At 67.7% G+C, this 81,917-nt stretch carries 89 protein-coding genes (1 of these 89 cut by a window edge); 58 read left to right on the forward strand and 31 right to left on the reverse strand.

Annotated elements, in window-relative coordinates; all coding sequences use genetic code 11:
- The 7 genes in view from BST42_RS16725 to hisI are tightly spaced (at most 2 nt apart) and all read left to right on the forward strand, a layout consistent with a single transcriptional unit that may run on beyond the window.
- Nucleotides 1–448: the 3' end of a histidinol-phosphate transaminase gene (locus tag BST42_RS16725; RefSeq protein WP_083120526.1), read on the forward strand. The gene continues 680 nt to the left of window position 1, outside the view; 448 of the gene's 1,128 nt are visible here — the last part of the coding sequence; its start codon lies beyond the left edge, outside the window; its stop codon occupies nt 446–448.
- Nucleotides 445–1,053: an imidazoleglycerol-phosphate dehydratase HisB gene (gene hisB, locus BST42_RS16730; protein ID WP_083120434.1), complete on the forward strand. Its 609-nt coding sequence runs from the start codon at nt 445–447 to the stop codon at nt 1,051–1,053. Before BST42_RS16725 ends, hisB begins: the two co-directional genes overlap by 4 nt.
- Nucleotides 1,050–1,670: an imidazole glycerol phosphate synthase subunit HisH gene (hisH, locus tag BST42_RS16735; RefSeq protein ID WP_083120435.1), complete on the forward strand. Its 621-nt coding sequence runs from the start codon at nt 1,050–1,052 to the stop codon at nt 1,668–1,670. The genes hisB and hisH overlap by 4 nt, the downstream gene beginning before the upstream one ends.
- A 2-nt stretch (nt 1,671–1,672) precedes the next feature.
- The gene (gene priA, locus BST42_RS16740) at nt 1,673–2,407 is read left to right on the forward strand and encodes a bifunctional 1-(5-phosphoribosyl)-5-((5-phosphoribosylamino)methylideneamino)imidazole-4-carboxamide isomerase/phosphoribosylanthranilate isomerase PriA (RefSeq protein ID WP_036337683.1); all 735 of its coding nucleotides are present in this window, start codon (nt 1,673–1,675) and stop codon (nt 2,405–2,407) included.
- Complete coding sequence (locus BST42_RS16745) at nt 2,407–3,210, forward strand: inositol monophosphatase family protein (RefSeq protein ID WP_083120436.1); 804 nt, start codon at nt 2,407–2,409, stop codon at nt 3,208–3,210. The genes priA and BST42_RS16745 overlap by 1 nt, the downstream gene beginning before the upstream one ends.
- Nucleotides 3,210–3,983 carry an imidazole glycerol phosphate synthase subunit HisF gene (gene hisF, locus BST42_RS16750; RefSeq protein ID WP_083120437.1) on the forward strand — a complete coding sequence of 258 codons (774 nt, stop codon included), beginning with the start codon at nt 3,210–3,212 and terminating at the stop codon, nt 3,981–3,983. Before BST42_RS16745 ends, hisF begins: the two co-directional genes overlap by 1 nt.
- Nucleotides 3,980–4,327, forward strand: coding sequence for a phosphoribosyl-AMP cyclohydrolase (hisI, locus tag BST42_RS16755; protein WP_083120438.1), 348 nt, complete (start codon nt 3,980–3,982; stop codon nt 4,325–4,327). The genes hisF and hisI overlap by 4 nt, the downstream gene beginning before the upstream one ends.
- Nucleotides 4,328–4,333: 6 nt before the next feature.
- On the opposite strand, the gene BST42_RS16760 is transcribed toward hisI, so the two are convergent.
- The 5 genes from BST42_RS16760 to BST42_RS16780 all read right to left on the reverse strand — a co-directional run bounded on the left by BST42_RS16760 (nt 4,334) and on the right by BST42_RS16780 (nt 8,751).
- The gene (locus BST42_RS16760) at nt 4,334–5,830 is read right to left on the reverse strand and encodes an FAD-binding oxidoreductase (RefSeq protein ID WP_083120439.1); all 1,497 of its coding nucleotides are present in this window, start codon (nt 5,828–5,830) and stop codon (nt 4,334–4,336) included.
- 7 nt (nt 5,831–5,837) lie between these two features.
- Nucleotides 5,838–6,707, reverse strand: coding sequence for a hypothetical protein (locus tag BST42_RS16765; RefSeq protein WP_133057472.1), 870 nt, complete (start codon nt 6,705–6,707; stop codon nt 5,838–5,840).
- A gap of 36 nt (nt 6,708–6,743) precedes the next feature.
- Nucleotides 6,744–7,541 (reverse strand): ABC transporter ATP-binding protein, encoded by a 798-nt coding sequence (locus tag BST42_RS16770; protein WP_083120441.1) that lies wholly within the window; start codon nt 7,539–7,541, stop codon nt 6,744–6,746.
- On the reverse strand, nt 7,538–8,215 hold the full coding sequence (locus BST42_RS16775; protein WP_083120442.1) for a FadR/GntR family transcriptional regulator: 678 nt from the start codon (nt 8,213–8,215) through the stop codon (nt 7,538–7,540). The genes BST42_RS16770 and BST42_RS16775 overlap by 4 nt, the downstream gene beginning before the upstream one ends.
- Before the next feature lie 71 nt (nt 8,216–8,286).
- Complete coding sequence (locus tag BST42_RS16780; RefSeq protein WP_083120443.1) at nt 8,287–8,751, reverse strand: peroxiredoxin; 465 nt, start codon at nt 8,749–8,751, stop codon at nt 8,287–8,289.
- A 53-nt stretch (nt 8,752–8,804) separates the two neighbouring features.
- Between BST42_RS16780 and BST42_RS16785 the strand changes: the two genes are divergently transcribed.
- From BST42_RS16785 to lgt, 6 genes are all read left to right on the forward strand, one after another.
- The gene (locus tag BST42_RS16785) at nt 8,805–10,325 is read left to right on the forward strand and encodes an anthranilate synthase component I (protein WP_083120527.1); all 1,521 of its coding nucleotides are present in this window, start codon (nt 8,805–8,807) and stop codon (nt 10,323–10,325) included.
- The gene (locus tag BST42_RS16790) at nt 10,322–10,921 is read left to right on the forward strand and encodes a TIGR02234 family membrane protein (protein WP_083120444.1); all 600 of its coding nucleotides are present in this window, start codon (nt 10,322–10,324) and stop codon (nt 10,919–10,921) included. The genes BST42_RS16785 and BST42_RS16790 overlap by 4 nt, the downstream gene beginning before the upstream one ends.
- Nucleotides 10,922–11,002: 81 nt before the next feature.
- Nucleotides 11,003–11,821 (forward strand): indole-3-glycerol phosphate synthase TrpC, encoded by an 819-nt coding sequence (gene trpC / locus BST42_RS16795; RefSeq protein ID WP_083120445.1) that lies wholly within the window; start codon nt 11,003–11,005, stop codon nt 11,819–11,821.
- Nucleotides 11,822–11,857: 36 nt separating this feature from the next.
- A complete protein-coding gene (gene trpB, locus BST42_RS16800) occupies nt 11,858–13,096 on the forward strand; it encodes a tryptophan synthase subunit beta (RefSeq protein ID WP_276009335.1) in 1,239 nt (412 codons plus the stop codon).
- A complete protein-coding gene (trpA, locus tag BST42_RS16805) occupies nt 13,093–13,905 on the forward strand; it encodes a tryptophan synthase subunit alpha (RefSeq protein WP_083120447.1) in 813 nt (270 codons plus the stop codon). The genes trpB and trpA overlap by 4 nt, the downstream gene beginning before the upstream one ends.
- On the forward strand, nt 13,902–15,254 hold the full coding sequence (gene lgt / locus BST42_RS16810; protein ID WP_083120448.1) for a prolipoprotein diacylglyceryl transferase: 1,353 nt from the start codon (nt 13,902–13,904) through the stop codon (nt 15,252–15,254). The genes trpA and lgt overlap by 4 nt, the downstream gene beginning before the upstream one ends.
- A 289-nt stretch (nt 15,255–15,543) precedes the next feature.
- On the opposite strand, the gene BST42_RS16815 is transcribed toward lgt, so the two are convergent.
- The 6 genes from BST42_RS16815 to BST42_RS16840 all read right to left on the reverse strand — a co-directional run bounded on the left by BST42_RS16815 (nt 15,544) and on the right by BST42_RS16840 (nt 19,328).
- Nucleotides 15,544–16,146 carry a flavodoxin family protein gene (locus tag BST42_RS16815; protein WP_083120449.1) on the reverse strand — a complete coding sequence of 201 codons (603 nt, stop codon included), beginning with the start codon at nt 16,144–16,146 and terminating at the stop codon, nt 15,544–15,546.
- Nucleotides 16,140–16,646, reverse strand: a complete 507-nt coding sequence (locus BST42_RS16820; protein ID WP_083120450.1) for an SRPBCC family protein — start codon at nt 16,644–16,646, stop codon at nt 16,140–16,142. Before BST42_RS16820 ends, BST42_RS16815 begins: the two co-directional genes overlap by 7 nt.
- Nucleotides 16,643–16,957, reverse strand: coding sequence for an ArsR/SmtB family transcription factor (locus BST42_RS16825; RefSeq protein ID WP_083120451.1), 315 nt, complete (start codon nt 16,955–16,957; stop codon nt 16,643–16,645). Before BST42_RS16825 ends, BST42_RS16820 begins: the two co-directional genes overlap by 4 nt.
- A gap of 170 nt (nt 16,958–17,127) precedes the next feature.
- On the reverse strand, nt 17,128–17,589 hold the full coding sequence (locus BST42_RS16830; RefSeq protein WP_083120452.1) for an SRPBCC family protein: 462 nt from the start codon (nt 17,587–17,589) through the stop codon (nt 17,128–17,130).
- Between the two features lie 108 nt (nt 17,590–17,697).
- Nucleotides 17,698–18,486 carry a thioesterase family protein gene (locus BST42_RS16835; RefSeq protein WP_083120453.1) on the reverse strand — a complete coding sequence of 263 codons (789 nt, stop codon included), beginning with the start codon at nt 18,484–18,486 and terminating at the stop codon, nt 17,698–17,700.
- The gene (locus BST42_RS16840; protein ID WP_083120454.1) at nt 18,483–19,328 is read right to left on the reverse strand and encodes a RecB family exonuclease; all 846 of its coding nucleotides are present in this window, start codon (nt 19,326–19,328) and stop codon (nt 18,483–18,485) included. The genes BST42_RS16835 and BST42_RS16840 overlap by 4 nt, the downstream gene beginning before the upstream one ends.
- A 77-nt stretch (nt 19,329–19,405) precedes the next feature.
- On the opposite strand from BST42_RS16840, the gene BST42_RS16845 reads away from it, so the two are divergent.
- On the forward strand, nt 19,406–20,260 hold the full coding sequence (locus BST42_RS16845; RefSeq protein WP_083120455.1) for a tRNA (adenine-N1)-methyltransferase: 855 nt from the start codon (nt 19,406–19,408) through the stop codon (nt 20,258–20,260).
- Here BST42_RS16845 and BST42_RS16850 read toward each other — a convergent pair.
- From BST42_RS16850 to BST42_RS16860, 3 genes are read right to left on the reverse strand one after another with little or no spacing between them, the layout of a single operon-like run.
- Nucleotides 20,257–20,553 carry a DUF503 domain-containing protein gene (locus BST42_RS16850; protein WP_083120456.1) on the reverse strand — a complete coding sequence of 99 codons (297 nt, stop codon included), beginning with the start codon at nt 20,551–20,553 and terminating at the stop codon, nt 20,257–20,259. The two genes, BST42_RS16845 and BST42_RS16850, sit on opposite strands and share 4 nt — an antisense overlap.
- Nucleotides 20,554–21,102, reverse strand: a complete 549-nt coding sequence (gene lppK, locus BST42_RS16855) for a lipoprotein LppK (RefSeq protein ID WP_083120457.1) — start codon at nt 21,100–21,102, stop codon at nt 20,554–20,556.
- Nucleotides 21,103–21,113: 11 nt separating this feature from the next.
- On the reverse strand, nt 21,114–21,608 hold the full coding sequence (locus BST42_RS16860) for an MTB12 family secreted protein (protein WP_083120458.1): 495 nt from the start codon (nt 21,606–21,608) through the stop codon (nt 21,114–21,116).
- Between the two features lie 147 nt (nt 21,609–21,755).
- Here BST42_RS16860 and arc point away from each other — a divergent pair, with 147 nt between their 5' ends.
- A complete protein-coding gene (gene arc, locus BST42_RS16865) occupies nt 21,756–23,564 on the forward strand; it encodes a proteasome ATPase (protein ID WP_083120528.1) in 1,809 nt (602 codons plus the stop codon).
- A gap of 33 nt (nt 23,565–23,597) precedes the next feature.
- Here arc and BST42_RS16870 read toward each other — a convergent pair whose 3' ends face one another.
- The 4 genes from BST42_RS16870 to BST42_RS16885 form a co-directional block, all read right to left on the reverse strand.
- Nucleotides 23,598–23,888 (reverse strand): DUF732 domain-containing protein, encoded by a 291-nt coding sequence (locus BST42_RS16870; protein ID WP_083120459.1) that lies wholly within the window; start codon nt 23,886–23,888, stop codon nt 23,598–23,600.
- Nucleotides 23,889–24,016: 128 nt separating this feature from the next.
- The gene (locus tag BST42_RS16875; protein WP_083120460.1) at nt 24,017–24,628 is read right to left on the reverse strand and encodes a hypothetical protein; all 612 of its coding nucleotides are present in this window, start codon (nt 24,626–24,628) and stop codon (nt 24,017–24,019) included.
- Nucleotides 24,612–25,775: a hypothetical protein gene (locus tag BST42_RS16880; protein ID WP_083120461.1), complete on the reverse strand. Its 1,164-nt coding sequence runs from the start codon at nt 25,773–25,775 to the stop codon at nt 24,612–24,614. The genes BST42_RS16875 and BST42_RS16880 overlap by 17 nt, the downstream gene beginning before the upstream one ends.
- A 1-nt stretch (nt 25,776) precedes the next feature.
- The gene (locus BST42_RS16885) at nt 25,777–26,919 is read right to left on the reverse strand and encodes a phosphatidylglycerol lysyltransferase domain-containing protein (RefSeq protein ID WP_083120462.1); all 1,143 of its coding nucleotides are present in this window, start codon (nt 26,917–26,919) and stop codon (nt 25,777–25,779) included.
- A gap of 102 nt (nt 26,920–27,021) precedes the next feature.
- Between BST42_RS16885 and dop the strand changes: the two genes are divergently transcribed.
- The 5 genes from dop (at nt 27,022) to BST42_RS16910 (ending at nt 31,675) form a co-directional block, all read left to right on the forward strand.
- The gene (gene dop, locus BST42_RS16890; RefSeq protein WP_083120463.1) at nt 27,022–28,530 is read left to right on the forward strand and encodes a depupylase/deamidase Dop; all 1,509 of its coding nucleotides are present in this window, start codon (nt 27,022–27,024) and stop codon (nt 28,528–28,530) included.
- 105 nt (nt 28,531–28,635) lie between these two features.
- Complete coding sequence (locus BST42_RS16895; protein ID WP_083120464.1) at nt 28,636–28,830, forward strand: ubiquitin-like protein Pup; 195 nt, start codon at nt 28,636–28,638, stop codon at nt 28,828–28,830.
- Complete coding sequence (gene prcB, locus BST42_RS16900; protein ID WP_083120465.1) at nt 28,827–29,705, forward strand: proteasome subunit beta; 879 nt, start codon at nt 28,827–28,829, stop codon at nt 29,703–29,705. The genes BST42_RS16895 and prcB overlap by 4 nt, the downstream gene beginning before the upstream one ends.
- The gene (gene prcA / locus BST42_RS16905; RefSeq protein ID WP_083120466.1) at nt 29,706–30,482 is read left to right on the forward strand and encodes a proteasome subunit alpha; all 777 of its coding nucleotides are present in this window, start codon (nt 29,706–29,708) and stop codon (nt 30,480–30,482) included. It abuts the gene before it with no gap.
- Between the two features lie 14 nt (nt 30,483–30,496).
- Nucleotides 30,497–31,675 (forward strand): FAD-dependent monooxygenase, encoded by a 1,179-nt coding sequence (locus tag BST42_RS16910; protein WP_272818746.1) that lies wholly within the window; start codon nt 30,497–30,499, stop codon nt 31,673–31,675.
- A 6-nt stretch (nt 31,676–31,681) separates the two neighbouring features.
- Here the strand turns inward: BST42_RS16910 and BST42_RS16915 are convergent, their stop codons facing one another.
- Both BST42_RS16915 and BST42_RS16920 read right to left on the reverse strand, forming a co-directional pair.
- Nucleotides 31,682–33,391 carry an alpha/beta hydrolase gene (locus BST42_RS16915; RefSeq protein WP_083120468.1) on the reverse strand — a complete coding sequence of 570 codons (1,710 nt, stop codon included), beginning with the start codon at nt 33,389–33,391 and terminating at the stop codon, nt 31,682–31,684.
- Nucleotides 33,388–33,660: a DUF7162 family protein gene (locus BST42_RS16920; protein WP_083120469.1), complete on the reverse strand. Its 273-nt coding sequence runs from the start codon at nt 33,658–33,660 to the stop codon at nt 33,388–33,390. Before BST42_RS16920 ends, BST42_RS16915 begins: the two co-directional genes overlap by 4 nt.
- A 115-nt stretch (nt 33,661–33,775) precedes the next feature.
- Here BST42_RS16920 and pafA point away from each other — a divergent pair, with 115 nt between their 5' ends.
- The 7 genes from pafA to BST42_RS16955 all read left to right on the forward strand — a co-directional run bounded on the left by pafA (nt 33,776) and on the right by BST42_RS16955 (nt 42,011).
- Nucleotides 33,776–35,134, forward strand: coding sequence for a Pup--protein ligase (gene pafA, locus BST42_RS16925; RefSeq protein WP_110918644.1), 1,359 nt, complete (start codon nt 33,776–33,778; stop codon nt 35,132–35,134).
- Nucleotides 35,135–35,182: 48 nt separating this feature from the next.
- Nucleotides 35,183–36,172 carry a helix-turn-helix transcriptional regulator gene (locus BST42_RS16930; RefSeq protein WP_083120471.1) on the forward strand — a complete coding sequence of 330 codons (990 nt, stop codon included), beginning with the start codon at nt 35,183–35,185 and terminating at the stop codon, nt 36,170–36,172.
- Complete coding sequence (locus BST42_RS16935) at nt 36,169–37,143, forward strand: helix-turn-helix transcriptional regulator (protein WP_083120472.1); 975 nt, start codon at nt 36,169–36,171, stop codon at nt 37,141–37,143. The genes BST42_RS16930 and BST42_RS16935 overlap by 4 nt, the downstream gene beginning before the upstream one ends.
- Nucleotides 37,144–37,172: 29 nt before the next feature.
- The gene (gene tatA, locus BST42_RS16940; protein ID WP_083120529.1) at nt 37,173–37,436 is read left to right on the forward strand and encodes a Sec-independent protein translocase subunit TatA; all 264 of its coding nucleotides are present in this window, start codon (nt 37,173–37,175) and stop codon (nt 37,434–37,436) included.
- Between the two features lie 117 nt (nt 37,437–37,553).
- Nucleotides 37,554–38,417 (forward strand): twin-arginine translocase subunit TatC, encoded by an 864-nt coding sequence (gene tatC / locus BST42_RS16945; protein ID WP_276009328.1) that lies wholly within the window; start codon nt 37,554–37,556, stop codon nt 38,415–38,417.
- A complete protein-coding gene (locus BST42_RS16950) occupies nt 38,401–41,193 on the forward strand; it encodes a DEAD/DEAH box helicase (RefSeq protein ID WP_237159472.1) in 2,793 nt (930 codons plus the stop codon). The genes tatC and BST42_RS16950 overlap by 17 nt, the downstream gene beginning before the upstream one ends.
- A 56-nt stretch (nt 41,194–41,249) precedes the next feature.
- Nucleotides 41,250–42,011 (forward strand): DUF4333 domain-containing protein, encoded by a 762-nt coding sequence (locus tag BST42_RS16955; RefSeq protein ID WP_083120474.1) that lies wholly within the window; start codon nt 41,250–41,252, stop codon nt 42,009–42,011.
- A 36-nt stretch (nt 42,012–42,047) separates the two neighbouring features.
- Here BST42_RS16955 and BST42_RS16960 read toward each other — a convergent pair whose 3' ends face one another.
- Nucleotides 42,048–42,998, reverse strand: a complete 951-nt coding sequence (locus BST42_RS16960) for a 5'-3' exonuclease (protein WP_083120531.1) — start codon at nt 42,996–42,998, stop codon at nt 42,048–42,050.
- Nucleotides 42,999–43,027: 29 nt separating this feature from the next.
- Between BST42_RS16960 and BST42_RS16965 the strand changes: the two genes are divergently transcribed.
- The gene (locus tag BST42_RS16965; RefSeq protein WP_083120475.1) at nt 43,028–43,432 is read left to right on the forward strand and encodes a VOC family protein; all 405 of its coding nucleotides are present in this window, start codon (nt 43,028–43,030) and stop codon (nt 43,430–43,432) included.
- A gap of 9 nt (nt 43,433–43,441) precedes the next feature.
- Nucleotides 43,442–44,560, forward strand: a complete 1,119-nt coding sequence (locus tag BST42_RS16970; RefSeq protein ID WP_083120476.1) for a M24 family metallopeptidase — start codon at nt 43,442–43,444, stop codon at nt 44,558–44,560.
- On the opposite strand, the gene BST42_RS16975 is transcribed toward BST42_RS16970, so the two are convergent.
- The gene (locus BST42_RS16975; protein ID WP_083120477.1) at nt 44,557–44,970 is read right to left on the reverse strand and encodes a F420-dependent biliverdin reductase; all 414 of its coding nucleotides are present in this window, start codon (nt 44,968–44,970) and stop codon (nt 44,557–44,559) included. The two genes, BST42_RS16970 and BST42_RS16975, sit on opposite strands and share 4 nt — an antisense overlap.
- A 36-nt stretch (nt 44,971–45,006) precedes the next feature.
- Here BST42_RS16975 and BST42_RS16980 point away from each other — a divergent pair, with 36 nt between their 5' ends.
- The 4 genes from BST42_RS16980 to BST42_RS16995 are packed head-to-tail and all read left to right on the forward strand — an operon-like array spanning nt 45,007 to nt 48,402.
- Nucleotides 45,007–45,756, forward strand: coding sequence for an SDR family NAD(P)-dependent oxidoreductase (locus BST42_RS16980; RefSeq protein WP_083120478.1), 750 nt, complete (start codon nt 45,007–45,009; stop codon nt 45,754–45,756).
- Nucleotides 45,753–46,928 (forward strand): precorrin-6y C5,15-methyltransferase (decarboxylating) subunit CbiE, encoded by a 1,176-nt coding sequence (gene cbiE, locus BST42_RS16985; protein ID WP_083120532.1) that lies wholly within the window; start codon nt 45,753–45,755, stop codon nt 46,926–46,928. Before BST42_RS16980 ends, cbiE begins: the two co-directional genes overlap by 4 nt.
- Entirely contained in the window at nt 46,925–47,680 is a 756-nt protein-coding gene (gene cobM, locus BST42_RS16990) for a precorrin-4 C(11)-methyltransferase (protein WP_083120479.1), read from the forward strand. Before cbiE ends, cobM begins: the two co-directional genes overlap by 4 nt.
- On the forward strand, nt 47,680–48,402 hold the full coding sequence (locus BST42_RS16995; protein WP_083120480.1) for a cobalt-precorrin-6A reductase: 723 nt from the start codon (nt 47,680–47,682) through the stop codon (nt 48,400–48,402). The genes cobM and BST42_RS16995 overlap by 1 nt, the downstream gene beginning before the upstream one ends.
- On the opposite strand, the gene BST42_RS17000 is transcribed toward BST42_RS16995, so the two are convergent.
- The 4 genes from BST42_RS17000 to cobG all read right to left on the reverse strand — a co-directional run bounded on the left by BST42_RS17000 (nt 48,399) and on the right by cobG (nt 53,032).
- Nucleotides 48,399–49,742, reverse strand: coding sequence for an HNH endonuclease signature motif containing protein (locus BST42_RS17000; protein ID WP_083120481.1), 1,344 nt, complete (start codon nt 49,740–49,742; stop codon nt 48,399–48,401). The two genes, BST42_RS16995 and BST42_RS17000, sit on opposite strands and share 4 nt — an antisense overlap.
- Nucleotides 49,743–49,816: 74 nt before the next feature.
- Nucleotides 49,817–51,271 carry a precorrin-2 C(20)-methyltransferase gene (locus tag BST42_RS17005; protein ID WP_083120482.1) on the reverse strand — a complete coding sequence of 485 codons (1,455 nt, stop codon included), beginning with the start codon at nt 51,269–51,271 and terminating at the stop codon, nt 49,817–49,819.
- The gene (locus BST42_RS17010; RefSeq protein ID WP_083120483.1) at nt 51,268–51,894 is read right to left on the reverse strand and encodes a precorrin-8X methylmutase; all 627 of its coding nucleotides are present in this window, start codon (nt 51,892–51,894) and stop codon (nt 51,268–51,270) included. The genes BST42_RS17005 and BST42_RS17010 overlap by 4 nt, the downstream gene beginning before the upstream one ends.
- 16 nt (nt 51,895–51,910) lie before the next feature.
- Complete coding sequence (gene cobG / locus BST42_RS17015; protein WP_083120484.1) at nt 51,911–53,032, reverse strand: precorrin-3B synthase; 1,122 nt, start codon at nt 53,030–53,032, stop codon at nt 51,911–51,913.
- Nucleotides 53,033–53,062: 30 nt separating this feature from the next.
- Between cobG and BST42_RS17020 the strand changes: the two genes are divergently transcribed.
- From BST42_RS17020 to BST42_RS17075, 12 genes are all read left to right on the forward strand, one after another.
- A complete protein-coding gene (locus tag BST42_RS17020) occupies nt 53,063–54,013 on the forward strand; it encodes a DUF4129 domain-containing protein (protein WP_083120485.1) in 951 nt (316 codons plus the stop codon).
- On the forward strand, nt 54,010–54,486 hold the full coding sequence (locus tag BST42_RS17025; protein WP_083120486.1) for a hypothetical protein: 477 nt from the start codon (nt 54,010–54,012) through the stop codon (nt 54,484–54,486). Before BST42_RS17020 ends, BST42_RS17025 begins: the two co-directional genes overlap by 4 nt.
- Nucleotides 54,483–55,445 carry an AAA family ATPase gene (locus tag BST42_RS17030; protein WP_083120487.1) on the forward strand — a complete coding sequence of 321 codons (963 nt, stop codon included), beginning with the start codon at nt 54,483–54,485 and terminating at the stop codon, nt 55,443–55,445. The genes BST42_RS17025 and BST42_RS17030 overlap by 4 nt, the downstream gene beginning before the upstream one ends.
- Nucleotides 55,445–56,686 carry a DUF58 domain-containing protein gene (locus BST42_RS17035; RefSeq protein WP_083120488.1) on the forward strand — a complete coding sequence of 414 codons (1,242 nt, stop codon included), beginning with the start codon at nt 55,445–55,447 and terminating at the stop codon, nt 56,684–56,686. Before BST42_RS17030 ends, BST42_RS17035 begins: the two co-directional genes overlap by 1 nt.
- A complete protein-coding gene (locus BST42_RS17040; RefSeq protein WP_207569521.1) occupies nt 56,683–57,153 on the forward strand; it encodes a hypothetical protein in 471 nt (156 codons plus the stop codon). The genes BST42_RS17035 and BST42_RS17040 overlap by 4 nt, the downstream gene beginning before the upstream one ends.
- Before the next feature lie 78 nt (nt 57,154–57,231).
- The gene (gene cobN, locus BST42_RS17045; RefSeq protein ID WP_237159478.1) at nt 57,232–60,789 is read left to right on the forward strand and encodes a cobaltochelatase subunit CobN; all 3,558 of its coding nucleotides are present in this window, start codon (nt 57,232–57,234) and stop codon (nt 60,787–60,789) included.
- A gap of 9 nt (nt 60,790–60,798) precedes the next feature.
- Nucleotides 60,799–61,179, forward strand: a complete 381-nt coding sequence (locus BST42_RS17050) for a PPOX class F420-dependent oxidoreductase (RefSeq protein ID WP_083120490.1) — start codon at nt 60,799–60,801, stop codon at nt 61,177–61,179.
- A 41-nt stretch (nt 61,180–61,220) separates the two neighbouring features.
- A complete protein-coding gene (locus BST42_RS17055) occupies nt 61,221–61,616 on the forward strand; it encodes a PPOX class F420-dependent oxidoreductase (protein ID WP_083120491.1) in 396 nt (131 codons plus the stop codon).
- A 71-nt stretch (nt 61,617–61,687) separates the two neighbouring features.
- Entirely contained in the window at nt 61,688–62,155 is a 468-nt protein-coding gene (locus BST42_RS17060) for an FxsA family protein (protein WP_083120533.1), read from the forward strand.
- 43 nt (nt 62,156–62,198) lie between these two features.
- Nucleotides 62,199–63,797: an amidohydrolase gene (locus BST42_RS17065; RefSeq protein ID WP_083120492.1), complete on the forward strand. Its 1,599-nt coding sequence runs from the start codon at nt 62,199–62,201 to the stop codon at nt 63,795–63,797.
- The gene (gene lnt, locus BST42_RS17070; protein ID WP_083120493.1) at nt 63,790–65,526 is read left to right on the forward strand and encodes an apolipoprotein N-acyltransferase; all 1,737 of its coding nucleotides are present in this window, start codon (nt 63,790–63,792) and stop codon (nt 65,524–65,526) included. Before BST42_RS17065 ends, lnt begins: the two co-directional genes overlap by 8 nt.
- A complete protein-coding gene (locus BST42_RS17075; protein WP_083120494.1) occupies nt 65,523–66,296 on the forward strand; it encodes a polyprenol monophosphomannose synthase in 774 nt (257 codons plus the stop codon). Before lnt ends, BST42_RS17075 begins: the two co-directional genes overlap by 4 nt.
- 12 nt (nt 66,297–66,308) lie before the next feature.
- Here the strand turns inward: BST42_RS17075 and BST42_RS17080 are convergent, their stop codons facing one another.
- Entirely contained in the window at nt 66,309–66,647 is a 339-nt protein-coding gene (locus tag BST42_RS17080) for an RNA polymerase-binding protein RbpA (protein WP_036345376.1), read from the reverse strand.
- A gap of 142 nt (nt 66,648–66,789) precedes the next feature.
- Between BST42_RS17080 and BST42_RS17085 the strand changes: the two genes are divergently transcribed.
- The 7 genes from BST42_RS17085 (at nt 66,790) to BST42_RS17115 (ending at nt 72,450) form a co-directional block, all read left to right on the forward strand.
- On the forward strand, nt 66,790–67,119 hold the full coding sequence (locus BST42_RS17085; protein WP_083120495.1) for a hypothetical protein: 330 nt from the start codon (nt 66,790–66,792) through the stop codon (nt 67,117–67,119).
- A 243-nt stretch (nt 67,120–67,362) separates the two neighbouring features.
- Complete coding sequence (locus tag BST42_RS17090; RefSeq protein ID WP_237159479.1) at nt 67,363–68,073, forward strand: ABC transporter permease; 711 nt, start codon at nt 67,363–67,365, stop codon at nt 68,071–68,073.
- Nucleotides 68,070–68,807 carry an ABC transporter ATP-binding protein gene (locus tag BST42_RS17095; RefSeq protein ID WP_083120497.1) on the forward strand — a complete coding sequence of 246 codons (738 nt, stop codon included), beginning with the start codon at nt 68,070–68,072 and terminating at the stop codon, nt 68,805–68,807. Before BST42_RS17090 ends, BST42_RS17095 begins: the two co-directional genes overlap by 4 nt.
- A 56-nt stretch (nt 68,808–68,863) precedes the next feature.
- Nucleotides 68,864–69,847 (forward strand): ABC transporter substrate-binding protein, encoded by a 984-nt coding sequence (locus BST42_RS17100; protein ID WP_083120498.1) that lies wholly within the window; start codon nt 68,864–68,866, stop codon nt 69,845–69,847.
- 10 nt (nt 69,848–69,857) lie between these two features.
- Entirely contained in the window at nt 69,858–70,955 is a 1,098-nt protein-coding gene (locus BST42_RS17105; protein ID WP_083120499.1) for an LLM class flavin-dependent oxidoreductase, read from the forward strand.
- A 104-nt stretch (nt 70,956–71,059) separates the two neighbouring features.
- Entirely contained in the window at nt 71,060–71,443 is a 384-nt protein-coding gene (locus tag BST42_RS17110) for an ArsR/SmtB family transcription factor (RefSeq protein ID WP_083120534.1), read from the forward strand.
- Nucleotides 71,440–72,450 (forward strand): cation diffusion facilitator family transporter, encoded by a 1,011-nt coding sequence (locus BST42_RS17115; protein ID WP_083120500.1) that lies wholly within the window; start codon nt 71,440–71,442, stop codon nt 72,448–72,450. The genes BST42_RS17110 and BST42_RS17115 overlap by 4 nt, the downstream gene beginning before the upstream one ends.
- On the opposite strand, the gene BST42_RS17120 is transcribed toward BST42_RS17115, so the two are convergent.
- Nucleotides 72,447–73,142, reverse strand: a complete 696-nt coding sequence (locus BST42_RS17120) for a hypothetical protein (protein ID WP_083120501.1) — start codon at nt 73,140–73,142, stop codon at nt 72,447–72,449. The genes BST42_RS17115 and BST42_RS17120 overlap by 4 nt on opposite strands.
- A 76-nt stretch (nt 73,143–73,218) precedes the next feature.
- Here BST42_RS17120 and BST42_RS17125 point away from each other — a divergent pair, with 76 nt between their 5' ends.
- From BST42_RS17125 to BST42_RS17135, 3 genes are all read left to right on the forward strand, one after another.
- Complete coding sequence (locus tag BST42_RS17125; RefSeq protein ID WP_083120502.1) at nt 73,219–74,739, forward strand: carboxylesterase/lipase family protein; 1,521 nt, start codon at nt 73,219–73,221, stop codon at nt 74,737–74,739.
- An 83-nt stretch (nt 74,740–74,822) separates the two neighbouring features.
- Nucleotides 74,823–76,808 (forward strand): DUF7064 domain-containing protein, encoded by a 1,986-nt coding sequence (locus BST42_RS17130; RefSeq protein WP_083120503.1) that lies wholly within the window; start codon nt 74,823–74,825, stop codon nt 76,806–76,808.
- A gap of 36 nt (nt 76,809–76,844) precedes the next feature.
- Entirely contained in the window at nt 76,845–77,063 is a 219-nt protein-coding gene (locus BST42_RS17135) for a hypervirulence associated TUDOR domain-containing protein (RefSeq protein WP_083120504.1), read from the forward strand.
- Between the two features lie 13 nt (nt 77,064–77,076).
- Here BST42_RS17135 and BST42_RS17140 read toward each other — a convergent pair whose 3' ends face one another.
- Nucleotides 77,077–77,964 carry an SCO6745 family protein gene (locus BST42_RS17140; protein ID WP_083120505.1) on the reverse strand — a complete coding sequence of 296 codons (888 nt, stop codon included), beginning with the start codon at nt 77,962–77,964 and terminating at the stop codon, nt 77,077–77,079.
- Nucleotides 77,965–77,999: 35 nt separating this feature from the next.
- Between BST42_RS17140 and BST42_RS17145 the strand changes: the two genes are divergently transcribed.
- Nucleotides 78,000–78,581 carry a DUF4333 domain-containing protein gene (locus BST42_RS17145; protein ID WP_237159473.1) on the forward strand — a complete coding sequence of 194 codons (582 nt, stop codon included), beginning with the start codon at nt 78,000–78,002 and terminating at the stop codon, nt 78,579–78,581.
- Between the two features lie 9 nt (nt 78,582–78,590).
- On the opposite strand, the gene BST42_RS17150 is transcribed toward BST42_RS17145, so the two are convergent.
- Nucleotides 78,591–79,313 (reverse strand): FadR/GntR family transcriptional regulator, encoded by a 723-nt coding sequence (locus BST42_RS17150; RefSeq protein WP_083120506.1) that lies wholly within the window; start codon nt 79,311–79,313, stop codon nt 78,591–78,593.
- Between the two features lie 124 nt (nt 79,314–79,437).
- Here BST42_RS17150 and BST42_RS17155 point away from each other — a divergent pair, with 124 nt between their 5' ends.
- Both BST42_RS17155 and BST42_RS17160 read left to right on the forward strand, forming a co-directional pair.
- Nucleotides 79,438–79,932, forward strand: coding sequence for a gluconokinase (locus BST42_RS17155; protein ID WP_083120507.1), 495 nt, complete (start codon nt 79,438–79,440; stop codon nt 79,930–79,932).
- Nucleotides 79,933–79,937: 5 nt separating this feature from the next.
- On the forward strand, nt 79,938–81,374 hold the full coding sequence (locus tag BST42_RS17160) for a GntP family permease (RefSeq protein ID WP_083120508.1): 1,437 nt from the start codon (nt 79,938–79,940) through the stop codon (nt 81,372–81,374).
- A 9-nt stretch (nt 81,375–81,383) separates the two neighbouring features.
- Here BST42_RS17160 and BST42_RS17165 read toward each other — a convergent pair.
- A partial coding sequence (locus tag BST42_RS17165) for an RDD family protein (RefSeq protein ID WP_435406043.1) occupies nt 81,384–81,917 on the reverse strand: 534 nt, incomplete at its 5' end.

Consider the following 81,917-nt stretch of genomic DNA (forward strand, 5'->3'; position numbering starts at 1 on the left):
CACCATGAGCAAGGCCTTCGCATTCGCCGGCGGCCGGCTGGGATATCTGATCGCCGCCCCGGCGATCATCGACGCGGTGCTGCTGGTCCGGCTGCCCTACCACCTCTCGGTGGTCACCCAGGCCGCCGCCCGCGCCGCGCTTCGGCACGCCGACGACACCCTCGGCAGCGTCGCGACGCTGATCGCCGAGCGGGAGCGGGTCAGTGCCGCACTGACCGACTACGGTTTCCGCGTCATCCCCAGTGACGCCAACTTCGTGTTGTTCGGCGAATTCGCCGACGCCGCACGGGCATGGCAGCACTATCTCGATGACGGTGTCCTGATCCGCGACGTCGGGATCGCCGGATACCTGCGCACCACCATCGGGTTGGCCGAGGAGAACGACGCCTTCCTGGCCGCCAGTGCACGGCTGGCCGCCTCCGAACTTGCCCACTTAGGAGCACCATGACCCGCATCGCCAAGGTCGAACGTAAGACCCGCGAATCCGACATCGTCGTCGAGTTGAACCTCGACGGCACCGGAGACGTCAGCGTGCACACCGGTGTGCCGTTCTTCGACCACATGCTGACCGCGTTGGGCACCCACGCAAGTTTCGACCTGTCGATCTCAGCCACGGGCGATGTCGACATCGAGGGCCACCACACGATCGAGGACACCGCGATCGTGCTGGGCACCGCGCTGGGGCAGGCGCTCGGCGACAAGAAGGGCATCCGCCGGTTCGGCGACGCCTTCATCCCGATGGACGAGACGCTGGCCCACGCCGCCGTCGACGTCTCCGGCCGCCCGTACTTCGTGCACACCGGTGAACCCGATTACATGGTCGACTTCACCATCGCCGGCTCGAGCGTGCCGTACCACACGGTCGTCAACCGGCACGTGTTCGAGTCGCTGGCATTCAACGCCCGCATCTCGCTGCACGTGCGCACGCTGTACGGCCGCGACCCGCACCACATCACCGAGGCGGAATACAAGGCGGTGGCGCGGGCCCTGCGACAGGCCGTCGAGCCCGATCCCCGGGTCTCCGGCGTGCCGTCCACCAAAGGCTCACTGTGACAGCTAGATCCGTCGTCGTCCTGGACTACGGCTCGGGCAACCTACGCTCGGCGCAGCGGGCGCTGGAACGCACCGGGGCCGATGTCGAGGTGACCGCCGACGCGCAACGTGCGCTCAACGCCGACGGCCTGGTGGTGCCCGGGGTCGGCGCGTTCGAGGCGTGCATGGTCGGCTTGCGCGGCATCGGGGGCGACCGCATCATCGCCGAGCGGGTGGCCGCGGGCCGGCCGGTGCTCGGTGTGTGCGTGGGCATGCAGATCCTGTTCGCCCGCGGCGTGGAGTTCAGGGTCGAGTCGCAGGGCTGCGGGCAATGGCCGGGGTCGGTAACCCGGCTCGACGCGCCGGTGATCCCGCACATGGGTTGGAACGTCGTCGACGCCGCGCCGGACAGTGTGCTGTTCAAGGGGTTCGACCCCGACACCCGGTTCTACTTCGTGCACTCCTATGCGGCACAGAAGTGGGAAGGCGCACCCGAGGCGAAGCTCACCTGGGCCAGCCATCACGTACGGTTCCTGGCCGCGGTCGAGGACGGTCCGCTGTCGGCAACACAATTTCATCCGGAGAAAAGCGGTGACGCCGGTGCGGCGTTGCTCACCAATTGGGTTGAGGGGCTGTAAGAGTGCCACTGATTCTTCTTCCAGCCGTCGACGTGGTCGAGGGCAAGGCGGTCCGTCTGGTGCAAGGTAAAGCCGGCAGCGAGACCGAGTACGGCTCGGCGCTGGACGCCGCACTGACCTGGCAGCGTGACGGCGCCGAATGGATCCACCTGGTGGACCTCGACGCGGCATTCGGTCGCGGCTCCAACCGTGAACTGCTGGCCGAGGTGGTCGGCCAGCTCGACGTGAATGTCGAACTGTCCGGCGGGATCCGCGACGACGAGTCGCTCAAGGCGGCGCTGGCGACCGGCTGCACGCGGGTCAACATCGGCACCGCGGCACTGGAGAACCCGCTGTGGTGCGCCGCCGCGATCGCCGAGTACGGCGATCGGGTCGCCGTCGGCCTGGACGTGCAGATCGTCGAGGGGGAGCATCGGCTGCGTGGCCGCGGTTGGGAGACCGACGGCGGCGATCTGTGGCATGTGCTGGAACGCCTGGACAGCGAGGGCTGCTCGCGGTTCGTGGTCACCGATGTCACCAAGGACGGCACGCTCACCGGACCCAATCTCGACCTGCTCGAAGGCGTCGCCGAGTGCACCGACGCGCCTGTCATCGCGTCGGGAGGCGTGTCCAGCCTTGATGACCTGCGCGCGATCGCGACCCTGGTCGACAGCGGGGTTGAAGGCGCGATCGTCGGAAAGGCGCTCTACGCCGGCCGATTCACGCTGCCGGAGGCTCTTGCCGCGGTGAGCCGGTAGTGGACCTCGACACCCTGGTTGCCCAGGCGGCGGTGATTCTGGACGAGGCGTCCACACCGTTCATCGCCGGCCACCGGGCCGACTCGGCCGTGCAGAAGAAGGGCAACGACTTCGCCACCGAGGTGGACCTGGCCATCGAACGCCAGGTGGTCCAAGCCTTGGAGGCCACCACCGGCATCGGCGTGCACGGCGAGGAATTCGGCGGCGCCCCAATCGACTCCCCGCTGGTCTGGGTGCTCGACCCGATCGACGGCACCTTCAACTACGCCGCAGGGTCGCCGATGGCAGCGATCCTGCTGGGTCTGCTCCGAGACGGCGAGCCCGTCGCCGGGCTGACCTGGCTGCCGTTCACCGACCAGCGCTACAGCACGGTGGCGGGCGGCCCGGTGTACTACAACGGCAAGCCGCAACCGCCGATCGGACACGGCGAGATCGGCCAGTGCGTGATCGGCATCGGAACGTTCAACGTCGACTGGCGGGGCCGTTTCCCCGGCCGCTACCGGCTGGCCGTCCTGGAGAACCTGAGCCGAGTGTGCTCGAAGCTGCGCATGCACGGCGCCACCGGTGTCGACTTCGCGTATGTGTCATCCGGAATCATGGGTGCGGCCATCAGTTTCGGCGATCACATCTGGGATCACGCCGCCGGAGTCGCGTTGGTGCGCTCGGCAGGCGGAGTCGTCACCGACCTGTCCGGCGAGCACTGGACGCCGTCGTCGCGGGCCGCGCTGGCCGCCGCCCCCGGCGTGCACGAGCGCGTCATGGAGATCCTCGACCGGGTCGGGCCGCCGGAGAATTACCTCTGATGGACGTCGCGGTGCGTGTGATTCCCTGCCTGGACGTCGATGCGGGCCGGGTGGTCAAGGGTGTGAACTTCGAAAATCTGCGGGATGCCGGCGATCCTGTCGAATTGGCCGCCGTCTATGACGCCGAGGGCGCCGACGAGCTGACCTTCCTGGACGTCACGGCGTCCTCGTCGGGCCGCGCGACGATGCTCGATGTGGTGCGTCGCACGGCCGAGCAGGTGTTCATTCCGCTCACCGTCGGCGGCGGCGTGCGGTCGGTGGAGGACGTCGACGTGCTGCTGAGAGCGGGCGCCGACAAGGTCTCGGTGAACACCGCCGCGATCGCCCGGCCTGAGCTGCTGGCCGAATTGTCCCGGCAGTTCGGTTCGCAGTGCATCGTGCTGTCGGTTGATGCCCGCACGGTGCCGGCCGGATCGGCGCCGACCCCGTCCGGCTGGGAGGTCACCACGCACGGTGGCCGGCAGGGGACCGGTATCGATGCGGTCGAATGGGCAAGGCGCGGAGCAGAATTGGGCGTCGGCGAGATCCTGCTGAACTCGATGGACGCCGACGGGACCAAAGCCGGTTTCGACCTGGCGATGCTGCGTGCGGTCCGCAAGGCGGTCACGGTCCCGGTGATCGCCAGTGGCGGGGCGGGTGCGGTCGGCGACTTTGCGCCCGCCGTCGCCTCGGGTGCCGATGCGGTGCTGGCGGCCAGCGTCTTCCATTTCGGTGAGCTGACGATCGGTGAGGTGAAGGCGGCGATGGCCGCGGAAGGAATTACCGTCCGATGAGCCTCGACCCGGATATCGCCAAGCGGCTCAAGCGTGATGCCAACGGGCTGTTCGCCGCGATCGCGCAGGAACGCGGCAGCGGCGACGTGCTGATGGTCGCCTGGATGGACGACGAGGCGCTGGCCCGCACGCTGGAAACCCGTGAAGCAACCTACTTTTCGCGGTCGCGCGGCGAGTATTGGGTGAAGGGTGCGACCTCCGGGCACACTCAGCGCGTGCACTCGGTGCGGCTGGACTGCGACGGCGACGCGGTGCTCCTGGAGGTCGACCAAGTCGGCGGGGCGTGCCACACGGGCGATCACAGCTGCTTCGACGCCGACCAGATTCTGGCGCCGGAAGGCTGAGCGAACTCACTCGGCTCGCGGCACCGACTGGGGATAGGTGAACACGTCCCCTGGATCCCACGTTTTCTTGAGTTCGCTGAGCCGGCCGAGATTCGCGCCGTAGTACGCCGAGGCCCAGTCTTGCAATTCCGGATCGGGGAAGTTCTGGTACGAATGGCCGGTGGTATGCGGTAGGAGAGTGGCCCACAGCTCCTTCTCCCAGTCTCGAATATCGTCCGGGATGCCGGTTGCCGGAAGCGTCGGATGTTCGGGGGTGGACCACCCTGCCGACACTTCAACCAGTATCCGCGCGTCGCGGTGGACGTACGCGCTGGCATCTGGCCTGACGTCGCTGACAGCACCGCCGACCCAGCCGTAGAGACCCATCGCCCCATAGCGTTCGGGACCACCTGCACCGGGGAATCGGGCGACCACGTCGAGTGCGTCCGACAACGCGTCACCGGAGAGATAGCGTTCCGCGTAGAGGGACCGGTCCCAGAAGGAGTATGCAGGCGACGGTGGGGTGACGTACCACCCGTAGGCGTCCCACCATGTGCGCTCGACGATCTCGGCACGCATGCCGGGAATCGCGAGAATCGGAGCGAGCATGTCCCGCGCCTTCTTCTCAGGTGCGAGCAGTTGGGCGGTCAGCACCGCCTCGACCGAATGCTCGGTGTGACCGAGGTACAGGTTGCCGGTGGCTGTCCGTTCCGCGTCGGCGCGCAGCGCCTGGAAGCCCAAGGCCACCGCGACCGCGGCGTCACGTCCGGTGATCGTCAGTTCCGCGGTCGTCACCGGGCTGGTCGGGACCTCGACGAGTTCGTACTCGAGGTCGGTCACGACGCCGAAGTTTCCGCCTGCTCCGCCACGAAGCCCCCAGAGGAGGTCGGGATTCTCGGTTGAGCTGGCCGTCACGATGTCCCCGGCCGCGGTGACCATGGTGACCTTTCGGAGCCGGTCTGCGGTCAACCCTGCCCACGGCGCGTTGGGGCCGATCCCGCCGCCCAGTGTCAGCCCTGCCACCCCAACCCCGGGACAATTGCCGCCGGGCAGCAGAAGTCGACCGCCGCCACTGTGTGGCAGCAGCGCGGCCAGATCGGCGTTGCGCACGCCGGCTCCCACGCGGAGGAGGTTGCCGTCGACCGTCGCAGCATTCATCGGCCGGGTGCAGATGAGGATTCCACTCGAGCTCGACGCCCGGGCGTAGTTGTGGCCGCCGCCGCGAATTGCGAACACCGTGTTGGTGTTCCGTGCCCAGCGCACGGCGGCAACGACGTCGGCTGCGTTCTCGCACAGCGCCACCGCTTGCGGCATGGTGGCGGCGAATCGCAGATTGCGCGGCGTGGCGATTTCATCGAATTGCGGTTGGCCCGGCCGCAGCAGCGACCCATGCAACTGCCGGCTGAGGTCGTCCCATGCGCGTTGGGATTTCACCTCGGTTGTCGGGCCTGTGCACGAGGCGATGGTGCCGGCCGCTGCAATCCCGATCGCGGCCAAGACTTCCCGTCGTGTCAGCTCATTCACGGCGTCCTCACTCCACCGTCGGCTGATCGGTCACCAACAGCCACAGCACCGTCGTCAAACCGATCGACAGTGCCTGCGCGGTCACCACGAAGGCGATGTACTCGTGCCACACCGCCGCCAGTCCACAGTGGGGCCCCAGATCGGCCTTCACCAGCATCGTGAATGCCAGCGCTAAGCCGACGCACAACCACAACACCGTGAAGACCGGTGCGACGCGGCGGCCGGGATCGGTGGTCCCTGCGGTGCGACGCACGTAGGCCAATTCGACGCCGACGGTCAGGAGAACGATCGCGATGATATTCGTCATGTCGGAGAAGTAGGTCGAGGAAATGTCGTTCGCACAACCCTTCTCGACGTCGATGACGGGATACCACAGAGCCGACGCCACCTGCACTACCACCGTCCCGACGATCATGGGCAGCACCCAGCTGCGCCAGATCGACTTTTCGCCGAGCGCGGATGTCAACAGCAATGCCATTGCGGCAACGAACAGTAGCGAAAACAGCATGCTGAGCCAGATCGATTGGACAACACCGAGATTGGCGCGATGCGTGGCGGTCGAGATCGACAGCAGGTGGGTGACCACGACGATTGCGGCGCCCAGTGCCCACCGGCTGCCGATCAACTGCCGCACAAACACCTGGCGGGGTGCCTGTTCGATGCGCCATTTCAGTGCCGCGGTCGCGGCCACCAGCAGACAGTCCGTTGCGAGCACCAACCATGGACCCGCCCCGGAGAACCGGTGACCCGTGACGTCCAGGCCGAACTCCACGATGTCGTCACTGAACGTGAAACAGATGACGAGTGCAAAAACAGCCGCCATCGCAGGCCACACCGAATCGGTTTGCGGTCCGTGGACGTCGGACGACCTCGACACTCCCGCACAATATTCCCCGAAGTCGGCTGCGCGGAGCTAAACGTCGATCGCCGTTGCCTTGGCCCGCGCGCTCCAGCGGCCCTGGTGGTAACCGACCTCGATCGGATGCGAGAACGCGGCCGTGACGTTGCCGGTCGAAATCGTCTGGCGCGCAGACCCGCTCGCCACAGTGCGTCCGTCGGCGATCAGCAGCGCGTGGGTGGTGGTGGTCGGCAGCTCCTCGAGGTGATGGGTCACCAGGATCGACGCGACCTCGGGATGGGTGCGGTCGAGGCTGTCGATGGTCTCCAGCAGCTGCTCGCGGGCAGCGACGTCCAGCCCGGTCGTCGGCTCGTCGAGCAGTAGCAGTTCGGGCTCAGAAACCAGTGCTCGCGCAATGAGAGCGCGGCCACGCTCACCCTGCGACAGCGTCGGCCACACGTCGTCGGACTTGCGGCTCATCCCCACCGCGGCAATCATCGCGTCGGCGTGCTCGGCCTGTTCCGGGGTCGGTGTCCAGCGCATCGGCAGGTCGATGGTGGCTGTGATGCCGGTGAGCACCACGTCCCGCACGGTCAGTGAATACTGAAGGCGGTGGCGGGGATTCACGTATCCGATCGAATGGCGCAGCGCGGCCAGATCGGTGCGTCCCATCTGACGGCCGAGCACCGTGACCGTGCCCGTGGTGGGGAACGTCTCGGCGGCGCAGAAACCGAGCAATGTGCTCTTGCCCGCCCCGTTGGGGCCGAGGAGCGCCCAGTGCTCGCCGCGCTCAACCGTCAGCGATATGCCGTCGATGATCTGTTTGCCGTTGCGGCGGAACGTCACATCGTCAATTTTCAGAACAGGTGTCACGTGTACGACTCCTTCAACCAGCTCAGGTGTGATCGGCTGGCGGCGGCGGCGGCGACTGGATCTCGGTCGGCGATCGCGTCGGTCAGCTCTCGGTGCGCGTCGTGGTCGGCGGTGTCAGGAACCGGCCGGATCTTGAGCATGTCGATCATCGCCAGGCGCAGCCGCGGCAGGAATGCGTCGAACAGCTGCGTCAGGACGTCGTTGTGTGCCGCGGTGACCACCGTGCGGTGGAACGCGGCGTCGGCATCAACGTGGTCGGGGATCGACAACCCGGTTATGCCGCGGGCGACGAGTGCGCGGCGGATCGCCCGCAGATCGGCGGGTGTGCGCCGAACGGCCGCGAGCGCGGCGGCCTCGGCCTCGATGGCGATCCGCGCCTCGATGACGGCGACGATAGTCGTGCGCCGCAGAAGGGTGTCCCAATCCTCGTTGGCTTCCAGCGCGGTCACGAATACTCCGGCGCCCTGGCGACTGTCGAGCACACCCCTGCCGGATAGCTCGCGGATCGCCTCACGCAACGTCGATCGGCCGACGCCCAATTGCGCCGCCAGCGTCGTCTCACCCGGGAGGCGGTGGCCCAGTGGCCATTCGCCGTCGCGGATTCGGGACAGCAGCAGCTGGGCTGTTTGAGCAGCAAGAGGGTGCCGCCGCACCTGGGCGACAGCTGAATTCATGGCAAACCTCTCTGCTTGTCTGAGGAGTAGCGTACTGACGACGCTACCCCGGCAGATCGGCTACGAAGTGGTCAGGCCTTTTGGCGCTGACGCAGCACCTCCAGCGCCTTGTCAGCATGGGCGTCCATGTTGACCTCGCTGGAGATGACTTCGAGCACCGTGCGATCGGTGTCGATGACGAACGTCGTGCGCTTTACCGGGATCAGCTTGCCCAGCAGCCCCCGCTTCACGCCGAACGCGGTGGCGATCGCACCGTCGGCGTCGGACAGCAGCGGGTAGTCGAAATTCTGGGAGTCGGCGAACCGGGCCTGCTTGTCCACCGGATCGGTGCTGATGCCGACGCGGCTCGCGCCCAGCGCGGCGAACTCGGACCCGAGGTCGCGGAAATGACACGCTTCCTTGGTGCAGCCGGGCGTCATCGCGGCGGGGTAGAAGAACAGCACGATCGGCCCGTCGGCCAGCAAGTCAGTCAGTGAGCGCACGGTGCCGGTCTGGTCCGGCAGTTCGAAGTCCGCAACCCGGTCTCCACGTTTCATGGGTGCAGGCTACGCCGGTCATTCCGGTGTGGCGGGTCTGGGAGGATGTACCCGTGCAATCCAACCTCGCCGCCACCACCACGCGTGAGGAGTTCCGCGCGCTGGCCGCCGAACATCGCGTGGTGCCGGTGATCCGCAAGGTGCTCGCCGACAGTGAGACACCGCTGTCGGCGTACCGGAAACTGGCGGCCGACCGGCCCGGAACATTCCTGCTCGAGTCCGCTGAGAACGGCCGGTCGTGGTCGCGCTGGTCGTTCATCGGTGCGGGTGCGCCCTCGGCGCTGACCGTGCGTGACGGCGAGGCGGTCTGGCTGGGCGCGACCCCGCAGGATGCCCCGACCGGTGGCGATCCGTTGCGGGCCCTGCACGAGACGATGGCGTTGTTGTCCACCGAATCGCTGGCCGGGGTGCCGCCGCTGTCGGGCGGCATGGTCGGGTTCTTCGCCTACGACTTCGTCCGGCGCCTCGAGCGGTTGCCCGAGTTGGCCACCGACGACCTCAAACTGCCCGACATGCTCCTGCTGCTGGCCACCGATCTGGCCGCCGTCGACCATCACGAGGGCACGATCACCCTGATCGCCAACGCGGTGAACTGGAACGGCACCGACGAGCGGGTGGACGAGGCCTACGACGACGCCGTCGCGCGCCTCGACGTGATGACCGAGGCGCTCAGCCAGCCTCTGTTGTCCTCGGTGGCGACCTACTCCCGCCCCCAGCCTCGGCACCGCTCGCAGCGCACGATGGAGGAGTACAGCGAGATCGTCGAGCGCCTGGTCAAGGAGATCGAGGCCGGCGAGGCCTTCCAGGTGGTGCCTTCGCAGCGCTTCGAGATCGACACCGCCGTCGACCCCATCGACGTGTACCGGATGTTGCGGGTCACCAATCCCAGCCCCTACATGTACCTCATGCACGTGCCGGATGAGACTGGGGGAACGGCGTTTTCGATCGTCGGCTCCAGCCCGGAATCGCTGGTTACGGTGAAGGACGGCTGGGCCACCACACATCCGATCGCCGGAACGCGGTGGCGCGGGCAGACCGAGGAGGAAGACCAGCTGCTCGAGAAGGAGTTGCTGGCCGACGAGAAGGAGCGCTCCGAGCATCTGATGCTGGTCGACCTCGGACGCAACGACCTCGGCCGGGTGTGCGTCCCGGGCACGGTGCGCGTGGAGGACTACAGCCACATCGAGCGCTACAGCCACGTCATGCACATCGTCTCCACGGTCACCGGGCTGCTCGCCGACGGCCGCACGGCGCTGGACGCGGTGACGGCCTGCTTCCCGGCAGGCACGCTGACCGGTGCGCCGAAGGTGCGGGCCATGGAGCTCATCGAAGGCGTGGAGAAGACGCGTCGCGGCCTCTACGGCGGGGTCGTCGGCTACCTGGATTTCGCAGGCAACGCCGACTTCGCCATCGCAATCCGCACCGCTCTGATGAGCAACGGCACCGCCTATGTGCAGGCCGGTGGTGGCGTAGTGGCCGACTCCAACGGTCCCTACGAATACAACGAGTCCGCCAACAAGGCCAAGGCGGTACTGAACGCGATCGCCGCCGCCGAAACGCTGAGCGCCCCGTGATCCGCGTAGGACAGCTGCTGCTGGTCGTCGCGGCGCTACTGCTGTGGGCGGCCTCCCGGCTCACCTGGGTATCGGTGACGTCGTTCGACGGTCTAGGGCAGCCCAAGACGGTGACGCTGACCGGTGCCAGCTGGTCCAACGCCCTCGTGCCGTTGGCCGTCCTGCTGCTGGCCGCCGCGGTGGCCGGCCTGGCGGTACGGGGATGGGGCCTGCGCGCGGTCGCGGTGCTGGTGGCGGTGGTGACCCTGCTGCTCGGATACCTCGGTGTCAGCTTGATCCGCACCCCGGATGTCGGTCCGCGCGCCGCCGAACTGGCCCAGATCCCGGTGCACACGCTGGTCGCCAGCAGCAGGCAGTACCTGGGCGCCGGTCTGACCCTGGGCGCCGCGGCATGTGCCCTGGTCGCTGCCGTGCTGCTGATGCGCTCGGCGGCCTCCGGACGTCAGGCCACCGCCAAATATGCGGCACCGGCAGTTCGTCGTAGCGCCGCGCGTAGCGAGGACACGGATACGGGCGTATCGGAGCGAGGCATGTGGGATGCGCTCGACGAAGGTGTCGATCCCACAGATCGTCGTACCGAGACCGAGGGTCGGTGACGGATGCGCGGCTCGATACGACTACCCTTCACTGGACGACGCAAGCGAGATCGCCAGGGCGTGAGAAGGGATCCGGCAGCCATGAGTTCGGCAAGCGTGCTCGACTCGATCATCGAGGGAGTGCGTGCCGACGTTGCCGCCCGCGAGGCGATCATCAGTCTGGCTGAGGTCAAGGCCGCCGCGGAGGCCGCACCGGCCCCGCTGAACGTACTGGCCGCGCTGCGCGCGCCTGGCATCGCCGTCATCGCCGAAGTGAAGCGCGCCAGCCCTTCCCGCGGCCAGCTGGCCAATATCGCCGACCCCGCCGAGCTGGCTCGCGCCTATGAGAGCGGCGGCGCCCGGGTGATCAGCGTGCTCACCGAGGAACGCCGTTTCCACGGGTCGCTGGCCGACTTGGACACGGTACGGGCCGCCGTGCGAATTCCGGTGCTGCGCAAAGACTTCATCGTGCGGCCGTATCAGATTCACGAGGCCAGGGCGCACGGCGCGGACATGCTGCTGCTGATCGTCGCCGCGCTCGAGCAGCCGGCCCTCGAGTCGCTGCTGGAGCGCACCGAGTCGCTCGGCATGACCGCGCTCGTCGAGGTGCATACCGAGGAAGAAGCCGACCGGGCGCTGCAGGCCGGGGCCAAGGTCATCGGTGTCAACGCCCGCGACCTCAAGACGCTGGAGGTGGATCGGGACTGCTTCGCGCGGATCGCGCCGGGGCTGCCGTCCGACATCATCCGGGTCGCCGAATCCGGTGTACGGGGCACCGGTGACCTGTTGGCGTACGCCGGCGCCGGAGCCGACGCGGTGTTGGTGGGCGAAGGTCTGGTCACCAGCGGGGACCCACGCAGCGCCGTCGCAGACCTGGTGACCGCGGGAGCCCATCCTTCCTGCCCGAAACCCGCTCGCTGAGTCGTGGCTGATATCTCCACTCCGAACGTGCCGCGCATGAGCGCGGCCGTGGCCGAGCAGACGTTGCACGAACCCGATGCCCGCGGGCACTTCGGCGCTTACGGCGGGCGGTATGTGGCCGAAGCGCTGATGGCTGTGATCGAAGAGGTGACGGCCGCCTACGAAAAGGCTCGCACCGACCAAGAGTTCTTGGATCGCCTCGACAATCTGCAGACCCACTACGCCGGGCGCCCGTCGCCGCTGTACGAAGCTGTCCGGCTGAGCGAACACCTCGGTGGGGCGCGGATCTTCCTCAAGCGCGAGGACCTGAACCACACCGGCTCGCACAAGATCAACAACGTGCTCGGCCAGGCGTTGCTGGCCAAGCAGATGGGCAAGACCCGGGTGATCGCGGAGACCGGGGCCGGCCAGCACGGCGTGGCGACCGCGACCGCCTGTGCGCTGCTGGGGCTGGAGTGCGTGATCTACATGGGCGCGGTGGACACCGCCCGCCAGGCGCTCAACGTCGCGCGGATGCGGCTACTTGGTGCCGAGGTGGTGTCGGTGGAGTCCGGCTCCAAGACTCTCAAGGACGCCATCAACGACGCATTCCGTGACTGGGTCACCAACGCCGACAGCACGTATTACTGCTTCGGGACCGCTGCCGGGCCGCACCCGTTCCCGATGATGGTGCGCGATTTCCAGCGCATCATCGGCCTAGAGGCGCGGGCACAGATGCTGGCGCAAGCCGGGCGACTGCCCGACGCGGTGGCCGCCTGCGTGGGCGGTGGGTCCAACGCGATCGGCATCTTCCATCCGTTCATCGATGACGTGGGAGTGCGGCTGATCGGTTACGAGGCGGCCGGTGACGGCGTCGAAACCGGCAGGCACGCAGCAACATTCGCCGGTGGAACGCCGGGGGCGTTCCAGGGGTCGTATTCGTATCTGCTGCAGAACGAGGACGGCCAGACCATCGAGTCGCATTCGATCTCGGCAGGTCTGGACTATCCGGGCGTCGGCCCCGAGCATGCGTTCCTCAAGGACATCGGGCGCACCGAGTATCAGCCGATCACCGACACCGAGGCCATGGATGCGTTCCGGCTGCTGTGCCGGTTGGAGGGCATCATCCCGGCCATCGAGTCGGCGCACGCGGTGGCGGGCGTGGTGAAGCTGGCAGCTGAGTTGGGTCCCGGTTCGATGATCCTGGTCAACCTCTCCGGCCGCGGTGACAAGGACGTGGAGACGGCGGCGAAGTGGTTCGGGCTGTTCGACAAGTCCGGCCCGGGAGCCTCATGACCGTCCAGCACACCCAGGCGGGACGGCTGGGTTCGGTCTTCGCGGCGTGCCACGACGAGGGCCGCGCCGCTCTTATCGGGTATCTGCCGACGGGGTACCCGTCTGTTGACGTGTCGATCGACGCTCTGGTGGCTCTGGTCGAATCCGGTTGCGACATAGTCGAAGTCGGCGTTCCATACTCCGATCCCGGAATGGATGGGCCGGTGATCGCGACCGCGACGGAGGCCGCGCTGCAGGGCGGTGTCCGGGTTCGCGACACCCTGCGCGCGGTGGAGGCCATCAGCGCCGCCGGTGGTCATGCGGTCGTGATGACCTACTGGAATCTCATGCTGCACTACGGAATTGACGCGTGGTCGCGCGACCTGGCCGCTGCCGGGGGACTGGGCATGATCACCCCGGACCTGATTCCGGAAGAGGCCGACGAGTGGCTGGCCGCCGCCGAGGCGCATGATCTGGACCGGATCTTCCTGGTGGCGCCGTCGTCGACCCCGGAGCGACTGGCCAAAACCGTGCAGGCCTCGCGGGGTTTCGTCTACGCCGCGTCGACCATGGGTGTCACGGGCGCGCGGGACGCGGTGTCGAGCGCCGCGCCGGAACTCGTGCGGCGGGTCAAAGAGATTTCCGACATCCCGGTGGGGGTCGGTCTGGGTGTGCGCTCTCGTGAGCAGGCCGCCGAGATCGCGGCCTTCGCCGACGGGGTGATCGTGGGTTCGGCTCTGGTGTCGGCATTGACCGACGGGTTGGCGGCAGTGCGGACCCTGACCGAAGAATTGGCCGTGGGTGTGCGACAGAAGGTGTCCGCTTCGTGACGACGACCGTCTTGGCTTATTTCCCGAGTCCGCCGCAGGGCGTCTGGCATCTGGGCCCGGTACCGATTCGGGCCTATGCGCTGTGCATCATCGCCGGCATCATCGCGGCGCTGGTGATCGGTGACCGCCGCTGGGCGGCCCGTGGTGGCGAGCGGGGCGTCATCTACGACATCGCCCTGTGGGCGGTGCCGTTCGGCTTGGTCGGTGGGCGTCTCTATCACCTGATGACGGACTGGCGAACGTATTTCGCCGAGGGCGGCGCAGGTGTCGGTGCTGCGTTGCGGATCTGGGATGGCGGCCTCGGCATCTGGGGTGCGGTGGCCCTCGGCGGTGTCGGTGCGTGGATTGCGTGCCGGCGCAGAGGGATTCCGCTGCCCGCATTCGCCGATGCGATCGCGCCGGGAATTGTGTTGGCGCAGGCGATCGGCCGGCTCGGAAACTACTTCAACCAGGAGCTGTACGGCCGCGAGACCACCGTGCCATGGGGGATGGAGATCTTCTACCGGCGGGACTCGTCCGGGATGGTCGATGTGCATTCCCTCGACGGGGTGTCGACGGGGCAGGTCGCCGCGGTGGTGCAGCCGACGTTCCTGTACGAGCTGGTGTGGAACGTGCTGGTGTTCGCCTTCCTGATCTGGATCGACCGGCGGTTCAAGATCGGCCACGGCCGGCTGTTCGCGGCCTACGTGGCGGCGTACTGCATCGGACGGTTCTGGGTGGAGTTGCTACGCGACGACACCGCCACGCACATTGCGGGTATCCGGGTGAACTCGTTCACCTCAGTGTTCGTGTTCATCGGCGCGATCGTGTACATCATGCTGGCGCCCAAGGGCCGCGAAGATCCGGCAACGCTGGGTGGTGAGCAGCCGACGGGTGAGCCCGAGGAGGAATCGCCCGCCGAGCGGATGGCCGAAGACTTGGTGGCCGTCGCCACGGGCGGCGGTATTGTCGCCGCCGCGACCGTGGCGGCCGAGCACGACTCCGAAGATGCCGCCGCCGTTGGCGATACGGAGGAGGCTGAGCAGGCAGCCGAGCCAGAGCCAGAGCCCGAGCCGGAAGCTGAAGCGGAGCCTGAGCCGGAAGCTGAAGCGGAGCCGGACGCGGCAGCCGAGGCGGAAACGGAGCCAGAGCCCGAGGCCGAACCCGAGGCTGACGCTGAGCCAGAGCCCGAGCCAGAGCCTGAGCCTGAGCCGGAAGCTAAAGCTGAGCCCGAGCCGGCACCCGAGCCAGAGGCCGAACCCGAGGCTGAGCCTGAACCAGCACCAGAGCCCGCGCCCGCTACGCAGCCTCGCGGCTTCCGAACAGTCGTACGCCGCGTGCTGTGGGGCGTCGAAGTCCATCGGGACTGACGCGTCGGCTCATAACACTCCGCAACTCAACGGCTGAGTGCATCCAATCGATTCGGCGAACCCGACCGACTTTCGCTGAACCGATCGTCATAGCCATCTTGTCTTGAGTCAGCAGACCTACGTGACGAGACCCGGAAGCGTTCTGTTGTTTCCCGCGCTGATGACGACCTGACGGACAGAACCGCGGTCGCCAGATTTCGGCCGAGCGTGCCCGCAATCGGGCTGAAAACGCACACTTTCTGCAGCAGGACCGGCGTCGCCCAGTCCGGATGACGACGCTCCACCAATTCTAGGTAGCTGCGCAGAACTCCTCTGACGCCCGACCGGCGAGCAGCTGCCTCGTCACGGTGGCGACGCGTTGGCCGAGGTGTTCGCAGGTGCGCACATCGGAGTCGTGCACCGCGGTCGGGTCGGCGTCGACATCGGTCGAGGCGCCGGCGCCCAGCCAGAAACCCAGCCGATTGAGGTCGAATTCGCTTGCCGCGCCTGTGTTCCAGCCTGCGGTCAGCCCGAGGTTGACCCAGTGCATGTGATGCTGGGCGGCGAACACCGCCAGCGCGCTGAGGGTCTGCAGCTTGTCACCGGCCTTCGATCCGGAGTTGGTGAAGCCGGCACCGACCTTGTCGCGCCAGGTGCCCTCCATGCAGCGCCGGCCGGTGCGCTCGGCGAACGCCTGAAAGCCGGCCGACACATTGCCCATATAGGTGGGACAGCCGAAAATGATCGCATCGGCGGCATCGAGCACCGCCCAGTCGTCGTCACCGACGATGTCGACCGGGATCAGCTGAACCTGTGCCGAAGCCGCTGCCACCCCAGCGGCCACGGCCCTCGCCAAGGTTGCGGTGTGCCCGAAGCCCGAGTGATAGGCCACCACCACGTGCGGTGTCACCATGCTTGCCCTCCGTACGCGCTCTCGGCCACCTCGCGGTAGCGCTGCTGCCAGTCGGGTATCTCTGCCTCGGACAAAAACGCCTCGAGGCGGTCCAGGTAGGCGTGCGTTCCGGGTCGAAAACCGTTGGCATTGCGCACGCCGAGCCCGCGGTGACTGAATCTCAACAGTGTCCCGTCACCATCAGGGACCAACTCATAGCGCACGACACCAGGCTCGACGATCCGTTGATTCCACTCGTGCTCGAAGACATGCGGCGGGTCCCACACCAGGATCCGGCCGACCATCCGCTTCTGCTCAGACGGAATCGGCGGTGCGGACGGGGTCATGTCGATGGTCCCGCCCTCGCGGGCGTCGATGGTGGTGTTGCCCATCCACTGGCTCCGCTCCTGCGGATCGGTGATTGCGTTCCACACTCGCTCGACGGGATGGGGGAGTCGCCGCTCGAAAGTTAGTATCGCCCGGTCATTTTCGATACTGATCCGGCCCTCGCGGGAGGTCATGAACTCTCCTTGGTCGTGTCCAAGTGGTGTTCGAGGGCATCGAGGTGGCCGGTCCAGAACTGACGGTATTGCTCGATCCAGCTGTCGATCGTGACCAGTCCGTCGGCGCGCAGCGCATAGATCCGGCGCTGCGCGTCCGGGCGGACCTCGACCAGTCCGACTTCCCGCAGGATGCGCAGATGCCGCGATACCGACGGTTGAGTCAGATCCGGCAGTGCGGCAACGAGTTCCCCTGCGGTGCGATCACCGGCGGCAAGGGTGTCCAGCAGCACCCGTCGGTTCGGTTCGGCGACGGCCTCGAAGACGTCCACGACTCCGAGTATTGCACTAAGTCTATATAGACACAAGTAGATATTGGTTGCTGCCCGGGGCCCCCGAGGAGTTGATGGCAATCAACCCCTGTTGGGGGTCAACGGAGGAATCAGCTGTGTGCAGCCAAGGCGGCCAATACTTTTGACCACCTTTGTGTGGTCGGCGAGGATCAGGCGTCGGGACGAGCGACATCCCCGCGCCAGGCCCCGGTCTCAGAGGGCCGCTGCTCAATGAACTTCTTGAAACGCTCGAGGTCGCCTTTGACGCGCGCCTGAAGAATGCCGAGCTTGTCGGCAACGTTTTCGACAAATCCCTCAGGGTCGACATCCATCTGGGTCGTCACGCGGGTCTTGTCGTCATCAAGTCGGTGGAAGGTCACGACTCCGGCGTGCTCCGGGCCGTTGTCGGATTTCCAGGCGACGCGTTCCTCCGGGTGCTGTTCGGTGATGGTGGAGTCGAACTCGCGCTCGACGCCGCCAATCTTGACCACCCAGTGCAGATGGGTGCTATCGCGCTGGTCGATGCGTTCGACGCCTTCCATGAACTCGGGGAAGGCCACGAACTGCGTCCACTGGTCGTAGACCGTGCGGATAGGACGGTCGACGTCGATCGAGGCGGTATGCGTAGCCATGGGTGCTCCCTTGCATTGACGGATATCAGTGCGGTACCCGTTGACCCGTATCCCAATCGCGCTGACCGCATTCCCACCCGACGCGCGGTCGGCGACCTCAGTCTTCGATCAGCGCCGCTGCACCAACAGCGTCTGTGCCGATGTTCCGATGAACCCGTCGCGGTCGAACAACTCGGCGGTGGTCACCCCGATCCCGTCCGGCCCGATCGAGCCGCGAGCGCGCACACCGAAATCGCTACCCGCCGGCGCGCGATGCAGATGCACCGCGGTGTCGGTGTTCATGTAGATGAACCTCTCCGGATCTATCGCCGCGCCAATGCCATTCGCGGAGTCGACCACCATCGCCAATCGCTCGAGCGGTGTGGTGGGTTCGTCGTCCACCAGATTGGAGATAGGCGACATCCAGTACACCTTGGCGCTGTCGGATCCGTCGTACTGCGGCCGCCATTCCACCGATTCGATGTACCCGCGTGCGTTCTTCCAGTGCAGCTCCAGCGGCGCCGTGGGGCCCTCGATCAGCGGTGGATAGCGGTCCGTTGCGGCGTCGGCGGTGTCTGAGGTCGCCAACGCCCATGCCGTGACCCGGGCCACGGCTCGCGGCGGCCCGTCGGGACGCTCGGCCGACATCTCGGCCGAGAGCATCGCGATGCGGCTGCCCGGCCGGTCAACCCGCGCCTGCACCCGCAGCTCGGTGATCGGTATCGCCCCCAGAATGTCCAGGGTCACCCGGCCGATCCGCATACCGTCGGACAGCTTCGCCTCGATCGCCTTGGTCAACAACGCCAACGGCGGCGACCCATGTTGGATATCGAAATTCCAATTGCTGCGAGTGTCGTCAGTGGACGCGAAAAGCTCTGCATCGCCGTCGATTCCGAGGCGCCGGTAGTAACAGCTCATGCGGCCGGCGCACCGCCGATCTGCTCGGGCCAGCCGGGATAGGGCGGCGGCGTGCCGCCGTACGCCGGACAGAGCGCCTGATGGCTGCACCAGTTGCACAGGCGCGAAGGGTTGGCCCGGAAATCGCCTGTCACACCGGCGGATTGGATGGCGCGCCAGATCGCTATCAGAGTCTTCTCGAAGCGCAGCAGCTCGTCGAGCGCAGGGGAGTAGTCGAGCACCTGGCCGTCGGCGAGATAAATCAGCCGCAAGCGGCTGGCCAGCACCTCGCGCGAACGCAACAGCGCGACGGCGTAGAACTTCATCTGGAACAGTGCCTTGAACTCCGCCAGCGCCCTGGCCTCCGGAGGTGCTTTCCCGGTCTTGTAGTCCACCACCCGAAGCTCACCGGTGCCTGCGACGTCGATCCGGTCGACGAAACCGCGCAGCAGTGTCCCGTCGGCCAGTTCGACCTCGATCCGTTGCTCGCAGCTCTGTGGGTCGAACCGGGTTGGGTCCTCGAGCCGGTAGTAACCGGTGAGCAGGGCGCGTGCCTCCGCGACGAGTTGGGTGCGCTGCTCGTCGGTGAAATCGCCGGCGAACTCGGGATGTTCGGACAGCACCCGCTCCCAGGCCGGGTCGACCAACGACAACGCGGTGTCCGGGCCACGCTCGGCGGCCGGCAAACCGTACAGCTGCTCGAGGGCGGCGTGCACCACCGAACCGCGCAACTGAGCGGTCGACGGCGGCTCAGGCAGCCGGTCAACGGCCCGGAAGCGGTACAGCAGGGGGCACTGCTTGAAGTCGGCGGCCCGCGACGGCGACAACGCGGGACGCGACGCCTGCAGCACCTGATCAGACATAACTGCAGCCTAGGACGGTGTGCCGACAAGGTGACGGCATGCGCTGCGGCGAGTCCGCTGTGGCAGGCTGAACGGCTGTGACCGACGATCCCGCACCGCGCCGCACCGGCCCCTTTGTCGTCGGAGACCGTGTACAACTCACCGACGCCAAGGGCCGCCACTACACGATGGTCCTCAACCCGGGCAGTGAGTTCCACACCCACCGGGGAGCTGTCGAGCACGACGCGGTGATCGGCCTGCCCGAGGGCAGCGTGGTCAAGTCGACCAACGGCGACGCATTCCTGGTGCTGCGCCCGCTGCTCATCGATTACGTGCTCTCGATGCCCCGCGGCGCCCAGGTCATCTACCCCAAGGACGCCGCCCAGATCGTCCACGAGGGTGACATCTTTCCCGGCGCCCGCGTCCTGGAAGCCGGTGCGGGCTCCGGCGCGCTGACGTGCTCTCTGCTGCGTGCGGTCGGACCCGACGGCGAGGTGATCTCCTACGAGGTGCGCGACGACCACGCCGTGCACGCCCGCCGCAACGTGGAGACGTTCTTCGGCCAGGACCCGCAGAACTGGCGGCTGATCATCGGCGATCTCCTCGACTCCGACCTGCCCGAGGCGTCGATCGACCGTGTCGTACTGGACATGCTGGCGCCCTGGGACGTGCTCGACACCGTGGCCCGCCTGCTGATTCCCGGCGGGGTGCTGATGGTGTACGTAGCGACCGTGACCCAGCTGTCCAAGACCGTCGAGCTGCTGCGCGAACAGCAGTGCTGGACCGAACCCAGGGCGTGGGAGTCGTTGCAGCGCGGCTGGAACGTGGTCGGCTTGGCGGTGCGTCCGCAGCACAACATGCGCGGCCACACCGCGTTCTTGATCTCGGCTCGCCGGCTGGCTCCCGGCACGGTCACCCCGACCCCGCTGCGCCGCAAGAAGCTCGCGCCCTAGTCGTCGTCGCTGCGGTGCAGCCCGCGCCGCACCGACAGCAACTCGACTTCGGGACGCGCCGCCACCAACCGTTCCGCAGCGTCGAGCACCTCGACCACATGCGCCCGATCGCCGGCGACCACCGCCACGCCGATGCCGGCCCTGCGATGTAGGTCGGCCGAACCCGTCTCGGCGGCCGACAACGTGAAGCGGCGGCGCAGTTCGGCGACGATCGGCCGGACGACTGCGCGCTTCTCCTTCAGCGAGTGGACGTCACCGAGCAGGACGTCGAATTCCAGCCACCCGATCCACATTCAGGGCGTCGGTGTGGGGTTCGCCGGGCTCGCGCCGCCACGGGCATTGCCGAAGGCCAGCAGCATGTCGGCTGTCTCGCGGGAGAGCTGCCAGTTGCCCTTGTCCTGCCGGAACTCCATCGGAAAAGTGAAGTTTCCCGGATTGGCCGGGTTCGAGGTGGTGACGTTGATCGACGCCAGCGCATCGTCAGGGCGGCGATCCGACCACCGGATCTCGGAGGCGGTGAACGTCAGCGGTGTGAACCCGCCATCGCGCAGTGCCGCGGCGAACTTGTCGATGGTCGCGGCGTCGGCCGGCGTGGTGCCCTCGACCAGCTGGAGCTTGTCGGACCCCTTCACCGCCGGATCGGCCAGCCGATAGAGCACATCGGTCAGTGCCTCGGGCGCAGGCAGGGGAGCGGCGTCGTGCTCGGCAGGCGGCAGCGGCGTCGACGACTGCTCGAACGGACTCTGAGCCGGCTTCGGCTCAGCGTGCTCAGAACACCCCGAGAGGCTGAGCGCCGCCACGAATGTGGCGGCGCTCAAACCCACGAGAAACGGGTGTCGCATCCCGCGCAGGCTCAGCCGGCTCCTTGCATCAGCGATAGCGCCGACTGCTTGGTCAGCTGCCAGCCGCTGGGACTGGGGCCCTCCACGAACTGGATGCTCTGGGTCGCGGTCTGACCGTTGGGCGCGGTCGCGGTGACATTCGCCGTCGCGGTCGGGCCTTCCTGATCGATGTCGGCGACGTTGAAGCTCAGCGGGAGCAGGCCCTTGGCCGACGCGTTGTTGAACGCGCGGTCTGCGGCAATGCCCTCGAAGCGGCCAAGGCCGAACTGGATGTAGGAGGCCTTGGAGCCGGAGAACGATCCGCCGCCCTGGAGGCCGTTCAGGGTTTCAACAAGCTGGCCTTGGAGCTCCGGCGCCGGCGTCTGCGGCATCGGCGCGCCGAAGACGACGGGCTGCACGGCCGGTGCGGGCACCGGCGAGCTGAATGCAACCGAAGTCACACCTGCGGCAACGCCGCCGATGATCGCTGCGGTGGCAACGCCCGTGGCTAGGACTTTCAGGGTCACGGCTGTCCTCTCGATCTGCCCGACTCATTAGAGAGATTAACAGTGTTGCCAGTGTGTCGAAATTCCCCGCACGCACATGATCGAGGTTGGGCCGGTAGCGTTGAGGTATCCACCGCGCCAACTCTCGGTGTGGGAAAGGAGCGCAACATGAGCGAGGCACAAGAACCCCAGTTGTCCGGCGAAGACGCCGCCGAACTAGAAGAGCTGCGCCGCGAGGCGTCAGTGCTACGCGACCAGCTGGAGAACGCCGTGAGTGCACAGGGCGGCGCCCGCAGTGCGCGCGACGTGCATCAGCTCGAGGCGCGCATCGACTCCTTGGCGTCGCGTAACGCCAAGCTGATGGACACCCTCAAGGAGGCCCGTCAGCAATTGCTCGCGCTGCGCGAGGAGGTTGACCGGCTCGGTCAGCCGCCGAGTGGTTACGGCGTCCTGTTGGGCTCTCACGACGACGACACCGTCGACGTGTTCACCTCGGGCCGCAAGATGCGACTCACCTGCTCGCCCAACATCGACACCAAAGAACTCAAGCAGGGTCAGACGGTTCGCCTGAACGAGGCGCTGACCGTCGTCGAGGCTGGTAATTACGAAGCAGTCGGCGAGATCAGCACGCTGCGTGAAATCCTCGCCGACGGACACCGGGCGCTCGTCGTCGGGCACGCCGACGAGGAACGCATCGTGTGGTTGGCCGAACCGCTGGTCGCCATCGAGGACCTGCCCGCCGACGTCGCCGAGGAACTCGACGACGACGACCTGCGCCCACGTAAGCTGCGCCCGGGCGATTCGCTGCTGGTCGACACCAAGGCCGGGTACGCCTTCGAGCGGATTCCCAAGGCCGAGGTCGAGGACCTGGTTCTCGAAGAGGTGCCCGACGTCGCGTACAGCGACATCGGCGGCCTCACCCGCCAGATCGAGCAGATCCGCGATGCCGTCGAGTTGCCGTTCCTGCACAAGGAGCTCTATCGGGAGTACGCGCTGCGGCCGCCGAAAGGTGTGCTGCTCTACGGCCCGCCCGGTTGCGGTAAGACGCTGATCGCCAAGGCCGTGGCCAATTCGTTGGCGAAGAAGATGGCCGAGGTTCGCGGCGACGACGCCCGCGAGGCCAAGTCGTACTTCCTCAACATCAAAGGCCCCGAGCTGCTGAACAAGTTCGTCGGTGAGACCGAACGGCACATCCGGCTGATTTTCCAGCGGGCGCGCGAAAAGGCTTCCGAGGGAACGCCGGTCATCGTGTTCTTCGACGAGATGGACTCGATCTTCCGTACCCGCGGCACCGGTGTCAGCTCTGATGTCGAGACGACGGTTGTGCCCCAGCTGCTCTCGGAGATCGACGGTGTGGAGGGGCTGGAGAACGTCATCGTGATCGGTGCCTCCAACCGCGAGGACATGATCGACCCGGCGATCCTGCGGCCCGGCCGCCTGGACGTCAAGATCAAGATCGAGCGGCCGGATGCCGAAGCGGCGCTGGACATCTTCAGCAAGTACCTGACCGAGGACCTGCCGGTGAACGCCGACGACCTCGCCGAGTTCGACGGCGACCGCGGCCAGTGCGTCAGGGCGATGATCGAGAAGGTCGTCGACCGGATGTATGCGGAGATCGACGACAATCGGTTCCTCGAAGTCACCTATGCCAACGGCGACAAAGAGGTCATGTACTTCAAGGACTTCAACTCCGGCGCGATGATTCAGAACGTCGTCGACCGGGCCAAGAAGTACGCGATCAAGTCGGTGCTGGAAACCGGCCAGAAGGGCCTGCGGATCCAGCACCTCCTTGACTCGATCGTCGACGAGTTCGCCGAGAACGAGGACCTGCCCAACACCACGAATCCCGATGACTGGGCCCGGATCTCGGGCAAGAAGGGCGAGCGGATCGTCTACATCCGCACGCTGGTCACCGGCAAGAGCTCGAGCGCAAGCCGGGCCATCGACACCGAGTCGAACCTGGGCCAGTACCTGTAGGGCTTCCTGCCGTACCGGCCCAGGGTCGCGTCGTCAGTGTCCGCAGAGCTGGGTGGCGGCTGCGCTGTAGAAGAACGCCGCATCCTTCGGCTCGACGCCGTCGGTGGTGTTGTCCGAAATGGTCTGCAGCGTGGTCGCCTGCGGAACACCGGCGGCGATGTCACTGCAGATGTGCTGTCCCAACGCCACCGCCGTCTCGACGGGTCCATGCCAGCCGTCATTGGCCAGCGTCGTGATGAAGGAGTCCTGATCCGCGTACGCCGGTGAGGCGAGCGCCAAACCGAGTCCCACAGCGGCGATGCCGGTGATCACGAGTTTCTTCATTGGTGTTTCCTTTCGCCCCGATAGCGCGCACCTTCGCCGACATCGGCAGCGCACGATGGCCGCAGTGTAAGACGAAGGTGAGCCTTACTGCAGCGATATAGACGCCACCGTCAGTTTGTTACGGCAGCTCAAAACTCCAGCGAGTAGGTGTTGCCGAAATTGTCCTGCGTCACGTGCGCGTCGCGGGTGGTGGTGTCGACGCTCAGTCGCTCGGTGAGAGTGCGCGTCTCGTAACCCCATCCCTCGGGCAGATCGAGCCGGGCGGCCAACTCCGGCAGGCCTGCCAAATTGAGCCCGGGGTCCACCGCCTTGCTGTAGGTCTGCATGACCCAGCGCTGCCCCTGCGGGTCGACAAGCTCGAAAACCGGTCGGCCGGCATCGAAGTTGAACACGGTTCGGCGGTCGACATGGTTGACGGTGTACGGCGCGGGGTTCATCGACGACAGCTTGACCGTGGCTTGCTTGATCATGTCGATCCCGCCGAAGGTCTGGATCTCCTGGCGGTCCGGGGCCACCTTGTCGATGGTGCTCATCAGCCAGTGCCGAGGGCCGTTCAGCAGTGCGGCCAGCGCGCCGTGCTCCTTGGCGATCGCCTCGGCGTCGAGCTTGTCCCACAGCTCGGCCGGGCAGTCGTTGAGTGGAAAGCTGTTGTAGACGGCGGCTTCGGGGCCGTCGGCACCTGCCGTTACCAGCAATACCTCTCCGTACCGCTTGTCGAATACATCATCGGGCTCGGTCATCGCTTTCCTCCATTTCCAAATACGCATCGCGGCCGGCGAGACTCACGGCGACGTCCGCGACCAACGGATCGAAGAACCGCTGCCGGTACAGCGGGTCAACGCTCGTGCTCACGGTGAAGTACAACCCCGACAGCACCGCCACGAACAACGAAGTGTGCACCACCGTCTGAGGTATCGGCACGTGGATGCCGAACCACGTTCCGGCGCAAGGGGGTTGGCCCACCGGACAGGACTCCTCGGCCGACCACAGCACCGTGACGTCGTCGGGTATCGCGATGGTGCCCAGCGCGAGGAAGAACGCGAACAGTCCGGTGGTGAAGAACACCACCTGGATCGCCTGCGCGACCACCATTACGGCGACGACATTAACCTGTTCGGCCGGCGACAACGGCGTGCGCACCGGGTCGGTCCGGGTGGCCAGGGGTGTGCCGGCCAGCAGTGCTGCGGTGTCGCGCGGGCCCGAGCGGTCCTCGCGTAGCGCCGACACCTCGTCGCGAATGGTCACCACCATGAACACCAGTGCCACAAGGGCCAGGAAACCGATTGTCTGCCAGAGGCGTTCACGCGTCATGCGGGCTGACAACTGCCACAGCTCGCCGGTGAAATAGACCACCACGGTCAGCATCAGAAGCGGCAGCGCGCGACTCATCAGCGTTCCGAGCGCCCCGAACTGCAACCACGCGAATCTAAACGCCCACAAGACAATCGACCCGATGCCGAGATAGGTCAGCCAGATCGCGAGAAGCGCGATCACTCCGAACCCGGCCACTTCGGCCGCGGTCAGCCCTGTCCAGCCCCGGTCCACCAGCGGGAAGCCGATCACGAACAGCGCCATCACCAACAGGGCGGCGCTGCGCCGGCCGGCCTCGCTGCGGGTAGTGCCTGCCCGGTGCAGCAGATACAGCACAAACGGCGCCGCCGTCAGCACAGTCGCCATGACCCCCAGCCGCACAACGGATCCGACGTCCACCTGGCCGTCGCTGATATCGGCGATGAGTGCCGTCACCGCGATCAACGCACCGATACCGCTGACCACGGGCGCCGACCGGGCGATCAACCGTCGTGAGCGCACCCGTCGCGTCAGGACCAGAGGCAGGCCGCGGGCCAGGAACCACTCGTGAACCTCGCGGGCGGCAACCGACGTCATGTCAGCGTCCAGGCCGCGAGGACCGGTAGCGATCCCGCGCCACCAGGGTGAGCCGGAGCTCGGCCAGCAGCGGGTCGAGGAATTGCGCGCGGTACTCCTTGTCGGTGACGGCCTTGGCCGCCAGGTACATGAACGTGATCGCGGTCAGCATCATGGTCGTCTGGATCAGCGGGTCGGGAACCGGAAGCGTCATGCCCAGGATGTGGCCGTCATTGCGCCCGCTGTCCCGCGTCCACGACGCCAGCAGCGGCGGGCTGAGCACGATCAGTCCGAGTACGAAGAAGATCGCCCCGGTGGCCAGCGCAACCGTGAGCACCTGGCCGACCTGCGAGGCCGCCACCACGAACACCACGTTGGCCCGCTCGGCGCGCGACAGCGGGTCGACTCCGGGTTCGTCGGCGATGCCCTCGAACGGCGTGCCTGCCAGTCGGTCGACGTCCTCGGGGGCGGCTGCGGTCTCGCCGAGGATCGGGCGGACCCGTTCCAGGGTGCTCGACACCAGGAACGCGGCGGCGATCGCGAACAAAAACCCGATGGCCAGCCACAGTCGTTCGCGGGTCACGATTGCCGCCATCAGCCATACGTAGGTGTTGAAGAAGACCAGGAACGTCAGCAGCACGACCGGCAGCGCGCGGACGAACATTCCGCTGGCGAGTGCCAGGTTCGACATGGTGTCCCGCGCAGCCCAGCCCGCGATCGAGCCGACACCCGATGCGGTCGCCACGACGATGACGGCGATCGAGATCCCCACCAGCAGCAGGTTCACCATGATGCGTGGGCTCGGACCGCCGAAGACGCACCCGATGATCGCGACCGCGACCGACACATTGGCGGCCACGACTCGCCACAGTGGGCGTTCGATCCTCGACACCAACCAGCCAACCAATGCCGCCACCGGCAACACCAGCACGATCAGAGCCAGCAGGAATCCCTCGGCGACCGTCGGTCTGCCGTCGATGTCGATGGTGTGCTTACCCGACAACGTCACCACCAGGATGGAGTTGGCGGCGAAAACGGCCACTCCGGCCAGCGCCGGTGCCGATCGGCCCCAGATCCGGCGCAGCAGTGCTCCGCGCCGCACCACCGCCGGAAGACCGCGAACCAGAAACCAGCGTTCGGCGGCGTAGCGGTCCGGAGATGTCATCGTTGCGCGGCTCCGATGTGGGCTTTCGGGTCAGGTCACCCTAGCCGGAAGTGGCACCGTCCACGCGCCAGGCGCGCAACACCGGCCGCTAGGCTGGCGGCCATGCAAAGGATCATCGGAACCGAGGTGGAGTACGGCATCTCCTCGCCCTCCGATCCGACCGCCAACCCGATCCTGACGTCGACCCAGGCGGTGCTCGCGTACGCCGCGGCCGCCGGCATCCAGCGGGCCAAGCGCACCCGGTGGGACTACGAGGTGGAGTCGCCGCTGCGGGACGCCCGCGGATTCGACCTGAGCCGCTCGTCGGGACCGCCGCCGATCGTCGACGCCGACGAGGTGGGGGCGGCGAACATGATCCTCACCAATGGCGCCCGGCTCTACGTCGACCACGCCCACCCGGAGTACTCGGCCCCCGAGGTCACCGACCCGATGGATGCCGTGATCTGGGACAAGGCCGGCGAACGGGTGATGGAGGCCGCGGCCCGGCACGTGGCCAGCGTGCCCGGCGCGGCCAAGCTCCAGCTCTACAAGAACAACGTCGACGGCAAGGGCGCGTCCTACGGATCGCACGAGAACTACCTGATGAGCCGCCAGACGCCGTTCTCTGCGGTGATCTCGGGCCTGACGCCGTTCATGGTGTCCCGGCAGGTGGTGACCGGTTCCGGCCGCGTCGGGATCGGGCCGTCCGGTGACGAACCGGGCTTTCAGCTGTCCCAGCGCGCCGACTACATCGAGGTCGAGGTCGGCCTGGAGACCACCCTCAAGCGCGGCATCATCAACACCCGCGACGAGCCGCACGCCGACGCGGACAAGTACCGCAGGCTGCACGTCATCATCGGCGACGCGAATCTGGCCGAGACCTCGACCTATTTGAAGGTGGGCACCACCTCGCTGGTCCTGGATCTGATCGAGGATGGGCCCAAATACGGTCTCGACCTGTCGGATCTGGCGCTGGCCCGGCCGGTACACGCTGTCCATGTGGTCAGCCGGGACCCGTCGCTTCGGGCCACCGTCGCACTGGCCGACGGCCGGGAACTGACCGCGTTGGCCATCCAGCGCATCTACCTGGACCGGGTGGCCAAGCTGGTCGACGCGCGCGACCCGGACCCACAGGCCACGCAGGTCGTCGAAACCTGGGCGCACGTCCTGGACCTGCTGGAACGCGACCCGATGGAGTGCGCCGAGCTGCTGGATTGGCCGGCCAAGCTGCGGCTGCTGGAGGGCTTCCGGCAACGGGAGAACCTGGGCTGGTCAGCCCCGCGACTGCATCTCGTGGATCTGCAGTACTCCGATGTCCGGCTGGACAAAGGTCTGTACAACCGGTTGGTGGCGCGCGGGTCGATGAAGCGTCTGGTCACCGAGCAGGAGGTGATCGACGCCGTCGACAATCCGCCGACCGACACCCGGGCGTACTTCCGTGGCGAATGCCTGCGCCGCTTCGGTGCCGACATCGCGGCGGCCAGCTGGGACTCGGTCATCTTCGACCTGGGCGGTGATTCGCTGGTGCGGATTCCGACCCTGGAGCCATTGCGGGGGAGCAAAGCCCATGTGGGTGCGCTTCTCGATTCGGTCGACAGCGCAGTGCAACTCGTGGAACAACTGACGACCTGACGTTCGTTAGACGGAGCAATACCGGTCTCGACCGGTAGGGTAGAAGAACCGGCGGCCCGTGCCGAATGGCACGACACAGTCGCCGATCCCGAGCAGGAGGCAGCGATGGCTCAAGAGCAGACCAAGCGTGGCGGCGGGGGCGGCGAGGATGACGACCTCGGCAGCGCCGGTGCCGGCGGGCAAGAGCGTCGCGACAAGCTCGCTGAAGAGACCGATGATCTGCTGGACGAGATCGATGACGTCCTGGAAGAGAACGCTGAGGACTTCGTGCGTGCATACGTGCAAAAGGGCGGACAGTGACCTGGCCGTTCTCTGATCGCCTTGCCACCAGTTCACCTCTGACCGATCTGTCCTCGTTCTCCGACCATCTCCGGCGGGAAGCGCCCCAGCTGCTGCCGACCAGCACCGGTGCAAGCGGCGCGCTGCCCGGTGACGCGCTGCCGCACGGCACCACGATCGTCGCGCTGAGGTATCCGGGCGGTGTGCTGATCGCGGGCGATCGCCGCGCCACCCAGGGCAACATGATCGCCAGCCGCGATGTGCAGAAGGTGTACATCACCGACGACTACACGGCCACCGGTATCGCAGGCACCGCGGCGATCGCCGTCGAGTTCGCCCGGCTGTACGCCGTCGAGCTGGAGCACTACGAAAAGGTCGAGGGCGTCCCGCTGACGTTCCCGGGCAAGGTCAATCGGCTTTCGACGATGGTGCGCGGCAACCTCGGCGCGGCACTGCAGGGCTTCGTCGCGCTGCCCCTGCTGGTGGGTTACGACCTCGATGACCCGAATCCCGAAGCGGCCGGACGGATCGTGTCGTTCGATGCGGCCGGTGGCTGGAATATCGAGCAAGAGGGCTACCAGTCGGTGGGCTCCGGTTCACTGTTCGCCAAGTCGTCGATCAAGAAGCTCTATCCCGGTGTCACCGACTCGGATTCGGCGTTGCGGGCTGCTGTGGAGGCGCTCTACGACGCCGCCGACGACGACTCGGCAACCGGCGGCCCGGATCTGGTGCGCGGGATTTTCCCGACGGCAGTCACCATCGAGGCCGAGGGTGCCACCGATGTCTCCGCGGAGCGGATCTCCGCGCTCGCGCGCGAGGTGATTGAAAAGCGTTCCACGACAAACACATTCGGGCCCGGCATGGGACCCAGCAACGAAGCACCGCGGGTGGACTAAGTGAGCTTCCCATACTTCATCTCGCCTGAGCAGGCGATGCGTGAGCGTTCCGAGCTTGCGCGTAAAGGCATTTCCCGCGGCCGCAGCGTGGTCGTGCTGGCCTACGACTCCGGGGTGCTGTTCGTTGCGGAGAACCCGTCGCGGTCACTGCAGAAGATCAGTGAGCTCTACGACCGCGTCGGCTTCGCGGCCGTGGGCCGGTTCAACGAGTTCGACAACCTGCGCCGCGGCGGCATCCAGTTCGCCGACACCCGCGGGTACGCCTACGACCGTCGCGATGTGACAGGCCGTCAGCTCGCCAACGTCTACGCGCAGACCCTCGGAACGATCTTCACCGAGCAGGCCAAGCCCTACGAGGTGGAGCTGTGTGTGGCTGAGGTGGCTCACTACGGTGAAACGAAAGCCCCTGAGCTGTACCGGATCACCTACGACGGCTCGATCGCCGACGAACCACACTTCGTCGTCATGGGTGGCACCACCGAACCGATCATCACCGCGCTGAAGGAGTCCTACTCCGAGAACGCGCCGCTGAAGGATGCGGTCGGCATCGCGGTCGAGGCGTTGCGGGCCGGTATCAACGGCACCGGCGCAAGTGGTAGCGCCACCCCGCCGGCCGAGCCGAGGGTGCTGGGCCCGGCCACCCTTGAGGTGGCAATCCTGGACGCCAAGCGGCCGCGACGGGCATTCCGGCGGATCACCGGTGCGGCGTTGGAGGCCTTGCTCCCCAGCGCGGGTGACGAACCCGCCGACGAGGGCACCGCGGAGTCAACCTCCTGAGCTCACACGCCGTCATCTCCGGTGCAGGTATCGCCGGGCCGGCGCTGGCCGACCAGCTGACCGCGCGTGGCTGGCGCACAACGGTGATCGAGCGCTACCCTCAGCGGCGCGACGAAGGTCAGAACGTCGACATCCGCGGTGCGGCAAGAGAAGTCGTGCGCACGATGGGCATCGAAGACGAGGTGCGCCGGGCCAACACCGGTGAGATCGGTACCCGTTTCGTCACCGCGGCCGGCAAGGCGGCGGCGTCCTTTCCGGTCGGTGCCCTGGGCGGCCCCGACGGCCCGACCGCCGAGTTGGAGATCCTGCGCGGCGAACTGTCGCGAATTCTGATCGATCGCACCCTGGGACAGGCGGATTACCGCTTCGGCACCCAGATCACCGGCGTCACCGATCACGGCGACCACGTCACCACCATGCTGGACGACGGCAGCGTGCTCGACTCCGACGTCCTGATTGTCGCCGAAGGCCTGCGGTCCCGCTCGCGCCGGTTCGTCAGCGCCGCCGATGTCACCGATCTGGGAATGTACTTCGCGTACGTCACCATTCCGCGGTCCGACAGCGACGACCAATGGTGGAACTGGCAGCACGCCACTCGGTCCCGCGGAGTGCACCTGCGACCGGACAACCTCGGCAGCACCAGAGCCATCCTGACCTTCATCTCCGATGTCCGCGGCATCGAAGATCTCCAACCGGTCGACCAGATCGCGATCCTGCGCAAGACTTTCGCCGACGTCGGCGGTGCCGCGCCGCGCATTATGCGCGAGATCGAGGCGGGCGCACCAATGTACTTCTCGGTCGCCGGTCAGGTCAGCGTGCCCGCCTGGAGCAAGGGGCGCATCGGTCTGCTCGGCGACTGCGCGTTCTGCAACGCCACATTCGGCGGTGCGGGCACCAGCCTCGCATTGATCGGTGCCTACATTCTCGCCGGCGAACTCGCCGCCACGACCGACCACGAGGCGGCACTGGCCCGATACCAGCAGATGATGCAGCCGTTCACGGCCTCGGCCCCCGTCGTGCGTCCCGCAGTGTTGCGGCTTGCCAACCCGCGCAGCAGGATCGGCATCGCCGCGTTGCGCGGGGTCGCCCGTACCGCGGCGAGCCCGCCGGCAACGGCCATGGCGTCGCTGATATCCCGCGCCTCTGCGGGCGGCTCACGTGGACCCGCATTACCGGATTATCCTGCGGCGTAGCTGCCTTCAGCCGATCCGGACGTGTTCGCGGTCGCCGGTGATGACCGCGAGGATATTGCGCCACGCATCGGATGGCTCGTTGAGCACGTCGCTGTGTGACGACAATCCGCCCATCGGATTGCCGGTGAGAGTGCGCCCGGCCGCCAGCGGAATCACACCCGGCAACCGGTCCGGGTCCGCCCCGTGCGGCCCGAGCGGGATGCCCTGCACAAGGCCGATCGGATCGCCGGGCGCGGTGAGGGAGAACCGCAACACGTCCGGGTTGCGGTTGTGCCAGTCCGACGGATCATGAACGCCCACACCGGCACCCGCGGCCTCCACATAGATCACCCGGTCGGCGGTCAAACCGAAGCGTTCGGCAGTGCCCAGGATCGACCCGCCGTAGGAGTGACCCAGATAGGTCACCGGCATCGACCCGGCGCGCCGTTCCACGTCTTCACTGAAGGCCACCAGCCGAGGCGCCATCTTCAGCGCGTAGCGCGGATCGGTGGCGTCGACCACCCCGGCGAGCAGCCGACCGGTCGGGAACGGGCCACCCAGATACGTGATCATCGCGACGTCGCCGGTGGATCCGGCGACAAAACGCCGCGCCGTCGCGACATCGTCGGCTGCGCCGTCGAAGGTGGTGTTGAGCCCTGGCACCAGCACCGCGAGAGCGTGCGCCCGCGTCAGGTCACCGGACAACTCGATGAAGCTCTCCCGCTGCGGGTCGAAGGCAAGGATCTGTCTGGGCACCCGGCGATCCCGGTCCACCGGGTCCGGAACGTCAGCGAGCAGGCTCTCGTAGTAGGCGATGCGGGTGCGTGCGTCGTCGTCGTAGGCGGCGATCGCCGCGGCGCGCAAGGTCGGATCTGCGTGCAGCGCAGCCCAAAGTCGTTCAGCATCAGCCGCTTCCAGCGTCGGTGCGACGGCGGCACGTAGCTTCACCTCGTCGGGCACCTCGATGCGGCGGCGTTCGTCGAGGATCGCATCGGCGATGTTGATCCGGTTGGCGGCGATCCGGGTCTCCCAGGGAACGCCATCGGTGTTGCCCACTTCGTGAGGCCGGGACTCGATCAGTCGCTGCCGGTCGGCGTCGGACATCCCCGCGACCGCCGCGGCGATACTGTCCTGGCTCAGGTGCGGCCAGTCGGCTACCGGATTGCCTGCGGCCCCTGCCGGCCGAACCGGTGCCGGGTCGGCCGGAGTGGCATCGAACGCCGCGTCGATCGCGGTGGCTGCCTCGGCATCCGCCGCGCCGAGCGCTGCCAACGCCCCCTGTAGCGAGCGAGTCAGCTCGGCCGCCCGGACGTCGAGCATCGTGCGCGCCACCTCATCAGAACCGCCGCTGCACGCCACCAGAAGCGCAGACGGTGCCGCCGGCGAATCCACCGTCCCGTCGTCGCTCACCGCACATCCGTCGCCCCGCGCGTCCGTCACCACCGCAAGCACCCGGTCGCGGCCGCGGGTGATGACCTCGGCGGCGTCCCGAGCCTGCGCGGCGGCCAGGATCAGCGCCCGGCACACCCCGCGCAGACCCGCGGTGGTCGGGCCGATTGCCTCGCGGGCCGAAGTCGCGGCCGAACCGGTGAACACGCCGGCGCTTCCGGCCACCTCGTGGTCGACGGTGTCGGCCTGAGCTTGAAGCCGGCCCGCGGCGTCGTCCCACGCGCCGGCCAGATCGATGAGTGCCTGCGGTCGCCAGGCGAGTACCTGCGACACGGTCGGCAGGCTCATCGCGGGCGAAGGCGCTGAGCGGCGGCGTCGTCGACGGCGCCCACTTCGTCCACCGACCGGCGCATCGAGCAAACCCAATCCTGCAGAACCAGGCTGAGTCGGTGCACCTCAGTAGTGATGCGTGCAGGCGCGGTCAGACCGCTCAGCGCAGAACCAGGTAGCTCGTCAACGCCCGGAATCGCGAGGCCCGCGAGATGACCTGCGCTGCGGGTCAGCATGTCCGCCAGCGCGCCCAACGTGGCGGTATCGACGATGACGCGCTCGGGCACGGCTCATGCTGGCATGTCCCGCGGCGGCGGTTTCTCCGTAATCCACAGGGATTCGAAACCGTTTCGCGCCCCGCTTGCCCACCGCTAGTCCACAGCAACCAGTACGCTCGATGTCGTGCAGCGGAGAATCATGGGCATCGAAACCGAATTCGGTGTCACCTGCACGTTCCACGGCCATCGCCGGCTCAGTCCGGACGAGGTCGCCCGGTACCTGTTCCGCCGGGTGGTGTCGTGGGGCCGCAGCTCGAACGTGTTCCTGCGCAACGGCGCGCGCCTGTACCTCGACGTGGGCAGCCACCCCGAGTACGCCACCGCCGAGTGCGACAACCTGACGCAGCTGGTCACTCACGACCGCGCCGGTGAGAGGGTGCTGGAGGACCTCCTCATCGACGCCGAACAGCGACTGGCCGACGAAGGCATCGGCGGAGACATCTACCTGTTCAAGAACAACACCGATTCGGCGGGAAACTCCTACGGCTGCCACGAGAACTACCTGATCGTGCGCGCCGGCGAGTTCTCCCGGATCTCCGATGTGCTGCTGCCGTTCCTGGTCACCCGGCAGCTGATCTGCGGCGCGGGCAAGGTGCTGCAGACGCCCAAGGCCGCCACGTTCTGCCTGAGCCAGCGCGCCGAACACATCTGGGAGGGCGTGTCGAGCGCCACCACGCGGTCGCGCCCGATCATCAACACCCGCGACGAACCGCACGCCGACGCCGAGAAGTACCGCAGGCTGCACGTGATCGTCGGCGACTCCAACATGTGCGAGTCCACCACCATGCTCAAGGTCGGCACCGCCTCGCTGGTGCTGGAGATGATCGAGGCCGGGGTAGCGTTCCGCGACTTCTCATTGGACAACCCGATCCGGGCGATCCGTGAGGTCAGCCACGACCTGACCGGGCGCCGGCCGGTGCGCCTCGCCGGTGGACGGCAGGCCAGCGCCCTGGACATCCAGCGCGAGTACTACGCCCGCGCCGTGGAGTACCTGCAGACCCGCGAGCCCAACACCCAGATCGACCAGGTGGTCGACCTGTGGGGCCGCCAGCTCGATGCCGTCGAGAGCCAGGACTTCGCCAAGGTCGACACCGAGATCGACTGGGTCATCAAGCGCAAGCTTTTCCAGCGTTATCAGGATCGCTACAGCATGGAGCTGTCCGACCCGAAGATCAGCCAGCTGGACCTCGCCTACCACGACATCAAGCGCGGCCGCGGTGTGTTCGATCTGCTGCAACGCAAGGGCCTGGCCACTCGGATCACCACCGACGAGGAGATCGAGGCCGCCGTCGACACCCCGCCGCAGACCACGCGGGCCAAGTTGCGCGGCGAGTTCATCAGCGCCGCCCAGGAGGCGGGCCGCGATTTCACCGTCGACTGGGTGCATCTCAAGCTCAACGACCAGGCTCAGCGCACGGTGCTGTGCAAGGACCCGTTCCGCTCGGTCGACGAGCGGGTGAAGCGACTCATCGCCAGCATGTGACGAGCGCGCCGCAGGAGCGGCGCACCGTTTCCCGCTAAGGTTTTGCGAGTGGCGACATCCAAAGTAGAGCGGTTGATGAACCTCGTCATCGCGCTGCTGTCCACACACGGATACATCACCGCGGATCGCATTCGCGCGAGTGTGGCCGGCTACGCCGAGAGCCCCACCGATGAGGCGTTCTCCCGGATGTTCGAGCGCGACAAGAACGAGCTGCGCGATCTCGGCATCCCCTTGGAGACCGGGCGGGTGTCGTCGTTCGACCCGACCGAGGGCTACCGGATCAACCGCGACGCCTACGCGTTGCCCGACATCGAACTCACCGACGAGGAGGCGGGCGCCGTCGCGATCGCCACCAAGCTCTGGGAGTCGCCGGAACTGATCACCGCGACCCAGGGTGCCCTTCTGAAGCTTCGGGCGGCCGGCGTCGACGTCGATCCCGACGCCGCGGTCGCGATCACCACCGCCTCGGGACCGCCCGGACTGCGCGGATCCGAAGATGTGCTGGGAAACCTGTTGTCGGCCATCGACTCCGGTCAGCCGGTGCAGTTCCGGCACCGGTCCCTGCCGACCGACCCCTACACCGTGCGCACGGTGGAGCCGTGGGGGGTGATCACCGACCGGGGCCGCTGGTATCTCGTCGGGCACGACCGGGATCGCAACGCCACCAGAACATTTCGGCTCTCCCGAATCGGCGCCGACATCACGACCGTCGGCCCTCCCGGATCTGTCACCAGACCCGTCGGCGTCGACCTGCGGGCGATCGTCGACCGGGCGATCGGTGAAGCCCCCAGCGGGGTGCAGGCATCGGTGTGGATTGCCGACGGGAAGGCGATGTCGTTGCGCCGCAACGGCAAATCCACCGGTGCACGCAGTATCGGCGGACGCTCGGGGGAGGTCATCGAACTCGACATCGGCACCCGAGACCGCCTCGCCCGAGAAGTAGCGGGCTACGGGGCCGACGCGCTGGTCCTGGAACCGGCCGCACTGCGTGACGACGTGATCCAGCGGTTGCGGGCCCAAGCCGGGGTGCAGGCATGACACCCGTATCGACTCGGCTGGTGCGGCTGCTCAACATGGTGCCGTACCTCAAGGCCAACCCCAGCATCACCTACGACGAGGCGGCCGCCGATCTCGGCGTCAGCCGCAAGCAACTTCAGCAGGACCTCGACCAGCTCTGGATGTGCGGCCTGCCCGGGTACGGACCCGGCGATCTGATCGACTTCGAGTTCTCCGGCGACTCGATCAAGGTCACGTTCTCGGCGGGCATGGACGAGCCGCTGCGGCTGACCTCGCCGGAGGCCACCGGTCTGCTGGTGGCGCTGCGGGCGCTGGTCGACATCCCCGGCGTCGTCGACCCGCAGGCCGCGCTGAGCGCCATCGCCAAGATCGAATCGGCGGCAGGCACCGTCGGCCACGACCACACTCATGCAGTCGCCGCGGTGGACGAGCGAGCGCCGATCGAAAGCGACACCGCCGCCGCGGTGCGCGCCGCCGTTCGTGACGGTCGCGCCCTGAACATCGAGTACTACTCGGCGTCCCGGGACACCTTGACCAGCCGGGTCGTCGACCCGATCCGAGTGGTACTGGTCGGCGATCACAGTTACCTGCAGGCCTGGGCGCGCGACGCCGAGGGGGTGCGTCTGTTCCGGTTCGACCGCATCGTGTCCGCGACCGTGCTCGACCAGGCCGCCGTCCCGCCCGAGCCGGCCAAGCAGGCGCCGCCGGACACCTCGCTGTTCGATGCCGATCCGGCGCTACCCGCCGCGACCCTGCTGCTCGCCCCGACGGCGACCTGGATGCTCGAGTACTACCCGATGCGGATCCTCGAGGAACTGCCGGATGGATACCACAAGGCCTCGATGACCTACGCGTCCGAGGAGTGGATGTGCCGGGCGCTGCTGGGATTCGGCGCCGACATCCGAGTCCTGCAGCCGGAGTCGCTGGTGACCCGGGTGCGGGAGAGCGCTGCAGCCGCGTTGGCCGCCTACGCCGACGCCGAGCTGGGGTAGCATCGAGACAACTTCTGGAGGTGACCAAATTGGGTGCTCTACAACCGTGGCACTGGCTGATTCTCATCGCGGTGGTCGTGCTGCTCTTCGGGTCGAAGAGGTTGCCTGATGCTGCCCGCTCACTGGGTAAGTCGATGCGCATCTTCAAGTCAGAGGTCAAGGAGCTGCAGAACGAGCACAAGACGGACACACCCGTCACGCCCGCGCAGCCTCCCACTCAGGTGCAGTCCGAGCGCGTCGAGGCACCGGTGACCCCGCCGGCCCAGAGCCATACCGACGCCAAACCGGCCTGAACCGACGACAACCGGGCGCCCCGGCGCCCGTAGTCTGCTGCTGCCGTGCGCACACCTAAACTCCTGTCGCGGCTGGACCCTCGACAACGCCGCAGCCGCGTCAATCCGGACGGGACCATGTCCCTCGTCGACCACATCCGGGAGCTGCGGTACCGCCTGCTGATCGCGATGGGTGCCGTCGCGCTGACCACGATCGTCGGATTTCTCTGGTACAGCCACGGGTTCCTCGGGGTCGAGAGCCTCGGCGAATGGCTACGCGAGCCGTACTGCTCGCTCCCGCAATCGGCGCGCGCCGACATCAGTGCCGACGGGGGCTGCCGCCTGCTCGCGACAGCGCCGTTCGACCAGTTCATGCTGCGGCTCAAGGTCGGTCTGACCGCAGGCATCGTGATGGCCTGCCCCGTCTGGCTCTACCAGTTGTGGGCCTTCATCACTCCGGGGCTGTACCGCAACGAACGCCGCTTCGCGTCGGTGTTCGTCTTCTTCGCCGCGCTGCTGTTCGTGTCGGGCACCGTGCTGGCCTACTTCGTCCTGTCGAAGGCCCTGCACTTCCTGTTGACGGTCGGCAGCGACGTCCAGGTGACCGCACTGTCCGGCGACCAGTACTTCGGATTTCTGATCAACCTGCTGCTGATCTTCGGCGTGAGTTTCGAGTTCCCGCTGTTGATCATCATGCTGAACCTGATCGGCGTGCTGACCTACGCGCGGCTCAAATCGTGGCGACGCGGCCTGATCTTCGGGGTGTTCGTCTTCGCCGCGTTCGCCACACCCGGCTCGGACCCGTTCTCGATGTTGGCGCTGGGCCTCGCGCTCACGCTGCTCCTGGAATTCGCCATCCAAATCGCCCGGATCAACGACCGGCGCAAGGCCAAACGCGAGGCGCAGGCCGAAATACCCGACGAGCAGGCCGCACCCATCGAGGCGCCGGAACCGGTGGCCGCACCGGCGACCTACGCGGCACAGCATGACGACATCACCTAGCGGAGGGCAGGAGCGCAGCGACCCGGGGAAGCAGCTCCAGCAGTTCACCGACCTGCTGACGTTCCGGCTCGATCCGTTCCAGCGCAAGGCGTGTGAGGCTCTCGAGCGCGGCCATGGCGTGCTGGTGTGCGCACCGACCGGCGCGGGCAAGACGGTGGTCGGCGAGTTCGCGGTACACCTGGCGCTCACAGCAGGCCGAAAGTGCTTCTACACCACGCCGATCAAGGCGCTGAGCAACCAGAAGCACAACGACCTGGTGCGCCGCTACGGCGCGGAGAACATCGGCCTGCTCACCGGCGATCAGTCGATCAACGGCGACGCGCCGGTGGTGGTGATGACCACCGAAGTGCTGCGCAACATGCTGTACGCGGGATCTGATGCACTGCATGGACTTTCGCATGTGGTGATGGATGAAGTCCACTTCCTCGCCGACCGGATGCGCGGTGCGGTGTGGGAAGAGGTGATCCTGCATCTGCCCGACGATGTGCGACTGGTCAGCCTGTCGGCGACGGTCAGCAATGCCGAGGAGTTCGGCGGGTGGATCCAGACCGTGCGCGGTGACACCACCGTCGTCGTCGACGAGCACCGGCCGGTTCCGTTGTGGCAGCACGTATTGGTGGGCAAGCGGCTATTCGACCTGTTCGACTACGACCGCGAGGGCAAGCAGCACCTCGTCGACCCGGATCTCATCCGTCACATCGCGCATCGGCGCGAGGCCGAACGGCTGACGGACTGGGAGCCGCGCCGCCGCGGACCGGGGCGTCCCGGTGGACGATCGGGCCTGCACCGTCCGCCGTCGCGCCCCGATGTGATCGCCTCGCTGGACCGCGAAGGCCTGCTGCCTGCGATCACGTTCATCTTCTCTCGCGCCGGCTGCGACGCCGCGGTCAAACAGTGCCTGCGCAGCCCGCTGCGGCTGACCGACGACGACGATCGCAAGCGGATCGCGCAGGTGATCGACCGCCGCTGCGGCGATCTCGCCGACGCCGATCTGGCGGTGCTGGACTACTACGAGTGGCGCGAGGGGCTGTTGCGGGGGCTGGCTGCCCACCATGCCGGCATGTTGCCGGTCTTTCGGCACACCGTCGAGGAGCTGTTCACCGCCGGACTGGTCAAGGCCGTTTTCGCCACCGAGACACTGGCGCTGGGCATCAACATGCCGGCCCGCACCGTCGTACTGGAGAAGCTGGTCAAGTTCAACGGCGAGCAGCACCTGCCGCTGACGCCGGGGGAGTACACCCAGCTGACCGGGCGTGCCGGCCGCCGCGGGATCGATGTCGAGGGCCACGCCGTCGTGCTGTGGACTCCCGAGGTCGAGCCTGCCGAAGTGGCCGGGTTGGCGTCCACCCGGACATTCCCGCTGCGCAGCTCGTTCGCACCGTCGTACAACATGACGATCAATCTGGTGAACCAGATGGGCCCGGAGCAGGCGCACCAGCTGCTGGAGCGGTCGTTCGCGCAATACCAGGCGGACCGGTCGGTCGTCGGGCTGGTCCGTGGCGTCGAGCGGGGCGAGAAGATGCTCGACGACATCGCCACCGAGTTGGGCTGGGATCGCCGCACACAACCGGACAAAGAACCGCCGATCCTCGACTACGTGCGGCTGCGGGCGAAGATCAGCGAACGGGAGCGGGCGCAGTCACGGGCCTCGCGGCTGCAACGCAGGCAGGCGACCACCGATACGCTGGCGGCGCTGCGCCGCGGTGACATCATCAACATCACGCAGGGCCGCCGCGGTGGCTTGGCCGTGGTGCTGGAGGCGGCCAACGAATCGACCGATCCTCGACCGCTGGTGTTGACCGAACATCATTGGGCCGGAAGGGTTTCCTCGGCTGACTTCACCGGAGCCGCGGCGGCGATCGGGTCGATGACGCTACCCAAAAGGGTGGAACATCGGCAGCCGCGGGTGCGCCGCGATTTGGCGTCGGCACTGCGGTCGGCGGCGGCCGGGCTGCGGGTGCCGTCGACAAGGAAACGCCGCGGCGACGCCGAGGACGCCCCCGACATCGATCCCGAACTGCTCGCGTTGCGGGAGTCGATGCGCAAGCATTCCGTGCACGACATGGCAGGCCGGGAGGCCAAGGTTCGTATCGGAGAGCGTTATCTGCGGGTCGAGCGCGACAACGAGCAGATCCGCAAGAAAGTCAGCGCGGCGACGAACTCGCTGGCCCGCACGTTCGACCGGATCCTGGGGCTGCTCACCGAGCGCGGCTTCATCGAAGAGCGCGACGGTGATTTCGGCGTCACCGCCGACGGCAGGCTGCTGACCCGGATCTACAACGAAAGCGATCTTCTGGTCGCCGAATGCCTGCGCAAGGGCGTCTGGAAGGGGCTGGCGCCCGCCGAGCTCGCTGCCGCGCTGTCCGCGGTCGTGTTCGAGACCCGCGGCAGCGACGGCCCCACCCCGTCACATGCGGTCGAGATGCCGACGGCCAACGTGCGGCGTGCGCTGGTCGAGATGCGGCGGATGTCCGGGCAGCTGCGGGCCGACGAGAACCGGCACCGGATCAGCCCGACACGCGAGCCCGACGAAGGATTCGTCGCCGCCATCTATCGCTGGGCGACGACCGGCGACCTGGCGGCCGCGCTGGCGGCTTCCGATGTCGCCGGTGCCGGGACCCCGCTGCCGGCCGGCGATTTCGTGCGGTGGTGCCGACAAGTGCTCGATCTGCTCGACCAGGTCCGCAATGCCGGGCCGGAAGCCGGGCTGCGTAAGACCGCAAACCGTGCCATCGACGACATCCGGCGCGGCGTCGTCGCTGTTGATGGCGGGTAGGCTCATGCAAACGCTACGGTGGGAGCGGCGAATCGCTACCAGATCAAGGAGAGACGATGAGCGGACCGCAGGGATCAGAACCTAATCCCTGGCAGGCTCAACCCGGTCAAGGTCAGGATCAGCCTGCCTCCGGCTCCGAGCAGCAGCCCAGCGGCAGCGAGACCCCGGCCTGGCAGCAGCCGTCCGGTGAGCCGCCGGCCTGGCAGCCGCCCGCCTACACCCCGCAGCAATACCCGCAGTACGGCCAGCAGCCCGGTCAGCAGTACCCGCAGCAGCCGTACCAGCAGCCGACCGAGTACAACCCGGGCACCTACGCACAGCCGGGTCAGCAGTACCCGCAATACGGGCAGCCGCAGTACGGCCAGTACCCGCAGCCGGGTCAGTACCCGCAGCAGCCGGGTCAGTACCCGCAGCAGCCGGGCGACCCCAACCAGCCCGGGCAGTACGCCCCGTACCCGCAGCCCGGCGACGAGGGCGCCAAGAAGTCCTCGGCAGTGATTTTCACCGTCATCGGAGTGCTGGCCGCGATCGTCGTCGCCGTCGTGCTGGTTCTGGGCTTCTGGAAGCCGGGCTTCTTCGTCACCACCAAGCTCGACATCGGCAAGGCCCAGCAGGGTGTGCAGAACATCCTCACCGACGAGACCAACGGCTACGGCGCCAAGAACGTCAAGGACGTCAAGTGCAACAACGGCCAGAACCCGACGGTGAAGAAGGGTGACACCTTCACCTGCGAGGTGAGCATCGATGGCACGAAGCGTCAGGTGACCGTCACCTTCCAGGACGACAAGGGCACCTACGAGGTCGGCCGGCCGAAGTAGCCGCTCGGCGGCGTCATGTGCCGAAGTAGCCGCTGGTCAGTCGAGGGCGTCCAGTGCTTTCTGCAGGCGCCCGATTGACGACCCGACGCCGTAGGCGTGGGCCAGTTCTGCGACCCGCGCCGGGTCGGCGGCGTGCAGCGGTAGCCGGTCCTCGGTGCTGAACTCCACCGGTGCGTCGCGGGCCACCTGCACCACCGGTCCGGCTGCCTCGATGTAGTCGGTCGCTGCCAGGATCTTGCTGCGAAAAGCCTTGGACAGCTTCGATTTCGGATCGTGCGCGGCGGCCAGGATGTTCTCCAGCGATCCGTATTGGGACAGCAGCGTCGCTGCCGTCTTTTCCCCGACGCCCGGCACCCCGGGCAGGCCGTCGGACGGATCACCGCGCAGCAGAGCCAGTTCGGCGTAGGCGGGGCCGGCGCGATGCGTCGGCACTCCGTACTTCTCGGCGACCTCGGCAGGCCCGAACATCGTGGCGTTCGACAGTCCGCGGCCCAGATAGAGGACCCGCACGGCGACGGGGTCGTCGCCCACCAACTGCAGCAGGTCGCGGTCGCCGCTGACGACCACGACGGGATCGCGCGTCTCGGCGGTGGCCAGCGTGCCCAGCACGTCGTCGGCTTCATAGCCCGGGGCACCCGCGGTGGCGATCCCGAATGCGTCGAGCAGCTCCATGATCATCTCGACCTGATGGCTGAGCTCGTCGGGAACCTCTTCCAAATCCGGTTCACCGCTTGGATTTTGCTCGGCGACCCGGTGCGCCTTGTACGACGGGATCGCATCGACGCGGAACTGCGGGCGCCAGTCGAGGTCCAGGCAGACCACGAGCCGGCCCGGGCGCTCCCGGGTAATGAGCGTCGCCACACTGTCGACGAAGCCACGCACGGCGTTGACTTGCCTGCCGTCGGGCGCGGTGATCGACGAGGGCACGCCGAAGAACGAACGAAACCACATGCTCGCGCCGTCGAGCAGCAACACCGGTGCAGACATGCGAGCCATCCTGCCAGTAGCGTTGGGGGATGTCGTTCGCGATCGAGCGGATCGACCACGTTGTGCTCAATTGCCGTGACGTGGAGTCCGTCGCCGACTGGTACGTCCGGGTGCTCGGCATGCGCCGCGAGGTGTTCTCCGGAAACCGGATTGCGCTGCGCTTCGGCGATCAGAAACTCAACTTGCGGCCCACCGGTGCGCCGAATTGGCCGACCGGAGCGGCGGATTCACCGGGTTCGCTCGATCTGTGCTTCATCACCACGGCTTCGCCTGACGAGGTGGAGGCGCAGTTGCGGGGTGCCGGGGTGCCTATCGCCGACGGACCGGTCACCAAAACCGGTGCACTCGGGGCGATGACGTCCTACTACTGTCGCGACCCCGAGGGAAACCTGGTCGAGGTCGCCAGCTACCCGCCGTCGCTTGCCTGCGGCTAGCCTGGCTGCATGACCGACCGTTTCAACAGCGACGTCTACGCCCACCGGCTCGCCGCCGCCGCAGCCGCGGCCTCTGCCGCCGGGGTGGCGGGGCTGGTGATCACCCCGGGATACGACCTGCGATACCTGGTCGGCTCGGCGGCGCAGACCTTCGAACGGCTGACCGCCTTGGTAGTACCGGCGACCGGCGCGCCGACCGTGGTGGTGCCACGTCTGGAGTTGGCCTCGCTCAAGGACTCCGCAATCCTCGAACTCGGCCTGAGCGTGCAGGATTGGGTCGACGGGGACGATCCCTACGATCTGGTGGCGGCCGCGCTCGGGGGACATGCCCGCATCGCGGTGACCGACTCGATGCCCGCACTGCACCTGTTACCGCTGGCCGAACGGCTCGGCGCGGTCCCGATGCTCGCCACGGAGGTGTTGCGGTCGCTGCGGATGATCAAGGATCCGGCTGAGATCGACGCACTGCGCAAGGCGGGCGCGGCGATCGACCGGGTGCACGCGCGGGTGCCGGAGTTCCTGAAGCCCGGCCGCACCGAGGCCGAGGTCGCCGCGGACATCGCTGAATCCATTGTGGCCGAGGGTCATTCAGCGGTGGCGTTCATCATCGTCGGTTCCGGCCCGCATGGCGCCGACCCACACCACGAACAGTCCGACCGGGTCCTGCAGGCCGGCGACATCGTCGTCGTCGACATCGGCGGCCCGTACGCGCCCGGCTACAACTCGGACTGCACCCGGACCTACAGCCTCGGTGAACCCAGCGCCGAGGTCGCCGAACAGTACGCGGTGCTGCAGAGCGCGCAGGCCGCCGCGGTTGCGGCGGTGCGTCCCGGCGTGACGGCCGAGCAGGTCGACGCCGCCGCCCGCGACGTGCTCGCGCAGGCCGGGCTGGCCGAGTATTTCGTGCACCGCACGGGGCACGGGATCGGACTGTCGGTTCACGAGGAGCCTTACATCGTTGCGGGCAACGACCTGCCGTTGGCGGAGGGAATGGCGTTCTCGGTCGAGCCGGGCATCTACTTTCCCGGGCAATGGGGAGCGCGCATCGAAGACATCGTCATCGTCACCGGTGACGGGGCCGAACCGGTGAACGCGGGCCCACACGAGCTGACGGTAGTGCCGGTCTAAACCTTCGTGTGGTCCAGCAGACCCGAGGAGCCCAGCACCCGGGTGATGTGCACCTCGATCACGACGCGCTTGGGATTCACGCGGGGAGTGCGGTAGCGCTGGGCGTAACGCAGTTCGGCGTCGCGGACCGCGGCGGGATCCCGGTTGACGCTCGCCTGGCCCTCCAGGGACAGCCAGCGGGCGCCGTCGACCTGAGACAGCACACCAACGCCCGACCGCTCGGCGTTGATCGCCTTCTGCGAGCCGTCGCTGGTGATGACCCGGGCAATGTGGGTCTTGGGATCGAAGGTGAAGCCGACCGCCACCACGTGCGGTGAGTTGTCGGCGCGCAGTGTCGTCAGCATCGCGAGGTGGCGTTCGGTGAGGAATGCCAGCGCATCGCTGGTCAGTCGGGTCGTTGAGTTCGCCATCAACGTCCACGCTAGCGCAGTGAATAATCTCGGAGTGTGAGTGACACGGGGGCCGGTCCGGTCGTGATCTTCGGCGGCCGCAGCGAGATCGGCGTTGAGCTCGCGCAGCGGCTGGCGCCCGGTGCCACCGTGGTGCTGGCGGCGCGGCGCGCCGATCAGCTCGACGAGCAGGTCAACGTGCTGCGTGAGGCCGGCGCCATCGCGGTGCACACCGTCGAGTTCGACGCCGACGACCTGGCGGCGCACGGTGCGGTGATTCAGCGGCTGGTGGTCGAATACGGCCCGATCGGCACAGCCGTCCTGGCGTTCGGGATCCTGGGCGAACAGGCCCGCGCCGAAGCCGACGCTGCGCACGCCGTCGCGGTGGTGCACACCGACTACGTCGCGCAGGTGAGCCTGCTGACGCAGCTTTCCGTGGCGATGCGCGCCGCTGACCGGGGGTCCTTGGTGGTGTTCTCGTCTATCGCCGGGGTGCGAGGTCGCCGCGCCAATTACGTGTACGGCTCGGCCAAAGCCGGCCTGGACGCCTTCGCGTCCGGGCTGGCTGACGCGCTGCACGGCAGCGGGGTGCACCTGTTGCTCGTGCGGCCGGGGTTTGTGATCGGCAGGATGACCGAGGGTATGGAGCCCGCGCCACTGTCCACCACGCCCGCCAAGGTCGCTGACGCGGTGGCCCGGGCCCTGCGCAGCGGGCGTCGCGAGGTGTGGGTGCCGGCGCCTCTTGCGTTGCTGGCGTTCGCGTTTCGGATGATGCCTCGATTCGTGTGGCGGAGGTTGCCGCGATGATCACAGTGGTCGGGATCGGTGCCGACGGCATGGCCGGTCTGGTGCCGGCGGCCGGCGCCGAATTACGCAGGGCCATCGTGATTTACGGTGCCAAGCGTCAGCTCGATCTGCTCGACGAGTCAGTCACCGCGGAACGTCGGGAGTGGGGTAAGCCATTTCTGGACGGATTGCGTGCGGTCCGGGACTTCGATGGTGACGTGCACGTCGTGGCCAGTGGTGATCCGATGCTGCACGGCGTCGGTGCCTCGCTGATCCGAGTGTGCGGGGCGGACCGGGTGCGGGTGTTGCCGCATGTGTCGAGCGTGACGCTGGCCTGCGCCCGGCTCGGCTGGTCGGTCCAGGACACCGAGGTGATCAGCCTGATGCTGGACATCCCGGCAGCGGCTGTGCGCCGAGGGGGCCGCGCGGTTGTGCTCACCCGCGACGGTCATGGCCCGGCGCAGCTGGCTTGCCTGCTGACCGAAACTGGCAGGGGTGAGTCCACATTGACTGTTTTCGAGCAGCTTGGCGGCCCCGCCGAACGACGTCGCACCGGCACCGCGCACGACTGGGTCACCAACCCACCTGACGACGTCGACGATCTGAATGTCGTTGCGGTGGAATACCTACCCGATCAGCGTCAGATGTCCGTCCTGCCGGATGCTGCCTTCGCACACGATGGGCAGATCACCAAGCAGGCGATGCGCGCGGTCACCCTGGCCGCGCTGGCACCCCGGCCAGGCGAGTTGTTATGGGATGTCGGATCCGGTTCGGGCAGCATCGCCATCGAGTGGTGCCGCAGCGGGCCGGGTTGTCGCGCGACAGCCTTCGAGCGCGTCGCTGAGCGCCGCGAACGAATCGAGCTCAATGCGCTGGCGTTCGGTGTGCACGTCGAGGTGGCCTTTGATGCCCCCGCCATGTTCGACACAGTGCCGGCGCCGGACGTGATCTTCGTCGGAGGCGGAGTCAGCCAGCCAGGCCTGATGGATGAGTGTTGGAAATATCTACCTGTCGGCGGGCGGCTCGTCGCCAACGCCGTCACCGTCGAATCCGAAGCGCTTCTCGCGCAGTGGCATTCCAAGGTGGGCGGCGAACTCCGGAAGTTTCAGCACTACAAGGGCGAACCCGTGGGCGGCTTTACCGGCTGGCGACCGGCCATGCCCGTCACGCAGTGGGTGGTGACCAAGCAGTGACCGTGTATTTCATCGGCGCCGGACCGGGAGCGGCTGACCTGATCACCGTGCGCGGGCAGCGGCTGCTGCAGCGCTGCCCGGTGTGCCTCTACGCCGGCTCGATCATGCCCGACGATCTGCTGGCGCTGTGCCCACCTGACGCAAAGGTGGTCGACACCGGCCCGCTCACCCTGGATCAGATCATCGCCGAGCTGGCCGACGCCAACTCCGCCGGGCTCGACGTGGCGCGGCTGCACTCCGGTGACCCGGCGATCTACAGCGCGCTTGCCGAGCAGTGCCGTCACCTCGACGCGCTCGGCATCGGCTACGAAATCGTCCCCGGCGTACCGGCATTCGCGGCGGCCGCCGCGGCACTCGGCCGGGAATTGACGGTGCCCGGCGTGGCGCAGACCGTGACGTTGAGCCGGGTGTCCACGCTGTCCACCGCGATGCCCGACGGCGAAGACCTTGTCACGCTGAGTAAACCCGGCGCGACGCTGGTACTGCACCTGGCCGCGCACCGGATCGATGCGATCGTGCCGCAATTGCTGGAGGGTGGATACCGTGCCGACACTCCCGTCGCCGTGGTGGCCTTCGCCAGCTGGCCGCAGGAAGTCGTCCTGCGCGGCACGCTGGCCGACATCGCCGAGCAGATGCACGACGCGCAGATCACCAAGACCGCGGTGATCATCGTCGGAGAGGTCCTTGCCGCCGAGGGATTTACCGACAGTTACCTGTACTCCTCGGGCCGCACCCGCGGCAGCAGGCACTGATGCGCATTCTGCTGCTCGGCGGCACGGGGGAGGCACGGGCGTTGGCGGCCCGGTTGCACCCGGCACGGGACATCGTCAGCTCATTGGCCGGCCGGGTGCCCGACCCCGCGCTGCCGGTCGGACCGGTCCGCATCGGCGGCTTCGGCGGAGTGGACGGTCTGCGACAGTGGCTGCGTGACAACGACATCGGGGCTGTCGTCGATGCCACGCATCCGTTCGCCGCCACCATCACCGCACACGCCGCCACGACATGTGCCGAACTGGGTATGCCGCACCTGGTGCTGTCCCGCCCAGCGTGGGATCCGGCAGGCGCTGTGCGGGTGGCCTCCGACACCGACGCCGCCGCTTTCATCGCCGAGCGGGGTTTTTTACGAGTGTTTCTCACCACCGGCCGCTCCGGGGTGAGGCCGTTCACCGGCAGCGAGGCGTGGTTCCTGATCCGGGTGGTAACACCGCCCGATACCGACGTGCTGCCGCGCAATCATGAGGTGCTGCTGTCCCGCGGTCCGTACGGCTACGACGACGAGTGCACGCTGTTGCGGGACAACAGAATCGACGTGCTGGTTACCAAGAACAGCGGGGGAGCGCTCACCGAGGCCAAACTTGCCGCCGCCAAGGACCTCGGGGTGACGGTCGTGATGATCGAGCGTCCGCCACTACCGCCGGGAGTGACGGCGGTGGGCACCGTGGATGAAGCCGTGACCTGGGTTGCCGGCCTCTAGCAGAGAAGCTCCTCGGGGTGGTGGTAAAGGTTGATCCGCGTCTGACCTCGGTCGAGATGTGGTGGCGGAATCCATTCGGTCCTGTTGTCCCGTCTTCGTTTTCGGGTGGTCCAGCCGACGGGTCCGTTATTGACCATGCGGTTGTCACAGCCACAGGCCAGGGTGAGTTCGTTGATGTCGGTCTTGCCGCCGAGGGCGAAGTCGCGGACGGCATGGTGGACTTGGCTGTGGTAGGCGGGTGCGGTGCAACCCGGTTTGGTGCAACCCCTCTCGATCGCATAGAGGGCGAGGCGTTGCCCGGGACTGGCGGTTCGGCGGGTGCGCCCGTAATAGAGCTTGATTTCTCGCGGTGATTCGAACACGGTCAGATAGGGGTGTGCGCGGGCAGCCAACCGGATGACCGTCGACATGGGCAGGTAGGTGCCGCCGCCGGTGTGGGCCAGCCCGGTGGCCGAGGTCAGCTGTTCCAGCGTGGCGGTGGCGACGATCGTGACCGGCAGGCCATTGTGTTGACCGAGCTGTCCAGAAGAGAGCATCGCCATACACACGGTCTTGAGTGCGTCATGGGTGCGCTGGGCAGCCGATCGCATGTCACCGGTGATCTGGTGCTCCCTGGGTGTGCCGTCAACGCAGGGTGTTTCGTCGTCCGGGTTGCAGTAACCCGGGGCGGCGAGCTTCGCGTTGGTGGCGTCCAGAGCCGCTCGCAATTCCGGATCCGCCCAGCCGGAAACCCTGCTCATACCGTCGACTTGTTGCGGACCGACGACGATCCCGCGTTTGCGGGCCTGGTCGCGCTCGTCGTCGAGGATGCCGTCCTGGTTGATCATCGCCATCAGCTGGCGAGCGAGTGTGCGCAGTGCCTCCGGAGTGAGTCCGCCGGCCAGCCCGCCTAGTTGGGCTTCGGCGTGCTCGCGGGTTGCCCCGTCGACCGCTGCGGGTAGGTGATCCATGAAAGACCGAATCACTGCCACATGGTCGGCGCCTATCTCGCCACGACCTTGGGCGGCCGCGGTAGCGGGCAGAGCCGGTGGAAGTGCTTCTCCGGTAAGGGATTGCCGCGGTCCAAGCTCGGCGGCATCGGTCAGCCGGCGGGTGGCGTCGGTGCTGCTGATGCCGAGGCGGTGGGTCAGGACTGCACGCCAGGACTTGGCACCCATATCGACAGCTGAGGTCTGTGACTGGAGCTGCGTCAGGACAGTGTGTTCCACCGCGGGCAGTAGTCGGCGTAGCCGCTCGACGCGTTCGAGCGCGGTCAACAATTCGGGTGCCGGTATGTCCGTCGCCGAGTGCGCCGCCACCTTGTCCCAGGCGATCAGCACGTCGTCCAGCAACTCGATCATTCTTCGAACACTAGTTCGATGCCCCGACGGATTCCGTCCGATTGTGACGGCTGTGATCGATGAGCCTAAAGAAATTACTGGGGATAGCGCCGCGGTGTGAACACCGAGTCGCCGTACCACTGCGTCTGCGACGAGCCGATGATCAGTAGGCATCGCATGTCGACATCCGCGGGGTCCAGGTCGCCGAGCGGCACGACCTTCACCGACTCGTGCGGTCCGGCAACGTCGCGGCCGATCACCACGGGCGTGCCCGGTTCGCGGTGCTCCAGCAGCAGATCGCGCATCGCGGCGACCTGCCAGGTGCGGCTCTTGGAGGCCGGGTTGTAGATCGCCAGCACCAGATCCGCCTTCGCCGCCGCCGACAGCCGGTCGACGATCACATCCCATGGCTTGAGCCGGTCGGACAGCGAGATCACCGCGTAGTCATGGCCCAGTGGCGCACCGACCCGGCTGGCGACGGCCTGGGCGGCCGTCATCGCCGGAATCACCCGCACGGACACGTTCGGCCACTGCTTGGCCTCTTCCAACACCGCGGTGGCCATCGCGAACACGCCCGGGTCGCCGGAAGAGACCACCGCGACCGCATGTCCCTGCTCGGCGAGCTGACACGCCAGGCGAGCCCGCTCGGGTTCGTCGGTGTTGTCGCTGGGGTGACGACGTTGCCCGGCGCGAGCCGGGACCCGGTCCAGGTAGGGGCCATAGCCGATGAGATCGGTGGCCGTCGCCAGCTCGCGGCGGCTCTGCGGCGTCATCCAGTCGACGTCACCGGGGCCCAGACCCACCACCGAGACACCGCCGGCGACCGGCTTGGCCTGCTGGCCGCCCGGCAGGATCGCCAGCGAGAAGTACGGCACCGACTCGGCCTCGACCTCGCCGGCGGGCAGCACGCGTTGGGCGTCGGTGCTGGCTCGCTCGACGTAGAACGCCTCGTCCAGGCGGCCTGCCATCGAAAGCGCCTCCCGCACTTGCGGATACGTGCGACCGAGCTTCATCACCACAGCCGCGTCGGCGTCGGCGAGGCGGCGGGCCAGCTCACGTACCGGCATCGTCCCGGGCAGCACCGACAGCACCTCGTCGCCGGTCACCAGGGGAGTCGAGATGGCGGCCGAGGCCGCGCTCACCGACGTCACACCGGGAATGATCACCGCATCGAACCGCTCGGTCAGCCGGGTGTGCATGTGCATGTAGGAGCTGTAGAACAGCGGATCGCCCTCCGCGAGCAGCGCGACATCGCGCCCGGCGTCGAGGTGGGCGGCGATCCGCTCGGCCGCCTCGCGATAGAAGTCCTCCATCGCGCCGGCGTAGCCGCCCGGATGCTCGGTGGTTTCGGTCGTCACCGGATAGACCAAGTGCTCTTCGATCTGGCCGTCCCGGAGGTACGGCTCGGCGATGCGCCGCGCGATGCTGCGGCCGTGCCGCGCGCTGTGATAGGCCACCACGTCGGCCGCGCCGATGATCCGGGCGGCCTTGACCGTCACCAGCTCCGGATCGCCCGGGCCGAGGCCGACGCCGTACAGAGTGCCCGTCATTCGCGTTCGCTCGCGATCGCATTCACCGCGGCCGCAGCCATCGCGCTGCCACCGCGACGGCCCTGCACCACGAGGTACTCCATTCCGCGCGGCCGATCGATCAGCTCCTGCTTGGACTGCGCCGAGCCGACAAATCCGACCGGTCCGCCGAGCACCGACACCGGGGCGGGCACGCCGTCGTCGATAAGCTCCAGCAGCCGGAACAGCGCCGTCGGCGCGTTCCCGATGGCGACGACGGCGCCGGCCATCCGGTCGGCCCACAGCTCGACGCCGGCGGCCGAGCGGGTGTTTCCGGTGCGCTGGGCCAGCTCGGGGGCCCGCGGATCGGCCACCAGTGACACCACCTGATTGCCTGCGGGCAGTCGAGCGGCGGTGATCCCCGCCGCGACCATCGACGAGTCGCACAGGATCGGCGCCCCGGCCAGCAGGGCGGTGTGCGTCGCGCTGACCACGCCGGGGGTGAACGCCACATGCTCGGCCACATCGACCTGACCGCAGGTATGGATCAACCGGACGACCGCTCGCGCCACATCTTCGGGAAACGCCGACAGATCGGCTTCGGCGCGAATTGTCGCGAACGACTGCCGATAGATCTCGGTGGCGTCGCGAATGTAGTCGAGCACGCGATCACCCTACGGCCTACCGCGACGCGGGCCGGAACCCCTCTGCCGTCGCCACGAACACCTGACCAGCCGGGGGACTGCCGCACGCCCGCTCGCATCCCACGTAGTGAGCGTGGCCGCGGGGCAGGCGCGTGTCGTCTTCGAGCGCCACCCGGGCGGCCTCCGCGCGCACGTCGGCCCGCGACTTCTCACACCCCGGGCTGCCCACGCAGGCGCTGATGTCCAGCCACGGCGAGTTCTCGTCGAACACCAGGCCCATCGGCGCCAGTACTCGCAGCGCCGTGTCGGCCACCCCTTCGTCCAGGTCGCAGACCAGCAGCGAGCGCCACGGCGTGACGATGACCGGCGCGTCGATCGCCGCCACGAACTCCGCTTGCCGGGATTGCAGGACGCCGAGGGGGATCGCTCCGCCCAGCGTCACCCGGCCGTCGTCCTGTGCGATCCAGCCGACTGGCGGGCGCAGCACAGGCGGATATTCCGCTCCGGGCACCGCCGTCGGGGAGAAACCCGCAAGCAGCGGCGACGGATCATCCAATTCGGCCACCCGCCAAGCGGTTCCGCGAATCTCGACGAATCGCCGCGCAATCGTGATCAACGTCGGCACCGCGTCACCGGGGGCCACCCGCACCCCGGTGTCGCGGCCGGCCAGCAGCACCGCGACGCCATCAGCGTGCACGTGGACGCCGGCGTCGGCGGCCAATCCGGAGATGTCGCCGCGGCCGTCGTCGAGGCCGAACAGGAACCTGCCCGGTAAGCGAGCCAGCTCCGCATCGGCCTGAATGGCGAGATCCAGTTCGGTCACCCACGGCCGCACGTCGGCCACGCCGCCGACCCGACCGGACAGCGGCGAGGCGACGATATTGCGCACCCGTTCGTGTGTCGGCGAGGGCAGCAGACCGGCGGCGGCCGACGCGTCGGCGACCGCCGTCGTATCCCGTACCCCGCGGAGCTGCAGATTGCCGCGCGCCGTGAGTTCCAGAGTGCCGTTGCCGAACTCGACGGCCGTGTGCGCCAGCGCTTCCAACTGTCGTGCGGCGATCATCCCCCCGGGCAGCCGCAGGCGGGCCAGCGCGCCGTCCGCCGCCTGGTGCACCTGCAGCGCACCCGGGCAGGCGTCGTCGTCACGCAAACGCTTCACCCGTCCACCGTACGGGCGTATGTTCGGGCCATGGCGACGGCTGCCGTACACCGGGCGGCCGCACTGATCGCGCTGGTCCTGTTGCTCGGTATCGCGTTGCGCGGGCACCTGCCGGATGCGCCGCGGTCGCCGCGGACCCAGCCGCCGACGAGCGGCACCGGCGGCCTGCTCGCACTTCTGACCCTGGTGCTCGCCTGCCTGCTGGTGATCATCGTCGCGATCGTGGCGAAGTTGCGCGATCCGCAGCGCGCCAAGCAGGCCGCGCGGACCCATGTCCCCGGCGGCGGTGGCGGGGTAGGTGTGCGACGAAGCTGGCGCTTCGTGCTGGTCGTCGCCGCCGCGCTACTGGCGTGGTTGATGGTGGCTGCACTGTTGGCCCAGCTGCGCCTGCCGCAGCTGAGTGGTGGTCCGCCACCGGCGCAGCCCGTCGCCACACCCACCGGCACCGCACCGCCCGGCCAGGCCGCCGCACCGTCGCCGCCACCGGAAAACGAACCCGCCGACCCGCTCTTCTGGTATCTGCTGGCGGCTTTCGCGGCCCTGCTGCTTGTCACGCTCATCGGCGCGATCGTGCTGCGGGCTCGCGACCGACGGCGGGAGCCGGCGCCGCCGCCATCCGACGACACACCGCACGATGCGGCGCCGTCCGGACCCGGATCGCTCGCGCTGGCCGCCGAGCGCGGCCTGGCGGAAGTCGGCGACCTCAGCCGTGAACCGCGAGAGGCCATCATCGCGTGTTACGCGGCAATGGAACACGCACTGGCCAATGCCCCCGGCGCAGCCCCGCAGGAGTCGGACACCCCGTCGGAGGTGCTGGCGCGTGCCGTCGAGCATGAGGCGATCCACGCGGGCAGCGCCACCGAACTGGTCGCCCTGTTCGCCGAGGCCCGGTTCTCCACCCACGTGATGAACGAGGGACACCGCGAAACCGCCGAACGGGCGCTTCGCCTGGTCCTCGGCGAGCTGCGGAGCCCGGTGTGATCCGGCTGGTGGGGGGCGGCCTGCTGCTGGTCGTGGCGGCGGAAGTGCTCGCGATCGTCCTGAGCGCCGGTCGGTGGATCATGCCGGTCGCGGGGCTCGCGGTAGCGGTGTTCCTCATCGCCGCCCGGCTGACTGTCGATGCGGCACAACGCCGTTCGGCGCCCGATCCACCGTCGGACGATCCCGCGGAAGCATTGTGGCGCTGGCGGTCGCGCACCGAATCGACGGTTCAGTGGGCGGATTCCACCCGGGAAGACTGGGACCGGCATCTGCGCCCGAAACTGGCCCGCGAGTTCGTGCTCGCCACCCGGCAACGGGATCCGGTGGCGCTCCAGGCGACCGGACGCATCGTGTTCGGCGACCAGTTGTGGCCCTGGGTTGATCCCAACAACGTCAAGCGAAACCGGAGCCGGGAGCCCGGACCCGGGTACGCCACCCTCGAGGAGATCCTGCGACGGATGGAAAACCTATGACCATGCCCGCCCCGGCGATGACCGCGTACTGCGAAGCGGTGCTCGACGAGATCGAGCAGGCGGTGGTCGGAAAACGCGCCGCCCTCACCCTGATCCTCACCACCGTGCTCGCCGGCGGGCACGTGCTGATCGAGGATCTGCCCGGCATGGGCAAGACGCTGATCGCCCGATCGTTCGCGGCGGCCCTCGGCCTGAGATTCACCCGCGTGCAGTTCACCCCGGACCTGCTGCCCGCCGACCTGTTGGGTTCGACGATCTACGACATGCAGTCCGGCCGCTTCGAGTTCCGCCCAGGCCCCATCTTCACCAATCTGCTGATGGCAGACGAGATCAACCGCACACCACCCAAGACGCAGGCGGCGCTGCTGGAGGCGATGGCCGAACGGCAGGTCAGCATCGACGGCCAAACCCACCGGCTGCCGGCCCCGTTCATCGTATTGGCCACCGACAACCCGATCGAGTACGAGGGCACCTACCCGTTGCCGGAAGCCCAGCTGGATCGGTTCGCGGTGAAGGTGGCATTGAAGTATCTGTCCGAGACGGAGGAAGCGTCGATGTTGCGACGTCGCCTGGATCGCGGCTCCGCCGAGGCGACCGTCAACCAGGTGGTGGACGCCGAAAATCTCTTGGCCATGCGCGAATTGGTGGAACAGGTGTCGGTGCACGACGACGTTCTGCGCTATGTGGTCTCGCTGGCGACGGCCACCCGCAGTCATCCCCAGGTGGCTGTCGGCGCCAGTCCGCGCGCCGAACTCGACCTCGTCCAACTGGCTCGCGCCCGGGCTCTGGTGTCGGGCCGCGACTACGTGATCCCCGAAGACGTCAAGGCGCTGGCGGTCCCCGCGATCGCCCACCGGATCAGTCTGCGACCGGAAATGTGGGTCCGCAGCGTGCACGGATCCGACGTCGTCGAACAACTTCTCCGACGCCTGCCGGTTCCCCGGGCAAGCGGACACTGATGGACAGCACCCGTTCGGTTGATGCCGTATTGCATTGGCGGGCATCAGCATTGACGCGGGCGCTGGTGACCTGTGTCAGTGTGGCGCTGGCCGTGGCGGTGATCGCGTCGCGCTGGCAGCTGATCGCATTCGTGGCACCGATGCTGGGGGTGCTCGCCTCGATCAGTTGGCAGCGCAGACCGGTGTCGGTGTCTGTCATCGGCCGCCCGGCGCTGACCCGGTGCTTCGAGAACGAGCCGGTACAACTCAGCGCTGAGCTGAGCGAGGGCAGTGCCGGTGCAACATTGGCACTCGACGCGGTGCCCGGTCTGCAGACCGAGCCGATCACGGCGGACGGCAGGCGCGCGACGGTATCCGCCACGGCCGGGCGGTGGGGCCACTACCCGCTGCGAACCCGGCTCCGGCTCGACGCGGCCGGTGGACTGCTCACCGGCACCGCCACCGTCGACGCGGCCGACCTGTTCGTCTTCCCGGTCGCGCCCCCGCAACCGACCGGCATTCCGCGTACCGAGCTGCCCGACCGGCTGGGCACCCACCTGACCCGCCACATCGGTCCGGGCGTCGAGTTCGCCGAGATTCGCCCCTACCTGCCGGGGGATCAGCTCCGCACGGTCAATTGGGCGGTCAGCGCTCGTCGCGGCAGCTTGCACGTCACCGAACGGCTGACGGATCGGGCGGCCGACGTCGTGGTGCTCGTCGACATGAGTGCGCAACCCGCAGGCCCGGCCACCGCGGTCACCGAACGGGCGTTGCGCGGCGCGACACAGGTGGTGCAGACCGCGCTGCGCAATGGCGACCGGGCCGGCATCGTCGGGCTTGGGGGCCGCCGGCCACGCTGGCTCGGTGCCGATATCGGCCGGCGCCAGTTCTACCGGGTGCTCGACGCCGCACTCGGTGTGGGCAGCGAATATCAGCAGACCGCAGGCACTTTGGCGCCACGGGCGGCGGTCCCGCCGGGCGCCGTCGTGGTGGCGTTCTCGACGTTGCTCGACACCGAGTTCGCGCTGGCACTGATCGACCTGTGCAAACGCGGACACACGGTGGTGGCGGTCGACGTGCTCGAAGGTTGGCCCTTCGCCGACGACGACCAGCCGCTTCTGCAGCGGATGTGGGCGTTGCAGCGGTCGTCGATGTACCGCGACATGCGGGTCATCGGCGTCGACGTGGTGCCGTGGCCGGCCGAGGTCACCCTGGACCAGGCGATGAGCCTGGTGCCCGACCGTGGCCGGCGGTCGTCGTGACGGCGCGGCGGCTGGTGGCCGCACTGTTCGCAGCGGCGATGACCGCGGCGGCGGCGGTCGGTGCCGATACCCGCGGCCTTGCCGCCGCCGCGGTGGGGCTGATCGTCACCCTCGCCGGGCTGTATGTCCGCGCCGCGGCGACGGTGGCCGTGCTGGCGGCGGTGGCCGCTCTCGTGCTGACCGAGCCGCACCCGATGCTGGCCGCGACGTCGGGGGTGTGCGCGGCGGCGTATCTGGTGTTGACGTACGCCACCCTCACCCGGGCGTCGGCGGTCGGGATCGCCGGCTTCGCCGCGGCAGGGGCGCTGGCCACCACGGTGCCCGTCGACCTGCCCTGGCTGCCGCTGGTGGCGCCGGTGGCCGTGGTCGCCGCCGTCGCGGTGGTGCTGAGCCCGTTCGTCGATGGGTTCGATGGTCTCGACGGGCGCCCGCGACGTCCACCGTTGCGCTGGCCACGATCCCTATAGGGTGCGACCGCCGCCGTACGGTACGAATGGGGGGTGTCTAGCACCGTGTTGTTGCTGTCCACCTCGGACACCGACCTGATGACCGCCCGTGCCAGCGAAGCGGATTTTCTCCTGCGCAACCCGGCGCGACTGGTCGACGGCGAGCTCGCCGAACTCGTCCAGGCCGCCGATGTCGTGGTGATACGGATTCTCGGCGGCTACCGGGCCTGGCAGGACGGCATCGACGCGGTGGTGGCCAGTGGACGTCCGACCGTCGTCGTCAGCGGGGAACAGGCCCCCGACGCGGATCTGATGGAACGCTCCACGGTGCCCGCCGGAATCGCGATGCAAACCCACGTGTACCTCGCCCAGGGCGGCACGGAAAATATGCGGAACCTACATTCCTTCCTGTCCGACACCCTGCTGATGACCGGCTTCGGCTTCAACCCGCCGTCGGCCACCCCGGCCTGGGGTGTGCTCGAACCGCGCTGCGAGGGGTGCGACGGCTGCGGGTTGGAGCGTGCGACCGATCCCCGTCCCACGATCGCGGTGCTCTACTACCGCGCGCAGCAGCTGGCGGGCAATGTCGACTACATCCGCGCGATGTGTACGGCGATCAGGCAGGCCGGCGGTCGCCCGCTTCCGGTGTACTGCACCTCGCTGCGCACGCCCGAACCCGAACTGCTGGATCTACTCCGCACTGCCGACGCGATGGTCGTCACCGTGCTGGCCGCGGGCGGCGCCCGTCCGGCCACCGCGGGCGCAGGCCACGACGACGACAACTGGAACGTCAAACACCTTGCCGCCCTGGATGTCCCGATCCTGCAGGGGCTGTGCCTGACCAGTTCGCGCGCCACCTGGGCCGACAACGACGACGGGCTGAGCCCACTGGATGTCGCCACCCAGGTCGCGGTGCCCGAATTCGACGGCCGCATCATCACGGTTCCGTTCTCGTTCAAGGAGATCGACGAAGACGGCCTGATCTCGTATGTGCCGGACCCGGAGCGGTGCGCACGGGTGGCCGGCCTGGCCGTCAACTACGCCACCCTGCGCCGGGTCGCGCCGGCCGACAAGCGGTTGGCTCTGGTGTTCTCGGCTTATCCGACCAAGCATTCCCGGATCGGCAATGCGGTCGGTCTGGATACGCCGGCCAGCGCTGTCGCGCTGCTGCATGCGCTGCGCGACGCGGGGTACCAGATCGGTGACATCCCTGGCGTCGAGGCTTCCGACGGTGACGCGCTGATGCACGCACTGATCGAACGCGGCGGCCAGGACCCGGACTGGCTGACCGATGGTCAGCTGGCGGGCAACCCGATTCGCATTCCGGCTGCGCAATACCGGGACTGGTTCGCCGCCTTGCCCGCCGAGCTGACCGACGCGATGGTCGCCCACTGGGGGCCACCGCCCGGCGAGCTGTTCGTCGACCGCTCCCGCGATCCGGACGGCGAAATCGTCGTCGCCGCAATCCAATCCGGCAACATCGTGATCCTGGTTCAGCCACCGCGCGGATTCGGGGAGAACCCTGTCGCGATCTACCACGATCCCGACCTGCCGCCCAGCCATCACTATCTGGCCACCTATCTATGGGTGCGGCACGGCTTCGGCGCGCACGCCGCCGTGCACCTGGGTAAGCACGGCAACCTGGAATGGCTGCCCGGCAAGACGGTCGGCATGTCGGCGGCCTGCGGGCCGGACGCGGCGCTCGGCGACCTACCGCTGATCTACCCGTTCCTGGTCAACGACCCTGGGGAGGGCACCCAGGCCAAGCGCCGCGCCCACGCCACCCTGGTCGACCACCTGATCCCGCCGATGGCGCGAGCCGAAAGCTACGGCGACATCGCGCGCCTGGAACAGTTGCTCGACGAGCACGCCAACATCGCCGCACTCGACCCGGGCAAACTGCCTGCCATCCGCCAGCAGATCTGGACGCTGATGCGCGCGGCCAAGATGGACCACGATCTGGGCTTGGCCGAACGGCCCGAAGACGATTCGTTCGACGACATGCTGCTGCACGTCGACGGCTGGCTCTGCGAGATCAAGGATGTCCAGATCCGCGACGGGCTGCACATCCTCGGCGCCGCGCCTGCCGACGAGGCCCAACTCGACCTGGTGTTGGCCATCCTGCGTGCCCGGCAGCTGTTCGGCGGCGAACAGCACCTCCCGGGCCTGCGTCAGGCGCTCGGTTTGGCCGAAGACGGCAGCGCCGACCGCGGCGAGGTCGACGAAGCCGAGAAGCAGGCCCGCGCGCTGCTGGCCGGCCTGCAGGCCACCGGCTGGGACGCAGGCCGGGTCGGGGAGTTGACCGACGACGACGGTGTCGCGGCGATCCTGCGGTTCGCGGCGACCGAGGTGGTGCCGCGGCTGGCCGGTACGGCCAGTGAGATCACGCAGGTGCTGCGCGCACTGGACGGCCGGTTCATCCCGGCAGGGCCGTCGGGTTCGCCGTTGCGCGGTCTGGTCAACGTGCTACCCACCGGGCGCAACTTCTATTCGGTCGACCCGAAGGCCGTCCCGTCGCGGCTGGCGTGGGAAACCGGTGTCGCGATGGCGGATTCGTTGCTCGAGCGCTACCGCACCGACCACGGTGACTGGCCGGCGTCGGTCGGCTTGTCGGTGTGGGGCACCTCGGCGATGCGCACCTCGGGCGACGACATCGCCGAAGTGCTTGCGCTGCTCGGGGTCCGGCCGGTGTGGGACGACGCATCCCGGCGGGTCGTCGACCTGGAAGCCATCTCACTGTCCGAACTGGGCAGGCCGCGGATCGACGTGACCGTCCGGATCTCCGGCTTCTTCCGCGATGCCTTCCCGCACGTCGTGACGATGCTCGATGACGCGGTGCGGCTGGTGGCCGGCCTCGACGAGCCGAGCGAGCAGAACTTCGTCCGGGCCCATGCCCAGATCGATCTCGCTGAGCACGGTGATGAAAGACGCGCCACCACACGAATTTTCGGTTCCAAGCCGGGAACCTACGGGGCCGGTCTGCTGCAACTCATCGACAGCCGCAACTGGCGTGACGATACGGACCTGGCCGAGGTGTACACCGCCTGGGGCGGGTTCGCCTACGGCCGTGAACTCGACGGCCGGCCGGCCGCCGACGACATGTCCGCCCAGTACCGGCGAATCGTGGTGGCCGCCAAAAACACCGACTCGCGTGAGCACGACATTGCCGACTCCGACGACTACTTCCAGTACCACGGCGGCATGGTGGCGACAGTGCGGGCGTTGACCGGTACGGCCCCGGCCGCTTATATCGGCGACAACACCCGCCCGGACGCGGTGCGCACCCGCACGCTGTCGGAGGAAACCACCCGGGTGTTCCGGGCCCGGGTCGTCAACCCGCGCTGGATGGCCGCGATGCGCAGGCACGGTTACAAGGGTGCGTTCGAGATGGCCGCGACCGTGGACTACCTGTTCGGTTACGACGCCACCGCGGGCGTGATGGCCGACTGGATGTACGAGCAGCTCACCGAGTCCTACGTGCTGGATCCGGAGAACCGCAAGTTCATGAACGAGTCCAATCCCTGGGCGCTGCACGGGATGTCGGAGCGGCTGCTCGAGGCGGTCGGCCGCGGCATGTGGGAGAACCCGGACCCGGAAACCCTGAACAAATTGCGACAGGTTCTCTTGGAGACTGAGGGCGACCTCGAGGCGCGATAAGTTGTCCGCATGGCACTCACATTCGCCGACGTGGTCCAGGCGAAATACATCACGCTGACCACATTCACCAAGGATGGCCGGCCCAAGCCCACCCCGGTCTGGGTCGTCCCGACCGGGGACACCGCGCTGGTGATCAGCGAGAAGAACGCGTGGAAGGTCAAGCGCATCCGCAACACCCCGCGGGTGACGGTGGCCATCTGCGATATGCGGGGCAACGTCAAGAGTGAAGCCGTAGAGGCGGTCGCGAGCGTGCTCGACGAGTCGCAGACCGAACGCGTCTACCAGGCGATCGGCAAGCGCTACGGGATCGTCGGCCACGTCTTCAACTTCTTCAGCAAGCTGCGGGGCGGGACCAACCGCACGATCGGACTCGAATTGCGCGCTGCCTGAGGCGGAGGCTTCAAAAAGCCGGCTAACGGGAACAGTGACGCATGGCAAACTCGGTGGCGAACCCCACCTTTCACGACGTCGCCCAGTCGAAGTACCTGCTGCTCACCACGTTCACCAAGGACGGCAAGCCCAAGCCGACGGCAATCTGGGGCGTTCCCGACGGTGACCGGTTGCTGGTCATCACCGACCGGGTGTCCTGGAAGGTGAAGCGGATCCGCAACACGCCGCGAGTCACCATCGCGGCCAGCGGTTCACTCGGCAAGCCGAAGGGGCCGGCGGTCGAGGCCACCGCGCGGGTGCTGCCGGACTCGGAGACCCGCGCCGTCTACAACAAGGTGCTGCGCCGCTACTGGCAGCACTCCTGGTGGTTCTATCTGCACAGCCTGGTCCGCGGCGGCATCGACAAGGTGCACGTCGCGCTCGAGATCACCGCGTAACCGAACTCTCAGGCTGCTATCAGCGGCAACCGGAACCCGACCGGTGCCCGAGTCGTTGCCAATGCATGGTGATGCGGACGTTCTTGATCTACGCCGTGGTCGAGCTCGCGGTGCTGGCCGCCCTGACCTGGTCGGTGGGCATCGGCTGGACGCTCCTGATCCTGCTGGCGACCTCGGTGATCGGTGTCGCGCTGGCGGGCTCGCAAGTCAAAAAGCAGATCCTCAAACTGCAGCGCACCCGCACCGACCCGCAGGGCGCGGTCGCCGACAGCATGCTCGTCGCACTCGGCACCGTCCTGATGTTCATCCCCGGCATCGTCTCCACCGCCGTCGGCGCGCTGATGCTGCTGCCTCCGACCCGTAGCGTGGTGCGCCCGCTGGCGGGAATGGTGCTCACCCGCGGCATCGCCCGCAGGGTCAGCGTCATCAACCTGACGGCGCCCGGCTACTCAGGCCGCGGGGATTACATCGACGGCGAGGTCGTCGAGGAACAGGTTCGAGCACCGGTCCACGACGCCAACATCGTCCGCCGGTACTGACCCGCTGCGTCTGTCCCGCAGCTGCGGGGGAGACTGACTGACCGTGACCACACTGCTGCTGGGCGGGCGCATCCACAGCCCGACGCACCCGGATGCCACGGCAATGGCGGTGCGCGACGGTGTCGTCGCATGGCTGGGCAGCGACGAGGTCGGCCGATCCCAGTTCGCTGATGCGCAGACGATCGACCTCGACGGCGCGTTCGTTTCACCCGCCTTTGTCGACAGCCACATCCATCTCACGTCGACGGGTCTGCTGATGACGGGGCTGGACCTGACGGCTGCGACCTCCAAACAGCACTGCTTGTCGCTGGTCGCCGAGCATGTCGCCGCCCATCCCGGCCAGCCGATCTGGGCTCACGGCTGGGACGACACCGGCTGGGCCCGTGACGAGGCACCCAGCACCGCGGACCTCGACGCCGTCGTCGGCGCGGTCCCGGCCTATCTTGCCCGCATCGACGTGCACTCGGCCGTGGCCTCGACCGGTTTGCGTGAACTGGTGGCGGGCCTGCCCGCCGTCGCCGGATATCACCCGCAGCGGCCGCTGTCGGCCGATGCCCACCACCTGGTCCGCTCAGAGGCCCGCCGCCTCCTGACCGTCCGTCAGCGCGCCGACGCCCGGCGTGCCGCGCTGGACGCGGTGGCGGCCGCGGGCATCGTCGCGGTCCACGAATGCGCCGGGCCGCAGATCGGCGGAGCCGACGACTGGCAGGAGCTGCGCGCGACCGAGCACGGCGTCGAGGTGGTCGGCTACTGGGGTGAGGCGGTATCCACCGCCGCGCAGGCAACCGCCCTGGTCGAGGCGACCGGCGCACGCGGGCTGGCAGGTGACCTGTTCGTCGACGGCGCACTGGGCTCGCACACCGCCTGGCTGTGCCATCCGTACGCCGACGCCGCGGGCACCACCGGCAACTGCTACCTCGAACCCGAGGCCGTCGCCGACCACCTGTTCGCCTGCACCGAGGCCGGCGTGACGGCCGGATTCCACGTCATCGGCGACGCGGCGGTGACCGCGGTCGTCGACGCGCTGACCCGGCTCGTCGACCGGTTCGGGGCACCCGCCGTCGCCCGCTGTGGGCACCGGATCGAACACGTGGAGATGGTCAACGCCGAGCAGGCGGCCACTCTGGGCCAGTGCGGCGTCACGGCCAGCATGCAGCCCAATTTCGACGCACTCTGGGGCGGGGTCGACGGAATGTACGCCCGCCGTCTCGGTATCGGCAGAGCAGCCGCGCTGAACCCGTTCTCGCTACTAGCATCGGCAGGCGTGCCTTTGGCGTTCGGCTCAGATGCCCCGGTGACCAGCATCGATCCCTGGGCGACGGTGCGTGCGGCCAGCAATCACCAGACCGAGGGCAGCTCGATTTCGGTCCGTGCGGCGTTCGCCGCCGCGACTCGCGGCGCGTGGCGGGCCGGCGGGGTGCGTGACGGTGTCAGCGGGACCCTGGTCCCGGGTGCGCCCGCGTCGTACGCGGTGTGGGAGCTCGGCGCCGGGGGCCTGGACGTGGCTGCTCCGGCCGACGGTGTGCAGCGCTGGTCCACCGACCCGCGCTCGCGGGTACCCGCGCTGCCCCGGTTGGCGCCCGGCGATCCGCTGCCGCGCTGCCGTCACACCGTGCACCGGGGTCTCGTGCTTCATGGCTAGTCGTCTGCTGAATTGGATCCGCACCGCGCTGCCGCCGCGGATGTTCCGGCTCCTCGTCGCGGTGACCGCCGGGCTGCTGTTGTGCATCAGCTTCCCGCCGATCGGCTGGTGGTGGTCGGCGGTCGTGAGCTTCGCGCTGCTGAGCTGGGTGCTGACCCATCCCAGGACGACGCCCGCCGGTGGCCTCGGTTACGGCTTTCTGTTCGGACTGGCGTTCTACATCCCGCTGATCCCGTGGATCAGCGGGCTGGTCGGCCCCGTGCCGTGGCTGGCGCTGGCGACGATGGAGGCGCTGTTCCCGGCGCTGTTCGGCTGGCTGGCGGTCGCGGTACGCCGCGTTCCCGGCTGGCCGTTGTGGTTCGCTCTGGTGTGGTCAGCCCAGGAGTGGCTGAAGGAATGCGTGCCGTTCGGCGGGTTCCCTTGGGGCGTGGTCGGTTTCGGTCAGACGAACGGGCCGTTCCTGGCGCTGGTACAGCTCGGCGGAGTGCCGTTGTTGTCGTTCGGGATCGCGCTGATGGGCACGTCGCTGGCGGCACTGGTGCTCGAGGTCGCACGCTGGTGGCAGCAGAGCAGTAAGGCCCCGAAGGCCGGGCACGTGTCGCTGCCCGGGGTGTTGTTGCCCGGGCTGTGCATCACCGCGGTGTTGCTCACCACCGCGATCGCGGCCCCGCAGGTGCGCCGCGCGGCCGGAGGAGCAGGCAACGAGCCGACGGTCACGGTGGCCGCCGTCCAGGGCAGCGTGCCGCGGTTGGGGCTGGACTTCAACAGCCAGCGTCGTGCTGTGCTGGACAACCACGTCCGCCAGACCCTGCAGCTGGCCGACGATGTGCGGGCGGGCAGGGCGCCGCAGCCGCAGTTCGTGATCTGGCCGGAGAACTCCTCGGACATCGATCCGATGACCAATACCGACGCCGCCCAGCAGATCAGCGTGGCCGCGCAGGCCATCGGCGCACCGATCCTTGTTGGCGCCGTCGTCGCGCGCCCCGACTGGACTCCGCAGAACCCGTACGCGTCGAACACCGTCGTCGTCTGGGATCCGGTCACCGGGCCGGGCGAGCGCCACGACAAGCAGATCATCCAGCCGTTCGGCGAATACCTGCCGTGGCGGGGCTTCTTCCGGCATCTGTCGTCCTTCGCCGACCGGGCCGGCTACTTCGTGCCCGGCAACGGCTCAGGGGTCGTGCACGCCGCCGGTGTGCCGGTCGGCGTCGCCACCTGCTGGGAGGTCATCTTCGACCGTGCGCTGCGGGAATCGGTCCGCAACGGCGCACAGTTGCTGGCCGTTCCCACCAACAACGCCACGTTCGACCAGAACATGAGTGAACAGCTGCTGGCATTCGCCCGCGCCCGCGCCGTCGAGCACGACCGCTACGTCGTAGTCGCCGGCACGGTCGGGATCAGTGCGGTGATCGCCCCGGACGGCGCGGAAATCGCCCGCACACAGTTCTTCACGCCGGGGTATCTGGACATGACGATGCGGCTCAAGACCAGCCAAACCCCGGCCACGCGGTGGGGCCCGCTGATCCAATGGGTGCTGGTGGGCGCTGCCATTTCGGTCGTGATCGGGGCCATGCTGCACAATGGTTGGTTCATGCGTCCGTTGCGCCGTAGGCGGCGGCAGCGGGACGCAGGCAGCATGTCCGGGGGCGAAGACGACGGCGAGAACACGCCGGAGCAGGGCGAATCAACCGCCGCCCTGGCCGGGCAGCACGACAAAGGAGAGTCATGACCGACCGGGGAAACACGGGCGCCGTGCGGCCCAGCCAGCGCACCCTGGTGATCATTCCGACGTTCAACGAGCTGGAAAACCTGCCGCTGATCGTGGGCCGGGTGCACAAAGCCTGCCCCGAGGTGCACGTGCTGATCGTCGATGACGGCAGCCCCGACGGGACGGGCGAGCTCGCCGACGAGCTCGCGCTGGCCGACACCGACCGGGTTCACGTGATGCACCGCAATGCCAAGGACGGCCTCGGCGCGGCGTACCTCGCGGGGTTCGCCTGGGGCCTGAGCCGCCAGTACAACGTGCTCGTGGAGATGGACGCAGACGGCAGCCACGCGCCTGAACAGCTCTACCGGCTGCTCGACGCGATCGACAACGGCGCGGACCTGGCGATCGGGTCGCGCTACGTACCGGGCGGGACGGTGCGCAACTGGCCCTACCGGCGGCTGGTGCTGTCCAAGACCGCCAACACCTACTCCCGCGTGCTCCTCGGGGTCGGCATTCACGACATCACCGCGGGCTACCGTGCCTACCGGCGTGAGGTACTGGAGAAGATCGACCTGTCCGCGGTCGACTCCAAGGGATACTGCTTCCAGATCGATCTGACCTGGCGCACGATCAACAGCGGTTTCACCGTCACCGAAGTGCCCATCACGTTCAGCGAGCGCGAACTCGGGGTGTCGAAGATGAGCGGCTCGAACATCCGCGAAGCGATGGTCAAGGTCGCCCAGTGGGGCCTCGGCGGGCGGTTGGACCGCGCCCGCGGCGTCGTCAGGTAACTACGGCGGCGATCAGCTGCCGCGGCGCTTGGACTTGATCAGGTCCAGACGCTCCTTGAGTAACTCCTCGAGCTCCTCGATCGAGCGGCGCTCCAGCAGCATGTCCCAGTGCGTGCGCGGCGGCTTGACCTTCTTGGGCTCGGGCAGGTCACCGTCGATGAGGGTGCCCTCGAGGCCGTTCTTGCAGGGCCAGGTGCCGGGAATCTCGGCGTCGTCGGCGAACGGAACCTCGAATTCCTCGCCGTTCTCGGTGCGGTACCGCGCAATCTGACGCGGCGCCAGGTCGTGGTTGCGGTCCGTCTCGTAGCTCACGGCTCCGAGGCGGCTGCCTCTCAGGACGCGATCAGCCATCGTCAATTCTCCTTCGGTGCCAATTAAGGGCCGGGCCCCCTATGAAGTCCAGGTAGTGAACGCAAGACAACTCGCTGCGGTTCCCGACTCGACCCACCATGATACCGGGATCACTTCGCGATGCCGTCTACAGTCACATGACGTGACGCGTCGTTCCCGCTCCCAGCCGTGTCGGTGGTGTGGACGTGAGGTGGCCGACGTCGGGATGGGCCGGCGCAGACAGTACTGCCGCCAGTCGTGCCGGCAACGCGCGTACGAGCAGCGGGCGTTGGTCAAGGGCAGCGCCATCCCGGAGGACGCGGTGGTGCTCTCGGCCGACGAGGCCGCCGAACTGTCCGACCGGGTGTTCCAGGTGCGCTGCGCGGCCGAAGACGTCGCGACCGCGGTCGACGAGGGTGCGGCTACCGCCGAATTGCGGGAATTGTGCGACGCGCTGGTTCGGGCCGCCAAGGCTGCCGACGGCTGGCGCTGACTCGCCGGAGCTTTTGGTCACCACGAATCAAACCCTTATCGCAGGGGTGGGTCGTTCCTAGGGTCAATGGACGCGGCGAGTTGATGTCGCCCGCCCATCGTCAGCCACCCACGTATCGCCCGGGGGACCCACACCGTGACCACATCAGCAGTGCAGGCTTCGGCGCTGGTCCTGCCGACCGGCTCGCGCACGACTTCACACCGCAGACAGCACACGTGGACGCTTGCCCGCTGGGCTTCACCGGTGATCCTGCTGGCGTTGTGGCAGTTGGGCAGCGCGGTGGGAGTCATCTCCCAAGAAGTGCTGCCCGCACCGTCGCTCATCGCCGAGGCCGGCCTGGAACTCGTCCGCAACGGTCAACTCGGCGATGCCTTGCGGGTATCCGGTGCACGGGTGCTGCAGGGACTGCTGCTCGGTGGCGTGATCGGCATCGGACTGGGCAGCGCGGTAGGCCTGTCCCGGTGGACAGAAGCGACCGTCGATCCGCCCATGCAGATGTTGCGAGCCCTGCCACACCTCGGTCTCATCCCGCTCTTCATCCTGTGGTTCGGCATCGGCGAGCTGCCCAAGGTTCTGCTGGTCGCGCTCGGCGTCAGCTTCCCGCTGTACCTCAACACCTTCTCGGCGATCCGGCAGGTCGATCCGAAGTTGTTCGAAACAGCTGAGGTGCTTGGCTTTTCATTCCGTCAGCGATTCGCAAACATAATCTTGCCCAGCGCCGCGCCGCAGGTGCTGGTGGGTCTGCGCCAGTCGCTGGGGATCGCATGGCTGACGTTGATCGTCGCCGAACAGATCAACGCCGACAAAGGCATCGGCTATCTGATCAACAACGCGCGCGACTTCCTGCGCATCGACATCATCATTTTCGGGCTGATCGTGTACGCACTGCTGGGCATCACGACCGATGCGATCGTGCGCTCCCTGGAGCGCCGCGCATTGAGGTACCGGTCATGACCATGACGTTCGAACGCCAGACCGCGGTGGCAGGCGAACTGCGGCACATCGACAAGTGGTACGGCGAACAGCATGTGCTCAAGGATATTTCGGTCACCGTCGGCGCCGGAGAGATCGTCGCGCTGGTCGGCCGCAGCGGCTCCGGTAAATCCACCGTGCTCCGTGTGCTGGCCGGGTTGTCCCGCGACCACACGGGTGAACGCAGTGTCAGCGGCCCACCCGCGCTGGCATTCCAGGAGCCTCGACTGTTTCCCTGGCGCACGGTGGGCACCAACGTCGGATACGGGCTGACGCGATTCCGGCTTCCGCGTGCCGAGGTCTCCGCCCGAACGGACCGGGCGCTGGCCGACGTCGGTCTGGCCGACCGGGCGGGTGCGTGGCCTTTGACGCTGTCTGGTGGTCAGGCACAACGAGTTTCCCTGGCCCGGGCCCTGGTCGCGGAGCCGCCGCTGCTGTTGCTGGACGAACCGTTCGGCGCACTGGACGCGCTGACGCGGCTCAGCATGCATTCGCTGTTGCTACAGCTGTGGCGACGCCACCAGTTCGGCGTGCTGTTGGTCACGCATGACGTCAACGAGGCTGTGGCACTTGCGGATCGGGTGCTCGTGCTGGGTGACGGAGAAGTGGTGTTCCAGACGGCGATCACCGATCCGCGACGGCCGCCTGGAAGCTCGTCGACCGCCACCGACAATCACCGAGCCGAGCTGCTCTCGCAGCTCGGTGTTCAAATCTGATAGGAGCACCGTTGTCTCTCAGAGTATTTCGCCGAGTTCTCGTCGCGCTCACCGTCATGGGACTGCTGCTGACGGGCTGCGTGTCCCGCCAGCAGAGCACCGGCGCGTCCCAGGCCCCGGCGACGGTGCCGCTCAGTGAGCTCTCCGGACTCACCTTGCAGGTGGGCGATCAAAAGGGCGGAACCGAAGCTCTGCTGCGCGCCGCCGGAGCGTTGGACAACCTGCCCTACCAGGTTGTGTTCTCGACGTTCACGTCCGGACCGCCACAGATCGAGGCGGCGACCGCGGGCAAGATCGACTTCGCCATCACCGGCAACACCCCGCCGATATTCGGTGCGGCCTCGAACGCGAAAGTGAAGGTGGTGTCGGTCTACAACGGTGGGGGTGTGGGCGACCAGATCCTGGTCCAGGCGGACTCGCCCATCCAGTCCGTGAGCGACCTGCGCGGTAAGAGCATCGCGGTTGGCAAGGGCAGCTCTGCTCACGGCCATCTGCTGGGTCAGCTGGACAAGGCGGGGTTGACGCCCGCTGATGTGAAGTTGGTGTTCCTGCAACCGGCCGACGCCCTGTCGGCGTTCAAGGCCGGCCAGGCCGATGCGTGGGCGATCTGGGATCCCTACACCGCGCAGGCCGAGCAGCAGCTGAAGGTGCGCTCGATCGCTCAGGCGAAGGGGGTGACCAACGGCTACTGGTTCGGGGTGGCATCCGACGCGGCGCTGGCCGATCCCAAGCGCAGCTCCGCTCTGGCCGATCTGCTGGTCCGGTTCGCCAAGGCGGCCAAGTGGGCTCAGGATCACCCGCAGGAATGGGCCGAAAAGTACTCCGCGGCAGTGGGCTTGGACCCCAAGGCCGCCGAGGTTTCGCAGAGTCGCAGCCTACGGCTGCCGACAGTCCTGAGCGACGAGGTGGTCGCGTCGGAACAGAAGATCGCCGACCTGTTCGCCAAATCGGGGCAGATTCAGACTGCGCCTGACTTCTCGAAGTGGGTCGACCGCCGCTATGCCGCTGTGCTCGAGCCAGTTCTCATCAGTTCCAATTAGGAGGGTTTTCGTGTCCGCGAAGTTTTTCTGGTTCCTGCCCACCAACGGTGACAGCCGGTCGATCGTCGGGGCATCGCATGCGTCGGCGCACCACACGATTCCCGATGGGTACCGTCCACCGACGCGGCGGTATCTCGCCGAAGTGGCGCGGGCTGCCGACCGGCTCGGATTCGAGGGCGTGCTGACGCCGACCGGAACATGGTGCGAGGACGCATGGCTGACGGCATCGGCACTGCTGGCCGAAACCGAGCGGCTGAAGTTCCTCGTGGCCTTCCGGCCCGGACTGGTGCCGCCCACACTGGCCGCCCAGCAGGCGGCGACGCTCCAGCGGTTCTCCGATGGCCGCCTGCTGCTCAACGTCGTCAGCGGTGGCGACGACCTCGAGCAACAGCGATTCGGCGACTGGCTCGACCACGACGAGCGGTACGCCCGCACCGGGGAGTTCCTGCAGATCGTGAAGTCGGTGTGGGGTCAGGAGTCGTACGACTTCGACGGCGACTTCTACAAGATCCGCGACGGCCGAGTATCCGCGCCGCCGAACCCGTTGCCGGAGTTCTACTTCGGTGGGTCGTCGCCGGCCGCGTTGCCCATCGCCGCCGAGCACGTCGATGTGTACCTCACCTGGGGAGAGCCGCCGCTGGCCGCGAAGGCCAAGATCGACGCGGTGCGGGAACTGGCCGAGGCCCGTGGCCGCAACCTGCGTTTCGGGATCCGGCTGCACACGATCACCCGCGACACCTCGGCCGCCGCGTGGGCGGTCGCCGAGGAACTGTTGAGCGAGTTGACGCCGGACCAGATCGCTCAAGCGACCAAGCTTCATGCCAGTTCGGAGTCCGAAGGGCAGCGCCGGATGACCGCGCTGCACGGCGGCCGCACCGACAAGCTGGAGATCTACCCGAACCTGTGGGCCGGCGTCGGGCTGGTCCGCGGTGGGGCCGGTACCGCCTTGGTCGGTAGCCATGAAGAGGTGGCCAACCTGATCTGGGAGTACCACACGGTGGGGTTCGACGAGTTCATCCTGTCGGGCTACCCACACCTCGAAGAGGCCTACTGGTTCGCCGAGGGTGTACTTCCGATCCTGCGCGCAAAGGGAGTTCTGGCGGCGTAACCCGGGTCGTTCTCACGCCGCGCGTGGGGGTTGTCGGTGCCCGGACCGGGTTCTGCCACCAACAGCCCCCACGCTGGGCGGGCATGCTCCGCTATTATCTGCGTATGAATGCAGATAGGCAGCTTGCCGACGATCACGTGCTGCTCGTTGTCGAGGTCTTCCGCATGCTGGCCGACGCCACCCGCGTGCAACTGCTGTGGTCGTTGATCGACGGCGAGCTCAGCGTCAACGATCTCGCCGAGCGCATCGGCAAGCCGGCGCCCTCGGTGTCCCAGCACCTTGCCAAACTGCGGATGGCCCGCCTGGTGCGTACCCGACGAGAAGGCACCCAGGTGTTCTACCGCCTGGAGAACGACCACGTGCGCCAACTCGTCACTGACGCGGTGTACAACGCCGAGCACGCAGGCCCGGGTGTGCCGTCGCACCACAACAGCGAATCCGCCGTCGTTCCGCTTACGCGTGATCAGCGAACCAGGACCCGCCGATGACGCGAACCGAAAAGCATCTTCCGGCAGATCAATCCGGCCACCACGGTCATGACCATGACCACCACACCGGTCTGCGCGCGGCGGTCACCGGCATCTTCGCCCCACACTCCCACGACTCGGCCGACAGCCTGGACAGTGCGCTCGAGTCCAGTGCGGCCGGTATTCGTGCGGTCAAGATCAGCCTGGTCGTACTGGGTGTCACCGCGCTGGCTCAGATCGCCGTCGTCGTGGCGTCCGGGTCGATAGCACTGGCAGCCGACACCGTCCACAACTTCTCCGATGCCTTGACCGCGGTGCCGCTGTGGATCGCATTCGCGTTGAGTACCAAGGCCGCAACGCGGAGATACACGTACGGCTTCGGCCGCGTGGAGGATCTCGCCGGGATGTTCGTCGTCGCGATGATCGCGCTGTCCGCGATCATCGCCGGGTACGAGGCCGTCGGACGTCTGATCCATCCGCGCCCGATCGAGCACCTCGGCTGGGTCGCGCTCGCCGGGCTGCTCGGCTTCGTCGGCAACGAATGGGTCGCGCTCTACCGGATCCGCGTCGGACGCCAGATCGGTTCCGCCGCTCTGGTGGCCGACGGGCTGCACGCCCGCACCGACGGATTCACCTCCCTGGCCGTGGTGATCGGTGCAGGAGGTGTCGCCCTCGGCTTTCCGTTGGCGGACCCGATCATCGGTCTGGTGATCACTGTGGCCATCCTCGCGGTGTTACGCACCGCGGTCCGGGATGTGTTCCGCCGCTTGATGGATGGCGTTGATCCCGAACTCGTCGAGATGGCGCAGGCGGCGCTGGCTGCCCGGCCGGGAGTGCGGGCGGTACGCAGCGTGCGGATGCGGTGGATCGGCCACCGGCTGCACGCCGACGCCGAACTCGACGTCGACCCCGATCTCACGCTGGCGCAAGCACATCACGTGGCCCACGCAGCCGAACACGACCTCACCCACGCCGTGCCAAAACTCGCGACCGCGATGATCCACGCCTATCCGGCGCACACGCACTAACAGGCGTACTGCACGCCGATGCCCGCCGGCGGGGTGACCTGCCGGGCGCACGCGAACGCGTCGACACCGTCGGCGGCAAGCCGTATCGCCGACTGCTGCGCGTAATTCACGCACACCAGGGCGCTCGCGTCGGTCCGGCAGCGGTAATTACCGAACGACAGTGATACGTCATACGGCAATTCGCGGCCCTGCCCTGCCGCGAAGCGACCCGGATCGCCGTGCGCCGAACCGACTTGGACGGTCGACCCGTCGAAGTCGACCCAACCGCCTTTCCACTGGCCGTACACGTCCGGGGGCCGCGGCGGCGGATTCGTCAGCTCCACCAGGCACGCCAGCGCGGGGGACCCGTGTTTGGCGTCGGTCATGCAATTCGTCCCGCCCGGGGTCGTGAAGGCCACATCGTCGCCGAGCTCGGTGGTGACGCTGCCGCGCAAGGCGATGTGGTACTGCGCCGCGTCGATCGGGGGAGCTGCCTCGATCCACCGGATCGCGTCGGCGATCGGTACCCCGGGCGTGGGTGCCGGGACCGACGATGTGGCGGTGGTCGAGGTGGACGATGGCGGCGCGGACGACGACGTGGCCGTGCGCGACGGGGTGATCGGTGTCAGCTGAGTTTGGCGCGCCTGACCGCCTGTCGCGCCGGAACATCCCGCGACCAGCAGCGACGCGGTGAACAGCACGGCGATCCGCATCCCGACAGGCTAGCGGGCCGCAACAGATCGGGTTGTCAGGCGCGTCGAGGAGCGCAATGTTCGCTACCGTCGAGTGATGCACGAACACACCGTCCGCGCCACCACGGGCAGCGGCATCGTCGAGGGGTTCGTCCGCAACGGGGTCAACAGGTGGCGTTCGATTCCCTACGCCCGCCCGCCGGTTGGGGCGCTGCGCTTCCGCGCGCCGCAGCCCCCGCAGCCGTGGCGCGGCGTCCGGTACTGCCACGGCTTCGCCAACTGTGCCCCCCAGCAGCGCCGCTACACGATGCTGGCCGTGGGCAAGTACCAGCCGATGGGCGAGGACTGCCTGACCCTCAACGTCGTCACCCCGCAGTGGACCGGAAGCGAGCCGGACCACGAACCGTTGCCGGTGATGTTCTTCATCCACGGCGGCGGTTATCTGATGGGCAGCTCGGCCACTCCGCTTTACGACGGCGCCGCGCTGGCTCGCCGCGGCTGCGTGTACGTCTCGGTGAACTATCGCCTCGGCGCTCTCGGTTGCGTGGACCTCTCGTCGCTGTCCACGCCGGACACCCCGATCGACAGCAATCTCTTCCTGCGCGACCTCGTGCTGGCGCTGCGCTGGGTACGCGACAACATCGGGGCATTCGGTGGTGACCCCGGCAACGTGACGATCTTCGGCGAGAGTGCCGGCGCCCATGCCGTCGCGACGCTGCTGGCCGTTCCGGAGGCGGAAGGCCTTTTCGCGCAAGCTATTTCGGAAAGCCCCGCGTCCGGCTTGGTGAGCGGTCCGGAGACCGCTGCGACGATTGCCGGCAAGTTCGCCCGGCTGCTCGGGTCCAGCGGAGACGACGGCGCCGAAACCGTGATGCGGGCCCGCCCCCGGGATCTGGTCGCCGCCCTGGACGCGCTGCTGGCCAAAAGCATGACCGACATGGACGGCGCCTTCTCGCTCGGCCCCACCTACGGCGACGACGTCCTGCCCGACGATCCGATCGCGGCCATGCGGCGCGGGGCGATCCACAAGGTGCCGCTGATCGTCGGCACCAACGCCGACGAAGGCAAGCTGTTCACCCGGTTCATGAAGCTGCTTCCGACCACCGAGCCCGCTATCGAGCGATTGCTGGCGAGCGCGGAACCCGAAGCGCGCCAACGTATCACCGCGGCCTACCCCGACTACCCGCGGCCGGCGGCCTGCGTCCAGCTCGGGGGGGATTTCGCGTTCGGGACCGCTGCCTGGCAGATCGCCGAGGCGCACGGCCGGCACGCGCCGACGTATGTGTACCGCTACGACTACGCGCCGCGGACCCTGCACTGGTCGGGACTGGGCGCCACCCACGCCACCGAGCTGCTGGCCGTGTTCGACATCTACCGGACCCGGTTCGGTGCCGCGCTGACCGCGGCGATGGACCGGCGCTCGGCGCTGAAGGTCAGCCGGGATCTGCAGAACAGGTGGCGGCATTTCAGCCGCACCGGCGTACCGGGCGACGGCTGGCCCCGCTACACCGAGGCGGAGCGCCCGGTGCTGGTGTTCGACCGGCACACCCGCGTCGATTACGACCCCCATCCGCATCGGCGTGAGGCATGGGCAGGGTTTTCACTGGCCGGCCGCTAGCCTGACCAGGACTGATTTGACACCCGTCAAGAGATGGCGGGAAAACCTCTCGGGCTGCCGGGGATGTGTCCTAGGTTGGTCGCGTGCAGATCAACGACATCGTCATCGAGCGACCGACTGACCTCACCGCCGGATGGCTGACCGCCGCCATCGGGTTCCCTGTCACCGGATTCACCGTCGACCGCATCGGTACCGGCCAGATGAGCGAGTGCTACCGGGTCGGACTGACGTATGCCGACGGCGTCGAAGGGCCCGCCTCGGTGGTGCTGAAGGTCGCCGCGACCGATCCGACGAGCAGGCAGACCGGGATGGCGCTGGGTCTCTACGAGCGCGAGGTCAGGTTCTACGCCGACGTGGCGCCGCGGCTCGGCGGCCCGGTGGCCGAGTGCTACTACAGCTCGTACGACCCTGAGACGGGGATCTTCGCGCTGCTTCTCGACGACGCGGCTCCCGCCGAGGTCGGCAACGAAATCCGCGGCGCCACAATCGAAGACGCTGTTCTCGCGCTGACGGAGCTGGGACGGCTGCACGCCCCGGCGATCGGTAACGATCACCTGGCCGACGCCGAATGGCTGACCCGGGCCGCGCCGCTGAACCAGGCGCTGATCGGTCAGCTCTGGGCGGGTTTCGCCGACCGCTACGGCGAGGCGATCACCGCCGAGCAGCGGCAGGTGTGTGAGCGGCTGGCGGGCAGTTTCGACGCCTACGTGGCCGACGAGTCCCTGCCCGAGCGGATCAAGGGTCTGGTGCACGGCGATTACCGGCTCGACAACATGTTGTTCGGCCGTCCCGGATCCCGGCGCGACCTCACCGTCGTGGACTGGCAGACCGTAACCTGGGGGCCTGCCATGACCGACGTGGCGTACTTCATCGGATGTGCCGTCACCATCGACGATCGGCGCGCCCACTACGACGAGCTGTTGCGTGCGTATCACCAAGGGCTGGGGCCTGATTCGGGTGTCGCGCTCGACGACGTACGCGAGGGCGTCCGGCGGCAGAGCTTCGCGGGGGTGATGATGGCGGTTGTCTCGTCGATGCTTGTCGAGCGCACCGACCGCGGCGACGAGATGTTCCTGACCATGCTGGACCGGCACACCAGCCACGTCCTCGACACCGGCGCGCTCGACATCCTGCCGCCGCCGGCCACCGCTGCCGCTCTGCAGCCCGACCCCGCCGACGAAGGCGCCCATCAGCCCGGTACCGAGCCACTGTGGAACGAGAGCTGGTACTGGGACTTTGCCGACCCGGCTCAGGGTATCGGCGGCTGGCTGCGGCTCGGCCTGGTACCCAACCAGAACGTCGCGTGGATCAACGCGCTGGTGTGCGGCCCCGATATGCCGACGGTGGCGCTGGTGAACTTCGAGGCGCCGATGCCCAGCGACCCTCTGGTGGCCACGGCCGATGGCGCCGAACTACGTCACGGCGCCATCATCCCGCTGCAGACCTACCGCGTCGAGGTCCGCGGCACCGCACTGGAATACGACGATCCGTCGGCGCTGCTGCGCGACGAGCCCGGCAGGCCCGTCGAATTGGCCATGGACCTCACCTGGACGACGGTCGGGACCCCGTACGCCTATCGCATCACCACCCGCTACGAAATCCCCTGCACCGTAACCGGAACCGTCACCATCGACGGGACCGTACACCAGTTCGAGGCAGTGCCGGGGCAGCGCGATCACTCCCACGGTGTGCGTGACTGGTGGAGCATGGACTGGGTCTGGAGCGCCCTGCACCTCGACGACGGCACCCACCTACACGGTGTCGACCTGCGCATCCCGGGTATGGACCCGATCAGCGTCGGCTACCTGCAGCGCGCCGGCGAACCGGTCACCGAGACGACGACTGTGCGTGCCGAGGCGACGTTCTCCGACAACGGGTTACCGCTGACGACGACCATCGACTATCTGCCCGGTCCGGTCCGGACGACGGTCCATGTTCGCGGTCACGCGCCGGTCCGGCTGGTGGCGCCGGAGGGTCAGGTCAGTTTCTTCCCGCGGGCCTGGGTCACCGTCGACACCGCCGACGGGCGGACCGGGTCGGGCTGGGTGGAGTGGAACCGCAACGTGTGACCGGTTAGACCCGGGACCGCGGGGGTACGCGCAGGAATGGGCAAGGACGAATTCCACAAGGGCGACAAGGTCACCTGGCAGAGCCACGGCGGCACCGCCGAGGGGACGGTGGAGGAGAAGATCACCTCCGACACCACCGCCGCCAAGCGAACGGTACGCGCGTCGAGTGACGATCCGCAGTATCGGGTTCGCAGCGACAAGAGCGGTAATGACGCCGTTCACAAACCCGAAGCGCTGCACCGCAAATCGAGCTGAGCCAGGGGCCGGCTCAGAGGCGCGCGCTGTCGTCGTCGAGTTCGTCGCGGCGCAGCGCCATCGGCGTCGCCGCGGGTAGGTCACCGCCGGCGATGACGGTCCGGGTGATCGGGGTGAGGGCACGGAACAGACGCTCCACCGAATCGTCGTCGAGAGCGTCCAGCGCGGACAGCGACAGGCTGTCGGTGCGCGTTTCGACGTGCTCCTTCAGAGTCCGGCCGGCCTCGGTGAGAGTGCCTGTGGGCGTGAGCAATCCGCGCTCCTGCAGCGACCGCACGCACGAGGCCCACTCCTCGTCGGAGTAGTCGCGGGTGCGTTTGATGAAATCGGCGGGCACCGCCCCGGCGCCGACGTGGAAGACATTGGACTCGCGTCCGCTGATGCCCTCGCTCACCAGCACGGCGATATGGCCGTCGCCGCGGTGCTCACGTAACAGCGTCGCAGCATGCCACAACGCGGCCAGCGGGGCGTCCGGCCAGGGCAGTGCGCGGTTCGCCGCGAACAGCGGGCGGCCGTCCAGCGGAGCGTTTCTCGCCGCCAGGCCGGCCAGTTCGGCGGCCTCCGCAACCCCCGGCGTGTCGTCACCGAGCCCGTAGCCCTGCAGCGCCGCGACAGCGGTGTCCTGCCGGACGCGCACCATCTCCTCGGGTGCGGCGATATCCCAGATCGCGGGTATGGCCTTGGCCACCCGTTCGGTGGAGAAGTTGTAGAACGTCGCGGTCACCAGTTCTACCGGCACCCGGCCGAGCGGTGCCGAACGACCGGCGAAGTAGCCGCGCCAGAACCCGACGAATCCCATGGCGTCGAACGCACTTCGCACCCCGGGGGCGAAGTAGGTGATGCCGTGCACGGGTTCGTAACGGTCGAAGAATCGGCGTGCCAGGGCTGGGGTTCTGCTCATTGAAGTAGTGAACCACTTGGTATCTTGCTGGCATCGTGCGGCCGCCCGCGCCGCGGCCCGGCTGGGAGGTCACCATGCGTGCCATGACGGCGCTCGCTCGGCTCGGGGCCGGGCTCACCGCGGTGAGTGTTGCCTGCGCGGCACTGAGCGGGTGTTCGTCCGACGTCGGCACCGGTGGTCTCGCGGTGTCGAAAACGGACCTCGAGAAAGACATCACCCAGCGTCTGCAGAAGGCGGGTGAGAAACCGCAAACCGTGAGCTGTGCCGAGAATCTGCGGGGCGAAGTCGGCAAGACCACCCGTTGCGAGGTGCTGCTGAGCGGCTCCGACAGCTTCGACCTCGTGGTCACCGCGACAAAGATCGACGGGGAGAACATCAGCTACAGCATGGTTCCCGCCGCGTCGAAGGATCAGCTCGACAAGCTGGTGGCCAAGACCGTGTCTCAGTCGTCGGGCGTCGCCGTCGAATCTGCCGACTGCGACGGCGGTTTGGACGGTAAACAGGGTGCAGAGGCGCACTGCGATGTGACGGCGGCGGGCGAAACGACGCGGCATACCGTGACCGTGACCAAGGTGGAGGGGCTGATGATGTACTTCCACGTGCAGCCGGCGGCGTAGGCACGCAAGCTAATTCCCGGGCGGCACCGAGAGATCACCGGCCAGCGCTGCGGCGGCTTCGTCGATGATGGCCCGCATGGCGCGCTCGGCGGCAGCCTCGTCGCGCATCCGTATCGCGCGGGCGACCTCGTCGTGGAGTTCGATCGCGGCGGGGTTGGGCCGATCGGGCATCATGCCGTGGTGAGTGCGTCCGCCGAGGACCTCGGCGACCACATCGTTGAGCGCCCGGAACATCTCGTTACCGCTGGCCTCCAACAATGTGCGGTGAAAGATCTTGTCCGCCAGCAGATATGATTCCAAGTCGCCGGAGCGGCCGTGCACCACCATGTCGGACACGGCGGCCGCCATGATCCGGCACTGATGGGGATCGGCGCGACGCGCCGCCAGTGCGGCGGCCGCAGGCTCGAAGCCGCGACGCAACTCCGACAGCGACATGAGCTGCGCGGCGCGGTCACCGACATCCAGCCGCCAGCGAATGACCCTGGGGTCGAACACGTTCCATTTACTCGATGGCTGGATGGTGATGCCGACCCGGCGGCGCGGGGCGACCATTCGCATGGACTCCAGCACCCGGATGGCCTCCCGCGCCACCGAGCGCGAAACCCCGTGGTCCGCACTGACGTCGTCGAGGGTGAGTACATGCCCGGGCTGGTAGTGGCCGGAGACGATCGCTTCGCCGAGCGCGGTCAGCACGCTGCTGTGCAGCTCGCTGACGATTGGCTCCGAACTCACACATACATGTTGTCATACGCGCCCTGCAGCAAGGTAAAAACAGATTGATCACGATTTGGTATTGCAAACGTATGACTATTGATGAATGCTGTGTGACATGGCGAACAGGAGGGTAGACGCAGGCATGACCTCACCCATCGTCGTCATGGGAGTGTCCGGTTCGGGGAAATCAACCGTCGGCGCAGCGCTGGCGCAGCGGCTGCGCGTGCCGTTCGCCGACGCCGACGACTTCCACCCACCGGCCAATATCGCCAAGATGACCGCGGGGCACGCGCTTGATGACGACGACCGCTACCCGTGGCTAGAGGCGATCGGGGTATGGCTGGCCGATCACCCCGGCGGCGGCGTGATGAGCTGCTCGGCGCTCAAGCGCGCCTACCGCGATCAGCTTCGCAGGCACTGCGCCGGCGTGAAGTTCCTGCACTTGAGCGGAACTGCGGAGGTCATTGCTCGCCGACAGGCAAGCAGGCCAGGCCATTTCATGCCGGCGAGCCTGCTGGCCTCGCAATTCGACACGCTCGAACCTCTCGATGCCGACGAAGACGGCATCAGCATCGATGTCGATCAGAGCATCGACTCGATCGTCGACAGCTACGTAAACCACGCTGAAGGAAAGTGACGCCAATGAACGCCCATGCCACCCTCCTGGCCGAAGCGCCCACGCTGGCGACACCGGTCGCGCCCGGCTGGCAGCTCATCCTGGCCTTCCTCGCCGGTATCGCGGTGATCGTCGTCCTGATCACCGTGCTGCATCTGCACCCGTTCCTGTCCTTGATCTTCGGTGCGTTGACCGTCGGCATCGTGGCCGGGGAGAACCTGGAAAAGGTGCTGAAGTCCTTCAGCGACGGCTTCGGGTCCACCGCCGCGGGTGTCGGCATCCTGATCGCCCTCGGCGCGATGTTCGCCAAACTTCTCGCCGACTCCGGTGGCGCCGACGAAATAGTCGACACCATCGTCGGGCGGGCGTCGCCGCGCGCGCTGCCATGGGCGATGGCCTTGGTGGGCGCGATCATCGGCCTACCGATGTTCTTCGAAATCGGCCTCGTCCTGCTGATGCCCGTCATCTATCTGGTCTCGCGGCGCTCACAGCTGTCGTTGATCACCGTGGGAATCCCGGCACTGGCCGGCCTTTCCGCGATGCACGGATTCGTACCGCCCCACCCGGGACCGCTGACCGCGATCAGCCTGTTGAACGCGGACCTCGGCCTGACGCTGGCGCTCGGTGTGGCAGTCGCGATCCCGACGATCATCGTGGCCGGCCCGTTGTTCGGCAAGCTGGCCGGGCGCTGGGTTGTGGTGGAGGCGCCCGACACGTTCGGTTCGGGTGCTGCCGCGCTGCGCGCCGCCGGCCCAGAAGCCGAGGTCATTCCCGACGAAAACCGCGGCAGCCGCCGACCGTCATTCGGGGTGACGTTGTTCAGCGTCCTGCTCCCTGTCGTGCTGATGCTCGGCAAGGCGCTTGTCGACATCTTCATCGACGACGAGAACCAATGGTTCCGAGTCACTTTCGACGTCCTGGGTACCCCGCTGGTCGCACTGCTGATCGCGGTGATCGTGGGTATCTTCACCCTGGGTGGCGGCGCGGGGATGAGCCGGTCCGAGGTGATGAAATGCGTCGAATCGGGTCTGCCCCCGGTGGCAGGCATCATCCTGATCGTCGCCGCGGGTGGTGGTTTCAAACAAGTCCTCGTCGACAGCGGTATCGGTACCCTCTTGGCCGACTGGGCCAAGACCGCCAACATCTCGGTGATCCTGCTGGCCTGGGTGCTGGCCGTCCTGATCCGGCTGGCGACCGGCTCCGCGACGGTCGCCACCATCACCGCCTCGGCACTGGTGCTCCAGTTGGTGGAAGGTCTCGGTAGCGGCGAGGTGTCGCTGGTCGTGCTGGCCGTCGGCGCCGGCTCGCTGTTCTTCTCCCACGTGAACGACGCCGGATTCTGGTTGGTCAACCAGTATTTCCGGATCACCGTGGGTCAGACGATCAAGACCTGGTCACTGATGGAGACGGTGCTGTCAGTGACCGGCCTGATCGTCGTCCTGCTGCTCGGTCTGGTGATCTGACCGCGGCGGTCAGCCCTTCACGACCTGGGTTCCGCCCGCGAGTTCGTCGTGCTTGCCCTGCTTGGTCGGGCTTCCGTTGATCGTCACCGCGATCACGATGTAGGCGATGACGGCCAGCAGACCGCCGATGTAAGGGATCACCGACAGCAACGTGAATGAGTTGCGGATAGCCGACTGCTGCACATCAGGCTTGGGTGCACCGCCGGGTCCGCGGACGCTCAAGCCCAGGATCTTCTTGGCCGGAGTCCAGCCCTGGGTCACCTCGAAGACGACGAAGTATGCAAACGTCAGCACGCCCGAAAACAGCCCGGTCACAAGGATGTTGCTGGTCGCATCGAACAGCAACGCGAGCACGAAGGACACGATGCCGACGATGATGCCGTCGATCAGACGTGCGGCGAACCGAATGCCCAGCCCGCCCGGCTGGCCGGCCGAGGGGATCGGAGGCGGAAAGCCGCCGCCGTAATTCGGTTGGCCGTAAGGGTTCTGCGGTGGCGGGGCGTACCCGCCTGACTGGCCGGGCGGCGGCGGGGCGTACCCGGG

The sequence above is a fragment of the Mycolicibacterium rhodesiae genome (genome assembly GCF_002086695.1).
Classification (GTDB): Bacteria; Actinomycetota; Actinomycetes; order Mycobacteriales; family Mycobacteriaceae; genus Mycobacterium; species Mycobacterium rhodesiae.

Excerpts from the sequence above, each read along its gene's own strand:
- hisB (WP_083120434.1), top strand. The coding sequence starts at position 445 with ATGACCCGCATCGCCAAGGTCGAACGTAAGACCCGCGAATCCGACATC.
- hisF (WP_083120437.1), top strand. The coding sequence starts at position 3,210 with ATGGACGTCGCGGTGCGTGTGATTCCCTGCCTGGACGTCGATGCGGGC.
- hisI (WP_083120438.1), top strand. The coding sequence starts at position 3,980 with ATGAGCCTCGACCCGGATATCGCCAAGCGGCTCAAGCGTGATGCCAAC.
- BST42_RS16775 (WP_083120442.1), bottom strand. The coding sequence starts at position 8,215 with ATGAATTCAGCTGTCGCCCAGGTGCGGCGGCACCCTCTTGCTGCTCAA.
- BST42_RS16780 (WP_083120443.1), bottom strand. The coding sequence starts at position 8,751 with ATGAAACGTGGAGACCGGGTTGCGGACTTCGAACTGCCGGACCAGACC.
- trpC (WP_083120445.1), top strand. The coding sequence starts at position 11,003 with ATGAGTTCGGCAAGCGTGCTCGACTCGATCATCGAGGGAGTGCGTGCC.
- trpB (WP_276009335.1), top strand. The coding sequence starts at position 11,858 with ATGAGCGCGGCCGTGGCCGAGCAGACGTTGCACGAACCCGATGCCCGC.
- trpA (WP_083120447.1), top strand. The coding sequence starts at position 13,093 with ATGACCGTCCAGCACACCCAGGCGGGACGGCTGGGTTCGGTCTTCGCG.
- BST42_RS16815 (WP_083120449.1), bottom strand. The coding sequence starts at position 16,146 with ATGGTGACACCGCACGTGGTGGTGGCCTATCACTCGGGCTTCGGGCAC.
- BST42_RS16820 (WP_083120450.1), bottom strand. The coding sequence starts at position 16,646 with ATGACCTCCCGCGAGGGCCGGATCAGTATCGAAAATGACCGGGCGATA.
- BST42_RS16830 (WP_083120452.1), bottom strand. The coding sequence starts at position 17,589 with ATGGCTACGCATACCGCCTCGATCGACGTCGACCGTCCTATCCGCACG.
- BST42_RS16835 (WP_083120453.1), bottom strand. The coding sequence starts at position 18,486 with ATGAGCTGTTACTACCGGCGCCTCGGAATCGACGGCGATGCAGAGCTT.
- BST42_RS16840 (WP_083120454.1), bottom strand. The coding sequence starts at position 19,328 with ATGTCTGATCAGGTGCTGCAGGCGTCGCGTCCCGCGTTGTCGCCGTCG.
- BST42_RS16850 (WP_083120456.1), bottom strand. The coding sequence starts at position 20,553 with ATGTGGATCGGGTGGCTGGAATTCGACGTCCTGCTCGGTGACGTCCAC.
- lppK (WP_083120457.1), bottom strand. The coding sequence starts at position 21,102 with ATGCGACACCCGTTTCTCGTGGGTTTGAGCGCCGCCACATTCGTGGCG.
- arc (WP_083120528.1), top strand. The coding sequence starts at position 21,756 with ATGAGCGAGGCACAAGAACCCCAGTTGTCCGGCGAAGACGCCGCCGAA.
- BST42_RS16870 (WP_083120459.1), bottom strand. The coding sequence starts at position 23,888 with ATGAAGAAACTCGTGATCACCGGCATCGCCGCTGTGGGACTCGGTTTG.
- BST42_RS16875 (WP_083120460.1), bottom strand. The coding sequence starts at position 24,628 with ATGACCGAGCCCGATGATGTATTCGACAAGCGGTACGGAGAGGTATTG.
- BST42_RS16880 (WP_083120461.1), bottom strand. The coding sequence starts at position 25,775 with ATGACGTCGGTTGCCGCCCGCGAGGTTCACGAGTGGTTCCTGGCCCGC.
- BST42_RS16885 (WP_083120462.1), bottom strand. The coding sequence starts at position 26,919 with ATGACATCTCCGGACCGCTACGCCGCCGAACGCTGGTTTCTGGTTCGC.
- dop (WP_083120463.1), top strand. The coding sequence starts at position 27,022 with ATGCAAAGGATCATCGGAACCGAGGTGGAGTACGGCATCTCCTCGCCC.
- BST42_RS16895 (WP_083120464.1), top strand. The coding sequence starts at position 28,636 with ATGGCTCAAGAGCAGACCAAGCGTGGCGGCGGGGGCGGCGAGGATGAC.
- BST42_RS16915 (WP_083120468.1), bottom strand. The coding sequence starts at position 33,391 with ATGAGCCTGCCGACCGTGTCGCAGGTACTCGCCTGGCGACCGCAGGCA.
- BST42_RS16935 (WP_083120472.1), top strand. The coding sequence starts at position 36,169 with ATGACACCCGTATCGACTCGGCTGGTGCGGCTGCTCAACATGGTGCCG.
- tatC (WP_276009328.1), top strand. The coding sequence starts at position 37,554 with ATGTCCCTCGTCGACCACATCCGGGAGCTGCGGTACCGCCTGCTGATC.
- BST42_RS16950 (WP_237159472.1), top strand. The coding sequence starts at position 38,401 with ATGACGACATCACCTAGCGGAGGGCAGGAGCGCAGCGACCCGGGGAAG.
- BST42_RS16955 (WP_083120474.1), top strand. The coding sequence starts at position 41,250 with ATGAGCGGACCGCAGGGATCAGAACCTAATCCCTGGCAGGCTCAACCC.
- BST42_RS16960 (WP_083120531.1), bottom strand. The coding sequence starts at position 42,998 with ATGTCTGCACCGGTGTTGCTGCTCGACGGCGCGAGCATGTGGTTTCGT.
- BST42_RS16965 (WP_083120475.1), top strand. The coding sequence starts at position 43,028 with ATGTCGTTCGCGATCGAGCGGATCGACCACGTTGTGCTCAATTGCCGT.
- BST42_RS16970 (WP_083120476.1), top strand. The coding sequence starts at position 43,442 with ATGACCGACCGTTTCAACAGCGACGTCTACGCCCACCGGCTCGCCGCC.
- BST42_RS16975 (WP_083120477.1), bottom strand. The coding sequence starts at position 44,970 with ATGGCGAACTCAACGACCCGACTGACCAGCGATGCGCTGGCATTCCTC.
- cbiE (WP_083120532.1), top strand. The coding sequence starts at position 45,753 with ATGATCACAGTGGTCGGGATCGGTGCCGACGGCATGGCCGGTCTGGTG.
- BST42_RS16995 (WP_083120480.1), top strand. The coding sequence starts at position 47,680 with ATGCGCATTCTGCTGCTCGGCGGCACGGGGGAGGCACGGGCGTTGGCG.
- BST42_RS17000 (WP_083120481.1), bottom strand. The coding sequence starts at position 49,742 with ATGATCGAGTTGCTGGACGACGTGCTGATCGCCTGGGACAAGGTGGCG.
- BST42_RS17005 (WP_083120482.1), bottom strand. The coding sequence starts at position 51,271 with ATGACGGGCACTCTGTACGGCGTCGGCCTCGGCCCGGGCGATCCGGAG.
- BST42_RS17020 (WP_083120485.1), top strand. The coding sequence starts at position 53,063 with ATGGCGACGGCTGCCGTACACCGGGCGGCCGCACTGATCGCGCTGGTC.
- BST42_RS17030 (WP_083120487.1), top strand. The coding sequence starts at position 54,483 with ATGACCATGCCCGCCCCGGCGATGACCGCGTACTGCGAAGCGGTGCTC.
- BST42_RS17035 (WP_083120488.1), top strand. The coding sequence starts at position 55,445 with ATGGACAGCACCCGTTCGGTTGATGCCGTATTGCATTGGCGGGCATCA.
- cobN (WP_237159478.1), top strand. The coding sequence starts at position 57,232 with ATGACCGCCCGTGCCAGCGAAGCGGATTTTCTCCTGCGCAACCCGGCG.
- BST42_RS17050 (WP_083120490.1), top strand. The coding sequence starts at position 60,799 with ATGGCACTCACATTCGCCGACGTGGTCCAGGCGAAATACATCACGCTG.
- BST42_RS17055 (WP_083120491.1), top strand. The coding sequence starts at position 61,221 with ATGGCAAACTCGGTGGCGAACCCCACCTTTCACGACGTCGCCCAGTCG.
- BST42_RS17060 (WP_083120533.1), top strand. The coding sequence starts at position 61,688 with ATGCGGACGTTCTTGATCTACGCCGTGGTCGAGCTCGCGGTGCTGGCC.
- lnt (WP_083120493.1), top strand. The coding sequence starts at position 63,790 with ATGGCTAGTCGTCTGCTGAATTGGATCCGCACCGCGCTGCCGCCGCGG.
- BST42_RS17075 (WP_083120494.1), top strand. The coding sequence starts at position 65,523 with ATGACCGACCGGGGAAACACGGGCGCCGTGCGGCCCAGCCAGCGCACC.
- BST42_RS17080 (WP_036345376.1), bottom strand. The coding sequence starts at position 66,647 with ATGGCTGATCGCGTCCTGAGAGGCAGCCGCCTCGGAGCCGTGAGCTAC.
- BST42_RS17095 (WP_083120497.1), top strand. The coding sequence starts at position 68,070 with ATGACCATGACGTTCGAACGCCAGACCGCGGTGGCAGGCGAACTGCGG.
- BST42_RS17100 (WP_083120498.1), top strand. The coding sequence starts at position 68,864 with ATGGGACTGCTGCTGACGGGCTGCGTGTCCCGCCAGCAGAGCACCGGC.
- BST42_RS17110 (WP_083120534.1), top strand. The coding sequence starts at position 71,060 with ATGAATGCAGATAGGCAGCTTGCCGACGATCACGTGCTGCTCGTTGTC.
- BST42_RS17115 (WP_083120500.1), top strand. The coding sequence starts at position 71,440 with ATGACGCGAACCGAAAAGCATCTTCCGGCAGATCAATCCGGCCACCAC.
- BST42_RS17120 (WP_083120501.1), bottom strand. The coding sequence starts at position 73,142 with ATGCGGATCGCCGTGCTGTTCACCGCGTCGCTGCTGGTCGCGGGATGT.
- BST42_RS17125 (WP_083120502.1), top strand. The coding sequence starts at position 73,219 with ATGCACGAACACACCGTCCGCGCCACCACGGGCAGCGGCATCGTCGAG.
- BST42_RS17135 (WP_083120504.1), top strand. The coding sequence starts at position 76,845 with ATGGGCAAGGACGAATTCCACAAGGGCGACAAGGTCACCTGGCAGAGC.
- BST42_RS17140 (WP_083120505.1), bottom strand. The coding sequence starts at position 77,964 with ATGAGCAGAACCCCAGCCCTGGCACGCCGATTCTTCGACCGTTACGAA.
- BST42_RS17155 (WP_083120507.1), top strand. The coding sequence starts at position 79,438 with ATGACCTCACCCATCGTCGTCATGGGAGTGTCCGGTTCGGGGAAATCA.
- BST42_RS17160 (WP_083120508.1), top strand. The coding sequence starts at position 79,938 with ATGAACGCCCATGCCACCCTCCTGGCCGAAGCGCCCACGCTGGCGACA.